87 protein-coding genes, 1 tRNA gene, 1 rRNA gene and 1 pseudogene (1 of these 90 running past the window's edge) are annotated in these 115343 nt (G+C 73.2%); 60 read left to right on the forward strand and 30 right to left on the reverse strand.

All coding sequences use genetic code 11. From position 1 onward, the window contains the following. Together rrf and AB0Q96_RS18625 are read left to right on the forward strand one after the other, a co-directional pair. Positions 1-105: ribosomal RNA gene (gene rrf, locus AB0Q96_RS18620) — 5S ribosomal RNA — on the forward strand; the annotation flags it as partial. A 5-nt stretch (positions 106-110) separates the two neighbouring features. Then, positions 111-183 (forward strand) — tRNA-Thr (locus tag AB0Q96_RS18625). A gap of 113 nt (positions 184-296) precedes the next feature. Here the strand turns inward: AB0Q96_RS18625 and AB0Q96_RS18630 are convergent. Continuing rightward, positions 297-2948, reverse strand: a complete 2652-nt coding sequence (locus AB0Q96_RS18630; RefSeq protein ID WP_365326706.1) for a SpoIIE family protein phosphatase — start codon at positions 2946-2948, stop codon at positions 297-299. 237 nt (positions 2949-3185) lie between these two features. Here AB0Q96_RS18630 and AB0Q96_RS18635 point away from each other — a divergent pair, with 237 nt between their 5' ends. From AB0Q96_RS18635 to AB0Q96_RS18675, 9 genes are all read left to right on the forward strand, one after another. Further along, positions 3186-8645 carry a HAMP domain-containing protein gene (locus tag AB0Q96_RS18635; protein WP_365326708.1) on the forward strand — a complete coding sequence of 1820 codons (5460 nt, stop codon included), beginning with the start codon at positions 3186-3188 and terminating at the stop codon, positions 8643-8645. A 280-nt stretch (positions 8646-8925) separates the two neighbouring features. Continuing rightward, on the forward strand, positions 8926-9600 hold the full coding sequence (locus AB0Q96_RS18640) for a response regulator (protein ID WP_329424782.1): 675 nt from the start codon (positions 8926-8928) through the stop codon (positions 9598-9600). A 126-nt stretch (positions 9601-9726) separates the two neighbouring features. Further along, positions 9727-12537, forward strand: coding sequence for a DNA translocase FtsK (locus AB0Q96_RS18645; protein WP_365326709.1), 2811 nt, complete (start codon positions 9727-9729; stop codon positions 12535-12537). Between the two features lie 220 nt (positions 12538-12757). Continuing rightward, entirely contained in the window at positions 12758-13591 is an 834-nt protein-coding gene (locus AB0Q96_RS18650) for a helix-turn-helix domain-containing protein (RefSeq protein WP_365326711.1), read from the forward strand. Positions 13592-13664: 73 nt separating this feature from the next. Beyond that, positions 13665-15215 carry a 30S ribosomal protein S12 methylthiotransferase RimO gene (rimO, locus tag AB0Q96_RS18655; protein WP_365326712.1) on the forward strand — a complete coding sequence of 517 codons (1551 nt, stop codon included), beginning with the start codon at positions 13665-13667 and terminating at the stop codon, positions 15213-15215. After that, positions 15212-15886, forward strand: coding sequence for a CDP-diacylglycerol--glycerol-3-phosphate 3-phosphatidyltransferase (pgsA, locus tag AB0Q96_RS18660; protein ID WP_365326713.1), 675 nt, complete (start codon positions 15212-15214; stop codon positions 15884-15886). Before rimO ends, pgsA begins: the two co-directional genes overlap by 4 nt. Beyond that, complete coding sequence (locus tag AB0Q96_RS18665; RefSeq protein ID WP_365326714.1) at positions 15883-16416, forward strand: CinA family protein; 534 nt, start codon at positions 15883-15885, stop codon at positions 16414-16416. The genes pgsA and AB0Q96_RS18665 overlap by 4 nt, the downstream gene beginning before the upstream one ends. 109 nt (positions 16417-16525) lie before the next feature. After that, on the forward strand, positions 16526-16900 hold the full coding sequence (locus AB0Q96_RS18670) for a helix-turn-helix transcriptional regulator (protein WP_329424792.1): 375 nt from the start codon (positions 16526-16528) through the stop codon (positions 16898-16900). Positions 16901-17198: 298 nt separating this feature from the next. Beyond that, positions 17199-17504 (forward strand): hypothetical protein, encoded by a 306-nt coding sequence (locus AB0Q96_RS18675; RefSeq protein WP_365326716.1) that lies wholly within the window; start codon positions 17199-17201, stop codon positions 17502-17504. On the opposite strand, the gene AB0Q96_RS18680 is transcribed toward AB0Q96_RS18675, so the two are convergent. From AB0Q96_RS18680 to AB0Q96_RS18690, 3 genes are all read right to left on the reverse strand, one after another. Continuing rightward, a complete protein-coding gene (locus AB0Q96_RS18680) occupies positions 17452-18216 on the reverse strand; it encodes an SDR family NAD(P)-dependent oxidoreductase (protein WP_365326718.1) in 765 nt (254 codons plus the stop codon). The two genes, AB0Q96_RS18675 and AB0Q96_RS18680, sit on opposite strands and share 53 nt — an antisense overlap. A gap of 133 nt (positions 18217-18349) precedes the next feature. Continuing rightward, positions 18350-19144, reverse strand: coding sequence for a DNA-formamidopyrimidine glycosylase family protein (locus tag AB0Q96_RS18685; RefSeq protein WP_365326720.1), 795 nt, complete (start codon positions 19142-19144; stop codon positions 18350-18352). A 241-nt stretch (positions 19145-19385) separates the two neighbouring features. After that, complete coding sequence (locus AB0Q96_RS18690; protein WP_365326722.1) at positions 19386-24050, reverse strand: DEAD/DEAH box helicase; 4665 nt, start codon at positions 24048-24050, stop codon at positions 19386-19388. A 91-nt stretch (positions 24051-24141) separates the two neighbouring features. On the opposite strand from AB0Q96_RS18690, the gene AB0Q96_RS18695 reads away from it, so the two are divergent. From AB0Q96_RS18695 to AB0Q96_RS18705, 3 genes are all read left to right on the forward strand, one after another. Further along, on the forward strand, positions 24142-25047 hold the full coding sequence (locus AB0Q96_RS18695; RefSeq protein ID WP_365326724.1) for an AraC family transcriptional regulator: 906 nt from the start codon (positions 24142-24144) through the stop codon (positions 25045-25047). 124 nt (positions 25048-25171) lie between these two features. Further along, positions 25172-25903, forward strand: coding sequence for an AzlC family ABC transporter permease (locus AB0Q96_RS18700; protein WP_365326726.1), 732 nt, complete (start codon positions 25172-25174; stop codon positions 25901-25903). Further along, a complete protein-coding gene (locus AB0Q96_RS18705) occupies positions 25900-26208 on the forward strand; it encodes an AzlD domain-containing protein (RefSeq protein WP_365326728.1) in 309 nt (102 codons plus the stop codon). The genes AB0Q96_RS18700 and AB0Q96_RS18705 overlap by 4 nt, the downstream gene beginning before the upstream one ends. 143 nt (positions 26209-26351) lie before the next feature. Here the strand turns inward: AB0Q96_RS18705 and AB0Q96_RS18710 are convergent, their stop codons facing one another. Beyond that, positions 26352-27272, reverse strand: a complete 921-nt coding sequence (locus AB0Q96_RS18710; protein ID WP_365326730.1) for a hypothetical protein — start codon at positions 27270-27272, stop codon at positions 26352-26354. 79 nt (positions 27273-27351) lie between these two features. Here AB0Q96_RS18710 and AB0Q96_RS18715 point away from each other — a divergent pair, with 79 nt between their 5' ends. The 4 genes from AB0Q96_RS18715 (at position 27352) to recX (ending at position 30922) form a co-directional block, all read left to right on the forward strand. Continuing rightward, complete coding sequence (locus AB0Q96_RS18715) at positions 27352-27546, forward strand: DUF3046 domain-containing protein (RefSeq protein ID WP_365326732.1); 195 nt, start codon at positions 27352-27354, stop codon at positions 27544-27546. Between the two features lie 244 nt (positions 27547-27790). Further along, positions 27791-28984 (forward strand): AI-2E family transporter, encoded by a 1194-nt coding sequence (locus AB0Q96_RS18720; RefSeq protein WP_365327184.1) that lies wholly within the window; start codon positions 27791-27793, stop codon positions 28982-28984. A 227-nt stretch (positions 28985-29211) separates the two neighbouring features. Continuing rightward, complete coding sequence (recA, locus tag AB0Q96_RS18725; protein ID WP_365326734.1) at positions 29212-30351, forward strand: recombinase RecA; 1140 nt, start codon at positions 29212-29214, stop codon at positions 30349-30351. Between the two features lie 4 nt (positions 30352-30355). After that, positions 30356-30922, forward strand: coding sequence for a recombination regulator RecX (gene recX, locus AB0Q96_RS18730; RefSeq protein ID WP_365326736.1), 567 nt, complete (start codon positions 30356-30358; stop codon positions 30920-30922). A gap of 81 nt (positions 30923-31003) precedes the next feature. On the opposite strand, the gene AB0Q96_RS18735 is transcribed toward recX, so the two are convergent. From AB0Q96_RS18735 to AB0Q96_RS18770, 8 genes are all read right to left on the reverse strand, one after another. Continuing rightward, a complete protein-coding gene (locus AB0Q96_RS18735; protein ID WP_365326738.1) occupies positions 31004-31444 on the reverse strand; it encodes a rhodanese-like domain-containing protein in 441 nt (146 codons plus the stop codon). 137 nt (positions 31445-31581) lie between these two features. Next, a complete protein-coding gene (locus AB0Q96_RS18740) occupies positions 31582-32112 on the reverse strand; it encodes a cysteine dioxygenase (protein ID WP_365326740.1) in 531 nt (176 codons plus the stop codon). 76 nt (positions 32113-32188) lie between these two features. Next, positions 32189-32275: a putative leader peptide gene (locus AB0Q96_RS18745; protein WP_358477332.1), complete on the reverse strand. Its 87-nt coding sequence runs from the start codon at positions 32273-32275 to the stop codon at positions 32189-32191. 32 nt (positions 32276-32307) lie between these two features. Beyond that, positions 32308-33957, reverse strand: a complete 1650-nt coding sequence (locus AB0Q96_RS18750) for an FAD-dependent monooxygenase (protein WP_365326742.1) — start codon at positions 33955-33957, stop codon at positions 32308-32310. Between the two features lie 161 nt (positions 33958-34118). Next, positions 34119-35036: an amino acid ABC transporter permease gene (locus AB0Q96_RS18755; protein ID WP_365326744.1), complete on the reverse strand. Its 918-nt coding sequence runs from the start codon at positions 35034-35036 to the stop codon at positions 34119-34121. Further along, the gene (locus AB0Q96_RS18760) at positions 35033-35680 is read right to left on the reverse strand and encodes an amino acid ABC transporter permease (RefSeq protein WP_365326746.1); all 648 of its coding nucleotides are present in this window, start codon (positions 35678-35680) and stop codon (positions 35033-35035) included. Before AB0Q96_RS18760 ends, AB0Q96_RS18755 begins: the two co-directional genes overlap by 4 nt. A 117-nt stretch (positions 35681-35797) precedes the next feature. Beyond that, entirely contained in the window at positions 35798-36715 is a 918-nt protein-coding gene (locus AB0Q96_RS18765) for a glutamate ABC transporter substrate-binding protein (protein ID WP_365326748.1), read from the reverse strand. Positions 36716-36802: 87 nt separating this feature from the next. Continuing rightward, entirely contained in the window at positions 36803-37588 is a 786-nt protein-coding gene (locus tag AB0Q96_RS18770) for an amino acid ABC transporter ATP-binding protein (RefSeq protein WP_365326750.1), read from the reverse strand. Positions 37589-37907: 319 nt separating this feature from the next. Between AB0Q96_RS18770 and AB0Q96_RS18775 the strand changes: the two genes are divergently transcribed. Then, a complete protein-coding gene (locus tag AB0Q96_RS18775; protein ID WP_365326751.1) occupies positions 37908-38612 on the forward strand; it encodes a response regulator transcription factor in 705 nt (234 codons plus the stop codon). A gap of 18 nt (positions 38613-38630) precedes the next feature. Further along, positions 38631-40094, forward strand: a complete 1464-nt coding sequence (locus AB0Q96_RS18780; protein WP_365326753.1) for a HAMP domain-containing sensor histidine kinase — start codon at positions 38631-38633, stop codon at positions 40092-40094. Here AB0Q96_RS18780 and AB0Q96_RS18785 read toward each other — a convergent pair. From AB0Q96_RS18785 to AB0Q96_RS18800, 4 genes are all read right to left on the reverse strand, one after another. Further along, positions 40073-41071 carry a TAXI family TRAP transporter solute-binding subunit gene (locus AB0Q96_RS18785; RefSeq protein WP_365326755.1) on the reverse strand — a complete coding sequence of 333 codons (999 nt, stop codon included), beginning with the start codon at positions 41069-41071 and terminating at the stop codon, positions 40073-40075. The two genes, AB0Q96_RS18780 and AB0Q96_RS18785, sit on opposite strands and share 22 nt — an antisense overlap. A gap of 102 nt (positions 41072-41173) precedes the next feature. Beyond that, positions 41174-42364, reverse strand: a complete 1191-nt coding sequence (locus AB0Q96_RS18790) for a chromosome condensation regulator RCC1 (RefSeq protein WP_365326757.1) — start codon at positions 42362-42364, stop codon at positions 41174-41176. A 25-nt stretch (positions 42365-42389) separates the two neighbouring features. Next, the gene (locus AB0Q96_RS18795; protein ID WP_365326759.1) at positions 42390-43565 is read right to left on the reverse strand and encodes a chromosome condensation regulator RCC1; all 1176 of its coding nucleotides are present in this window, start codon (positions 43563-43565) and stop codon (positions 42390-42392) included. Between the two features lie 16 nt (positions 43566-43581). Beyond that, positions 43582-44814, reverse strand: a complete 1233-nt coding sequence (locus tag AB0Q96_RS18800; RefSeq protein WP_365326761.1) for a sialidase — start codon at positions 44812-44814, stop codon at positions 43582-43584. 588 nt (positions 44815-45402) lie between these two features. Here AB0Q96_RS18800 and AB0Q96_RS18805 point away from each other — a divergent pair. The 3 genes from AB0Q96_RS18805 (at position 45403) to AB0Q96_RS18815 (ending at position 48465) form a co-directional block, all read left to right on the forward strand. Further along, the gene (locus AB0Q96_RS18805; protein ID WP_365326763.1) at positions 45403-45900 is read left to right on the forward strand and encodes a hypothetical protein; all 498 of its coding nucleotides are present in this window, start codon (positions 45403-45405) and stop codon (positions 45898-45900) included. A 115-nt stretch (positions 45901-46015) separates the two neighbouring features. Further along, complete coding sequence (locus AB0Q96_RS18810; RefSeq protein ID WP_365326765.1) at positions 46016-46963, forward strand: hypothetical protein; 948 nt, start codon at positions 46016-46018, stop codon at positions 46961-46963. 92 nt (positions 46964-47055) lie between these two features. Next, positions 47056-48465 carry a hypothetical protein gene (locus tag AB0Q96_RS18815; protein ID WP_365326767.1) on the forward strand — a complete coding sequence of 470 codons (1410 nt, stop codon included), beginning with the start codon at positions 47056-47058 and terminating at the stop codon, positions 48463-48465. A 4-nt stretch (positions 48466-48469) separates the two neighbouring features. Here the strand turns inward: AB0Q96_RS18815 and AB0Q96_RS18820 are convergent, their stop codons facing one another. Beyond that, positions 48470-49387, reverse strand: a complete 918-nt coding sequence (locus tag AB0Q96_RS18820; protein ID WP_365326769.1) for a LysR substrate-binding domain-containing protein — start codon at positions 49385-49387, stop codon at positions 48470-48472. Between the two features lie 107 nt (positions 49388-49494). Here AB0Q96_RS18820 and pdxA point away from each other — a divergent pair, with 107 nt between their 5' ends. From pdxA to AB0Q96_RS18840, 4 genes are all read left to right on the forward strand, one after another. Next, entirely contained in the window at positions 49495-52362 is a 2868-nt protein-coding gene (gene pdxA, locus AB0Q96_RS18825; RefSeq protein WP_365326770.1) for a 4-hydroxythreonine-4-phosphate dehydrogenase PdxA, read from the forward strand. Positions 52363-52370: 8 nt separating this feature from the next. Continuing rightward, positions 52371-53045, forward strand: a complete 675-nt coding sequence (locus AB0Q96_RS18830; RefSeq protein ID WP_365326772.1) for a HisA/HisF-related TIM barrel protein — start codon at positions 52371-52373, stop codon at positions 53043-53045. 118 nt (positions 53046-53163) lie between these two features. Beyond that, a complete protein-coding gene (gene miaB, locus AB0Q96_RS18835; RefSeq protein WP_365327186.1) occupies positions 53164-54612 on the forward strand; it encodes a tRNA (N6-isopentenyl adenosine(37)-C2)-methylthiotransferase MiaB in 1449 nt (482 codons plus the stop codon). 156 nt (positions 54613-54768) lie between these two features. Continuing rightward, entirely contained in the window at positions 54769-55476 is a 708-nt protein-coding gene (locus AB0Q96_RS18840; protein ID WP_365326774.1) for a class III extradiol dioxygenase subunit B-like domain-containing protein, read from the forward strand. Positions 55477-55598: 122 nt separating this feature from the next. Here AB0Q96_RS18840 and AB0Q96_RS18845 read toward each other — a convergent pair whose 3' ends face one another. Together AB0Q96_RS18845 and AB0Q96_RS18850 are read right to left on the reverse strand one after the other, a co-directional pair. Beyond that, a complete protein-coding gene (locus tag AB0Q96_RS18845) occupies positions 55599-55859 on the reverse strand; it encodes an antitoxin (protein WP_365326775.1) in 261 nt (86 codons plus the stop codon). A gap of 84 nt (positions 55860-55943) precedes the next feature. Then, positions 55944-56216 carry a hypothetical protein gene (locus AB0Q96_RS18850; RefSeq protein ID WP_365326777.1) on the reverse strand — a complete coding sequence of 91 codons (273 nt, stop codon included), beginning with the start codon at positions 56214-56216 and terminating at the stop codon, positions 55944-55946. A gap of 112 nt (positions 56217-56328) precedes the next feature. Here AB0Q96_RS18850 and miaA point away from each other — a divergent pair, with 112 nt between their 5' ends. The 6 genes from miaA (at position 56329) to hflX (ending at position 64554) form a co-directional block, all read left to right on the forward strand. Beyond that, positions 56329-57267 carry a tRNA (adenosine(37)-N6)-dimethylallyltransferase MiaA gene (miaA, locus tag AB0Q96_RS18855; protein ID WP_365326778.1) on the forward strand — a complete coding sequence of 313 codons (939 nt, stop codon included), beginning with the start codon at positions 56329-56331 and terminating at the stop codon, positions 57265-57267. A 108-nt stretch (positions 57268-57375) separates the two neighbouring features. Beyond that, positions 57376-57840, forward strand: coding sequence for a hypothetical protein (locus AB0Q96_RS18860; protein WP_365327188.1), 465 nt, complete (start codon positions 57376-57378; stop codon positions 57838-57840). A 268-nt stretch (positions 57841-58108) separates the two neighbouring features. Further along, positions 58109-59023 carry a diaminopimelate epimerase gene (gene dapF, locus AB0Q96_RS18865; RefSeq protein WP_365326780.1) on the forward strand — a complete coding sequence of 305 codons (915 nt, stop codon included), beginning with the start codon at positions 58109-58111 and terminating at the stop codon, positions 59021-59023. A 192-nt stretch (positions 59024-59215) separates the two neighbouring features. After that, positions 59216-61372 carry an HD domain-containing protein gene (locus tag AB0Q96_RS18870; RefSeq protein WP_365326782.1) on the forward strand — a complete coding sequence of 719 codons (2157 nt, stop codon included), beginning with the start codon at positions 59216-59218 and terminating at the stop codon, positions 61370-61372. A 66-nt stretch (positions 61373-61438) separates the two neighbouring features. Then, entirely contained in the window at positions 61439-62929 is a 1491-nt protein-coding gene (locus tag AB0Q96_RS18875) for a M1 family metallopeptidase (RefSeq protein ID WP_365326784.1), read from the forward strand. Positions 62930-63060: 131 nt separating this feature from the next. After that, a complete protein-coding gene (gene hflX, locus AB0Q96_RS18880) occupies positions 63061-64554 on the forward strand; it encodes a GTPase HflX (RefSeq protein WP_365326786.1) in 1494 nt (497 codons plus the stop codon). A 183-nt stretch (positions 64555-64737) separates the two neighbouring features. On the opposite strand, the gene AB0Q96_RS18885 is transcribed toward hflX, so the two are convergent. Together AB0Q96_RS18885 and AB0Q96_RS18890 are read right to left on the reverse strand one after the other, a co-directional pair. Then, entirely contained in the window at positions 64738-65910 is a 1173-nt protein-coding gene (locus tag AB0Q96_RS18885; RefSeq protein WP_365326788.1) for a hypothetical protein, read from the reverse strand. Positions 65911-66105: 195 nt separating this feature from the next. After that, positions 66106-67284 carry a hypothetical protein gene (locus tag AB0Q96_RS18890; RefSeq protein ID WP_365326790.1) on the reverse strand — a complete coding sequence of 393 codons (1179 nt, stop codon included), beginning with the start codon at positions 67282-67284 and terminating at the stop codon, positions 66106-66108. A gap of 320 nt (positions 67285-67604) precedes the next feature. Here AB0Q96_RS18890 and AB0Q96_RS18895 point away from each other — a divergent pair, with 320 nt between their 5' ends. From AB0Q96_RS18895 to AB0Q96_RS18915, 5 genes are all read left to right on the forward strand, one after another. Continuing rightward, the gene (locus tag AB0Q96_RS18895) at positions 67605-69080 is read left to right on the forward strand and encodes a diaminobutyrate--2-oxoglutarate transaminase family protein (RefSeq protein ID WP_365326792.1); all 1476 of its coding nucleotides are present in this window, start codon (positions 67605-67607) and stop codon (positions 69078-69080) included. Positions 69081-69154: 74 nt separating this feature from the next. Beyond that, the gene (locus tag AB0Q96_RS18900; RefSeq protein WP_365326794.1) at positions 69155-71347 is read left to right on the forward strand and encodes an IucA/IucC family protein; all 2193 of its coding nucleotides are present in this window, start codon (positions 69155-69157) and stop codon (positions 71345-71347) included. A gap of 353 nt (positions 71348-71700) precedes the next feature. Continuing rightward, positions 71701-72330, forward strand: a complete 630-nt coding sequence (locus AB0Q96_RS18905) for a GNAT family N-acetyltransferase (RefSeq protein ID WP_365327190.1) — start codon at positions 71701-71703, stop codon at positions 72328-72330. Between the two features lie 60 nt (positions 72331-72390). Next, positions 72391-74211: an IucA/IucC family siderophore biosynthesis protein gene (locus AB0Q96_RS18910; protein ID WP_365326796.1), complete on the forward strand. Its 1821-nt coding sequence runs from the start codon at positions 72391-72393 to the stop codon at positions 74209-74211. Positions 74212-74261: 50 nt separating this feature from the next. Beyond that, on the forward strand, positions 74262-76244 hold the full coding sequence (locus tag AB0Q96_RS18915; RefSeq protein ID WP_365326798.1) for an ATP-dependent DNA helicase: 1983 nt from the start codon (positions 74262-74264) through the stop codon (positions 76242-76244). Between the two features lie 90 nt (positions 76245-76334). Here AB0Q96_RS18915 and lexA read toward each other — a convergent pair whose 3' ends face one another. After that, a complete protein-coding gene (gene lexA / locus AB0Q96_RS18920) occupies positions 76335-77123 on the reverse strand; it encodes a transcriptional repressor LexA (RefSeq protein ID WP_046911342.1) in 789 nt (262 codons plus the stop codon). A gap of 537 nt (positions 77124-77660) precedes the next feature. Between lexA and nrdR the strand changes: the two genes are divergently transcribed. The 3 genes from nrdR to AB0Q96_RS18935 all read left to right on the forward strand — a co-directional run bounded on the left by nrdR (position 77661) and on the right by AB0Q96_RS18935 (position 82146). Continuing rightward, entirely contained in the window at positions 77661-78170 is a 510-nt protein-coding gene (nrdR, locus tag AB0Q96_RS18925) for a transcriptional regulator NrdR (RefSeq protein WP_329424884.1), read from the forward strand. 176 nt (positions 78171-78346) lie between these two features. Continuing rightward, the gene (locus AB0Q96_RS18930; RefSeq protein ID WP_365326801.1) at positions 78347-81232 is read left to right on the forward strand and encodes a vitamin B12-dependent ribonucleotide reductase; all 2886 of its coding nucleotides are present in this window, start codon (positions 78347-78349) and stop codon (positions 81230-81232) included. Positions 81233-81417: 185 nt separating this feature from the next. Then, entirely contained in the window at positions 81418-82146 is a 729-nt protein-coding gene (locus AB0Q96_RS18935) for a DUF6215 domain-containing protein (protein WP_365326803.1), read from the forward strand. A 42-nt stretch (positions 82147-82188) separates the two neighbouring features. On the opposite strand, the gene AB0Q96_RS18940 is transcribed toward AB0Q96_RS18935, so the two are convergent. Next, complete coding sequence (locus AB0Q96_RS18940) at positions 82189-82719, reverse strand: TerD family protein (protein WP_365326805.1); 531 nt, start codon at positions 82717-82719, stop codon at positions 82189-82191. An 87-nt stretch (positions 82720-82806) separates the two neighbouring features. Here AB0Q96_RS18940 and AB0Q96_RS18945 point away from each other — a divergent pair, with 87 nt between their 5' ends. Both AB0Q96_RS18945 and AB0Q96_RS18950 read left to right on the forward strand, forming a co-directional pair. Then, on the forward strand, positions 82807-83625 hold the full coding sequence (locus AB0Q96_RS18945) for an arylamine N-acetyltransferase (protein ID WP_365326807.1): 819 nt from the start codon (positions 82807-82809) through the stop codon (positions 83623-83625). Positions 83626-83657: 32 nt separating this feature from the next. Further along, positions 83658-84263 carry a YdbC family protein gene (locus tag AB0Q96_RS18950; protein WP_365326809.1) on the forward strand — a complete coding sequence of 202 codons (606 nt, stop codon included), beginning with the start codon at positions 83658-83660 and terminating at the stop codon, positions 84261-84263. Positions 84264-84472: 209 nt separating this feature from the next. Here AB0Q96_RS18950 and AB0Q96_RS18955 read toward each other — a convergent pair. Next, positions 84473-85090 (reverse strand): annotated as a pseudogene (locus AB0Q96_RS18955) (TetR/AcrR family transcriptional regulator C-terminal ligand-binding domain-containing protein); the annotation flags it as partial. A gap of 113 nt (positions 85091-85203) precedes the next feature. On the opposite strand from AB0Q96_RS18955, the gene AB0Q96_RS18960 reads away from it, so the two are divergent. The 6 genes from AB0Q96_RS18960 to AB0Q96_RS18985 all read left to right on the forward strand — a co-directional run bounded on the left by AB0Q96_RS18960 (position 85204) and on the right by AB0Q96_RS18985 (position 92436). Continuing rightward, on the forward strand, positions 85204-86814 hold the full coding sequence (locus AB0Q96_RS18960) for an ABC-F family ATP-binding cassette domain-containing protein (protein ID WP_365326811.1): 1611 nt from the start codon (positions 85204-85206) through the stop codon (positions 86812-86814). A 33-nt stretch (positions 86815-86847) separates the two neighbouring features. Continuing rightward, a complete protein-coding gene (locus tag AB0Q96_RS18965; RefSeq protein WP_365326813.1) occupies positions 86848-87507 on the forward strand; it encodes a histidine phosphatase family protein in 660 nt (219 codons plus the stop codon). 12 nt (positions 87508-87519) lie between these two features. Further along, positions 87520-88431, forward strand: coding sequence for an ADP-ribosylglycohydrolase family protein (locus AB0Q96_RS18970; protein ID WP_365326815.1), 912 nt, complete (start codon positions 87520-87522; stop codon positions 88429-88431). A gap of 509 nt (positions 88432-88940) precedes the next feature. After that, positions 88941-90620: a DUF4173 domain-containing protein gene (locus AB0Q96_RS18975; protein ID WP_365326817.1), complete on the forward strand. Its 1680-nt coding sequence runs from the start codon at positions 88941-88943 to the stop codon at positions 90618-90620. Between the two features lie 339 nt (positions 90621-90959). Next, the gene (locus tag AB0Q96_RS18980) at positions 90960-91670 is read left to right on the forward strand and encodes a ribonuclease HII (protein WP_365326819.1); all 711 of its coding nucleotides are present in this window, start codon (positions 90960-90962) and stop codon (positions 91668-91670) included. A 133-nt stretch (positions 91671-91803) separates the two neighbouring features. After that, positions 91804-92436: a hypothetical protein gene (locus AB0Q96_RS18985; RefSeq protein WP_365326821.1), complete on the forward strand. Its 633-nt coding sequence runs from the start codon at positions 91804-91806 to the stop codon at positions 92434-92436. Between the two features lie 273 nt (positions 92437-92709). Here AB0Q96_RS18985 and AB0Q96_RS18990 read toward each other — a convergent pair whose 3' ends face one another. Further along, positions 92710-93336, reverse strand: a complete 627-nt coding sequence (locus AB0Q96_RS18990) for a hypothetical protein (RefSeq protein WP_365326823.1) — start codon at positions 93334-93336, stop codon at positions 92710-92712. A 221-nt stretch (positions 93337-93557) separates the two neighbouring features. Continuing rightward, the gene (locus tag AB0Q96_RS18995) at positions 93558-95741 is read right to left on the reverse strand and encodes a RecQ family ATP-dependent DNA helicase (protein ID WP_365326825.1); all 2184 of its coding nucleotides are present in this window, start codon (positions 95739-95741) and stop codon (positions 93558-93560) included. Positions 95742-95874: 133 nt separating this feature from the next. On the opposite strand from AB0Q96_RS18995, the gene AB0Q96_RS19000 reads away from it, so the two are divergent. The 7 genes from AB0Q96_RS19000 to AB0Q96_RS19030 all read left to right on the forward strand — a co-directional run bounded on the left by AB0Q96_RS19000 (position 95875) and on the right by AB0Q96_RS19030 (position 106575). After that, positions 95875-97389, forward strand: coding sequence for a DUF4192 domain-containing protein (locus AB0Q96_RS19000; RefSeq protein ID WP_365326826.1), 1515 nt, complete (start codon positions 95875-95877; stop codon positions 97387-97389). Between the two features lie 169 nt (positions 97390-97558). Beyond that, a complete protein-coding gene (locus tag AB0Q96_RS19005) occupies positions 97559-99595 on the forward strand; it encodes a glycogen debranching N-terminal domain-containing protein (RefSeq protein WP_365326828.1) in 2037 nt (678 codons plus the stop codon). Between the two features lie 63 nt (positions 99596-99658). Next, complete coding sequence (locus tag AB0Q96_RS19010) at positions 99659-100429, forward strand: NUDIX domain-containing protein (protein WP_365326830.1); 771 nt, start codon at positions 99659-99661, stop codon at positions 100427-100429. Positions 100430-100549: 120 nt separating this feature from the next. Further along, complete coding sequence (locus tag AB0Q96_RS19015) at positions 100550-102334, forward strand: ABC transporter ATP-binding protein (protein ID WP_365326832.1); 1785 nt, start codon at positions 100550-100552, stop codon at positions 102332-102334. A 160-nt stretch (positions 102335-102494) separates the two neighbouring features. Further along, positions 102495-103382 (forward strand): FadR/GntR family transcriptional regulator, encoded by an 888-nt coding sequence (locus tag AB0Q96_RS19020; protein WP_365326834.1) that lies wholly within the window; start codon positions 102495-102497, stop codon positions 103380-103382. 702 nt (positions 103383-104084) lie between these two features. Further along, positions 104085-105626 (forward strand): RNA polymerase sigma factor, encoded by a 1542-nt coding sequence (locus AB0Q96_RS19025; RefSeq protein ID WP_365326836.1) that lies wholly within the window; start codon positions 104085-104087, stop codon positions 105624-105626. Positions 105627-105756: 130 nt separating this feature from the next. Further along, the gene (locus AB0Q96_RS19030) at positions 105757-106575 is read left to right on the forward strand and encodes a serine protease (protein WP_365326838.1); all 819 of its coding nucleotides are present in this window, start codon (positions 105757-105759) and stop codon (positions 106573-106575) included. Between the two features lie 98 nt (positions 106576-106673). On the opposite strand, the gene AB0Q96_RS19035 is transcribed toward AB0Q96_RS19030, so the two are convergent. Next, on the reverse strand, positions 106674-106904 hold the full coding sequence (locus AB0Q96_RS19035) for a hypothetical protein (protein WP_046910811.1): 231 nt from the start codon (positions 106902-106904) through the stop codon (positions 106674-106676). Between the two features lie 432 nt (positions 106905-107336). Here AB0Q96_RS19035 and AB0Q96_RS19040 point away from each other — a divergent pair, with 432 nt between their 5' ends. From AB0Q96_RS19040 to AB0Q96_RS19050, 3 genes are all read left to right on the forward strand, one after another. Next, entirely contained in the window at positions 107337-109454 is a 2118-nt protein-coding gene (locus tag AB0Q96_RS19040) for a DNA topoisomerase IV subunit B (protein ID WP_365326840.1), read from the forward strand. Positions 109455-109681: 227 nt separating this feature from the next. After that, positions 109682-110155, forward strand: a complete 474-nt coding sequence (locus AB0Q96_RS19045; RefSeq protein WP_365326842.1) for a DUF485 domain-containing protein — start codon at positions 109682-109684, stop codon at positions 110153-110155. Continuing rightward, complete coding sequence (locus AB0Q96_RS19050) at positions 110152-111744, forward strand: cation acetate symporter (RefSeq protein WP_365326844.1); 1593 nt, start codon at positions 110152-110154, stop codon at positions 111742-111744. The genes AB0Q96_RS19045 and AB0Q96_RS19050 overlap by 4 nt, the downstream gene beginning before the upstream one ends. 106 nt (positions 111745-111850) lie before the next feature. On the opposite strand, the gene AB0Q96_RS19055 is transcribed toward AB0Q96_RS19050, so the two are convergent. Together AB0Q96_RS19055 and AB0Q96_RS19060 are read right to left on the reverse strand one after the other, a co-directional pair. After that, positions 111851-112543 carry a response regulator gene (locus AB0Q96_RS19055; protein ID WP_365326846.1) on the reverse strand — a complete coding sequence of 231 codons (693 nt, stop codon included), beginning with the start codon at positions 112541-112543 and terminating at the stop codon, positions 111851-111853. Next, on the reverse strand, positions 112540-114171 hold the full coding sequence (locus tag AB0Q96_RS19060) for a sensor histidine kinase (protein WP_365326848.1): 1632 nt from the start codon (positions 114169-114171) through the stop codon (positions 112540-112542). The genes AB0Q96_RS19055 and AB0Q96_RS19060 overlap by 4 nt, the downstream gene beginning before the upstream one ends. Before the next feature lie 232 nt (positions 114172-114403). Here AB0Q96_RS19060 and AB0Q96_RS19065 point away from each other — a divergent pair, with 232 nt between their 5' ends. Beyond that, positions 114404-115343 carry the 5' portion of a GTP-binding protein gene (locus AB0Q96_RS19065; RefSeq protein ID WP_365326850.1) on the forward strand. It continues 131 nt past the right edge of the window, so the window shows 940 of its 1071 coding nt (coding positions 1-940); the start codon lies at positions 114404-114406; its stop codon lies beyond the right edge, outside the window.

Raw genomic sequence — 115343 nt, forward strand, 5'->3', positions numbered from 1 at the left:
AGCGTTAGGGAAACGCCCGGTTACATTCCGAACCCGGAAGCTAAGCCTTTCAGCGCCGATGGTACTGCAGGGGGGACCCTGTGGGAGAGTAGGACACCGCCGAACAACCCGCCCTTTTAGCTCAGTCGGTAGAGCGTCTCCATGGTAAGGAGAAGGTCAACGGTTCGATTCCGTTAAAGGGCTCAGAGAAAAGGCCTCCGCCTTATGGCGGGGGCCTTTTTGCGTTTCCCGGGCCAGGTGTGAAGAGACGACGGAAGGGCCGGCCCCACTCGGGGCCGGCCCTTCCGGGTGTCGGATCAGAGGGTGTGGGGCTCCGGGATGCGCAGGGCCAGGATCGCCATGTCGTCGGAGGCCGGCTCCTGGGCGAAGCGCTCGACCGCCCGCAGCACCCGCGAGGTGATCGCGCCGGCCGTCAGGCCCGTACAGGACTTCAGAACCTCGGTGAGACCGTCGTCGCCCAGCATGCGGGTGCCCTCGCGGCGTTCGGTGACGCCGTCCGTGACGCACAGCAGGACATCGCCCGGGTCCAGGGTGACCGTCTGCTCGTAGAGCTCCAGATCCTCCATGACGCCGAGGAGGGGCTGCGGGTCCGCCGCCGGGCGGACCGTGCCGTCCTGGCTGAGGCGGAGCGGCAGCGGATGCCCCGCGCACACCACCTTCAGGACGGCCGAGCCGTCCTCCTGCGGGCGCATCTCGCCGTACAGGAGCGTCAGGAAGCGGCTGCGGGCGCCCTCGTCGAGGATCGCCGCGTTCAGGCGCTCCAGGACCGCGGGACCGCCGAAGCCCTCGCGGGCCAGCAGACGCAGGGCGTGCCGGGCCAGGCCGGTGACGGCGGCGGCCTCCGGGCCCGTACCGCACACGTCGCCGATGGCGAAGCCGTACGCGCCGTCGCGGATCGGGAACAGGTCGTAGAAATCGCCGCCGACCTCGTTGCCCTCGCCGGCCGCGCGGTAGATGACGTCGACCTCGACGCCCGGCACGTCCGGCAGACCGGGCGGGAGGAGACTGCGCTGGAGGGAGCGGCTGATGGCCGTGCGCTCGGAGTAGAGCCGGGCGTTGTCCAGGGCCAGGGCCGCCCGGCGGGACAGGTCCTCGGCCAGCTCCAGGATCTCCTGGCGGAAGTGGTCGTCCGAAGGCTTGCCCAGGGTCAGCATGCCGATGACCCGGTTGCGGGCGACCAGCGGCAGGACGACGGTCTCGCCGCCGACGGCCGTCGCGGTCGCGAGGGCCGTGTGGATGCCGGAGAACACCGGACTGCCCGGGCCGTCGAGCTCGCGCATCGAGGCGCTGAGCGCCGCACGGTGCGCGGCGTCGCCGGGCGCCGTCCACACCCGGGCGCCGGGCGTCGTCACCGGATCGGGCGGGGAGATGGACGACAGCAGGTCCTTCAGACCGTCGATCAGATCCTCGTCCTCGTGCAGGACGTAGGAGAGGAACGGGTCCGAAGCCTGGTCCGCGATCGTGTAGACCGCGCACCAGGTGGCCAGGGTCGGGACCGTCATCTGGGCCATCAGGGCCAGGGTCTGGTCGCGGTCGAGAGTGCCGGCCAGGAGGTCGGAAGCCTCGACGAGGAAGCTGAGGGAGCCGCGGCGGAGGCGTTCGAGCTCACCGAGGCGGGCCGACTCGACCGCGAGCGCGATCCGGTCGGCGGCGAACTGGAGGCGCAGGGCCTCCTCGTTGGAGTAGCGGTTGGCGCCTTCGGCGGCCACGCCGAGGGAGCCGGTGAGGCGGCCCTCGACCTTCAGCGGCACCGTCACGACCGAACGCATGCCAGTGCCTTCGAGGAGGGGCACGGCGCCCGGGACGGCGGCCAGGTCCTCGTGGACGGCGGGCATCCGGGCGGAGCCGTAACGGCTGGCACCGGTCTCGACGGGGACGCGGGCGAAGCGCTGGCGGGCCGACGGCAGGCCCGTGGTGGCGCGTACCTCCAGCTCGGTCTCGTCGTCGGTCGCGAGCAGGAGGAAGGCCGAGTCGCCGTCGAGCATGTCGCGGGCGCGTTCGACCGTGCGCTGGAGCAGGCCGTCCAGGTCGTCGGGGGCCGGGGAGCCGATGAAGACCTCGAACGGGTCGACCGCGGACCGGCCCTCGGACCCGGTCTCGGAGGCGGCGGGGCGCTGCGGGGTCTGGAGCACGGCCCGCTCGTACTCGCGGACGAGGAGACAGACCGTGGAGGGCTCGCCCTGGGAGTCGCGGACGCGCAGGTGCGAGGCGTAGACGGGGATGACACGCCCGTCGGCGCAGCGGATGCCGTAGCTGCCCTCCCAGCGGGAGAGGCGCAGGGCCTCGGCGAGGCCGGTGCCGATGCCAGGGGTGTGCGGCCAGGCCGCGAGGTCGCCGAGGGGCTTGCCGGTGACCTGCTCGGCGCCGTAGCCGAAGAGCTCCTCGGCGTCCTCGTTCCAGGCGGAGATGGCGCCGCCGCGGTCGATCTGGACCACGGCGACCCGGACCCGGCTCTCGGTGACGGGGAGCAGCGGGTCGGGCAGGACGGGGCCGGCGGAGCGGGTGCCGACGGGCCGCTCGGGGAGGTCGAGGTGGAACCAGACGTGCTTGCGCGTGGGGCTGTACTCGACGCCCCAGCGGGTGGCGAGGGCCGCGCACAGCAGCAGGCCCCGGCCGTTCTCCCGGTCGGGTCCGGCCACGGACCGGCCCTGTTGGAGGGGGATCTCGCGCTCGGGGTAGCGGTCGGCGACCTCGATGCGGACGCCGTCGTCGGCGCGCAGGCACAGGACGTCGGCGGCGGTGCCGGCGTGGATGACGGCGTTGGTGACGAGTTCGCTGGTGAGGACGACGGCGTCGTCGACGATCTCGGCGTACCCCCAGCCCTGGAGGGTGTCGCGTACGAACGCGCGGGCGGTCGCCACGGACCGCCCGACGGGATCGAAGCTGGCAGCCGCCCGCGCGGTGATCACTGAACTCCTCGTACGCGTCTCGACGCCCGGCTCTGCCATGGTCGGTCTGCCCCTCCCGGTGCCCGGTGGTGGTGCTGTGTGAGTGCTGTGGACGCCCCCGCCGGGCGGACCGGGGCGTTGGACAGCCGGATGCCAGGTTACTTACCTTCGCTGTCCCAGCTGATGCCGGTCGTCGCTGTTTCCGTCGAACTGTTATGGCCGGGTTCGACCATGGTGAAACACTGGGCAGCCTTGGGGTACCCCGGGAAGTTCGTCGACCCCTTCGGGAGGGACACGGTGGAGTCTGGCACGGCAGCGCGACGCGGCAGCGGCGGAACGCGCGCGAGGGGCGGACGGTCCAGGAGTCGTGGGTCGGTCCAGGTCGACGCGGCGGCGCTGGAGCGGCTGCTCGCGTCGCTGGTGGCGATGCGGGACGGGAACTTCCGGAAGCGGCTGACGGTCTCGGGCGACGGGGTGATGGCGGAGATCTCCGCCGTCTTCAACGAGCTCGCGGACCGGCAGACCCATCTGACCGGTGAGCTGTCGCGGGTGCGCCGGGTGGTGGGCCGCGAGGGCAAGCTGTCGGAGCGGCTGGAGACCGGGGCCGGCGAGGGGGCGTGGGCGGCGGCCGTCGAGGCCGCGAACGCGCTGGTGGACGAGTTGGCGCGGCCGGTCTCCGAGGTGGGGCGGGTGCTCTCGGCGGTGGCCGAGGGTGATCTGGGGCAGCGGATGGAACTGCGCTCGGAGGGCCTGGACGGGACGACGCGGCCCTTGCGCGGGGAGTTCCTGAAGGTCGCCCGTACGGTGAACAACCTGGTCGACCAGCTGTCGGTGTTCGCCGACGAGGTCACCCGGGTCGCCCTGGAGGTGGGTACCGAGGGCAAGCTGGGCGGTCAGGCCCAGGTGCGGGGCATGTCCGGTTCGTGGAAGGACCTCACGGACTCGGTCAACACGATGGCGAACCGGCTGACGGCCCAGGTGCGGGACATCGCGCTGGTCACGACGGCGGTCGCGAACGGCGATCTGTCGCAGAAGGTCACGGCGAACGTGGCCGGCGAGATGCTGGAGCTGAAGAACACCGTCAACCGGATGGTGGACCAGCTCTCCTCGTTCTCGTCCGAGGTGACCCGGGTGGCCCGTGAGGTGGGCACCGAGGGGGAGCTGGGCGGTCAGGCCGAGGTGGCCGGGGTCGCCGGTGTGTGGAAGGACCTCACGGACTCCGTCAACACGATGGCGGGAAATCTCACCAATCAGGTGAGGGGTATCGCCGAGGTCACCACCGCGGTGGCCAACGGCGACCTGTCGCAGAAGGTGCGGGTGTCGGCGCGCGGCGAGATCGCGCAGCTGGCCGACACCATCAACCAGATGACGGAGACGCTGCGGACCTTCGCCGACGAGGTGACCCGTGTCTCCGGCGAGGTGGGCGCGCAGGGCCTGCTGGGCGGTCAGGCGCAGGTGCCGGGCGCGGCGGGTACGTGGAAGGACCTGACCGACTCGGTCAACACGGTCTTCCGGAACATCACCACGCAGGTGCGGGACATCGCGCAGGTGACGACGGCGGTCGCGAACGGTGACCTGTCGCAGAAGGTCACGGTGGACGTGGCCGGGGAGATGCTGGAGCTGAAGAACACCGTCAACACGATGGTGGACCAGCTGTCCGCGTTCGGTTCCGAGGTGACCCGGGTGGCGCGGGAGGTAGGCGTCGAGGGTCTGCTCGGCGGTCAGGCCGAGGTGCCGGGCGCGGCCGGCACGTGGAAGGACCTCACCGACTCGGTGAACACGGCGTTCCGCAACCTGACGGGTCAGGTGCGGGACATCGCCCAGGTGACGACGGCGGTCGCCAACGGTGACCTGTCGCAGAAGGTCACGGTCGACGTGGCCGGCGAGATGCTGGAGCTCAAGAACACCGTCAACACGATGGTGTCGCAGCTGTCGTCCTTCGCCGACCAGGTGACCCGGATGGCCAGGGACGTGGGCACGGAGGGCCGGCTGGGCGGTCAGGCCCGGGTGGACGGCGTGTCCGGGCGCTGGCGGGAGCTCACCGACTCGGTGAACTTCATGGCCGGCAACCTGACCTCGCAGGTGCGGCAGATCGCCCAGGTGACCACGGCGGTGGCGCGGGGCGACCTGTCGCAGAAGATCGACGTGGACGCGCGCGGCGAGATCCTGGAGCTGAAGAACACCATCAACACGATGGTCGACCAGCTCTCGGCCTTCGCGGACCAGGTGACCCGGGTGGCCCGCGAGGTGGGCACGGACGGGCGGCTCGGCGGTCAGGCGCAGGTGCCGGGCGTCGCCGGGGTGTGGCGGGACCTGACGGACTCGGTGAACGGCATGGCCGGGAACCTGACGGCGCAGGTCCGCAACATCGCGCAGGTCGCGACGGCGGTGGCCCGCGGTGACCTGTCGCAGAAGATCGACGTGGACGCGCGGGGCGAGATCCTGGAGCTGAAGAACACCCTCAACACGATGGTGGACCAGCTGTCCAGCTTCGCGGACCAGGTGACGAGGGTGGCCCGCGAGGTGGGCACGGAGGGCATCCTGGGCGGTCAGGCCGAGGTGCAGGGGGTCTCCGGCACCTGGAAGGACCTGACGCAGTCCGTGAACTTCATGGCGAACAACCTGACCTTCCAGGTCCGGAACATCGCCGAGGTCACCACCGCGGTCGCGCGCGGCGACCTGTCGAAGAAGATCACCGTCGACGCCAAGGGCGAGATCCTGGAGCTGGTGACGACCGTCAACACGATGGTCGACCAGCTGTCGAACTTCGCCGACGAGGTGACCCGGGTGGCCCGTGAGGTGGGCACCGAGGGCATCCTCGGCGGCCAGGCCCGGGTGCGCGGGGTGACGGGCATCTGGAAGGACCTGAGCGACAACGTCAACCTGATGGCCAACAACCTGACCAGTCAGGTGCGGAACATCTCGCGGGTCTCCGCGGCCGTCGCCAACGGCGACCTGACCAAGAAGGTCACGGTGGACGCGCGCGGCGAGGTCGCCGAGCTCGCCGACACCGTCAACACGATGGTGACGACGCTGTCGTCGTTCGCCGACGAGGTGACCCGGGTCGCCCGTGAGGTGGGCACCGAGGGCGAACTGGGCGGTCAGGCGCGGGTGCCCGGGGTGTCGGGCACCTGGAAGGACCTGACCGAGTCGGTGAACTCGATGGCCGACAACCTGACCGGTCAGGTGCGTCAGATCGCCGCCGTCACCACGGCCATCGCCAAGGGCGACCTCACCAAGAAGATCGACATCGACGCGCGGGGCGAGATCCAGCAGCTGAAGAGCACCATCAACACGATGGTCGACCAGCTGTCCAACTTCGCCGAGGAGGTCACCCGGGTGGCCCGCGAGGTGGGTACGGACGGGCAGCTCGGCGGTCAGGCCCGGGTGCGGGACGTGGAGGGCACCTGGTCGGACCTCACCCAGTCGGTGAACGAGATGGCCGGGAACCTGACCCGGCAGGTGCGGGCCATCGCGGCCGTCGCCACCGCGGTGACCCGCGGCGACCTCAACGTCAAGATCGACGGTGTGGACGCGGCCGGTGAGATCCAGGCGTTGCAGGACAACATCAACACGATGATCTCCAACCTGCGCGACACGACCCTCGCCAACGACGAGCAGGACTGGCTCAAGGGCAACCTGGCCCGCATCTCCGGTCTGATGCAGGGCCGCCGGGACCTGGAGGACGTCGCCTCGCTCATCATGAGCGAGCTGACGCCGGTGGTCTCGGCGCAGCACGGTGCCTTCTTCGTGGCGATGCCGACGGGGTCGGCGCCCAACGACGCCGAACCGGTGGGTGAGGGGGAGGGCTCGTACGAGCTGCGGATGCGCGGCAGTTACGGCTACTCCGCCGGGTCGATGCCGACCTCGTTCCGGCCCGGCGAGACGCTGATCGGGACGGCGGCCGAGGAGAAGCGGACCATCCAGGTCAACGTGCCCCCGGGCTATCTGAAGATCTCCTCCGGGCTCGGCGAGGCCGCGCCGGCGCATGTGATCGTGCTGCCCGTGCTGTTCGAGGGGCGGGTGCTCGGCGTGATCGAGCTGGCCTCCTTCCAGCCGTTCACCCAGATCCAGCGGGACTTCCTCAACCAGATCGCCGAGCTGATCGCGACCACGGTCAACACCATCAGCGTCAACACCCGTACCGAGGTGCTGCTCCAGCAGTCGCAGGAGCTCACCGAGCAGCTGCGGGAGCGGTCCGCGGAGCTGGAGCACCGGCAGAAGGAGCTGCAGAACTCCAACGCGGAGCTGGGGGACAAGGCCGAGCTGCTGGCCCGTCAGAACCGGGACATCGAGGTGAAGAACACCGAGATCGAGGAGGCCCGGCAGGTCCTGGAGGAGCGGGCCGAACAGCTCGCCGTCTCCATGCGGTACAAGTCCGAGTTCCTGGCCAACATGTCGCACGAGCTGCGCACCCCGCTCAACTCGCTGCTGATCCTGGCCAAGCTGCTCGCGGACAACGCGGACACCAACCTGACGCCGAAGCAGGTCGAGTTCGCCGAGACCATCCACGGCGCGGGTTCCGACCTGCTCCAGCTGATCAACGACATCCTGGACCTGTCGAAGGTCGAGGCGGGCAAGATGGACGTGTCGCCGACCCGGATCGCGCTGGTGCAGCTCGTCGACTACGTGGAGGCCACCTTCCGGCCGCTGACCGCGGAGAAGGGTCTCGACTTCTCGGTGCGGGTCTCGCCCGAGCTGCCCGCCACGCTGCACACCGACGAGCAGCGGCTGCTCCAGGTGCTGCGCAACCTGCTGTCCAACGCGGTGAAGTTCACCGACACGGGCGCGGTGGAGCTGGTGATCCGCCCGGCGGGCACGGACGTGCCGCAGTCGATCCGGGAGCAGCTGCTGGAGGCGGGGACGCTGAGCGACCCGGACGCCGCGCTGATCGCCTTCTCGGTGACGGACACCGGCATCGGCATCGCGGCCGGCAAGATGCGGGTCATCTTCGAGGCGTTCAAGCAGGCCGACGGGACGACCAGCCGCAAGTACGGCGGTACGGGCCTGGGGCTGTCGATCAGCCGGGAGATCGCCCGGCTGCTCGGCGGCGAGATCCACGCGGCGAGCGAGCCGGGCCGCGGCTCGACGTTCACGCTCTACCTGCCGCTGAGCCCCAGCGAGCCGGCGCAGCACGGGTACGGGCAGGAGTCGTCGGACCCGGCCGAACTGGAGGCCCTGGCGGGCGAGTCCGGTGACGGCCTCATGCACTTCCCGCCGGCGCCGTCGGCCGGGGCCCGGTCGGGCGCGCTGTTCCGGCACCGGCGCAAGGCGGTGGAGCAGCGGCGGCCGGCGGTCCCCGGGCAGTCCCCGCAGCACGGTACGGAGGAGGCGGAGGAGCGGCCGGAGCCGGCGCCGCGCCGGACGTACGGCTTCGCGGGGGAGCGGGTGCTGATCGTCGACGACGACATCCGCAACGTCTTCGCCCTCACCTCCGTCCTGGAGCAGCACGGACTGGCGGTGCTGTACGCGGAGAACGGGCGCGAGGGCATCGAGGTGCTGGAGCAGCACGAGGACGTGTCGGTGGTGCTGATGGACATCATGATGCCGGAGATGGACGGTTACGCGACGACGACCGCGATCCGGCGCATGCCGCAGTTCGCCGGGCTGCCGATCATCGCGCTGACGGCGAAGGCGATGAAGGGGGACAAGGAGAAGGCCCTCGATTCGGGCGCCTCGGCCTATGTCACCAAGCCGGTCGACCCCGACGTCCTGCTGACGCTCATGGAGCAGTGGATGCGGGGGGAGGGCCGCTGAGACCCGGGTCCGCCGGCCGTCGGCCGGCGGACCGCCGCCGACGGGTGTGAGAGGCCCGAGGACGGGGAACCTTCTGGTCTCCCACCGCGTTCGACGTACGGGCACGGGCTGCGTGCTCCGTGACAATGCGGTGACAGGGTGTGGCGACGGGCGGGGTGCGGCTACGATGACCGGCACAAGGACGGACGGCGCATGGGAGTCGTCTTCTGGGGCGGCGCCCGGTGCTACCCCCGGCTCGCGGAGCCGGAACGAGGCAGTGCCGGGGCGAGGAGGACGGGGCATGGTGCAGAAGGCCAAGATCCTCCTGGTCGATGACCGGCCGGAGAATCTGCTGGCGCTGGAGGCCATTCTCTCGGCGCTCGATCAGACGCTGGTACGGGCATCTTCCGGGGAGGAAGCGCTCAAGGCGCTGTTGACCGACGACTTCGCGGTCATCCTGCTGGACGTCCAGATGCCCGGAATGGACGGGTTCGAGACGGCGGCGCACATCAAGCGGCGCGAGCGGACCCGGGACATCCCGATCATCTTCCTCACCGCCATCAACCACGGCCCCCACCACACCTTCCGGGGATACGCGGCCGGCGCGGTCGACTACATCTCGAAGCCCTTCGACCCGTGGGTGCTGCGGGCCAAGGTCTCCGTCTTCGTCGAGCTGTACATGAAGAACTGTCAGCTCCGCGAGCAGGCGGCGCTGCTGCGCCTCCAGCTGGAGGGCGGCGGTCACAACGGGCACGCCAAGGAGTCCGCGGGACTGCTCGCCGAGCTCTCCGCCCGCCTCGCCGCGGTCGAGGAGCAGGCCGAAGCGCTGTCCAAGCAGCTCGACGACGACTCGGCCGACGCGGCCGCCGTCGCCACCGCCGCCCATCTGGAGCGCAAGCTGACCGGACTCCGCCGGGCCCTCGACGCGCTGGAGCCCGGAACGGGCGGCGCGCCCACCCTGCCCTCGCAGAGCTGACCCGACGTCACCCGACGTCATCCGCAGGACGCCCGCCATGAGCGGGCGTCAGTTTCACGCCCCCGCAAGGGCGACACGAACGGGTGAGCTGTTTTCCCGGCGGCGTACACCGGTAACCTCAGCATCATGGCCTCACGTACGTCCGGCAAGGGTTCCCAGGGCACGGCGGGCACCGCGAAGCCGCGCGCCGGCCGTACGACCGGCACCGCGAAGAAGGCGGTGCCCGCCAAGTCGCCCGCCAAGCCTCCGGTGAAGAAGGCGCCGGCCAAGAAGGCCGCGCCCGCCAAGCGCGCGCCCGCGCGCAAGACCGCCGCGAAGAGGCCCGCGCCGCGCCCGGCGCCGTCCCCGACCGGCGGCCTCTACCGGCTGGTGCGCGGGCTCTGGCTCGGCCTGGCGCACGCCGTGGGCGCGATGTTCCGGGGGGTGGGGCGCGGAGCCAAGGGCCTCGACCCGGCGCACCGCAAGGACGGCGCGGCGCTGCTGCTGCTCGGGATCGCCCTGATCGTCGCCGCCGGGACCTGGTCCAACCTGCGCGGACCCGTGGGCGACCTGGTCGAGATGCTGGTCACCGGCGCCTTCGGGCGGCTCGACCTGCTGGTCCCGCTGCTCGTCGGCGCGATCGGCGTCCGGCTGATCCTGCACCCGGAGAAGCCCGAGGCCAACGGGCGGATCGCGATCGGCCTGTCCGCGCTCGTCATCGGCGTGCTCGGACAGGTGCACATCGCGTGCGGCTCGCCCGGCCGCGGAGACGGCACCAAGGCCATGCAGGACGCGGGCGGGCTCATCGGCTGGGCCGCCTCCAAGCCGCTCGTCTTCATGATGGGCGAGGTCCTCGCGGTCCCGATGCTGGTGCTGCTCACGATCTTCGGGCTGCTCGTCGTCACCGCCACCCCCGTCAACGCCATCCCGCAGCGGCTGCGCGCCCTCGGCGCCCGGCTCGGCATCGTCGAACCGGAGTACGAGCCCGAGGCCGACGGCGACCACGACGCCTACGGCGACGACTGGCGCGAGGCGGGCCCGCAGCCCGCGCGCCCGGTCCGCCGCCGCGCGCCCGGCGCGGGACCGGGCCACGACCCCGACGGGACCGACCGGGCGGAGGCCGCGGCCCTGGCGCGGCGCGGCCGGCGCCGTACCCCGCCCTCCTCCGCCTTCGACACCGGCGGGCTCGACCCCGTCGACGTCGCCGCCGCGGCCGCCGCCGCCCTGGACGGCGCCGTCCTCAACGGCATGCCGCCGTCCCCGCTGATCGCCGGCCTGACCCGGGACCTCACCGCCGAGCGGGCCGCCGCCGTCGCCGCGGCCGCCGCCGACGCCACCGAGGCACCGGCCGCTCCCGTGCCGACCGCGCGCGGCGCGAAGGGCGGCCGGGACGCGTCCGGCGGGGGAGTGCCGGACCTCACCAAGCCGGCGCCCGACCCGACCGACCTGCCCCCGCGGGCCGAGCAGCTCCAGCTCTCCGGCGACATCACGTACTCCCTGCCGTCCATGGACCTCCTGGAGCGCGGCGGCCCCGGCAAGACCCGCAGCGCAGCCAACGACCTGATCGTCGAGTCGCTCAGCAACGTCTTCGCCGAGTTCAAGGTCGACGCCGCCGTCACCGGCTTCACCCGGGGCCCGACGGTCACCCGGTACGAGGTGGAGCTCGGCCCCGCGGTCAAGGTCGAGAAGATCACCGCGCTCACCAAGAACATCGCGTACGCCGTGGCCAGCCCCGACGTGCGGATCATCTCGCCGATCCCCGGCAAGTCCGCCGTCGGCATCGAGATCCCGAACACCGACCGCGAGATGGTCAACCTCGGCGACGTGCTGCGGCTGGCCGAGGCGGCGGAGGACGACCACCCGATGCTGGTGGCGCTGGGCAAGGACGTCGAGGGCGGCTACGTGATGGCCAACCTGGCGAAGATGCCGCACATCCTGGTCGCCGGCGCCACCGGCTCCGGCAAGTCCTCCTGCATCAACTGCCTGATCACCTCGGTGATGATAAGAGCGACCCCGGAGGACGTTCGGATGGTGCTCGTCGACCCCAAGCGGGTCGAGCTCACCGCGTACGAGGGCATCCCGCACCTGATCACGCCGATCATCACCAACCCGAAGCGGGCCGCCGAGGCCCTCCAGTGGGTCGTGCGCGAGATGGACCTGCGCTACGACGACCTGGCCGCGTTCGGCTTCCGGCACATCGACGACTTCAACCAGGCGATCCGCGAGGGCAAGGTCAAGCTGCCGCCGGGCAGCGAGCGCGAGCTCAAGACCTACCCGTACCTCCTGGTGATCGTCGACGAGCTCGCCGACCTGATGATGGTGGCCCCCCGGGACGTCGAGGACGCGATCGTCCGCATCACCCAGCTGGCGCGGGCGGCCGGCATCCACCTGGTGCTCGCCACCCAGCGGCCCTCCGTGGACGTCGTCACCGGCCTGATCAAGGCGAACGTGCCCTCCCGGCTCGCCTTCGCCACCTCCTCGCTCGCCGACAGCCGGGTCATCCTCGACCAGCCGGGCGCCGAGAAGCTGATCGGCAAGGGCGACGGCCTCTTCCTGCCCATGGGCGCGAACAAGCCGACCCGCATGCAGGGCGCCTTCGTCACCGAGGCCGAGGTCGCCACCGTCGTTCAGCACTGCAAGGACCAGATGGCGCCCGTCTTCCGCGAGGACGTCACCGTCGGCACCAAGCAGAAGAAGGAGATCGACGAGGAGATCGGCGACGACCTCGACCTGCTGTGCCAGGCCGCCGAGCTGGTCGTCTCGACCCAGTTCGGCTCCACCTCGATGCTCCAGCGCAAGCTGCGGGTGGGCTTCGCGAAGGCCGGCCGGCTGATGGACCTGATGGAGTCGCGCAACATCGTCGGACCGAGTGAGGGGTCGAAGGCCCGGGACGTGCTCGTCAAGCCCGACGAGCTCGACGGGGTGCTGGCGGTGATCCGCGGGGAGTCCGACGGCTGAGGGCGCCGAGCGGAGCCGCCGTAACGAGACCGGGCCGAGACTCACTCGTAAGGGAACGAGGGCAACCGTTTCCCTTGGGCATACGTCAAGTTGGAGGGAGGGACAGGATGATGTCCCAGCCTCATGGCGTACAAACGACGCCCGCCCGGTTGCCCCACCCTTTCGTACCACCCATAGACTGAACATCCAGCAGGTGGTTACACGCTCGAAAGGCGCTCTCGTGTCCATCGGCAACTCCCCCGAATCCCCCGAGGACGACCGGAACTTCCCGGCAGATGACCGGGATTCGATCGGTCGCGCCCTCCAGCAGGCCCGTGTCGCCGCCGGGCTCACCGTCGAAGAGGTCAGCGCCTCCACCCGTGTGCGGGTCCCGATCGTGCACGCGATCGAGGAGGACGACTTCTCGCGCTGCGGCGGCGACGTCTACGCCCGCGGGCACATCCGTACGCTCGCGCGCGCCGTGGGGCTCGATCCGGCCCCTCTGATCGAGCAGTACGACGCCGAGCACGGCGGCCGGCCCGCCCCGACCCCGGCGGCACCGCTCTTCGAGGCGGAACGCATCCGCCCCGAGCCGCGCCGCCCCAACTGGACCGCCGCCATGGTCGCCGCCATCGTGGCCGTCGTCGGCTTCGTCGGCTTCACGATGTTCAACGGGAACGACGTGCGCGGCAACGGCGCGGTCGCGGAGGGCCCGGCCCCGGCGCCCAAGGGCAGCGCCAGCGTCAAGCCCAAGCCGGCCAAGCCCGCCCCCAAGCCCGCGCCCTCCGAGAGCGCCATCGCGGCGGTCCCGCAGGACAAGGTGACCGTGAAGCTCACCGCGGTCGACGACAAGAGCTGGATCTCGGCCAAGGCGCACGACGGCAAGCTCCTCTTCGACGGACTGCTCCTCGCGGGCGAGTCCAAGACCTTCCAGGACGACGAGCGCGTCGATCTGATCCTCGGCAATGCCGGACCGATCGAGCTCTACGTCAACGGCAAGAAGGTCCAGGACACCTTCGAGTCCGGCCAGGTCGAGCGCCTGTCGTACACCAAGGGAGACCCCGAGGCCGGCTGATCCCGGTGACGGGTGTGACGTGGGTGAACCCTGCGCGACGGAGTAACGGCCGGGACGAAGTAGTCTTGAGTCCATGCCCGAACGCCGTACCGTCGCCCTTGTCACTCTCGGCTGCGCCCGTAACGAGGTGGACTCGGAGGAGCTCGCAGGCCGCTTGGCAGCGGACGGCTGGGAGCTCGTCGAGTCCGCCGAGGACGCAGACGTCGCCGTCGTCAACACCTGTGGGTTCGTCGAAGCCGCCAAGAAGGACTCCGTCGACGCCCTCCTCGAAGCCAATGATCTGAAGGACCACGGCCGCACCCAGGCCGTCGTCGCCGTCGGCTGTATGGCCGAGCGCTACGGCAAGGAACTCGCCGACGCGCTCCCCGAGGCCGACGGCGTGCTCGGCTTCGACGACTACGCCGACATCTCCAACCGCCTCCAGACCATCCTCAGCGGTGGCAGTGTCGAGGCGCACACCCCGCGTGACCGGCGCAGCCTGCTGCCGCTGTCCCCGGTGGAGCGCCAGCAGGCCGCCGCCTCGGTCGCACTGCCCGGCCACGGGGCCGTGGAGGCCCCTGCGGCCCCCGAGGCGCCCGCCGCCCCGGAGAACGTGCCGACCGACCTCCCCGACGGCCTGGCGCCCGCCTCCGGGCCGCGCGCCCCGCTCCGGCGCCGCCTGGACACCAGCCCGGTCGCCTCCGTGAAGCTGGCCTCCGGCTGCGACCGGCGCTGCTCCTTCTGCGCCATCCCGTCCTTCCGCGGCTCCTTCGTCTCGCGCCGTCCCTCGGACGTGCTGAACGAGACGCGCTGGCTCGCCGAGCAGGGTGTGAAGGAGGTCATGCTGGTCTCGGAGAACAACACCTCGTACGGCAAGGACCTCGGAGACATCCGGCTCCTGGAGAGCCTGCTGCCCGAGCTGGCCGCCGTCGACGGCATCGAGCGGGTCCGGGTCAGCTACCTGCAGCCCGCCGAGATGCGCCCCGGCCTGATCGACGTGCTCACCTCGACCGAGAAGGTCGTCCCGTACTTCGACCTGTCCTTCCAGCACAGCGCGCCCGACGTGCTGCGGGCGATGCGCCGCTTCGGCGACACCGACCGCTTCCTGGAGCTCCTGGAGACCATCCGCTCCAAGGCCCCGACCGCCGGCGCCCGCTCCAACTTCATCGTCGGCTTCCCCGGCGAGACCGAGGCGGACTTCGCCGAGCTGGAACGCTTCGTCACGCACGCCCGCCTCGACGCCATCGGCGTCTTCGGCTACTCCGACGAGGACGGCACCGAGGCCGCCACGTACGAGCACAAGCTGGACCAGGACGTGGTCGACGCGCGCCTCGCGCACCTGTCCCGGCTCGCCGAGGAGCTCACCGCCCAGCGCGCGGAGGAGCGGATCGGCGAGACCCTGGAAGTACTGGTCGAGTCCTTCGACGAGGAGGCGGACGGCTGGATCGGCCGCGCCGCGCACCAGGCGCCCGAGACCGACGGCCAGGTGCTCCTCCCGGCGGACTCGGCCGAGGGCCTGGACCTGGCCCCGGGCCGTATGGTCAGGGCCAAGGTCGTCGACACCGAGGGCGTCGACCTGGTGGCCGAGTGCTGCGACCTGCTGGGCGACCCCCAGTTCCCCGGAGCCGAGGAGGCGGGCAGATGACCGGAGTCCCGGCATCCGCGACGGGCGGGACCGGTAGGCCGGCGCCGCGCGGCAAGCTGGGCACTGCGGCCGTCAACCAGGCCAGCCTGTGGAACATCGCGAACATCCTCACCATGGTCCGGCTCGTCCTCGTGCCCGGCTTCGTGGTGCTGCTCTTCCAGGACGGCGGGCACGACCCCGCCTGGCGCGCCTGGGCGTGGGCGGCGTTCGCCGTCGCCATGATCACCGACGTCTTCGACGGGCATCTGGCGCGGACGTACAACCTGGTCACCGACTTCGGGAAGATCGCCGACCCGATCGCCGACAAGGCGATCATGGCGGCCGGACTGATCTCCCTGTCGTACCTCGGCGACCTGCCGTGGTGGGTGACCGGCGTCATCCTCGCCCGTGAGCTGGGGATCACCCTGATGCGGTTCTGGGTGATCCGGCACGGGGTCATCCCGGCCAGCCGCGGCGGCAAGATGAAGACCCTCGCGCAGGGCACGGCGGTCGGCATGTACGTCCTGATGCTCACCGGTCCACTCGCCACCTTGCGCTTCTGGGTGATGGCGGTGGCCGTCGTGCTGACGGTCGTCACCGGTCTGGACTACGTACGGCAGGCCGTCGTCCTGCGCCGCAGGGGGCTCGAGGCGGAGCGCGCCGAGGCCGCCGCGGAGGCGGACGGACGATGAACGAAGCCGCCCGGGTGCTGGAGCTGCTCGCGGAACGAGGCCACACGCTGGCCGCCGCGGAGTCCCTCACGGGCGGTCTGGTGGCCGCGGAGCTGACCGGGGTCCCCGGGGCCTCGCGGTCCTTCCGCGGCTCCGTCACGGCGTACGCGACGCCGCTCAAGGAGCAGCTGCTCGGGGTCGACCGGACGCTCCTGGCGGAGCGCGGGGCGGTCGACCCGGAGGTCGCGCTGCAGATGGCGGCCGGTGTGCGGACGCGTCTGGGCGCCGACTGGGGCATCGCGACGACCGGCGTGGCGGGACCCGATCCGCAGGACGGACAGCCCGTGGGGACGGTCTACGTGGCCGTCGCCGGGCCCGCGGGGGAGCGCTGCGGGGCGGGGAAGGTGGCCTCGCTGCGATTGAACGGCGACCGGGCGGAAATCCGTAGAGAGAGCGTGCGGAGCGTGCTCGAATTGCTCCGAGAGCTGCTCGACGGAGAACACCCGGAGAATGCGCGGGCACAGGATACGGAACAGAACGGGGGAGATTGATGTTTGCAGCCATGAGTGAACACGACATCGCTCCCCGCACGGCCGCGGCGCGAGGCGGTACGGTGGGGCGTGAAGGATGCGGCTACGCGGTCCGAGGAGGGAGCCACCGATGATTCTGCTCCGTCGCCTGTTGGGTGACGTGCTGCGTCGGCAGCGCCAGCGCCAGGGCCGTACTCTGCGCGAAGTCTCCTCGTCCGCCCGAGTCTCACTCGGCTATCTCTCCGAGGTGGAGCGGGGGCAGAAGGAGGCTTCCTCCGAGCTGCTCTCCGCGATCTGCGACGCGCTGGACGTACGGATGTCCGAGCTCATGCGTGAAGTGAGCGACGAGCTGTCGCTGGCCGAACTGGCCGAGTCGGCAGCCGCGAGCGAACCGGTGCCGGCACCGGTCCGTCCGATGCTCAATTCGGTCTCGGTGGCCGGTGTGTCCACCGAGCGGGTGACCATCAAGGCACCCACAGAAGCGGTGAACGTCGTCGCCGCCTGAACCGAACCACTTCGGCGAAGTGCGATCGAGCCCCGCCCGGCCCCTGCGAAGGGTGCCGGGCGGGGCTCTCTTCATGTGGGCTGGAGATTGGGCTGAAGATTGGGCTGGAGATGCCGGGTGCCCCGAGTGCGTGCCATGGTGGGGGCACGGCGGGGGGGACGTACGACAGGTAGGAGCCCCCATGGCCTGCGCCCCCGCGATACGGCGCTCTCCACGCGTTCCGTGCGCCCGGTCTGCCTCCGGTGCGCCCTCCCGCCGGGTGATCCTGCCGCACTAGCGTCGACCGGAGGAGGCGGCCATGGTACGGCGACGGGTTCCGCTGGTGACGCTCATGCTGGTCGCGGTCGGACTGGTGGCCGGCGGGCTCTGGTGGTGGGCGGTGGTGCGCCTGCTGCTGGTGCCGGGGGAGACGGGCCCGGTCGAGGGGGCGGTGGCCGCGGGCGGCTGGGGGCTCAGCCTGCTGCCGGTGCACGTGGCCGCCTCTTCACGGCGACGCGCGGCGTCTTCCGCGACGGGCGGCGCGAGCGTGGTGCGGGGTTCCGCGCGGGATGTCACCAGGGCATCGCGACGCCGCCGTTGGGGCGGAGGATCTGGCCCGTCGTGAACGAGGAGGCGTCACTGGCGAGGTGCAGCACCGCGTGCGCGATCTCCTCGGGCTCGCCGACCCGGCCCAGCGGGGAGACCCGGACCATCATCGCCTCGGCCTGCTCCTGGGCGGCCGGCTCGTGGCGGTCCGTCATCGGCGTGCGGATCCACCCCGGCGCGACCGCGTTGACCCGGATGCCGTGCCGGCCGACCTCGGCGGCCAGCGTCTTCGTCAGCTGCACCACGGCCGCCTTGGCGACGCTGTAGCAGAGCAGCCCCGGGCTCGCGGTGTCCATCGCGCCGGAGGCCATGGTCACGATGGAGCCGGGGACGCCGTGCTCGATCATCGCGCCGGCCGCTTCCTGGCAGGCGTGCAGCACTCCCTTGAAGTTCACCGCGAGCACCCGGTCGAGGTCCTCCTCGCGGGTCTCCAGGACGGTGCTCGTGTGCATGATCCCGGCGACCGCCGCCATCACGTGGAGCGGGCCCGCCGCCCGCACCGCGGCGCCGAGGGCGGCGCGGTCGGTGACGTCCAGGACGTGGACGTGCGCGGTGCCGCCCCGCCGCCCGATCCGGTCGGCCGTCTCCTTCAGACCGCGCTCGTCGCGGTCCGCGCAGTGCACGGCCGCCCCCGCCTCGGCGAGGAGCTCCGCGGTCGCGCGGCCGATGCCGCTCGCCGCTCCGGTGACGAAGGCCGTGCGGCCGGTGAGGTCGTACGCGGTGAGGACCATGTCCGGACGGTACGACTGGATCTGACGGTCCGTCAATTGGTTCGTCCGGTTCGTCGATTGGTGGGTGGGGTTCTGTCGGGGAGGGAGTGGGGGATGGGGCGGGGAGGGGGTGCCGTTGTGGCCGGCCGGCCGGTCATGGCTCGTGTCGTGGGCCCTTCTGGCAGCCCGGGCACCAGTACGTCACGCGGTCGCCGAGCTCCGTCTTGTGGACCGGGGCGCCGCAGCGCAGGCAGGCGCGGCCCTCGCGGCCGTAGACGTACAGCCGCTCGGTGGGGCGGCGGGTCGTGGTCGTCCGGCGGTCGGGGCGGTCCTTGTTCGCCGCCAGGAGCCGGTGGGCGGTGGCCACCAGGCGGTCCGGGACCCCGGGCGCCAGGTCGCCGACCGGAAGCCAGGGCGTGACCCCGGCGAGGAAGGCCAGCTCCGACTTGTAGACATTGCCGATCCCGGCGAGGTTCCGCTGGTCCAGCAGCGCCTCGCCGAGCGGGCGCGCCGGGTCCGCGCCCAGGCGCCGCACGGCCTCCCCCGGATCCCAGTCGGGGCCGAGCAGGTCCGGGCCGAGATGGCCCACGACCCGCTCCTCGTCGGCGGTACGGAGCAGCTCCAGGACCGGGAGGCGGTAGCCGTACGCCGTGAACTCCGCGTTCCCCAGGATCGCCCGGATCTGGTGCTCGGGGCCGCCGTGCGGGCGCTCCCCGGTGGCGTACACCCGCCAGGCCCCGTCCATCCGCAGATGGGAGTGGAGGGTGAGCCCGCCCTCGATCCGGGTGAGCAGATGCTTGCCGCGCGGCGTGACGTCGAGGACCCGCCGTCCGGTCAGGTCGGCGGTCGCGAACCGGGGCACGCGCAGGTCCGACCGCGTGAGCACCCGCCCGGCGAGTGCCGTGTCCAGCCGGTGGGCGACGAACCAGACGGTGTCTCCTTCGGGCATGGGGCCATGATGCCCCGGGTGGGCGGGTGGAGGCGCTTGTGGAGGCGCTGGTGGCGGCCTCTGTGGGGGTTGGGGGACGGGTGGGGAGGGTGTGGCCGGCGTGGTGGTGGCCGGACGGGAGGGCGGCGGCCGGACGGGAGGGTGGTGGCTGGGCGGCGGCCGGGTGCCGGCCGGACGGGAGGGTGGTGGCCGGGTGGCGGCTGTTCCGGGCCGGGGCGTGTTCCCGTGAGGCCCCGTCCGGTCAGGCGCGCAGGCGTAGGCCCCTGGGGGTGGCGTGGAAGCCCGCGGTCTCCAGGGGGCGGGCCAGCGGGGAGGTCAGGGCGGTGGCGCCGTTGATCCGCTCGACCGTCACCGTGCCGAGCGAGCCCGCCGTGGCCGCCGCCGCGAGCGCCTCCGCCGCGGCCCGCAGCGCCGGGGAGTCCGGGTCCGTCGGCCAGGACAGCAGGGTCTTGCCGCCCCGTTCCACGTAGAGCGCCAGCTCGCCGTCGACCAGGACGACCATCGCGCCCGCCTTGCGGCCCGGCTTGTGACCGGCGCCCGTCGGCGGCTCGGGCCAGGGCAGGGCCGCCCCGTACGCGTTCGCCGGGTCGGCCGCCGCCAGGACCACCGCGCGGGGTCCCGCGCCCTCCTCGACGCCCCGGTCCCGGGCGTTGGCCGCCGCGCGGAGCCGGTCGACGGCGCCGTCCATGGCGAACTGGGCCGCGCCCAGACCCTCCACCACATAGCCGCGGCGGGCCTGCCCGCTGTCCTCGAACGCGGACAGGATCCGGTACGTCGCCGAGAAGCCGCCCTCGACGCCCTCGGCCGCCACCGCGCCCCGGGTGACGACCCCGTGCCGGTCCAGGAGGGTGCGGGCCAGGGCGTGCGCCCGGTGGGTCGGCTCCGGCTCCGGCGGCGGCAGCAGCGACCAGCGGCCGCTCACGGTCGGCGGGCCCGTGCGGGAGGCGGGCCGGGCGGCCGCCGTGAGCGTCCCGTACCGGCCGCGCGGCACCGTGCGCCGGGCGCGGTGCGCCGTCGAACCGGCCGTGCGGCCCGAGCCGAGGAGGGCGCGCAGCGGCGCCAGGGTGTCGTTGGTGAGCCGACCCGACCAGGCCAGGTCCCACAGGGCGTCCGCCAGCTGCGGATCCGTCGCGTCCGGGTGGGTGGTCGCCCGCACCTGGTCGGCGATCTGGCGGAAGAACAGCCCGTACCCGCCGGAGAGGACGGTCAGGACGGACTCGTGGAGCGCGGTCGGCTCCAGCGGGTGCGGCGGCGGCAGGAGCAGCGGCGCCGCGTCCGCCAGGTACAGCGAGATCCAGCCGTCCTTGCCGGGCAGTGCCCCCGCGCCCGCCCAGACGACCTCGCCGGTCGTCGTGAGCTCGTCGAGCAGCGCCGGGGAGTAGTCCCGCACCCGGGACGGCAGGATCAGCTTCTCCAGGGCGGAGGCCGGCACCGGCGCGCCCTGGAGCTGCTCGATCGCGCGGGCCAGGCCGTCGATCCCGCGCAGGCTGTTGCTCCCGAGGTGCTGCCACTGGGGCAGGAACGTCGCGAGGGCGGCCGGGGCGACCGGCTCCAGCTCGTGGCGCAGGGCCGCGAGCGAGCGGCGGCGCAGTCGCCGCAGCACGGCGGCGTCGCACCACTCCTGCCCGATGCCGGAGGGATGGAACTCGCCCTGCACGACCCGTCCGGCCGCCGCGAGCCGCTGGAGGGCGCCGTCGGTGACCGCCGTGCCCAGGCCGAACCGCCCGGCCGCCTGCGAGGAGGTGAACGGGCCGTGGGTACGGGCGTGGCGGGCCAGCAGGTCGCCCAGCGGGTCCTTCACCGGCTCGGTGAACGCCTCGGGAACGCCGACCGGCAGGGCCGTGCCGAGCGCGTCCCGCAGTCTGCCCGCGTCCTCGATCGCCGCCCAGTGCTCGGCCCCGGCGATCCGGACCCGGATCGCGCGGCGGGCCCGGCCCAGCTCCGCCGCCCAGTCGGCCTGGGCGCCCCGCTCGGCCAGCTCCGCGTCGGTCAGCGGGCCCAGCACCCGCAGCAGGTCGGCGACGCCCTCCACGTCCTTGATCCGCCGGTCCTCGGTCAGCCACTGGAGCTCCCGCTCCAGCTCCGTGAGCACGTCGGCGTCGAGCAGCTCCCGCAGCTCCGCCTGCCCGAGGAGCTCGGCGAGCAGCCGGGAGTCCAACGACAGGGCGGCCGCCCGCCGCTCGGCGAGCGGCGAGTCGCCCTCGTACAGGAACTGGGCGACGTAGCCGAAGAGCAGCGAGCGGGCGAACGGGGACGGCTCCGGGGTGGTGACCTCGACCAGGCGCACCCGCCGGGCCTCGATGTCCCCCATCAGCTCGGTCAGGCCCGGCACGTCGAAGACGTCCTGGAGGCACTCGCGGACCGCCTCCAGGACGATCGGGAACGAACCGAACTCGCTCGCCACCTGGAGGAGCTGCGCCGCCCGCTGGCGCTGCTGCCACAGCGGGGTGCGCTTGCCCGGGTTGCGCTTGGGCAGCAGCAGGGCGCGCGCCGCGCACTCGCGGAACCGGGAGGCGAACAGGGCCGAGCCGCCCACCTGGTCGGTGACGATCTGCCCGATCTCGCCCTTGTCGAAGACGGCGTCCGCCGCGCCGACCGGCGCCCGCTCGCTGTCGAAGGCCGTGTCGCCGAACCGGCCCGGGTCCACGGGGCCGTCCGGGCCGCCCGGGTCGCCGTCGAGCAGGTCCAGGCCCATCAGGTCGGCGTCCGGCAGGCGCAGCACGATGCCGTCGTCGGCGTGCATCACCTGGGCGTCCATCCCGTACCGCTCGGCGAGCCGGGCCCCGAGGGCCAGCGCCCACGGGGCGTGCACCTGCGCCCCGAAGGGGGAGTGGATGACGACTCGCCAGTCGCCGAGCTCGTCCCGGAAACGCTCCACCAGGATCGTCCGGTCGTCCGGCACATGGCCGCAGGCCTCGCGCTGCTCGGCGAGGTACGCGAGGACGTTGTCCGCCGCCCACGCGTCGAGACCGGCCGCGACCAGGCGCGGGCGCGCGTCGTCCGGCCGCAGGGAGCCCACCTCGCGCAGGAAGGCGCCCACCGCGCGGCCCAGCTCCAGCGGCCGGCCCAGCTGGTCGCCCTTCCAGAACGGCAGCCGGCCCGGCACGCCCGGCGCGGGCGACACCAGGACCCGGTCGCGGGTGATGTCCTCGATCCGCCAGGACGTCGTGCCCAGCGTGAACACGTCGCCGACCCGCGACTCGTACACCATCTCCTCGTCGAGCTCCCCGACCCGGCCGCCGCCCTTCTTGGGGTCGGCGCCCGCCAGGAACACCCCGAACAGGCCCCGGTCGGGGATCGTGCCGCCGGAGGTGACGGCGAGCCGCTGGGCGCCCGGGCGGCCCGTGACCGTGCCCGCGACCCGGTCCCACACCACGCGCGGGCGCAGCTCCGCGAAGGCGTCCGAGGGGTAGCGGCCGGCCAGCATGTCCAGGACCGCCGTGAACGCCGACTCCGGCAGCGAGGCGAACGGCGCCGCCCGGCGGACCAGCGCCAGCAGGTCGTCCACCTGCCAGCTGTCCAGCGCGACCGTCGCCACCAGCTGCTGGGCCAGCACGTCCAAGGGGTTGGCCGGGACCCGCAGCGACTCGATGGAGCCGCTGCGCATCCGCTCGGTCACCACGGCCGACTGCACCAGGTCGCCCCGGTACTTCGGGAAGACCACTCCCGTGGACACCGCCCCCACCTGGTGCCCCGCGCGGCCCACGCGCTGGAGCCCGGAGGCCACCGAGGGCGGCGACTCCACCTGGACCACCAGGTCCACCGCGCCCATGTCGATGCCCAGCTCCAGGCTGGACGTGGCCACCACGGCGGGCAGCCGGCCCGCCTTCAGGTCCTCCTCGACCAGGGCCCGCTGCTCCTTGGAGACGGAGCCGTGGTGCGCCCGGGCCAGCAGCGGCGGGGCGCCCTGCGCCGCCCCCGACTGGGCCATGATCTCGGCGGGCGGCCTCCCCTCGGGCAGGGCCTCGCCGGTGGCCCGCTCGTAGGCGATCTCGTTCAGCCGGTTGCACAGGCGCTCGGCCAGGCGGCGGGAGTTGGCGAAGACGATCGTCGAGCGGTGCGCCTGCACCAGGTCGGCGATCCGCTCCTCCACCTGCGGCCAGATCGACGGCCGGTCGCCGCCGCCCGCCCCGCCGGAGGCGTCGGAGGCGGGGGAGCCGCCCAGCTCGCCCATGTCCTCGACGGGCACGACCACGGACAGGTCGAACTTCTTGCCGGACGGTGGCTGGACGATCTCCACCCGCCGCTGCGGCGAGAGATAGCGCGCCACCTCCTCCACCGGCCGGACCGTCGCCGACAGGCCGATCCGGCGGGCCGGCCGGGGCAGCAGCTCGTCCAGCCGCTCCAGGGAGAGCGCCAGATGCGCGCCGCGCTTGGTCCCCGCGACCGCGTGCACCTCGTCCAGGATGACCGTCTCGATGCCCGCGAGCGCGTCACGGGTGGCCGAGGTCAGCATCAGGAACAGCGACTCGGGGGTGGTGATCAGGATGTCCGGCGGCCGGGTCGCCAGCGCCCGCCGCTCGGCGGGCGGGGTGTCACCGGAGCGGATGCCCACCTTCACGTCCGGCTCGGGCAGCCCCAGCCGCACCGACTCCTGGCGGATGCCGGTCAGCGGCGAGCGGAGATTGCGCTCGACGTCGACGGCGAGCGCCTTCAGCGGGGACACGTACAGCACGCGGCAGCGCTTCTTGGCGTCGGCCGGCGGGGGCGTGGCGGCCAGCCGGTCGAGCGAGGCGAGGAAGGCGGCGAGCGTCTTGCCGGAACCGGTCGGGGCCACGACGAGCACGTCCGAGCCCGCGCCGATGGCCCGCCAGGCGCCTTCCTGCGCCGCCGTGGGCGCGGTGAAGGCCCCGGTGAACCAGCTGCGGGTCGCGGGGGAGAACGAGTCGAGCGCGGACCTGACCATGCCACCCATCGTGCACCCCGCCACTGACAACCGCCCGGACCTGGGGAAACCGGTTCGTGACCGGGTCGCGAGGTGGCGCAGAATGGAGGGCATGGCGAGCGGTGACACGGGGCTCGGGCGCGCGGCCCGGGAGCACGGGGCTCCGGGCGAGCGGGTCGCCCGTGGCGAGCGCGCCCGGTACTGGAGCCCGGCCGGGCTCACCGGGGTGGACCTGCTGCACGCCCACTACGTCCGCAAGGAGTTCTCCCGGCACACCCACGAGAGCTTCGTCTTCGCCGCGATCACCGAGGGCGTCGAGGCCTTCCACTACGGCAGCGACCTCGTCCGGGCGGGTCCCGGCCAGATCGCCCTGGTCAACCCCGACACCCCGCACACCGGGCACGCGGGCGTGCCCGAGGGGTGGACGTACCGCACGATCTACCCCGACGCCGAGCTGGTTCGCGCCATCGCGGCCGACACCCTCGCCGTCCGGGGCCCGGTCGGCTTCGCGGCGCCCGTCATCGACGATCCGCAGGCGGCCCGGCTGGTCGTCGGGGTGCACCGGGCCGCCGAGGAGGGCAACGCGCTCGCTGCCGACAGCCTGCTGCGGCTGGTCACGGCACGGATGCTGCGCAGCCACGGCGGTCGCGTCCACCCCCTGGCCCCCCGCGCCGCCGGCGCGCGGGACGCGGCCCTCGCGCGGGCCGTCCTGGAGGAGCGGATGGCCGATCCGCCGACGCTGGAACAGCTCGCCGCCGAGCTCGGCACCAGCCCCTTCGCGCTGCTCAGGGCCTTCCGAGGCGCCTACGGCATGCCGCCGCACACCTGGCTGACCGACGCCAGGGTCCGGCGCGCCCGGCGCCTCCTGGACGCCGGGACGCCCCCGGCCCAGGCCGCCGTCGCCGTCGGCTTCACGGACCAGCCCCACCTCAACCGGCACTTCACCCGGAGCGTGGGCGTGCCCCCGGGCGCGTACCAGCGCGCGCGGGGGACGGGGACGGGGGCACGGGACCGGTAGGGCGTCGGCAGGGAGACGGCCGGGAGGAGGGCGTCCCACCCCGGCTCCTGCCCGCCCCGCGCCCGCGCGGTGCGCGCAAGAACGTACAAGACGTGCCCCGGACCCCGCCCGTACCGTCTCTGACGTGGCAGAACAGACAGCACCCCCCGACATACGCGACGAGCCGGCACCCCCCAAGAGCGACGCGGCCGTCGTCCGCGACGCGCTGGGGGTGGGGATCGCCGTCGGCCTCTCCGGCTTCGCCTTCGGCGTGACCTCGGCCGGATCGGGCCTGAGCCTGCTCCAGACCTGCGCGCTCAGCCTGCTGGTCTTCACCGGCGCCTCCCAGTTCGCCCTGGTCGGCGCGCTCGCCGCGGGCGGGAACCCGTTCACGGCCGCCGCCGGGGCGTTCTTCCTCGGCACCCGCAACGCCTTCTACGGCCTCAGGCTCAGCCAGCTGCTCGCGCTGCGGCGGGTCGTCCGGCCGTTCGCCGCGCAGTGGGTCATCGACGAGACCACGGCCGTCTCCCTCGCCCAGCCGGACCGGCGGGCCGCGCGGATCGGCTTCACCGTCACCGGACTGACCCTGTACGTGCTGTGGAACCTCACCACGCTGCTCGGCGCGCTCGGTGCGGAGGCCATCGGCGACACCGCCGCGTGGGGCCTGGACGCGGCCGGGCCCGCGGTCTTCCTCGCGCTGCTCGCCCCCATGCTGAAGTCGGCCACCGAACGCGCCACCGCGGGCCTCGCCGTCCTGCTCGGCCTCGGACTCATGCCGGTCCTGCCGGCCGGCGTCCCGGTCCTGGCCGCCGCGCTGGCCGCACCCGCCGTGCTCTGGTTCCAGGGCCGCCGCGACCGCGAGGAGGAGCTCCGATGACCGTCTGGATCGCCATCGCCCTGACCGCGGCCGGGTGCTACCTGGTCAAACTGCTCGGCCTGCTCGTGCCGGCCGACACCCTGGAACGCCCCCTCGTCCAGCGCCTCTCGGCCCTCGTGCCGGTCGCCCTGCTCGCGGCGCTCACCGCCCAGCAGACCTTCAGCAGCCAGGGCGCCCTCACGGTCGACGCCCGGGCCGCGGGCCTCGCGGCGGCGGCGCTCGCCCTGGTCCTGCGCGCCCCCTTCCTGGTGGTCGTCGGCGCGGCGGTGCTCGTCACGGCCGGGGTACGCGCGCTGGGCGGCTGAACCCCGGCGTCCGCGACGTAATCCGGCGGCACGCGTGCGCGTGCCGCCGGATTACGGGCCCCTGATGCGCCACCGGCACCCCTGCGACCGACGGCGTCTCCGGTACGCCGGGCCGGGCCGCGTCCCGTTCGGGTCGCGGGCGGTCAGATCGCGCGGCCGTGCGCCCGCAAGGTCCGTAGTGCCTCCACGGTCACGATCGGGCGCCACTCCAGGGCGGAGCCCGGCGCCCACTCCCGCCAGTCGATCGGCCAGCCGCCGTCCTCCTCCTGGCGCGCCGCGAGCCGGTCCAGGGAGCGGGACATCTCCTCGTCCGTGAACCAGCGGCGGGCCAGCGAGTCCGGCACCCGCGCGTAGTCGTGCGGATAGTGGTGCTCGCCCGGCGCGTACCCGTCCGCCACCGGGAAGTCCTCCGGCCGGTCCGGGTCGAGCACCGCGAGCCGCTGCTCGCGCACCAGGCGCCCCAGCCGGTCGCTCGCCGCCTGCGCCCGGGAGCGGTCCGGGACCCCGTCGAGGAAGGCGACGGCCGCCTGGACCTCGTACGGGTGCGACTTCTCCAGGGACTCGACGGCGGCCCAGCAGAACTCGGTGGCCCGGAACAGCCAGGCGTGCCAGACCTGGTTGCGGTGCAGCAGCCCGACCACGGGCCCGGTGGAGAGCAGGGCGGCGGGCGGGTCGTCGACGACGGGCACGAACGGGGCCGCCGGGTAGCCGCGTTGCGAGGGGTGGATCGCGGGCAGCGCGCCCTCGTGCGTCGACACCTCCGTCAGATAGCGGCAGATCCGCTCGACGCGCAGTCCGCCGCAGCGGCCGATCGAGTCGAGCACCCGGAGGGCGTGCGCGGTGTGCAGCGGCTGGCTGACCGGACCGCGCAGGTCGGGTTCGAGGGCGTGGCCGTAGCCACCGTCCTCGTTGAGGTGGGCGGCGAGCGCGGCCTCGACCGGGTCGGGGCCGCCGCGCAGGAAGTGGTAGGCGAACCGGCGCTGTTCCAGCACGCGGGCGGTCAGCCAGACGAAGTGCTCGGCCCGAGCGAGGGGGGAGGCGTTCTCTGGGGGGATTCCGGCCATGTTCCGACGGTAGGGGGCAAACCGCTTCTGACAAGGTCTTCGGCCCGGGCTGCACCCTTGAGAGCGCGATACTGGGCTCATGCGGTTGACGATTTTCTGGGAGCGGATGGCCGACCACTTCGGTGCGGGCTATGCCGAGAGCTTCGCCAAGGACCATGTGATGGCCGAGCTCGGCGGACGAACGGTGCACCAGGCGCTGGACGCCGGCTGGGAGGCCAAGGACGTGTGGCGGGCGGTGTGCTCCGCCGTCGGCGTACCGGCCGAGAAACGATGATGTGACGGGCGCTGGCCGGAATGTCCGGACAGTGCGCGAGACTGGCGGGGTGGCCACCGACGACGCGAACGACGAGACCCGTGACGACCCCGCCGGAACCTCCGGCGCCCCCGGCACGCACGACAGCCCTGCCCAGGCGGGCGCCCTCCGTGGGACGACGGTGGCCGGGCAGCCGGCCCCGGTCGGCGCCGCGGTCGCGGCCGGCCGGCCCGAGGGACTGAGCCCCGCGGCGGCGGGCACCGCCGTGGTGCCCGCCCCCGGCGGCGAGGAGGTCCCCGCGGCCGCCCCGGCTCCCGCCGCGAGAATGCCGCGCTGGCTTCCCCGTGCCCTGGTGCTCGCCCTCGCCCTCTACGCCTGCTTCCAGCTCGGCAGCTGGGCCTTCCACCAGCTCATCGGGCTGCTCGTCAACATCCTGCTCGCCTTCTTCCTGGCGCTCGCCATCGAGCCGGCGGTGGGGCGCATGGCGGCCCGGGGCATGCGCAGGGGACTCGCCACCTTCATCGTGTTCTTCGGCGTCCTCGTCGTCGGGGTCGGCTTCGTGGTGCTGCTCGGCTCGATGCTCGCCGGCCAGATCGTCGACATGGTCGAGAACTTCCCGAAGTACCTCGACTCCCTGATCAACTGGACCAACCAGCACTTCCACACCGAGCTGTCCCGGGTCGAGGTCCAGGACAGCGTGCTGCGCTCCGACTGGCTGCAGAAGTACGTCCAGAACAGCGCCTCCGGAGTCCTGGACGTCTCCACCACCCTGCTCGGCGGCCTGTTCAAGCTGCTGACGATCTTCCTGTTCTCGTTCTACTTCGCGGCGGACGGGCCCCGGCTGCGCCGCGCGCTGTGCTCGGTGCTGCCCCCGGCCCGCCAGACCGAGGTGCTGCGGGCCTGGGAGATCGCCGTCGACAAGACGGGCGGCTACCTCTACTCGCGCGGCCTGATGGCGCTGATCTCCGGCGTGGCGCACTTCGTGCTCTTCGAGATCCTGGGCGTGCCCTACGCGCCGGCCCTCGCCGTCTGGGTCGGCCTGGTCTCGCAGTTCATCCCGACCATCGGCACGTACCTGGCGGGCGCGCTGCCGATGCTGATCGCGTTCACCGTCGACCCCTGGTACGCGCTGTGGGTGCTGATCTTCGTCGTGGTCTACCAGCAGTTCGAGAACTACATGCTCCAGCCGAAGCTGACCTCCAAGACGGTGGACATCCACCCGGCGGTGGCCTTCGGCTCGGTCATCGCGGGCACCGCGCTGCTCGGCGCGGTCGGCGCCCTGATCGCCATCCCCGCCGTCGCCACCCTCCAGGCCTTCCTCGGCGCGTACGTGAAGCGGTACGACGTGACCGACGACCCCCGGGTCCACGGCCACCGGCGCTACGGCGAGGCCGTCGTCGCCCGCCTGCAGAAGGCTCTCCACCACAAGAAGGAGCAGGCGGAGCAGGGGCGGCGGTAGCGGCGCGGCCGAGGCCGGAGGACGGGCTTCCGGAGCGCGCGGCGCACCGGCGTGGTGCGCTTGACACGAAAATCGAACATCCATTCTCATGAGAAGCAGGGCCTTGGAATCACGGGGTTTTCGCCGGGTTATCCACAGGCCGGAAGGGACGCCGGGGCCCATTGTCAGTGGCAGGGGTTAGCGTCTTTCACATGAAGCGATCGACTCAAGCAAACCGGGTGGAACCCATGGCAGGAACCGACCGCGAGAAGGCGCTCGACGCCGCGCTCGCACAGATTGAACGGCAATTCGGCAAGGGTGCCGTGATGCGCATGGGCGACCGCTCGAGGGAGCCGATCGAGGTCATCCCGACCGGATCGACCGCCCTGGACGTCGCGCTCGGCGTCGGTGGCCTGCCGCGCGGCCGTGTCGTCGAGGTCTACGGACCGGAGTCCTCCGGCAAGACGACCCTGACCCTGCACGCCGTCGCCAACGCGCAGAAGGCCGGCGGCCAGGTCGCGTTCGTGGACGCCGAGCACGCCCTCGACCCCGAGTACGCCCGCAAGCTGGGCGTCGACATCGACAACCTCATCCTGTCCCAGCCGGACAACGGCGAGCAGGCCCTCGAGATCGTCGACATGCTGGTCCGCTCCGGCGCCCTCGACCTGATCGTCATCGACTCCGTCGCCGCGCTCGTCCCGCGCGCGGAGATCGAGGGCGAGATGGGCGACTCGCACGTCGGTCTGCAGGCCCGACTGATGAGCCAGGCCCTGCGGAAGATCACCAGCGCGCTCAACCAGTCCAAGACCACCGCGATCTTCATCAACCAGCTCCGCGAGAAGATCGGCGTGATGTTCGGCTCGCCGGAGACCACGACCGGTGGCCGCGCCCTGAAGTTCTACGCCTCCGTGCGGCTCGACATCCGCCGCATCGAGACCCTCAAGGACGGCACGGACGCGGTGGGCAACCGCACCCGCGTCAAGGTCGTCAAGAACAAGGTCGCGCCCCCCTTCAAGCAGGCCGAGTTCGACATCCTCTACGGCCAGGGCATCAGCCGCGAGGGCGGCCTGATCGACATGGGCGTGGAGCACGGCTTCGTCCGCAAGGCCGGCGCCTGGTACACGTACGAGGGCGACCAGCTGGGCCAGGGCAAGGAGAACGCCCGTAACTTCCTGAAGGACAACCCCGACCTCGCCAACGAGATCGAGAAGAAGATCAAGGAGAAGCTGGGCGTCGGCGTGCGGCCCGAGGAGCCCTCGGCCGAGCCGGGTGCGGACGCCGCGAGCGGTTCGGCGGAGGCGGGCACGGCGGACGCCGACGCGGCCAAGGCCGTCCCGGCACCGGCCAAGGCCACCAAGGTGACCAAGGCCACCACGGCCAAGAGCTGAACCGGTGACCGGCCGCACCGAATGGCCGGACGACAGCCCCGCCTCGTCGAGGGCCGAGAAGGAGCTGTCGTCCCAGGATCCGGCTGAGCGGGCGCGGGCGATCTGCCTGCGCCTGCTCACCGGGACCCCCCGCACCCGCAAGCAGCTCGCCGACGCGTTGCGCAAGCGGGAGATCCCCGACGAGGTGGCCGAGGAGGTCCTCTCCCGCTTCGAGGACGTGGGGCTCATCGACGACGCCGCGTTCGCCGGTGCCTGGGTCGACTCCCGGCACCACGGCCGGGGCCTCGCCCGCCGGGCCCTCGCCCGCGAGCTGCGGACCAAGGGCGTCGACGCCTCCCTCATCCAGGAGGCCGTCGACCGGCTCGACTCCGACCAGGAGGAGACCCGGGCCCGCGAGCTCGTCGACCGCAAGCTGCGCGCCACCCGCGGCCTGGAGCGCGACCGGCGGCTGCGCCGCCTCGCCGGGATGCTCGCCCGCAAGGGCTACCCGGAGGGCATGGCCCTGCGCGTGGTCCGGCAGGCGCTGGAGGGGGAGGGCGAGGACACCGACGGCCTGGAGGAAACGTTCTAGGCCCCCGGGCCCCCCCGTCCCGCCCCCCCGGGCCCCGCCTTCGCGTCCGCAGGCCGGGCCAGGGCGCGCGCGTGGCCGCCCTCAGCGGCTCCGGGGCGCTCCCGTCGCCGGCAGCAGGACCGGGAGGCCCGCCGCCTTCCATGCCTGGAAGCCGCCGATGACGTCCGTCGCGCGGTGCAGGCCCAGCTGCCGCAGCGACGCGGCGGCCAGCGACGAGGCGTAGCCCTCGTTGCAGAGGACCACGACGCGCAGGTCGTGGCTGTACGCCTGGGGAGCACGGTGGCTGCCCAGAGGGTCGAGCCGCCACTCCAGCTCGTTGCGCTCCACGATCAGCGCGCCCGGGATCAGCCCGTCCCGCTCGCGCAGCGCCGCGTAGCGGGTGTCGACCAGCAGCGCGTCCCCCGCCTCGTACGCCTCGTAGGCGGTGCGCGCGTCGACACGGTCGAGCCCCGCCCGTACGCGTGCGAGCAGCTCGTCGATCCCGACCCGCTCGCCGGCCGCCCCGCCGGTCGGACCGCTCACCGTCCCGCCGGGTGCCCCTTCGGGCACCGCGCCGGACGCACCGCCGCTCGATCCCCCGTCAGACGTCACTCCGTGCGCCCCGCCGCTCGGCGCCCCGCCAGACGTCCCTCCGTGCGCACCGCCGCTCGTTCCCCCGCTCACTGCCAGTCCTCCGGGCGCTCGACCTGCTCGAGACGGAGCACCGCGCCCGAGCGGCTGAAGCGCCGGATCAGCGGGAGCGGTGGATAGTAGGCGTGCACCGAGATCGCGTGCTCGGTGCCGGACTCGTTGAGGACCTCGTGCACGTGGTGGCGGCCGAAGGCGCGGCCCGCGCCGGCCGGGAGCTCGCGGCGGCGGTCCAGCCCGTCGGCCAGCTCCAGGTTCTTCCAGCCGCCGGCCGGCAGCCGCACCGCGAGCGCGTTCTCCTTCAGGGCGCCCCGCGCGGTGGCGAAGGCACCCCGCGACTCGGCGTGGTCGTGCCAGCCGGTCCCCGTGCCGGGCGGCCAGCCGATGAGCCAGGCCTCGCTCCCGCCGGGCCCGTCGAGCCGGATCCAGGTGCGGCCCTCCGGGTCGAGGGGCAGCGAGGCGATCAGTTCGGTGTCGGCGGCCGTGCGCCGGACGAAGTCCAGCAGATCGGCCGCGGTGGGGGAGCCGGAAACGGGCGTGGGGGCGTGCTGTGTCTGGGACACGAAGGACCGTCCTGAGGGTTCGCGAAAGCGCGCACGACCGAGCGGGCGCGCGAAGAAGCGGAAGAGGGATGCGAATTCAGCAGGACGGGCGACACATGCAGCCCGCGTAGCGGACCAGGTCCATATGGACCCTCCGCCACAGGCGCACATCGGTGTCGGTCACGTTCCGGAGTACACCATGTGCGCCTGCGAGGGTCAATTGACGTCCGCTGTGCGGTCGCTGTCCGTGGACGCGCCCTCGACAACCGGGCTTCCACCCCGTACGGCGTCCGCCGCGGCGTGCAGTTCCTCGGGGCGGACCCCGGCGAAGGCGGCGGCCAGGTGCCCGTCCGGGCGGACCAGCAGGACGGCGTGGGCCGGGGCGCCGGGGTAGCCCTCCGTCACCAGCAGTTCCGCGGGGGCCGGCAGCGCCTCCACCGCCTCGGCGAGCCGCGGCATCACGCCGGCGCTCATCCAGTGCCGCCGGTCCCACACCCCGGTCCCCGGGGCGACGAGGACGACCAGCAGCCGCCCCTGCCCCAGCCGGTCCCGCAGCCGCACCGTCGTCCCGTCGGGCGCCGTCACCCGCACGTCCTCCGCCGGCGCCCCGTCGGGCGTGCCCACCGGGATGCGCCCCTCGGACGCCGGCGCGGCCAGCGGGGAGTGCGGATAGGCGGGCGGCGCGCCCAGCGGGCCGCGCCCCAGGTGCCCCTCGGTCAGCAGCGCGTCGTGACCACGTCCGCCGCCCGGCAGGTAGGTGCGCAGCCCGCCGCCGCCGCGCAGCGCGGGCAGCGACTGGTCGGCCGCCCGCAGCCGCGCCGCGACGGCCGCGCGACGCTCGCTCTGGTAGCTGTCGAGCAGCGTGGGCGAGGCGTCCCGGTGGTGCCAGCTGTGGGCCAGCTTCCAGGCCAGGTTGTCGACGTCCCGCAGCCCCTCGTCGAAGCCCTGGGTGCCGACCGCGCCGAGCAGGTGCGCCGCGTCCCCGGCGAGGAACACCCGGTCGATCCGCCAGCGCCGGGCGAGCCGGTGGTGCACGGTGTGGACGCCGGTGTCGATCAGGTCGTACGCCGGGGTGGTGCCCTCGCACCAGCCGGCCAGGGTGTCGCGGATGCGGGTCACGAGCGCGTCCGGGGTGACCAGGTCGCCGCGCGGCGGCAGCAGCCAGTCGATCCGCCACACCCCGTCGGGCAGCGGCCGGGCCGTGATCTCCTCGCCGGCGCCCCGCCACGGCGGCTGACGGTGCAACAGGGCCTCGCCCGCCCAGGGGAGTTCGGTGCGCAGCGCGGCGACCGCGTGCCGTTCCACCGCGGTGCGCCCGGCGAAGCGCACCCCGAGCAGCTTGCGCACGGTCGAGCGGGCGCCGTCGCAGCCGATCAGGTGGCTGCCCCGCCACCAGGTGCCGTCAGGCCCCCGGGTGTGCGCGCCGACGCCGTGCGCGTCCTGCTCGATGGTGTCGACGCGGGCGTCGGTGACGAGGGTGACGAGCTTCTGGCGGGCGATCGCGTCGCGCAGCCCGCGGGCGAGGGCGTGCTGGGGGATGTGCAGCGGCGCGGGCGGGCCCTCGGTCCCGTCCGCCGCCCCGGCGTCCCCGGAAAGGCCCAGGTCGAGGGTGATGTGCCGGGTCTGCTGCTTGCGTCGCAGGGAGCGCCAGCCGACCCAGCGGACCCCCTCGTCACGGAGGGTGGTGCAGCCGAGCCGCTCCACCAGGGCGGCCATGTCGGCGCGCAGCACGACGGTGCGGGCGGGGCGTGGCTCCTCCTTGCCCGTGCTCTCGTCGAGGACGACGCTGGGGACGTCCTGGGCGGCAAGGGCGAGGGAGAGCGCGAGGCCGACGGGCCCCGCGCCCACGATGATCACCGGGTCCACGGCGTGGCTCCTGAGGGCCGTACGGTCGTGCGGATAGCACAGCGGAGTGTGGCGCGGGCCCGGAGCTTGATCACAGAACGTATGCAACCCACTGCGGGTGCGCGCGTCAAGTGACAGGGGCAGCGGCGGTCGCCACTGCCCCCGGATGATGTCACATACCGTCAGTTCTTCGTGCCGGCAGGGCCGTCGGCCGGCCCGGTGGTGCCACCGGCGGTCGTCTCCGCCTCCCGGCCGGCCTCGTCGCCCGGCGCCTCGGCGGGGGCGACGGTGATGCCGGTCCTGGCCCGGCGGCCGCGCTTCTCGATCCAGGTGGCGAGCGCGGAGAGCGCCAGACACAGGGCGATGTAGATGATGCCGAAGACCACGATCACGGAGACGTACGGGTACTGCCCGTTGACCAGCGTGTTGGAGGCGATCAGCTGGGCCGAGTAGAGCAGCTCGGGGTAGAGGATCATGTAGCCGAGCGAGGTGTCCTTGAGGGTCACCACCAGCTGGCTGATGATCGTCGGCAGCATCGCCCGGACCGCCTGCGGCAGCAGGACGCTGGTCATCACCTGGGTCTTGCTCATGCCGAGCGCGTACGCCGCCTCGCGCTGTCCGCGCGGCACCGCGTTGACGCCGGCCCGCAGCACCTCGGCCTGGACGCAGCCGTTGTAGATGGACAGGCCGAGCGCCAGCGCCCACATCGAGTAGTCGGTGAGGAAGGCGACCCAGACCGCGTAGATGGTGATCAGCAGCGGCAGCGAGCGGAAGACCTCGATGAAGCCGGTGGCCGCCCAGCGGACCGGCTTGTGGTCGGAGAGCCGGGCGACGGCGAGCAGCACGCCGAGGACGAGCGAGCCGACGGCCGCGAGCCCGAACGCCTTCAAGGTGGCGAGCAGCGCGTCGGCGATGTTCTGCCGGATGCCCGAGTAGTTGAAGATGTCCCACATCTCGGGGGCGAGGTGCCCCTTGTCGCTCAGCCGGATCACGCTCACGGCGAGCAGCGCGAGGATCACGAGGGTGCCGACGACGGCGTAGATCCGGTTGCGGACGCGGGCCTTGGGGCCGGGGGCGTCGAAGAGAACGCTGGCGCTCATCGGGCGACCTCCATGGTGCGCTCAAGGAGACGGAAGAGACCGCTGATGGCGAAGGTGATGACGAGGTAGGCGACGGCGACCCAGAAGAAGACCGGGGCGATCGCGTAGCCCTGCTCGCTCATCAGCGTCTGCCAGCCGAAGAGTTCCGTGACGCTGAAGGCGCCGGCGATGGCGGAGTTCTTGGTCAGGGCGATGAAGATCGAGCTCATCGGGGGCAGCACGGTCCGGGTGGCCTGCGGGAGCACGATCAGCCGCAGCGTCTGCGAGAAGCCCATGCCCAGCGAGCGGGCGGCCTCGGCCTGGCCCAGCGGCACCGTGGAGATGCCGGAGCGGACGGCCTCGCAGACGAACGAGGAGGTGTAGAGGCCCAGCGCGAGCGAGGCGAGCACGAAGGGGCTCATGCCCGGGAAGAGGATCTCCGGGACGACGAAGAAGAAGACCAGGAAGAGCAGGGTCAGCGGGGTGTTGCGCAGCAGCGTCACCCAGGCGGTGCCGAAGAAGCGCAGCGGGGGGACGGGGGAGACCCGGAAGCCCGCGATGACGATGCCGAGGACCAGGGCGATGACCGAGCTGACGGCGGTGATCGACACGGTTCCTATGAATCCGTCGCGGAACTCCGGGAAATGGTCGAGCAGTACGTTCATGAGGACTCCGCGTCGGCAGTCAGCGGCAGGAGGGCAGCGGGCTTACGGGCAGGGGGCGGGGGCGCCCCGCGGCGCGCCGGGGGTCCGGCGCGCACGGGGCGCTCACGCGCGGGCGGGTCAGTAGCGCACGACCGCCGGCGGCTCGGTGTAGGCGGAGCCGGAGAGGCCGAGGGTGGCCTCGTAGATCTTCTTGTAGGTGCCGTCCTTCTCGAACTTCTCCAGGACGTCGTTCACCTTGTCGCGCAGGACCTTGTCGTCCTTGGGCATGCCGATGCCGTAGGGCTCCTCGGTGAACGGCTTGCCGATGACCTTGAGCTTGCCCTTGTTGGCGGCGGCGTAGCCCTTGAGGATCGAGTCGTCGGTGGTGACGGCGTCGACCTGCTTGGTGAGCAGCTGCTGGACGCAGTCGGAGTACTTGCCGAGCTCGACGGTCTCCGCGCCGTACTGCGGCTTCTTGATCTCCTGGAGCGGGGTCGAGCCGGTGATCGAGCAGACCTTCTTGCCCTTCACGCTCTCCGGGCCGGTGATCGTGGTCTCGTCCTTGCGGACCAGGAGGTCGGCGCCGGCCTTGTAGTACGGGCCCGCGAAGCCGACCTGCGCCTTGCGCTTGTCGTTGATCGTGTAGGTGCCGACGTAGTAGTCGACCTGGCCCGTGGAGATCGCCGTCTCGCGCAGCTTGGAGTTGACGGTCTTCCACTCGATCTTGTCGGGGGAGAAGCCGAGCTCGGCCGCGATCATCTTCGCGATCTCGACGTCGAAGCCGGAGCGCTCCTTGGTCGCCTGGTCCTCGAAGCCGAGGTACGGCTGGTCGGCCTTGGAACCGATGATCAGCTTGCCGCGCTCCTTGGCCTTCTTGAAGGTCGGGGAGTTCAGGTCCACACCGCTCGCGACGGCGTACGTGGGGAGCTTGGGGGCGGCGGCGTCGCCGGGCTTGGTGGCGGGCTTGTCGCCGGCCGAGCCCTCCTTGCCGCCACAGGCGGTCGCGGTCAGCGCGAGTACGGCGACGGCCACGGCCGCGGTCTTGCGGAGCTTCATCGTGAACATCCCTCAGGTCGTGGGTAGTTGATCGTCAGTGTGCAGCACGTCGCCCGGGGGCGACCAAGGAGTTGCGGCCGTGCGCCGTCAGTGGTGAAGGATCTTCGAGAGGAAGTCCTTCGCCCGGTCGCTGCGCGGGTTGCTGAAGAACGCCTCGGGGGTGGCCTGTTCGACGATCTTCCCGTCGGCCATGAAGACCACGCGGTTGGCGGCGGAGCGCGCGAAGCCCATCTCGTGGGTGACGACCACCATCGTCATGCCGTCCCTGGCCAGCTGCTGCATGACCTCCAGGACCTCGTTGATCATCTCCGGGTCGAGCGCCGAGGTCGGCTCGTCGAACAGGATGACCTTCGGGTCCATCGCGAGGGCGCGGGCGATCGCCACGCGCTGCTGCTGGCCGCCGGAGAGCTGCGCCGGGTACTTGTCCGCCTGCGCGCCCACGCCGACCCGGTCGAGGAGGGCCCGGGCCTTGGTCTCCGCGGCCTTCTTCTCCGTCTTGCGGACCTTGATCTGACCCAGCATCACGTTCTCGAGCACCGTCTTGTGCGCGAAGAGGTTGAACGACTGGAAGACCATGCCGACATCGGCCCGCAGCCGCGCCAGCTCCCTGCCCTCCTGGGGCAGCGGCTTCCCGTCGATGGCGATGCTGCCGGAGTCGATCGTCTCCAGACGGTTGATGGTGCGGCACAGCGTGGACTTGCCGGACCCGGAAGGCCCGATGACCACCACGACCTCGCCGCGGGCGATGGTCAGGTCGATGTCCTGCAGCACGTGCAGCGCGCCGAAGTGCTTGTTGACCTCGGACAGCACGACCAGGTCGTCCGCGGCCGGTACGGCGTCCTGGGAACCCTTGGTCACTGACACTCCGCTCATCGGCTTCTGGCTCCGTCCTGCTCGGTTGGGGAGGACACTAGAGACCGGGTGTGACGACCGTCATCAGATCTGAGCGAAGTTTGAGCATAACGATCCGGTCGCAAGCGGACACTCTCCGTGCGGGGGGCACTCGGTGGCGTACCGGGTGCATAACGGAAACGCCCCATGAACGGGGGGAAACTTGACTGTGGCCGTGGCCATCGGCGTTCATGCCCTGGTACACAGATAGTCATCGCATGGCGCCGGGACACCCGGAATCAGCTCCCGAGGAGCACCGCGAAGCGACCGGAAACGACCGAAGAGATCACGGAGGAGGGCCATGAGACTGCTGCTCGTCGAGGACGACGACCACGTCGCCGCCGCGCTCTCCGCGATCCTCGCGCGGCACGGCTTCCAGGTCACCCACGCCCGCAACGGCGAGGAGGCGCTCCAGGCGGTCCTGCCCGCCGCCCACGGCGAGCGCCCCTCGTACGGGGTGATCCTGCTCGACCTCGGCCTGCCCGACCAGGACGGCTACCAGGTCTGCGGACGGATCCGGAAGCTCACCGCCACCCCCGTGATCATGGTGACCGCGCGCGCCGACGTGCGGTCCCGGATACACGGCCTCAACCTCGGCGCCGACGACTACGTGGTCAAGCCCTACGACACCGGCGAGCTGCTCGCCCGCATCCACGCGGTCAGCCGGCGCACCACCGGCGGCGAGGAAGGCTCCGGAACGGCCGAGGACAGCACCCTGCGCCTCGGACAGGTCACCATCGAGCTGCCCACCCGCCGGGTCAGCGTCGACGGCGGCGCCGTCGCCCTCACCCGCAAGGAGTTCGACCTGCTCGCCCTGCTCGCCCAGCGGCCCGGCGTGGTCTTCCGCCGCGAGCAGATCATCAGCGAGGTCTGGCGCACCAACTGGGAGGGGACCGGCCGCACCCTGGAGGTGCACGTCGCCTCCCTGCGCTCCAAGCTGCGCATGCCCGCCCTGATCGAGACCGTGCGGGGCGTCGGCTACCGCCTGGTCGCGCCCGCCGCGTAACCCCGGACCCGCCGGCACGTGCGCACCCGACTCCTCCCGCTCCTCATCGTCCTGATGGCCGGCGTCCTGCTGGCCCTCGGCTTCCCGCTGGCCGCGAGCCTCGCCGCCTCCGAACAACAGCGGGTCGTCGTCGACCGGCTGGACGACGGGGCCCGGTTCGCCGCGCTCGCGCAGTTCGTCGGCGAGACCGTCATCGGCCCCGACGAGCGTCGCACCACCCTCAGCGGCGAACTCACCAGCTACCACGACGTCTACGGCATCCGTACCGGCATCTTCTACCGCAACAACCGTGCGATGGCCGCCGCCCCCGAGGACTGGGTCGTACCGTACGACGGGGAGGGCAGGCGCGCGTTCAACGAGGCCCTGCTCGGCCGCCGCAGCCACGACCCGCCGCAGGTCTGGCCCTGGCAGGGCGACGCCCGCCTCACCATCGCCTCCCCGGTCGTACGCGACGGGGACGTCGTCGCCGTCGTCGTCACCGACTCGCCCACCGGGCAGCTGCGCACCCGCATCCTGCACGGCTGGCTGCTGATCTTCGCCGGCGAGGCGGCGGCCATGCTGCTCGCCGTCGGCGCGGCCTTCCGGCTCACCGGCTGGGTCCTCCGGCCGGTCCGGGTCCTCGACGCCGTCACCCACGACATCGCCACCGGGCGCATGAAGTCCCGCGTCGCCGCCGCCGGCGGACCGCCCGAACTGCGCCGTCTGGCCCGCGCCTTCAACGAGATGGCCGACAACGTCGAGGACGTCCTCGAACAGCAGCGGGCCTTCGTCGCCGACGCCTCCCACCAACTGCGCAACCCGCTCGCCGCCCTGCTGCTGCGCATCGAGCTGCTCGCCCTCGAACTACCCGAGGGCAACGAGGAGATCGCCTCGGTACGCACCGAGGGCAAGCGGCTCGCCCAGGTCCTCGACGACCTGCTCGGCCTCGCCCTCGCCGAGCACGCCGACGCCGACCTGCGGCTCACCGACATCGGCGCGCTCACCGCCGAGCGGGTCGCCTCCTGGCGGCCGGTCGCCGACGAGAAGGGCGTGGCGATCGTCGCGGACACCGCCCCGATCACCGCCTGGTCGGACCCGGTCGCCCTGTCCAGTGCCCTGGACGCGGTGATCGACAACGCGCTCAAGTTCACCCCGCCCGGCGAGGACGTCACCGTGGGCGTCGCGCTCAGCCCCGGTGGGCGGACCGTCGCCGTGGAGATCGCCGACCACGGGCCCGGCCTCACCGACGAGGAGCTGGAACGGGTCGGCGACCGCTTCTGGCGCTCGAACCTGCACCAGAACGTCCAGGGCTCGGGCCTCGGTCTCTCCATCGCCCGGGTCCTCCTCGCGGCCGGCGACGGCGCCCTCGCCTTCACCCGCAACGAGCCCCACGGCCTCCGGGTGACCGTCACCGTCCCCCGCAACGAGCCGCGCCGACAGGCGACCCGGAGCCAGCTCGCCCGGGTCCCGGACCCGCGCGGTCAGGGCTTCACGGAGCGGTAGTACCGCCGGGCGCCCTCGTGCAGGGTGAGCGGCTCCGTGTAGATCGCGGTCCGCAGGTCGACCAGCTGCGCCGGGTGCACCTGGCCGCCGATCCGGTCCCGGCTCCCGATCACGGTCCGGGTGAAGCCCTCCACCAGGTCCGGGTCGGCGGCGTCCGTGGTGACCAGGATGTTCGCCACCGCCAGGGTGTCCACCGGGTTGCCGTCCTGGGCCAGGCCGTAGGCGTCGGCCGGGATCACCGCCGAGCGGTAGTAACGGGTGGACTCGCCCACGTCGTGCAGGCTCTCCACCAGCGTCGCGTCGAGCGGCACCAGCCGGACCGGGGTGCGCTCCGACAGCTCCTGCACGGCCTGGGTGGGCAGTCCGCCCGACCAGAAGAACGCGTCCAGCTGCTTCCGCTCCAGGCGGCCGGGCATGGTGTCGATGCCGGCCGAGACCGGACGGATGTCGACGTCCGGGGTGAGCCCGGCGGCCGCCAGCACCCGGTCGGCGATCAGCCGCACGCCCGAGCCCGGCTGCCCGACCCCGACCCGCAGCCCGCGCAGATCGGCCACCGACTGCACGGCCGAGCCCTTCGGCACGACCAGCTGGACGTAGTCGTCGTAGAGCCGGGCGCAGCCGCGCAGCCGCTCGAAGCCGGGCTTGCGGTCCCGCTGGTACTGGGCCACGGCGTCCGCCGTGGCGATGGTGAAGTCCGCCTCGCCGGACGCGAGCCGCGCGAGGTTCTGCTGGGAGCCCTCGCTGTCCTTCAGGGTTATCGAGACATCCGGCAGATCGCGGCCGAGCGCGTGCCGGAGCAGCTCCCCGTACTTCTGGTAGACGCCCGTGGGCACCCCCGTACTGAAGGTGACCCGCCCGCTCGGCGTCTTCGCGCCGAACGGAACCAGCCACCACGCCAGGACGCCCACCAGCACCAGGAGCGCCGCCGAGACCTGGAGGACACGGCGGCGGGCGGTACGGGTGAGCGCGGGGAGCATGGCGCGATCCTGCCAGCTCGCTCCCCGTCCTGGCCAGGGCGGTCCCGGCCGGGACGGGGGAGGGGCGTCCGGCCGGTACGGCGAGGTACCGGCCGGTGCCGCTCAGTAGGCGAAGCCGGACTTGCCGGTCATCGTCGTCGTGACGTGCGTGATCTGGCTGCCCGGCGGCAGCGCGCTCGTCGTCGCCGTCCCGGCCGTCGCGGTGGTGCTGCCGTCGCCGAGCTGGCCGACGTCGTTCGTGCCCCAGCCGATCACCGAGCCGTCGTCGAGCGCGGCGAGGGTGAAGTTGAGACCGCCGGCGATGTCCTGGACGCCCTTGAGCTGGTCCAGGACGACCGGGGTGGTGCGGTTGGCGTTCGTGCCGTCGCCGAGCTGCCGGTCGGTGTTCTTGCCCCAGGCGGCCACGCTCCCGTCGTCGAGGATCGCGAAGGCGGTCGCGTTGGTGGCGAAGACCGAGGCCACCGAGTCGAGGTACGCCACGTCCACCGCCTTGTTGCTGTCGACGACCGTGTCGTTGCCGAGCTGGCCCTCGGTGCCCTTGCCCCAGGCCTTCACCGTGTTGTCGGCGGTCAGCGCGAGGACGTACTCGCAGCCGACGGCGATGGCCTCGACGTTCTCGACGTTCGGGACCTTCTGCGGGGTCTCGCGGGTGGTGTTGTTCTCCGTGCCGAGGCGTCCGTTGTCGCCCTTGCCCCAGGTCCAGACGGTGCCGTCCTGGCGCAGCGCCACGCTGAAGTCGCAGCCCGCCGCGACGTCCTTCACCTTGTCCAGGCTCTGCACGGGGATCGGGGTCTTGTACGGGTTGGTCGTGTCCTGCCCGGTGCCCAGCTGCTTGGAGGCGTTGCTGCCCCAGGCGAGCACCCGGCCGCCCTTCACGGCGAGGACGTGGTTGAGCCCGGCCGAGACCGCGCTGATGCCCGAGAGCCCGGTGACGGTGCCGGGGAAGCTCTGCGCGGTCGTGGTGCCGTTGCCGAGCTGGCCGGTGGTGTTGGAGCCCCAGGACTTCACGGTGCCGTCCTTGAGGAGGGCGACGGCGAAGGCGTTGGCGGCAGCGGCGGCACCGCCACCGCCGCCCGACGCCTTGCGGACGTCGTCACGGGCGATGCCGGTGACCGCGGCGGGGGTCTGCTGGGTGAGCACGGACCCGTTGCCGAGCTGCCCCTGCCCGTTCTCGCCCCAGCCGCGGACCCAGGGGTCGGTGCCGGCGGCGGAGGCGGAGGCGGGGAGGGCGGTGAGGGGGAGGGCCACCAGGGACAGGGCGGCGAGGAGGGTGAGACGCAGGGGTGGGGTCATCTGCGTGCCTTTCGCTTGATGGGGGTCAGTAGGCGTAGCTCGTCCGCCAGGGGATGGAGGCGGGTACGCGGGTGGTGCCGCTGCCCGGGGGCAGGGCGGTGACCGGGGTCGGCGAGGCCGTGGTCGTACCGTCGCCGAGCTGTCCGGAGGAGTTGTCGCCCCAGGCGACGACGGACTGGTCGTCGAGGAGGGCCACGCTGTACTGGTAGCCCGGGGACAGGGCCTGGACGCCGGTGAGGCCGGGGACGGGCACGGGCGTGGTGCGTTGGACGGTGGTGCCGTCGCCGAGCTGGCCGCTCCCGTTCCAGCCCCAGGCCCGGAGGCTGCCGTCGGCCAGCACGGCGAAGCTGTGGTACCAGCCCGCGTAGACCGCTGTGACCCCGTCCAGGAACTTCACGTCGACGGGCGAGGAGCTCTGCACGACGCTGTCGTTGCCCAGCTGCCCGTTGACGTTGTAGCCCCAGGACGTGACGGTGCCGTCGGCCCTGAGGGCCACGGAGTGGTGGCAGCCGGCGGACACGGCGACGACGTCCGTGAGGCCCGGCACCCGCTTCGGGGTGTTCTGGTGGGCGAGGGTCCCGAGGCCCAGCTGGCCGTAGGTGTTCTCGCCCCAGGACCAGACCGTGCCGTCGTCGCGCAGGGCGAGGGTGTAACCGCAGCCCAGCGCGATGTCCGTCACCCCGCGCAGACTCTGGCTGAGGACGGGGCGCGAGGTCGCGGCGTCCGTCGTCACGCCGTTGCCGAGCTGGCCGAGGTTGTTCTGGCCCCAGGCCCATACCCGCCCGCCGCGGACGGCGGCGGCGAAACCGTTCCCGGCCGCGACCGTCGAGACTCCCGAGAGCCCGGCGACGGTCACGGGCACGGGCCGGTCGGTGGTGGTGCCGTCGCCCAGCTGGCCGTTCCCGTTGCCGCCCCAGGACTCGACGGTGCCGTCCTCCAGGAGGGCGACGGCGAACGCCCGGTTCGCGGCGCTGCCACCGTTGCCCGCCAGCTCGCGCACGTCGTCGCGCCTGAGACCCCGCACGGAGGACGGCGTCTGCTGGTCGAGGGTGGTGCCGTTGCCCAGCTGGCCGGTGTTGCTCAGCCCCCAGGCCCGTACCCAGGGATCACCGGGCTCGGCGCGCGCCGGGGTGCCGAGGGCGATGAGGGCGCCGAGGGCGGTCAGGGCGACGCCTGCCCGTACGAGAGTGCGGTACGTCATCACGTACGCACCCCGCTCAGTAGGCGTACGTCGTGTTGCCGCCCAGCGACACGGCGATGTCCTTCACCTTCGAGCCCTCGTCGAGGATCTTCACCGACTCGAAGCGGGACACGGTCGTGCCGTTGCCGAGCTGGCCCTCGCTGTTGTTGCCCCAGGCGAAGACCTCGTCCGCCGTCACCGCGACGCCGTGCCGCGCCCCGGCCGCGAGGTGCTGGACGCCCTCCAGGCGCGGGATCTCCACGGGGGCCGTGCGGTTGGTGCGCGAGACGTTGTCGCCGAAGGCCTCGTCGCCTTCGAGGAGTTGGCCGTACTGGTTGTTGCCCCAGCCCCAGACGTGGCTGTCGCTGGTCTTGACGTAGTTGTGGAAGGCGCCCGCCTCGATCTCGGAGACGCCCTCCAGCCAGTCGACGTCGACCGGGACGGTGGAGGACTTGGTGCTGGAGTTGCCCAGCTGTCCGTAGAGGTTGTAGCCCCAGGACTTCACGGTATCGTCGGCGGTCAGCGCGAGCGCGTGGTAGCAGCCCGCGTCGATGGACACGATGTTCTCCAGGCCCGTCACCTGCCGGGGGACGGAGCTGGTGGCGCGGCCGCCGTTGCCGAGCTGGCCGTGGATCCCGCGGCCCCACGCGTACACCTTGCCGTTCTCCAGGAGCGCGAGGCTGAAGTCGCAGCCGGCCGAGATCTGCTTGACCTTCGGCATGCCCTGGACCCGGTCGGGGACGGTGCGGCTGTCGCCGGTGCGGTTGTTGCCGAGCTGGCCGTAGGAGTTGTCGCCCCAGGAGTAGACCTGGCCGTTGGTGTCGAGGGCCAGGGCGTGCCGCCCGCCGGCCGCGATGTCCTTGACGCTGGTCAGGCGCGGGACGGTGGTCGGCACGGTCTGGTTGTCGTTGCCTCCGTTGCCCAGCTGGCCCGAGGAGTTGTGCCCCCAGGACTTCACCGTCTTGTCGGTGCGGGCGAGCACGAACGAGTCGGCCGAGGAGGTGCCGCCCGCCGACATCTGGTCGACGTCGCCGCGGAACAGACTGGCGACCGAGGTGGGCGACAGGCTGTCGGACAGGGTGCCGTTGCCGAGCTGCCCGGTGCGGCCGGCGCCCCAGCTCAGCACGGTCGGATTGCCCTCGTTGGCGGCGGACGCGGGCGCCAGGGCCGGAACGGCGGCGAGCGCGGCGAGGACGGTCAGGCCGAGCAGGGCGTGCCGGAGGCGGCGCCCCGAGCGGGCTGACCGGGCTGATCGGGGTGATCGGGACATGGGTCTGCTCTCCTTCGTGGGGGACGTACGGGGGAGCTGACGGCCGCGGGCATGGCGCGCCCAGGGCCGGTCGGACGGCCGGGACGGGCCGTCGGACACAGCTGAAGCCTCGCCGACCGTGATCATGGGCGCGACCGGGGCACGGGGAAACACCCGACTGCCGGACACCCGTTCGGGGCCGTGGTCCCGGCGCCGATGTCACCGGTTCGGGGCGGAGTACGCGAGGCCGGTTCGGCCGGCGGTGGCCGACGGCCGATCGGCGGCGCCCGGGAGAGTGAGACACCGCGCCCGGAGCGGCCGGGCCCCCTCTCCGGCCGCCCCGGAATTCCATCCGGACGAGTGTGCGGACCGCTCCGCCGGAGGGTCCCGGAGCCGCCGCCGGGCAGGCCGTCCGGCGGTCCTCGCCCGCGCTCCGCCGAAGCGGTGAGCAGGGCGCGGGGCCCCGCCGCACCGTGTGTCCTGCGGCCGCGCCGACGCGGGTCCGGCTAGCGTCGAACTGCGCTTGGCGATCTTGATGGCAGTCCCTGCCGCGACCCCTGCGCTGTTCCCGTGACCATCAATTCACCTCCGTCACCAGGGAGTTGTGTCATGCCCTCCGTGCTTCCCGTACGGCGTGCCCTCGGCGCCGTCGTCCTCGCCTCGGCCCTCGCACTGGCCGCCGCGCCGACCGCCCTCGCGGCACCGCCCGCCCCCCGTGCCGACGAGTGCGCGCCCGACGACCAGGCGTGCAAGGACCAGCAGGCCAACGCCCAGGAGGCGAAGGAGATCGAGGAGCAGCAGACGAAGACCAAGGAATCCGCCGCCAAGGCCGACAAGGACATCGCGAAGGTCGGCAAGGACCTGGAGAAGTGCAAGCCCGGCTCCGAAGCCTGCATGGACGAACTGGCCAAGGGCAACGGCGAGAAGAAGGGGCTGGAGGACATGACCGCCACGGTCGACGGCTTCCGGCCCGACCCGAAGGACAACGCCCAGTCCGCCGTCACCACCACCTGCGCCGACTTCCCGGCCTCGCTGCCGGCGGGCTCCACCGACCCGGGACAGTCCCCGTTCCCGGTCTCCCAGCTGTGCTCGCTGCTCGGCTCCTGACCCCCCTCCAGGCCGCCGCCGTCACCACCACCTGCGCCGACTTCCCGGCCTTCCCCGTACCCCGCCTTCCCCGTCCCGCCCCTTCCCCGTACCACCCGTCCCGAAGGGATGTCCCATGCCCTCGCGCCGTCCCGCGCTGTTCCTCCTCCCCGCCCTGGCCCTCGGCCTCGCCGTGCCCCTCGCGCCGCCCGCGCTCGCGGACGAGGGGCCCGGCGAGCCGCCCGTCGCGCAGGCCGTCACCGCCGACGGACGCCCGGCGAAGATTGCCGACGTCCTCAGGTACTGCGACACCAAGGCCGACGCCTGCCGCTTCGTCATCGACCCCAAACAGGGCCGCGAGTTCGCGACCGCCGTCCGGTCCCTCGGCAACTCGGTCGTCAACTGCACCGAGAGCGACATGAGCGTCGACCGTGCGGTCACGCTGCGCACGTCCAGCACCGACAACATCGGCGGCGAGATCTCCGGCAAGATCACCGCCGAGGGCACCGTCACCGCGTCCGGCGAGGTCACGACCAACCTCACCAACGACATCACCAGCGAGAACAAGACGCCCAACCTCAAGGACGGGCCGACCTCCACCAACGGCACCAAGACCAGCGTCGCCGCCGGCGGCAAGGTCGCCGGCTCCCTCAGCGCCAAACTCGCCTTCGAGGCCGCGTTCAAGGCCACGTACTCCAAGTCGTGGACCGTCGAGAACACCGAGGTGACCACCTACCGGACCACCGTGAAGCCCTACGACATGCTGGTCTTCGGGGCGAGCGCCGCCATGCGCCGGGTCGTCGGCACCCTCGTCGCCAACTCGGGCTCCCAGGTCTCCGGGATCGCCGTGGACAGCCCCTCCATGGTCAACTCCAGCAGCTTCGTCGCCCAGACCTACGCCGCCCCCGCCAACCTGTGCGGCCGCACGCGCCCCACCGGCCAGACGGCCGGCGGCAACAACCCGCAGCCGGGCCCGCCGCCGTCCCCGCGCGCGCTGCCCGGCCGCGACGCGAGCGACGCCCTCGACGCCCGCGCGGTACCCAAGCGGGTCGAGGTCCTGCGCCCCGTCCACAGCGCTTCCTGAGCGGCGCGACCGCCGTTCCCGGCTCGACCGCCGTCCCTCCCGTCTCCCGTCCCGCCCCTGGCACGCACCACCCCCACGAGGAGTCCGTCCCCATGTCTCCCTCTCCCGCCCACCCTTCCGCGGTCGCGGTCCGCGCCCTCGCGGCCGCCGGCCTCCTGCTCCCGGCCGCCCTCGCCCACCCCTCCGCGGCCGCCGAAGCCCCCGCTCCCCAGACCGTCACCGTCCTCAACGGCGACTTCGCCGACCCCGTCATGAAGGGCGACGGCCCCACCACCGTCGGCCTCGACTCCTGGGACGGCCGGAACCAGCGCTACTCCCCGTCCGCGTCGGGCCGCACCGACGACGCCCACGGCGTCGCCCTGGAGAAGCAGGGCAACTCCCTCTCGCAGCGTCTGCGCGGGGTCCGGGCCGGAGCCGAGGTGACGGTCAGCTACGAGGACAGCCCGGCGGTCTCGAAGGAGTGCAACGGCCCGGACGTCGTCGACGGGCAGCCCTACACTGTCGAGGGCTCCGGCGGCGCCGCCCGGGCGGTGACCACCGCCGGCGACCCGGACCGGGTCAAGGGCACACCGGGGCCCGGGCGTTGGTCCAAGCGCGTCTACACCTTCGTGGCCGGCGAGAACGAGCCCCTGCTCACCTTCGCCTCCAAGGTCACCGACACCAAGACCCACGTCACCTGCACCCCGATGATCGCCCGCGTCCGCGCCGTCGAGGTGCCGGTCCCGCTCGACAGGACCGTCGACAAGACCGCGCTCGGCACGGCGGAGGCGTACAAGGGCAACGAGCGCCAGACGACGCTGCACAACGCGGCCGCCGCCTGCAACGGCGACAACGCCTGCGTCTTCCGGCCCGACATGCGGATGTCCTTCCGCTACTACGACCGCGCCCGGGTGGTGGGCGAGGCCTTCGTCAACTGCACCCGCAACACCCTCGACCACAGCCGGGTCGTCTCCTTCTCGGAGCGCGCCTACGACAGCGTCTCCCAGACGTACGCCGCCGCCGGCCTGCCCCTCAACGACGTGGCCAAGCTGCCCACGTCCGGCGACCGGACGGAGGACGAGAAGCGGATCAAGGAGCGGCCGATGGCGGGCCAGTTCTCGCTCGCCTACGAGAAGGGCTGGCAGCGTGCCTGGCAGTGGTTCGGCGGCGAGCAGCGCAACGTCGTCGAGCGCATCCAGCCGGGCGAGGTCAGCTGGATCGAGCTCCAGCCCAGCCGGGAGCGCGTCGAGGGCTGGTTCCTCAGCAAGAAGGACGACTACCGGCTGCACGCCGTCATCGACGGGCCCTCGCGCGGAGTGCCCGACCGGCTGCTCCAGCGCACCGGACCGATGGCCGAGGCGGAGAAGCAGCGCTGTGCCGCGGCCCGGCCCATGACCACCACCCCCGTCGACGCCGGGGCGGCCGCCTACTCCTCCGACAAGGGCCTCCTGAAGGTGCCCGCGTCCGCCGCCTCCGCCGCGACCCGGTCGGTACGGGCGGTCCGCACGGTCCCGCTCGGCTGACCGCTCACCTCGACGCCGGGGCCGACCGCTCCGTGAGCGGCGGGACCAGCTCCGCCGCCTGCTCGCGCAGCCAGCCGAGCAGGGCGGCGGTCCGCGCGTCCCGCTCCGGCGGGCGCGGGCTGAGCAGCCCGTAGCCGGTGCCGTCCGCGACGAAGCCGTACGGGGCCGTCAACTGCCCCCGTACGAGATCGTCGTGGACGAGCGCGTACGGCCCGATGGCGACGCCGACGCCCGCGGCGGCGGCCTGGAGCGCCAGGTAGAAGTGCTCGAAGGTCTGCTCCGCGGCGTGCGCGGCCGGTCCGTGGCCCGACAGCGCGCGCCAGTCGTCCCAGGCGGACGGCCGGGTGCCGGTGTGCAGCAGGGCCACGGGCTCCCCGGCCTTCAGGCGCTCGGCGAGTTCCGGCCGGCAGACCGGGCCGATCCACTCGTCGAACAGCGGCACCCGGGTCACGCCCTCCGGCACCGGGAAGTCGTCCCGGCGCACCGCCACGTCCACCGTGTCCCGTGCGAAGGCCACGAGCCCGCCGCCGGCCGACAGGTGCACGTTCAGTTCGGGGTGCCGGGCGGCGAGTTCGGGCAGGCGCGGGATGAGCCACCGCATGAGCAGGGTCGGTTCGCAGGACAGGGCGAGCGGCCCGGCGTCCCGGTCCCGCCCCGACACCTCCCGGGCCGCCGACTCGATCAGGTCCAGCGCCTCCCGCACCGCCGCGGCGAGGCGGCGGGCCTGCGGGGTGGGGCGCAAGGAGCGCGGCCCGCGCTCGAAGAGGGGCGTGCCGAGGGCCTTCTCCAGGTTCTGCACCTGGCGGCTGACCGCCCCGTGGGTGACGTGGAGCTCCCGCGCGGCCCGGGTCATGCTCGCGTGCCGCACGGTCGCCTCGAAGGGGAGCAGGGTGTTCAACGGGGGGAGGTCCGGGTGACTCATGTGTGAAATCTACTCACAGGTGGAGTGAGAAGGAATCGCTTGTCCTGCGGGTTCGTGCGGGCCACTGTTGATCTCGTCACGGAAACCCGACCCGAGGGGCACCCCGCATGAGGGACCAGTCCAGCGTCGTCGTCCTCGCCGACGACCTCACCAGCGCCGCCGACGGCGCCGTCCCCTTCCGCAGGTCGGGGCACCGCGCCCTGGTCCTGTTCGACCCACCGGGGACGTCGGCCGGCGGGGAGTCGGCTGCCGGGGCGACGGCCGGCGGGGCGACGGCCGGTGGGGGGTTGGCCACCGGGCTCGCGTCCGCCGGGGTTCGGCCCGCTGGGGCGTCGGCCGCTGGGCTCGTGCCCGACGGAGTTCGGCTCGCCGGGGCGACGGCCGCCGAGGCTACGGCCACCGGGCTCGCGCCCGACGCCGCTCGGCCCGCCGGGGTCACGGCCGTCGATCTCGGCACCCGGCTCGTGGACGAGGCCGGGGCGGCCGCCCGGATGAAGGAGGCGGCCGGGGCGTACGCCGGCGCGGACCTGCTGCTCAAGACGGTCGACTCGACCCTCCGCGGGCACGTGGCGGCCGAGGTGCGGGCGACCCTCGCCGGTTCGGGACGCCGCGCGGCCGTCGTGGCCCCCGCCTTCCCCGCCGAGGGGCGGACGACGGTGCGGGGCGTGCAGTACGTCCGGGGCGTACGGGTCGACGAGAGCGAGTTCGCCCGCGACCCGGCCCACCCCGTCCGCACCGCCGACCTCACCCGGCTGCTCCCGGAGTCCACGGTCGTCGAACCCGATCGGCTCGCCGGCCTCCCGGAACTCCTCGCCGAGGGAGGGGTGTTCGTCTGCTCGGCGGCGACGGCGGAGGACCTGGACGCGATCGTCGCCGCCGTGCCCCGGGCCGAGGACGTCCTCTGGGTCGGCTCCCCGGGCCTGGCCGCCGCCCTGGCCCGCCGGCACGGGCGTGCCCCGACCACCACCGGCGTGCCCGGACTGCCGCCGGTACGGCGCCCGTTGGCCGTCGTCGGCAGCGCCAACCCCGCCAGCAGACGCCAACTCGCCGCCCTGTACGCGCGGTCGGGCGCGGACGGCGCCGTCGCCGAGGACTCGGCGGCGGCCGTCGCGGCCCTCAGCGCCTCGCGGGCGCCCCTGCTCGCGGTCCACACCCCGGACGCGCGGGACGCCGACCCGGGCGCCCTGACCCGTCGCCTCGCCGAGACGACGGCGGAAGCGGTCGGCAAGGGCCTCGCCGACGGACTCGTCCTCACCGGAGGCGAGACCGCCGCGGCCGTCCTGGCCGCCCTCGGCGCCACCGGCATCGACCTCCACGACGAACCCGAACCCGGCATCGCCCGCGGCACCCTCCACGGCCCGACCGCCCCCCGCATCCCCGTCCTCGTCAAGGCCGGCGGCTTCGGCGACGACGGCACCCTCGTCCGCCTCTGCGCCCTGCTCACGGCGGGGGACCGAGCGACTACCCGTACGGAGCCGCGCCCGGAGGACGGGATCGGAGCCCGGCCGAAGCAGGGGGGCCGGCCCCGACCGGAGCGAGGGCCGCTGCCCGGCGACGTCCTGGAGCCCGGGCTGCTGTCCGATGCTGATCCGGAGCCGGGGGCGCCGCCGTACGGCGGCGCCCCGCAGCCCGGGCCGTTGCCCGGCGGCGCCCCGCAGCCCGGGCCGTTGCCCGGCGACGCCCCGCAGCCCGGGCCGCTGCCTGGCGGCTCCCCGCAGCCCGGGCACGTGCCTGGCGACGTCCTGGAGCCTGGGCTGCTGTCCGATGGTGATCCGGAGCCCGGGCCGCCGTACGGCGGCGCCCCCGAGCCCGGGCCGTTGCCCGGCGGTGCCCCGCAGCCCGGGCCGCTGCTCGGCAGCGCCCCCGAGCCCAGGCCGCTGCCCGACGGCACCACGCAGCCCAAGTACCTGTCCGGCGGCGCCCCGGCGCCCCGACCAGGGGCCCGCGCGGAGGCGCGCCCCCACCCCGACCCCCGCCCCTTCGCCCTCACCATGGGTGACCCGCACGGCATCGGCCCCGAGATCATCGTCAAGGTCTGCGCCGACCCGCGACGCCGGGTCCCGGTGCTCGTCATCGGCGACCCCGTCGCCCTCGTCCGGGCCTGTCGCGCCACCGGGATCGCGCTGGCCGTGCGGACGGTCGCCAGCGCCGCCGAAGCCGCCCGTGCCGATGGGGGGCCCGGGGAGCCCGGCGTCCTCGACGTGCTGCCCGAGGGCCCCGCCCTCCCCGCGGAGCCGGCCCTCGGCACCGTGGACGGGCGGGCGGGCGCGGCGTCCTTCGCGTACGTGCGGCGGGGGATCGAGCTGGCGCTCGCCGGGGAGGTGCGGGCGATCACGACCGCGCCGATCAACAAGGAGGCGCTCCGGCTCGCCGGCGTGCCGTACCCGGGCCACACCGAGATCCTGGCCGCACTCTCCGGCACCGAGCGCTTCGCCATGATGATGGCCAACGACGAGCTGCGCACCGTCCTCGTCACCAGCCACCTGTCGCTGCGCGCCGCGATCGACGCCCTCACCCCCGAGCGCGAGCTGGACACCATCCGGCTCACCCACCGGACGCTCGGGCCCGGGGCCCGCATCGCCGTCGCGGGACTCAACCCGCACGCGGGCGAGAACGGGCTCTTCGGCAGGGAGGACCTCGACGTCATCGCCCCCGCCGTGCGCGCCGCCCGCGCCGAGGGCATCGACGCCAGCGGGCCGCACCCGGCGGACACCGTGTTCATGCGGGCCCGCGCGGGCGAGTTCGACGCCGTCGTGGCGCAGTACCACGACCAGGGGCTGATCCCGGTCAAGTACCTGGGCCTGGAGCACGGCGTCAACATCACCCTCGGCCTGCCGTTCGTCCGCACCAGCGTCGACCACGGCACCGCCTTCGACCTCGCGGGCACCGGCACCGCCGACCACACGAGCCTGCTCACCGCCCTGCACCACGCCGCCGAGCTCGCCGACCACGCCGACCACGCCGATCACGCCTGAGGACCCCCATGGACTTCATCTTCATGCTCACCCGCGACGACCGGACCGTCACCGACTGCCTCCACGTCCTGGACTCCGTCCGCGACCTCGGGATCACCCACATCGGCTTCAAGGACGTCGGCGTCGACCCCGCGACCCTGCGCCGCCTCCACGAGCAGATCAAGGAGCTCGGCGCCACCAGCCACCTGGAGGTCGTCTCCACCGGGCGCGAGCAGGCGCTCGACTCCGTGCGGACGGCGGTCGACCTCGGCGTCGACTGGCTGATGGGCGGCGTCTGGATCGAGGAGACCCTGGCCCTGCTCGACGGCCGCCCCGTCCGCTACCTGCCCTTCGCGGGCGAACCCCAGGGGCATCCGACCCGCCTGGCCGGTTCCCCCGCCCGTATCGCCGAGGACTGCCGCCGGGCCGAGGCCGCCGGGTGCGCCGGCGTCGACCTGCTCGCCCACCGGGCCACCGAGGCGGACCCGCTCGACCTGGTCCGGGCCGCCCGCGCCGCCACGGCGGGCCGGCTCGTCGTGGCCGGCTCCCTGTCGAGCCCGGCCCAGATCCACGCGCTCGCCGCGGCGGGAGCGGACGCCTTCACCGTCGGCTCGGCGGCCTTCGCGGGCGCCGTCCGCCCGGACGCCGGCACCCTCGCGGCGCAGCTCACGGCGCTGGTCGAGGCGAGCGGCGGCCCGAGGTAGCCGGACAGGTCCGGGACCCCCTTACCCTTGTCTGGTGACCAGCAGCAAAGACGGGACCGGAGCAGTGGCCGAGGCGGGCGTGACGCGCACCTACGAAGTACGCACCTACGGGTGCCAGATGAACGTCCACGACTCCGAGCGGCTCTCCGGCCTCCTGGAGGAGGCGGGTTACGTCAAGGCCCCGTCGGACGCCGACGGCGACGCCGACGTCGTGGTCTTCAACACCTGCGCCGTCCGGGAGAACGCCGACAACAAGCTGTACGGCAACCTCGGTCGGCTCGCCCCGCGCAAGGCGGGCCGGCCCGGCATGCAGATCGCCGTCGGCGGCTGCCTGGCGCAGAAGGACCGCGACACCATCGTCAAGAAGGCCCCCTGGGTCGACGTGGTCTTCGGCACGCACAACATCGGCAAGCTGCCCGTCCTCCTGGAGCGCGCCCGCGTCCAGGAGGAGGCGCAGGTCGAGATCGCCGAGTCGCTGGAGGCGTTCCCCTCCACGCTGCCGACCCGCCGCGAGTCCGCGTACGCCGCGTGGGTCTCCATCTCCGTCGGCTGCAACAACACCTGCACCTTCTGCATCGTCCCGGCGCTGCGCGGCAAGGAGGAGGACCGCCGTCCCGGCGACATCCTCGCCGAGATCGAGGCGCTGGTCGCCGAGGGCGTCTCCGAGATCACCCTGCTCGGCCAGAACGTCAACGCGTACGGCTCCGACCTGGGCGACCGCGAGGCCTTCAGCAAGCTGCTGCGCGCCTGCGGGCAGATCGAGGGCCTGGAGCGGGTCCGCTTCACCTCGCCGCACCCGCGCGACTTCACCGACGACGTCATCTCCGCCATGGCGGAGACGCCGAACGTGATGCCGCAGCTGCACATGCCCATGCAGTCCGGTTCGGACACCGTCCTGAAGGCGATGCGCCGCTCGTACCGGCAGGAGCGTTTCCTCGGCATCATCGAGAAGGTGCGCGCCGCGATCCCGCACGCCGCCATCTCCACCGACATCATCGTGGGCTTCCCCGGCGAGACCGAGGAGGACTTCGAGCAGACCATGCACGCCGTCCGCGAGGCCCGTTTCGCGAACGCCTTCACCTTCCAGTACTCCAAGCGCCCCGGCACCCCCGCCGCGACCATGGAGGGACAGATCCCCAAGGAGGTCGTCCAGGACCGCTACATGCGCCTGGTCGCCCTCCAGGAGGAGATCTCCTGGGAGGAGAACAAGAAGCAGGTCGGCCGCACCCTGGAGGTCATGGTCGCGGAGGGCGAGGGCCGCAAGGACGGCGAGACCCACCGCCTCTCCGGCCGCGCCCCCGACAACCGGCTCGTCCACTTCACCAAGCCGGACGAGGACGTGCGCCCCGGCGACGTGGTGACCGTCGAGATCACCTACGCCGCCCCGCACCACCTCCTCGCCGAGGGCCCGACCGGCGCCGTCCGCCGCACCCGCGCGGGCGACGCCTGGGAGAAGCGCACCGCCGCCGACGCCGCGAAGCCGGCCGGTGTGCTCCTCGGCCTGCCGAAGATCGGCGTCCCGGAGCCGCTGCCGGTGGCGGACGCCCCGGCCTGCGGCAGCCACTGACCGGACGGCCGGCCCTTACCGGACGCCCGGCCCTTACTGGACGCCCGGTCCGCACCGGATGGCCTCGGTACGACTCCGCCGCCCCGGCCGCCCAGAAGGCGGCTGGGGCGGTCCGGCATCCAGAGGAGCGGCGTCGCGCGCAGTAGGCTGCGGATCATGCTTGTCGCCGCCGCCGTGTGCCCCTGCCCCCCGCTGCTCGTGCCCGCCGTCGCGGCCGGTGCGGCGTCCGAACTCGCCGACGCGCGGACGGCCTGTTCCGACGCGCTCTCCGTGCTCGCCGCCTCCCGCCCCGACCGGCTCTTCGTCGTCGGCCCCGCCGACGAGGCCGCCCGGGGCGTCCACCCCGCCGGTTCGGCCGGATCGTTCGCCGGGTTCGGTGTCGACCTGACCGTACGGCTCGGCAGCGGGCCCGGCGGGGAGCGGGCCCTGCCCGCGTCGCTCGCGGTCGGCGCCTGGCTCCTGGAGCACACCGACTGGGCCGACGCGCCCGTCGAGGGGCTCGGGGTCGGGACGGAGCTGGCGCCCGCCCGGTGCGCGGAGGCGGGCCGGGAGATCGGCGCCTCGGCGGAGCGGGTCGCGCTGCTGGTGATGGGCGACGGCAGCGCCTGCCGCACGGTGAAGGCGCCCGGCTACCTCGACGAGCGCGCCGAGGGCTTCGACGCCGCCGTCGGACAGGCGCTCGGCACGGCCGACCCGGCCGCGCTGCTCGCCCTGGACGCGGAACTCGCGCACGCGCTGCAGGCGGCGGGCCGGGCCCCCTGGCAGGTCCTCGCGGGCGCCGCCGAGGGCGCGGGCCTGGAGGGCCGGCTGCTCTACGAGGACGCCCCCTACGGCGTCGGGTACTTCGTCGCCGCCTGGAGCTGAGCACCGGGCCCGCGCAGAACGGCGGACGGCCGCGGAGCGTATCGCTCCGCGGCGGTCCGCCGTACGGAGGGACCGTGGGTGACGCCCGGCGTCCGCCGGCCCCCGGGTGCGCGGGCCGTGTCTCAGGCGGCCGGCGGCGGGGTGGCGCCGCCGCCCTTGTCGCCGTCCGTCCCGTCCTTGTGGGCGAGCCGGTCGATGGCCTCCTTGGCCTTCCCGGTGCCGGACTCGATCTTGTCGCTGTACTTGCCCTTGGTCTTCTCGTCGACCACCTTCGCGGCCTTCTCCAGGCCCTGCTCCACCTTGTCGCCGTGCTGCTGCGCGAGGTCGGAGACCTTGTCCTTGGCCGGGGCCAGCTTCGCCTTCAGTGAATCCAGGAGACCCATGGGGTCACCCTCCCTCCGACGGACCCCCGTGGGGTCCGTGTCCGTGCCGGTCGTGCCGGTCCTGCCGGTCCGTTCCGTCCGTGCCTACGTGCGGGCGCCTTCGCCGGCCCCGTTGTCCGCGGCCGCCTCGGCCGACTGCTGCTTCGGGATCTCGACGGCCTCGGCCTTCGCCTCGACCGCCACGGGCTCCGCGACCTCGGTGCCCGCCTCCGCGTCCGTCCCCACCGGGTCCGCCGCGGCGCCCTCCGGCTCCTCCGTCACCGCCGCCGCCTCCGCCGCCTCGGCGGCGGTGTCGACGGTGACGTCGGTGGTCGTGGCGGTGCGGTTCTTGCGCCGAAACAATGAGAAAACGCCCATATCTGCTCCCTAGCGTACTCAGGGTAGGAATCCCGCAACAGCAACGAAGCCGGATGGGGGCCGTCACGTCGCTCATTCGGGGACACACCCCCGGGTTTGCGAGACTGGTGCGGTGAGAAGTGCAGCTCCCGCCCCGCGGGTCATCGCCGTCGTCGGTCCCACAGCGGCCGGAAAGTCCGATCTGGGCGTCTTCCTCGCCCAGCAGCTGGGCGGCGAGGTCGTCAACGCCGACTCGATGCAGCTCTACCGAGGGATGGACATCGGCACCGCCAAACTGACGCTGGAGGAGCGCGGCGGCGTGCCGCACCACCTCCTCGACATCTGGGACGTCACCGAGGCCGCCAGCGTCGCCGAGTACCAGCGACTGGCCCGCGCCGAGATCGACCGGCTGCTCGCGGAGGGCCGCACCCCGGTCCTCGTCGGCGGCTCCGGCCTCTACGTACGCGGGGCCCTCGACGTGATGGAGTTCCCCGGCACCGACCCGGAGGTCCGGGCCCGCCTGGAGGCCGAGCTGGAGGAGCGCGGCTCCGGCGTCCTGCACGCCCGGCTCGCCGCCGCCGACCCGGAGGCCGCCCGCGCCATCCTGGCCGGAAACGGACGCCGCATCGTGCGCGCCCTGGAGGTCATCGAGATCACCGGCAAGCCGTTCACGGCCAACCTGCCCGGCCACGACTCCGTCTACGACACCGTGCAGATCGGCGTCGACGTCGGCCGCCCCGAACTCGACGAGCGGATCACCACCCGCGTGGACCGCATGTGGGAGGCCGGGCTGGTCGACGAGGTGCGCGCCCTGGAGGCGCGGGGCCTGCGCGAGGGCCGCACGGCCGCCCGCGCGCTCGGCTACCAGCAGGTGCTCGCCGCGCTCGCGGGGGAGTGCACGGAGGAAGAGGCGCGCGCGGACACGGTGCGCACCACCAAGCGCTTCGCCCGCCGCCAGGACTCCTGGTTCCGGCGCGATCCGCGCGTCCATTGGCTGAGTGGCGCCGTCGAGGACCGGGCGGAACTCCCGGGGCAGGCGCTGACGTTGGTCGAACGAGCGGTTACAGCCTGATCACGTGATGGCATCGGGACGTCATGCCCGTCATTCCGAGGGGTGGCGGCGTGCCATCATCGAGCAACGATCGACCAAGTGGAGTCCGAGTGGGGAGGGCGCGTGGCGATGGAGGCCGGCCCTCGTGACACGGAACACCAGGCCGCCGTCCGGGGCGAAACCCCCGGTGGGGCGTCCGGACTGACGCCGGACGGACCCGACCAGGCCGAGGGCAGCGCCATCGAGGTGGACGCGGCGGAGGTCGAGGTGGAACTGCGGCCGCAGCGCCGCCTGAGGATCTGGCAGCTCGCGCCGATCGTCGGGCTCGCCGCCGTCGGCTCCCTGATGTTCGCCTTCCCGCTCGCCTTCGGCTCGGGCGAGGGCGGCGCCGTCGTCGCCATGCTCGGACTGCTCATCAGCTCCTGCGCGGCCGGCTGGGGCATGATGGCCGCCCGCCGCGTCGGCTACACCTGGCCGGGCCTGCCCGCCCGAGGCTCCGGCGAGCGCCCGAACTGGCGCGCCCTCGCCCTGTACGTGTCGCTGAGCGGCCTCCTGGTCGTCCTCGCGGTCTGGCGCGTGGCCCGCCTGCGCTGAGGCCGCGCCGCGCTGGGGCCCCGCCGTAGGCAGGAGAGGCCGCGCCACCGCGAGGGACCCTGCCGTACCGGGAGGGACCCCACCCGGACCTGGAGGGGCCGCGTCGCGCCAGGCGCTCCGCTCGACGACAGCAGCGGTGCCGCCCCTGCCCTTGCCCCGCCCCAGCCCCATCGGGCCACCGTCGGCCCCACCCGCCCCACCCGCCCCACCCGTCCCGCCCCCTGGACCGTCCCGGCCGGTGTCGTACCCGCCCCGTACAGTTGATCCCGTGACCAGCACGCAGACCTCGCCCCTCACGTTCCTCAAGGGCCACGGCACCGAGAACGACTTCGTGATCGTCCCCGACGCGGAGAACGCCGTGGACCTGCCCGCCGCGGTCGTCGCCCGGCTGTGCGACCGGCGGGCCGGGATCGGCGGCGACGGGGTGCTGCACGTCGTGCGCAGCGCCGCGCACCCCGAGGCGCGGCACCTGGCCGACGAGGCCGAGTGGTTCATGGACTACCGCAACGCGGACGGCTCGGTCGCCGAGATGTGCGGCAACGGGGTCCGGGTCTTCGCCCGCTACCTGGAGCACGCCGGACACGTCACCGCCGGCGAGGTCGCCGTCGCCACCCGAGGCGGCGTCAAGCGCGTCCACCTCGCCAAGGACGGCTCCGTCACCGTCCGCATGGGCCGCGCCGTGCTCCCCGAGGACGGCGTCACCGTCACCGTCGGCGAGCGCAGCTGGCCCGCCCGCAACGTCAACATGGGCAACCCGCACGCGGTCGCCTTCGTCGACTCCCTCGACCACGCCGGCAACCTCTACACCGAGCCGCCCTACGAGCCGGCCGGCGTCTACCCGGACGGGGTCAACATCGAGTTCGTCGCCGACCGCGGCCCCCGCCACGTCGCCATGCGCGTCCACGAGCGCGGCGCGGCCGAGACCCGCTCCTGCGGCACCGGCGCCTGCGCCGTCGCCGTCGCCACCGCCCGCCGGGACGGCGCCGACCCGGCCGCGTCCGGCGCCCCCGTCACGTACACCGTGGACGTCCTCGGCGGCACGCTCGTCATCACCGAGCACCCCGACGGGGAGATCGAGATGACCGGCCCCGCCGTGATCGTCGCCGAGGGCACCGTCGACCCGGCGTGGCTCGCGGAGCCGTCCGGCTCCGACGGCGCCGACGCCGCCGACGCGCGCGACTGACCCTCCGGGACCGGCCGCGGACGCCCCGATTCGAAACTGTCAACGACTGATTCGTCCCTCGAACGGGTGATCCGGTTCACGCTCGGCGAGAGCGGGACTGCGCCACGTGGTGGGGTCGGTAGCATCAAGCACCGGCCCGCCGGGCACACCCTGCCCCGGCCCTCCGCCGGTCCACGCCGCCGGAGGTGCCCCATGAGCGCAGAGGCCACCAACCCCGTGAGCGAGGCCGGGGCCACCGGCCCCGACGCTCCCGGCCGCAGACGCGGCCGCCCCAGGATCGACCTGCGCAGGCTCGGCCGCGCCGCCCTGCTCGGCGCGACCGCGGGCCCCGCGATCCGCGACCGGCTGCCCGACGCCATCGGGCACGTCGCCGACGCGCACCGCGCCCACCACCCCGAGGCCGACCTCGCCGTGCTGCGCCGGGCGTACGTCCTCGCCGAGTCCTCGCACCGCGGCCAGACCCGCAAGAGCGGCGAGCCGTACATCACCCACCCGCTCGCGGTCACCCTGATCCTCGCCGAACTGGGCGCCGAGACGACGACGTTGACCGCCGCGCTGCTCCACGACACCGTCGAGGACACCGAGGTGACGCTCGACCAGGTGCACACCGAGTTCGGCGACGAGGTCGCGTACCTCGTGGACGGGGTCACCAAGCTGGAGAAGGTCGACTACGGCGCGGCGGCCGAACCCGAGACCTTCCGCAAGATGCTCGTCGCCACCGGCAACGACGTCCGGGTCATGTCGATCAAGCTGGCCGACCGCCTCCACAACATGCGCACGCTGGGCGTGATGCGCCCCGAGAAACAGGTCCGCATCGCCCAGGTCACCCGGGACGTCCTCATCCCGCTCGCCGAGCGCCTCGGCGTCCAGGCGCTCAAGACCGAGCTGGAGGACCTGGTCTTCGCCATCCTCCACCCCGAGGAGTACGAGGCCACCCGCGCGCTCATCGCCGGGAACGCCGGCGCGGGCGACGCCCTCGCCGTCATCGCCGAACAGGTCTCCGGCCTGCTGCGCGAGGCCGGGGTCGGCGCCGAAGTCCTCGTCCGGCCGCGCCACTTCGTCTCCGTCCACCGGGTCCGCCTCAAGCGCGGCGAACTGCGCGGCAGCGACTTCGGGCGGCTGCTCGTCCTGGTCGCCGAGGACGCCGACTGCTACGCCGTCCTCGGCGAGCTGCACACCTGCTTCACGCCGGTCGTCTCGGAGTTCAAGGACTTCATCGCCGCCCCCAAGTTCAACCTGTACCAGTCGCTCCACACCGCCGTCGCCGCCCCCGACGGAGCCGTCGCCGAGGTCCTCATCCGCACCCACCAGATGCACCAGGTCGCCGAGGCCGGCGTCGTCGCCCTCGGCAACCCGTACAGCGGCCAGGAGGCCACCGAGCAGGCGCCCGGGGCCCCCGGCGACGACGGCGAGCGCGTCGACCCCACGCGGCCCGGCTGGCTCTCCCGGCTCCTCGACTGGCAGCAGTCCGCCCCCGACCCCGACACCTTCTGGACCTCGCTGCGCGCCGACCTCGCCCAGGACCAGGAGATCACCGTCTTCCGCACCGGCGGCGGCACCCCCGGCACCATCAGCCTGCCCGCCGGCGCCACCTGCGTCGACGCCGCCTACGCCCAGCACGGCGAAGCCGCCCACGGCTGTCTCGGGGCGCGGGTCAACGGCCGGCTCGCGCCCCTGAGCACCGTCCTCCAGGACGGCGACACCGTCCAGCCGCTGCTCGCCCAGGACAGCACCTCCGGGCCCGCGCCGCAGTGGCTCGACCACGCCCGTACGCCCGCCGCCCGGATCGCCATCACCGGCTGGCTGCAGGCCCACCCGGAAACCGCCAAGATCCCCGCCGCGGCCCCCCGGCCCGCCGCGGGCGTCACCGCCGACCGGCGCTCCGGCACCCGCCTGCGCGCCGAACTGCCCGGCACCGACACCCCCGCCGTCCGCCCCGCGGGCTGCTGCACCCCCGTACCGCCCGACGAGATCACCGGCTTCGTCGTGCGCGGCGGCTCCGTCACCGTGCACCGCACCGCCTGCGCCTCCGCCGACACCATGCGGCGGCTCGGGCGCTCGCCCGTCACCGTCCACTGGGGCGACACCGCCGCCTGCCGGGTCACCCTGGTCGCCGAGTCCTTCGGCCGCCCCCGGCTGCTCGCCGACCTCACCGAGGCCATCGCCACCGAGGGCGCCGCCGTCGTCGCCGCCACCGTCGAACCCCCCAGCGAACAGCGGGTCCGCCACACCTACACCCTCCAACTCCCCGACGCCGCCGGGCTCCCCGCCCTCATGCGGGCCATGCGGGACGTGCCCGGCGTCTACGACGTGAGCCGCGCCAAGCACCCCGCCTCCCCCCGCCCCTGACCCCTTCGGGTGGCCCGGCGCGCGCGCCGCCCGGGGGGACGGGCCCGTCCCTGGTAGCGGTAGCCCATGCCGCTCCCCACCCGCACGCCCCGCAATCCGTCGCCACGCGTGCGTGCCCGCGCGCGCGTGCTGCGCTCCACCGTCCTCGTCGCCCTCGCCGCCGGACTCGTCGCCGCGGCCCTGCCCCCGGTCGCGCCCCTCGGCATCGGGGACCCGCTCTTCCCCCAGCTGGGCAACCCCGGATACGACGTCCTCTCGTACGACATCGACCTCACCTACCCCGGCCGCAACACCGAACCGCTGGCCGGCGTCACCCGGATCCAGGCGCTCGCCACCGACGACCTGGAACGCATCAACCTCGACTTCACCCACGGCACCGTCTCCGCCGTCACCGTCGAAGGCGAACCCGCCGCCTACGAGACCAGCGGCGAGGACCTGGTCATCACCCCCGCCCGCCCGGTCGACCGGGGCGACGCCGTCGAGATCGCCGTCACCCACACCAGCGACCCCACCGGACCCGCCGACAGCGGCGGCTGGGTGCGCACCGGGGACGGCCTCGCCATGGCCAACCAGGCCGACGCCGCCCACCGCGTCTTCCCCTCCAACGACCACCCCTCCGACAAGGCGTTCTTCACCTTCCGGATCACCGCCCCCAGCGCCCTCACCGCCGTCGCCAACGGCCTCCCCGAGAGCCGCGTCCGCGACGGGGCCACCACCACCTGGACGTACCGCACCGCCCACCCCATGGCCACCGAGCTGGCCCAGGTCTCCATCGGCGAGTCGACCGTCGTGCACCGGCAGGGCCCGCACGACCTCCGGCTGCGGGACGTCGTCCGCACCGCCGACCGCGAGCTCCTGGAACCCTGGCTGCGCCGCACCCCCGGCCACCTGGAATGGCTGGAGCACCGGATCGGCCGCTACCCCTTCGAGACGTACGGGGTGCTCATCGCCGACGCCGACACCGGCTTCGAGCTGGAGACCCAGACGCTCTCCCTCTTCGAGCGCGGCCTGTTCACCGAGCCCGGCTACCCCGAGTGGTACGTCGACTCGATCATGGTCCACGAGCTCTCCCACCAGTGGTTCGGCGACAGCGTCTCGCCCCACCGCTGGTCCGACCTGTGGCTCAACGAGGGCCACGCCACCTGGTACGAGGCGCTGTACGCCGAGCAGAAGGGCGGGCCCACCCTGGAGCGGCGCATGAAGGCCGCGTACGGCGCCTCCGACCAGTGGCGCGCCGACGGCGGCCCGCCGGCCGCGCCCAAGCCGCCGGAGCCGGGGGAGAAGATCAGCCTCTTCCGTCCCGTCGTCTACGACGGGAGCGCCCTCGCGTTGTTCGCGCTGCGGTACGAGATCGGCACCGGGACCTTCGAGCGCCTGGAGCGCGCCTGGGTGAGCGAGAACCGCGACGGGACGCCCGGCACCAAGGACTTCGTCGCCCTCGCCGAGCGGCTCTCCGGACGCGACCTGAAGCGGTTCTTCGCGGACTGGCTGTACGCGGCGAAGACCCCGCCCATGCCGGGCCACCCCGACTGGCACAGCCGGGCGCCGCGGCGGTGAAACCGGGATGACGGGCCCGGTCCGGCCGTGTCACCATCTTCAGGTCGGCGGCGCGGCCGGACCCCGGGAATTCTTCCGGGACGTCACGCGTTGTGACGGACGTAACGGACTCTTCTTCGAGTAAGGATCAAATGACCTCCTCTTCATCCCCTTCCCAGGACAAGCAGGACTTCGCGGAGACGAACCGCACCGAGAGCCTTCGGGCCGATGCCCTGATGGAAGAGGACGTCGCCTGGAGCCACGAGATCGACGGGGAGCGGGACGGCGACCAGTTCGACCGCTCCGAGCGCGCCGCACTGCGGCGTGTCGCCGGTCTCTCCACCGAGCTCGAGGACGTCACCGAGGTCGAGTACCGCCAGCTGCGCCTGGAGCGCGTCGTGCTGGTCGGTGTGTGGACCTCGGGGACGGTGCGGGACGCGGAGAACTCCCTCGCGGAGCTCGCGGCCCTCGCCGAGACGGCGGGCGCCCTCGTCCTCGACGGCGTCATCCAGCGCCGCGACAAGCCGGACCCGGCCACGTTCATCGGCTCGGGCAAGGCGCGCGAGCTGCGCGACATCGTGCTGGAGACCGGCGCCGACACCGTGGTCTGCGACGGCGAGCTCAGCCCCGGCCAGCTCATCGCCCTCGAAGACGTCGTCAAGGTGAAGGTGGTCGACCGGACCGCCCTCATCCTCGACATCTTCGCCCAGCACGCCAAGTCCCGAGAGGGCAAGGCGCAGGTCGCGCTCGCGCAGATGCAGTACATGCTGCCGCGCCTGCGCGGCTGGGGTCAGTCGCTCTCCCGTCAGATGGGTGGCGGCGGCGGTGGCGGCATGGCCACCCGCGGCCCCGGTGAGACCAAGATCGAGACCGACCGGCGTCGGATCCGCGAGAAGATGGCGAAGATGCGCCGGGAGATCGCGGAGATGAAGACCGGCCGCGACATCAAGCGGCAGGAGCGCCGCCGGAACAAGATCCCGTCGGTCGCCATCGCCGGATACACCAACGCCGGCAAGTCCTCGCTGCTCAACCGCCTCACGGGCGCGGGCGTGCTGGTGGAGAACGCGCTGTTCGCCACCCTCGACCCGACCGTGCGCCGGGCCGAGACGCCCACCGGCCGGGTCTACACCCTGGCCGACACGGTCGGCTTCGTCCGGCACCTGCCCCACCACCTGGTCGAGGCCTTCCGCTCCACCATGGAGGAGGTCGGCGACTCCGACCTCATCCTGCACGTGGTGGACGGCTCGCACCCGGCCCCGGAGGAGCAGCTGGCCGCCGTGCGCGAGGTGTTCCGCGACGTCGGCGCGGTCAACGTGCCGGAGATCGTCGTCATCAACAAGGCGGACGCGGCGGACCCGCTGGTCCTCCAGCGCCTGCTCCGCGTCGAGAAGCACTCCATCGCGGTCTCGGCCCGCTCGGGCGAGGGCATGGAGGAGCTGCTCGCGCTCCTGGAGTCCGAGCTGCCGCGCCCGCAGATCGAGACCGAGGTCCTGGTGCCGTACACCGAGGGCGGTCTCGTCTCCCGGGTGCACGCCGAGGGCGAGGTCCTCTCCGAGGAGCACACCGCGGAGGGCACCCTCCTCAAGGCGCGGGTGCACGAGGAACTGGCGGCGCTCCTCGCGCCGTACGTCCCGGCCGCGCACTGACGCCGTCGCCGTCGCGGCGACAGACACCGAAGGCGCCGGCCGTCTCCCTCCCGGGAGGCGGCCGGCGCCTTCTTCCATGTCCCGCACCCGGGGCCGGGCCCCGGGGGTCGACGCCCGGGGACCAGCGTCCCCGGGCGTCAGCATCCTCGGGGATCAGCGTCCTCGGGGATCAGCGCCCTCGGGTCAGCGGGCGAACTTCTTGCTGACCATCTCGTGGGCCGCCTTGGCGCCGCGGCCCAGCTGCGGTCCGGCCAGCCAGCCGTTGCGGCCGGCCGGGCCGATCGAGGTGTTCGACACCAGCGCCGTCGTGCCGTTCGGCAGCACGCGGAACCAGCCGCCGCCGGAGGAGCCACCGGTCATGGTGCAGCCGATCCGGTACATCGTCGGCGTCGCCGGCGCGGTGGTCAGACGGGTGGCGCGGTCCAGGCACTTGTGCATGATCATGCCGTTGTACGGCGGCGCCGCCGGGTAGCCCCAGGCGCCGACCGTGCCGGCCCGCGAGGGCGCCGGCGCGGAGAAGTCGACCGGCAGGGCCACGCCCACGGTCTCCTCAAGGGACTTGCGGCCCCGCTCCGGCTGGACGTGCAGCACGGCGTAGTCGTACGGCCAGGCCTGGTTGGTGCCGCCGCTCCGCAGCCACTCGCCGGAGGTCACGGCCCAGTCGGCCCAGTACTGGCCGTAGGGGTACACCTCGTAGGGCTTGGCGTTGCGCAGCGCGGCCGGCGACTTGCCCAGGTCGTTGAAGGCCGGGACGAAGGTGATGTTGCGGTACCAGCCGCCGCGCTTGCCGGCGTGCACGCAGTGGCCCGCGGTCCACACGAGGTTGGACTTGCCCGGGTGGCGGGGGTCCTTGACGATCGTGCCGGAGCAGACCATCGAGCCCTCGGGCGAGTCGAAGAAGATCTTGCCGACCGGGGCCGCGAAGCGGTGGTACGGCGTCTTCTCGCGCTGCGCCTGGACCGGCCGCGGCACCGGGTCGCTGCCGGAGCTGCCGGCCTGCGCGGTGATCGTCGGGTCGGGGCTCTTGGCCGACTGCATCCGGGCCGGGTCCCAGAGACCGTCGATCACCGGGTTGACGAAGTCCTCCGCCTCCCGGAGCCACTTGTCCTGGTCCCAGTTCTTCCAGTCGCCGTTCTTCCACTGGTCGAGGTCGACGCCGTGCTTCTTCAGCTTGCCGGCGATGTCCTTGGTGAGGTCGGAGCCGGAGCCGGCACCGTCCTCGGCGGGAGTGGAGGCGGCGGGCTTGTCGGCGGGCTTGTCGGCCGCCGGGGTCTCGGTCGGACCACAGGCCGTGGCGGTCAGCGCGAGCGCCGCCGCCAGGGCCGTGAGGCCGGGCAGAAGTCGTATGGAACGCATGAAGTGTTGTCCCCCTGGGATGTTCTGCGCGTCCGGTCTCGTCCGGCCGTCGGCCGTGGCCCTCGGGGCCCGCGGGCGGCCGCCGGGGCGGAGGAACCCGCTCCGGATTGCCATGGACGCGTCACTAGCGGTGCACAGTATGCCCGTACGGAAGGGCGGGACCCGAACGGGTCCCGCCCTCCTGCGTTCACGGGGTCAGCGGTTCGCGTACTTCTTGCTGACGCCCTGGTAGATCGTCTTGGCCTCGGTGCCGAGTCGCGGACCGGCCAGCCAGCCCGCCGTCACCGGCCCGATCGAGGTGTTCGACACCAGCGCCGGCTTGCCGTCCTGGCCCGCGGCCACCCAACCGCCGCCGGACGAACCGCCGGTCATGGTGCAGCCGATCCGGTACATCGTCGGCTGCTCGGACTTCACCGAAAGACGGCCCGGCTTGTCCTGGCACTGGAACATCTTCTGCCCGTCATAGGGCGGACCCGCCGGGAAGCCGGTCGCGGTCATGTCCGCGATCTTCGGCACGGCCGGGGCGTTGAACTCCACCGGGAGCGCCGAACCGACGGTCTCCTCCAGGGACTTGCCGGTCGAGCCCTTCTCCGGCGTCACGTGCAGCACCGCGAAGTCGTACGGCGCGCCCTGGCCGCCGGTCTGCCCGCCCTGGTCGATCCACTGGTCGGAGGTCTGCGCCCAGTCGCTCCACCACACGCCGTACGGCGCGATCTCCTCGCGGGTCGCCTTCTCCAGCTCGGCCGTCGGCTTCCCGGCGTTGTTGTACGAGGGGACGAAGGCGATGTTGCGGTACCAGCCGCCCTTCTTGCCCGCGTGCACGCAGTGACCGGCCGTCCAGACCATGTTGGACTTGCCCGGGTGCGCCGGGTCCCGCACGACCGTCGCCGAGCAGACCATCGAGCCCTCGGGGCCGTCGAAGAAGACCTTGCCGGAGGCGGGCGCGGTCGAGTGGTAGGGCGCCTTGACGGACGTGGCCCTCACCGGGTCCGGCGTCGGGTCGGTCACGCCCTTGTCACCGGAGATGTCCTCGTCCTTGACCGGCTTGTCCGGGCGCTCGGCGTCCCGCATCCGGTCCGGGTCCCAGAGGTCCTCGATGATCGGGTTGACGTAGTCCTTGGCCTCACGCAGCCACTTGTCCCGGTCCCAGTTCTTCCACTCGCCGTTGCGCCACTTGTCCAGGTCGATCCCGTGGTCCTTGAGGCGCTGCTTCAGGTCGTCCGGAATCGTGATCTTGCCGCCCGCGGTCGGGTCCGCGGAGACGCTGGGCTTGTCACCCCCCGCGTTGTCCTCGGTCGGACCGCAGGCCGTCGCCGTCAGCGTCAGTGCCGCGACGGCGGATGCTGCGGCCAGCATCGGACGAATCGATCGCATCTCGTGATCCCCCTGGGACTACGTCTACTTGTGCATCAGTGAACAGTGGCGGCACGAACGGGCCGTGCCATGTGAAGCCCCCACTATGCCGGTGCCGGAGGGGACGGCAGGACCCAGGTCCGCGGTTCCGGTCCCCCACAGCCTTTGCCGGTCCGTGATCCGGGACACGCCAAGGAACTTGCCCGCCGCCCGTGATCCCCGGCAGGCCCGGTCGTTGGTACATACGGGGGACACAACGGCGGTGTCCGAGACGCCTCTTGGAGTGGCCCTGCAACGTACCGATGTGCAACGCAACCGTTACAGCGGGAGGACTCCGAGCCGTGGCCGTGACCGAACCAGCTCCGGCCGTGACGCCGGCCGAGCGGACCTGCGACGCCCCCCGGGACGCGACCGGCGGCGGGACCCGCTGCGACCACCGGGACGGACCCCTGGGCGAGCCGCGCGCTACCGGTGAAGCGGGCGCCCACGAAGGCATCCTGCGCCGCCAGGCACAGCGCGAGTCCGCGGCCCGCACCTACGCGCGCTCCCTGCCGATCGTCCCCGTGCGCGCCCGCGGACTCACCATCGAGGGCGCCGACGGGCGCCGCTACCTGGACTGCCTCTCCGGCGCGGGCACCCTGGCACTCGGCCACAACCACCCCGTCGTCCTCGAAGCCATCCGCAAGGTCCTCGACTCGGGCGCCCCCCTGCACGTCCTGGACCTGGCCACGCCCGTCAAGGACGCCTTCACCACCGAACTCTTCGCCACGCTCCCGGCCGGTCTCGCCGACGACGCCCGGATCCAGTTCTGCGGACCGGCCGGCACGGACGCCGTCGAGGCCGCCCTCAAACTCGTCCGCGCCGCCACCGGCCGCGACGGCGTGCTCGCCTTCAGCGGCGCCTACCACGGCATGACCGCCGGCGCCCTCGCCGTCTCCGGCGGCGCCACCGACGTCCGCGTCGCCCGCCTGCCCTACCCGCAGGACTACCGCTGCCCCTTCGGCGTCGGCGGCGAGCGCGGCGCCGAACTGGCCGCCCGCTGGACGGAGACCGCGCTCGACGACCCCAAGAGCGGCGTCCCGGCACCCGCCGGGATGATCCTCGAACCCGTCCAGGGCGAGGGCGGCGTCATCCCCGCCCCCGACAGCTGGCTGCGCCGCATGCGGGAGATCACCGCGGCCCGCTCCATCCCGCTCATCGCCGACGAGGTCCAGACCGGCGTCGGCCGCACCGGCACCTTCTGGGCCGTCGAGCACAGCGGCGTCGTCCCCGACGTGATGGTCCTCTCCAAGGCCATCGGCGGCTCCCTCCCGCTCGCCGTCGTCGTCTACCGCTCCGCGCTCGACACCTGGCGGCCGGGCGCCCACGCGGGCACCTTCCGCGGCAACCAGCTCGCCATGGCCGCGGGCGCCGCCACCCTCGCGTACGTCCGCGAGAACGGGCTCGCCGCCCGCGCCGGCGTCCTCGGCGCCCGCATGCTCGGACAGCTCCAGGGCCTCGCGGGCGCCCACCCCTGCGTCGGTGACGTCCGGGGCCGCGGCCTGATGATCGGCGTCGAGGTGGTCGACCCCGAGGCGGAGCGCCCCGACGACCTCGCCCCGCCGCCGGACCCCGCCCTCGCCGTCGAGTTGCAGCGCCAGTGCCTCGACCGGGGACTCATCGTCGAACTCGGCGGACGCCACAACGCGGTCGTCCGGCTGCTGCCCCCGCTCACCCTCACCGACGAGCAGGCGGCCGCCGTCCTCGACCGCTTCGCCGACGCCCTCGCCGCCGCCGAACGGGCCCACCGGGCCCGCCCGTCCGGGCCGACCCGCTGAGTCCGGGCACCCCCACCGGACACGGACCGACCCGCCCGGCCGCCTCACCCGGCCCCGTCCCCAAGGAAGCCTCAGTGAACCCCACTCCCGCCTCCGACCCCTCCGGCACCCCGAGCGCCCCGCTCACCGCCGAGCCCACCGTCCCGCGCCAGTACCCGGGCCCGACCGCGGGCACCCACGCCGGGGCGCCGGTGGGCACCCATGCCGGGACACCGGTCGGGGCGCACGCCGGAGCACCGACGGGCACCCATGCCGGGACACCGGTGGCGGCGCACGCCGGGTCCTGCGCGCCCTGCTCGACCTCCGGGTCCGCCGCCGTGGACGAGTGGTCCGCGGGGTCCACTGTTCCGGCGGGGGCCGCCGTCCCGGCGGGGTCCACCGCTCCGGTTGGGGCCACCGTCCCCGTCGGGTGCACCGCGCCGACTCTGGTCGGCGCGCCCGCCGCGCCCGCCGGGTGCGGCGGAGCCACCGCGTCGGCCGAGCTCGCCGCGTCCGCCGAGCTCGCCGGGTCGGCCGGGTCGGCCGGCACCCCGGACCCGCTGGACGACCCCGACCCCCGGCGGGCCGCCGACCTTGCCGCCGTCGAGAACCTGCTGCGCTGCTGGGTACGGGAGAAGAACCTCAAGGCCCCCGGAACGGACGCCGGTTCCGGCCCCGCCACCCTCCGCATCCCGCTGGACGCCTCCGGCACGGCCCTCCTCGTCCCCGTCCGTTACTGGTCGCCCACCGGCTGGCACCGCTTCGACGCCTCCACATTCGAGGGCCTCCCGGCCAGCGCCCCGACCGTCGACGCCGTCACGGTCGCCGCGCTGCTCAGCCGCGAGACCGGCCGCCCCGAGGGCACCGAACTCGTCGGCCGCGTCGCCGACTCCGCCCGCCGGACCGCCGACTTCATCGCCGAACGCCGCCGCGACCCGCTGCCCGGCCCCGAGGCCGACCTGTTCCTCAGCGCCGAGCAGTCGCTCCTGCTCGGCCACCCGCTCCACCCCACCCCCAAGAGCCGCGAAGGGCTCTCCGACGCCGAGGCCCGGCTCTACTCACCCGAGTCGCACGGTTCCTTCCCCCTCCACTGGATGGGCGTCGACCACCGCCTCCTCGCCACCGACTCGGCCTGGACCGAACAGGGCCGCCCGGTCGCCGCCGCCCAGCTCACCGCCGCCCTCGCCGACGGCCTCGACCTGCCCCCCGGCACCGCCGCCCTGCCGCTCCACCCCTGGCAGGCCCGTGAACTCCGGCACCGCCCCGCCGTCGCCGCCCTCCTCGACGAGGGCCTCCTCCACGACCTCGGCGCCCACGGCGCCCCCTGGCACCCGACGTCCTCCGTCCGTACCGTGCACCGCCCCGGCGCCCGCGCCATGCTGAAGCTCTCCCTCGGCGTACGGATCACCAACTCCCGCCGCGAGAACCTGCGCAAGGAACTCCACCGCGGCGTCGAGGTGCACCGGCTGCTGCGCACCGGCCTGGTCGACGAGTGGCAGGCCGCCCACCCCGGCTTCGACATCGTCCGCGACCCGGCCTGGCTCGCGGTCGACACCCCCGAAGGCGAAGCCGTCCCCGGATTCGACGTGATGATCCGGCACAACCCCTTCGCCGCCGGCGACGACGCCGTGTGCCTCGCCGCCCTCACCTCACCGCGACCGCGGCCCGGCTCCGCCCGGATGAGCTCGCGCCTCGCCGAGGTCGTGAGCCGGCTCGCCACCCGTACCGGACGCCCCACCACGGCGGTGGCCACCGAGTGGTTCCTGCGCTACCTCGACCTCGTGGTCCGCCCCGTGCTCTGGCTCGACGGCCAGGCCGGCGTCGCCCTGGAGGCCCACCAGCAGAACACTCTGGTCCTCCTGGACCCCGAGGGCTGGCCCGTCGGGGGCCGCTACCGCGACAACCAGGGCTACTACTTCCGCGAGTCCCGCCGCGACGAGCTCGAAGGCCGGCTCCCCGGCATCGGGAAGGCCAGCGACACCTTCGTCTCCGACCAGGTCACCGACGAACGCTTCGCCTACTACCTCGGGATCAACAACATCCTCGGCCTGATCGGCGCCTTCGGCGCGCAGCGGCTGGCCGACGAGCGCGTCCTGCTCGCCGCCCTGCGCCAGTTCCTCGCCGCCTCGACCAGCCTCGGCTCACCGCTCCCGCACCGGCTCCTGGAGGCCGCGACCCTGCGCTGCAAGGCCAACCTCCTCACCCGCCTCCACGGCCTCGACGAACTGGTCGGCCCGGTCGACACCCAGTCCGTGTACGTCGCCATCACCAACCCACTGCGCGCCTGAACCGGCCCCGACGGCCCGCCTGCCCCATCCCGGATCGCCCGACCGCCTGACCCACCTCGCCGTGCCTGACCCGCCCCCGGACCGTACGACCGCCTGACCCGCCCCCCTGGACCGTACGACCGCCCGACCCGCTCCGGACCGTACGACCGCCCGACCCGCCCCCGCCCGGCCCCCACCGAGCCCCCGCCCCACAGATCCCGTCCGCCCCACGGGTCCCACCGCACCCACCACCGCCCCGCCGAGAGGAGAGCGCCCCCGTGCCTCCCACCGAAGCGCACCCCGGCACCGAGGCCGCAGGCCCCGCACCCGGCACCGGCACCCAGCCGGGCCCCGACGACACCCTGGACCTGCACCTGCCCGAGGAGCTCCTGGCGCTCCTGGCCGCCGACCCGCCGGGCAGGGGCGCCGGCGACGACCTGCTCGACCGCGTCGCCGACTGGCGGCCGGCCGACACGCCCGTGGGGCGCTTCCAGCTCGTCCCCGTCCGGCTCGACCGCGACCTGCCGCTCGTCGCCCGGTGGATGAACGACCCCGCCGTCGCCGCGTTCTGGGAACTCGCCGGCCCCCCGGAGGTCACCGCCGACCACATCCGCGCCCAACTCGACGGCGACGGGCGCAGCGTCCCCTGCCTCGGCGTCCTCGACGCCACGCCGATGAGCTACTTCGAGATCTACCGGGCCGACCTCGACCCGCTCGCCCGCCACTACCCGGCGCGCCCGCACGACACCGGGATCCACCTGCTCGTCGGAGGCGTCGCCGACCGGGGCCGGGGGGTCGGTACCACCCTCCTGCGCGCCGTCGCCGACCTCGTCCTCGACCACCGGCCCCGGTGCGCCCGGGTCCTCGCCGAACCCGACCTGCGCAACACGCCCTCCGTGGCCGCCTTCCTCGGCGCCGGCTTCCGCCTGTCCGCCGAGGTCGAGCTCCCCGACAAGAGGGCCGCGCTCATGGTCCGCGACCGCGCCCTGCGCCATCTCCTGTGAACAGCCACTGACTCGCACCCACCGCCCGACCCACGGCGGTGCCCACCCCGAGGAGTCCTCGTGTCGACGTCCCCTGCACCCCATGACTCCGCACAGCCCGCGCCGCAGGCCCTCTGCGGACCGCCCGAACTGAACCCCGTCGCCTGGAACCGGGCGTCCGCCCGCCTGCTGGCCAAGGCCATCGCCGAGTTCTCGTACGAGGAGGTCATCGAACCCCTACCCGCCGGGCCCGGCGGGGACGAGGGCCGGCCGAGCCCGTACACGCTCACCCTCGACGACGGCGGCACGCTCGCCTTCACCGCCCGCCGCGGCGCCTACGGCGGCTGGCGCGTCGACCCCGGCTCGATCACCGTCGACGGCAGGCCCGCCATCGACCCGCTGGACTTCCTGGTCCGCGCCCGCCGGCTGCTGGGCCTCGACGGCGCCACCCTCGGGCACCTCATCCGTGAGCTCACCACCACCCTCGCCGCCGACGCCCGGCTCGACCACACCGCGCTCGCCGCCGCCGCCCTCGCCGACCTCGGCTACGCGGAACTCGAAGGCCACCAGACCGGCCACCCGTGGCTCGTGCTCAACAAGGGCCGGATCGGCTTCTCCGCCACCGACGCCGCCCGCTGGGCCCCCGAGGCCCGCCGCCCGGCCCGCCTGCCGTGGATCGCCGTCAGCAGCCGGATCGCCGCCTACCGAGGGGTCGCCGGCCTCGACACCCCCGAGCTGCTCTACGCCGGCGAGCTCGACCCCGAGGTCCGCGAGGGCTTCCACGCCACGCTGCGCGCCCGCGGCCTCGACCCCGACGGCTACCTCCTGCTGCCGGTCCACCCCTGGCAGTGGGACGAGGTCCTGCTCCCGCTGTACGCCCCGGCCATCGCCTCCGGGGCCCTGGTGCCGCTCACCGAGGACGCCGACCTGCGCCTGCCGCAGCAGTCGATCCGTACCTTCCTCAACACCAGCCGCCCCGACCGGCACACCGTCAAACTGCCGCTGTCCGTCCTCAACACCCTGGTCTGGCGCGGCCTGCCCACCGAGCGCACCCTCGCCGCCCCGGCGGTCACCGCCTGGGTGCACGGTCTGCGGGACGCCGACCCCTTCCTCCGCGACGAGTGCGGGGTGATCCTCCTCGGCGAGGTCGCCTCCGTCACCGTCGAGCACCCGCTGTACGACCGGCTGCCGGAAGTGCCGTACCAGTACAAGGAGCTCCTGGGCGCGATCTGGCGCGAACCCCTGCGGCTGCCGCCGGGGGAGCGCGCCCGCACCCTCGCCGCGCTGCTGCACACCGACCCCGAGGGCCGGGCCTTCGTCGCCGAGCTCGTCGGACGCTCCGGGCTCGCCCCCCGCGTCTGGCTCCAGCGCCTCTTCGCCGCGATGATGCCGCCGCTGCTGCACTTCCTCTACCGGTACGGCACGGTCTTCTCCCCGCACGGGGAGAACGCGATCGTCGTCTACGACGCCCAGGACGTGCCCGTACGCCTGGCGATCAAGGACTTCGTCGACGACGTGAACATCAGTGCCCACCCGCTGCCCGAGCACGACACCATGCCGGACGACGTACGGGCCGTGCTGCTCACCGAGGAGCCCGACTTCCTCACCCAGTTCATCCATTCGGGCCTCTTCGTCGGTGTCTTCCGCTATCTGGCCCCCCTGTACGAGGAACAACTGGGCGTGCCGGACGCGGAGTTCTGGACCCTGCTGCGGGCCGAGGTCCTCCGCTATCAGGCGCGCTTCCCCGAGCTGAAGGAACGCTTCGAGCTGTTCGATCTCCTGGTGCCCCGGATCGAGCGCCTCTGTCTCAACCGGAACCGGCTCCACCTGGACGGCTACCGCGACCGGCCCGAGCGCCCCCACGCGGCCGTCCACGGCACCGTCCCGAACCCACTCGCGTGATCACGGGGGAGGGACCGGCTGTCGGTGCCGACCCGTAGGCTGGAAGCGCTATGACGAAGCCATCCCTCCCCGACCTCCTCCACGCCGCCGTCGCCGCCGTCGGCGGTGTGGAGCGCCCCGGCCAGGTCACCATGGCCGAGGCCGTGACCGAGGCCATCGACGACGGTTCCCACCTCCTCGTCCAGGCCGGCACCGGCACCGGTAAATCCCTCGGCTATCTCGTTCCGGCGCTGGCGCAGGGGGAGCGGGTGGTCGTCGCGACGGCGACGCTGGCCCTCCAGCGCCAGCTCGTCGAGCGCGACCTCCCGCGGACCGTCGACGCCCTGCACCCGCAGCTGCGCCGCCGTCCGGAGTTCGCCATGCTCAAGGGCCGGTCGAACTACCTGTGCCTGCACCGCCTGCACGAGGGCGTCCCGCAGGACGAGGAGGACGGCCTCTTCGACCCCTTCGAGGCGGCCGCCCCCACCAGCAAGCTGGGCCAGGACCTGCTGCGGCTGCGGGACTGGTCCGACGAGACGGAGACCGGCGACCGGGACGACCTGACGCCGGGCGTCTCCGACCGGGCCTGGGCACAGGTCTCGGTCTCCTCGCGCGAGTGCCTGGGCGCGAGCAAGTGCGCGTACGGCCCGGAGTGCTTCGCCGAGGCGGCCCGCGAGCGGGCCAAGCTGGCCGAGGTCGTCGTCACCAACCACGCCCTCCTCGCCATCGACGCCATCGAGGGCGCGCCGGTGCTGCCGCAGCACGAGGTGCTGATCGTCGACGAGGCCCACGAGCTGGTCTCCCGGGTGACCGGCGTCGCCACCGGCGAGCTCACGCCCGGGCAGGTCAACCGGGCGGTGCGCCGGGCGGCGAAGCTGGTCGACGAGAAGACCGCCGACCAGCTGCAGACCGCGGCCGAGGGCTTCGAGCGGCTGATGGAGCTGGCCCTGCCGGGCCGCCTGGAGGAGATCCCGGAGGACCTGGGGTACGCGCTGATGGCGCTCCGCGACGCCTCCCGCGCGGTGATCACGGCCCTCGGCACCACCCGCGACCGCGCGGTGCAGGACGAGGACGCCGTCCGCAAGCAGGCCATGGCGTCCGTGGAGTCCGTCCACGGGGTCGCCGAGCGGATCACCCAGGGCTCGGAGTACGACGTCGTCTGGTACGAGCGGCACGACCGCTTCGGCGCCTCCCTGCGGGTCGCCCCGCTCACCGTCTCGGGGCTGCTGCGGGAGAAGCTGTTCGCCGACCGGTCCGTGGTCCTCACCTCCGCCACCCTCAAGCTGGGCGGCGACTTCAACGGGGTGGGCGCCTCGCTCGGGCTCGCGCCCGAGGGCACCACGGGCGACGACCTGCCGGTCTGGAAGGGCATCGACGTCGGCTCGCCGTTCGACTACCCGAAGCAGGGCATCCTCTACGTCGCCAAGCACCTGAACCGGCCCGCCCGGGACGGCGAGCGCGGCGACATGCTGGACGAGCTGACCGAGCTGATGCAGGCGGCCGGCGGGCGCACACTGGGCCTGTTCTCCTCGATGCGGGCCGCGCAGCAGGCGGCGGAGGAGCTGCGGACCCGGATTCCCGAGCTGCCGATCCTGCTCCAGGGCGAGGACACCCTCGGCGAGCTGATCAAGAACTTCGCGGCCGATCCGAAGACCTGTCTCTTCGGCACGCTCTCGCTGTGGCAGGGCGTCGACGTCCCCGGAGCGAGCTGCCAGCTCGTCGTGATGGACAAGATCCCCTTCCCGCGCCCCGACGACCCGCTGATGAGCGCGCGCCAGAAGGCCGTGGAGGACGCCGGTGGCAACGGCTTCATGGCGGTCGCGGCGACGCACGCGGCGCTGCTCATGGCGCAGGGCGCCGGCCGTCTGGTCAGGGCCACGGGGGACCGGGGCGTCGTGGCGGTCCTCGACCCGCGGCTCGCGACGGCCCGGTACGGCAGCTATCTGAAGGCCTCGCTGCCGGACTTCTGGTACACCACCGACCGCAACCAGGTGCGGAGGTCGCTGGCGGCGATCGACGCGGCGGCCGCCGACGGGGGCGCGGCGGGGGCGTGACCGGACCGCTGAGGGGCCCTGGAGACACGGCAGGGCCCCGGGACCGGCGCAGTGGGTCCCGGGGCCCGGTTCAGGGCCGACGAGGTGGTGTCACACCCGTCGCAGCACGGCGACGACCTTGCCGAGGATGGTGGCCTCGTCGCCGGGGATCGGCTGGTACGCCGCGTTGTGCGGGAGCAGCCAGACGTGCCCGTCCTCGCGCTTGAAGCGCTTGACCGTGGCCTCGCCGTCGAGCATCGCGGCCACGATGTCGCCGTTCTCGGCGACCGGCTGGCGGCGGACCGTGACCCAGTCCCCGTCGCAGATGGCGGCCTCGATCATCGAGTCACCGACGACCTTGAGGACGAAGAGCTCGCCGTCGCCCACCAGCTGCCGGGGGAGCGGGAAGACGTCCTCGACGGACTCCTCGGCCAGGATCGGGCCACCTGCCGCGATACGCCCGACCAGGGGGACGTAGGAGGCGGCGGGCTTGCCGGTGGTGTCCGTCGGCTGCGTGCTGGGCTGGTCCGAGCCGCGCACCTCGTACGCGCGGGGGCGGTGCGGGTCCCGGCGCAGGAAGCCCTTGCGCTCCAGGGCCATGAGCTGGTGCGCCACGGACGAGGTGCTGGACAGGCCCACGGCCTGTCCGATCTCGCGCATCGACGGCGGGTAGCCGCGACGCTGGACCGAGTCGCGGATGACCTCGATGACCCGGCGCTGCCGGTCGGTGAGGCCGGAGCTGTCGGCCCGGATGCCTGGAGGTCGTCCGGGGAGCGAGCGCGCGGGTCGGCCGGGCTCCTCCCCGTTCATGGCTGCGTCATTCATCGCATGCACCGGCTCGAGTCGGCCCTGGGAGCGGTCCTGGGCAGTGATGGTGGCACTGTCTGCGGTGGTGGTCACGTCGGCGGCCCCTCTCGAATGGTCTCCCTGGCTGGCACAACGGTAGTGGCTTTCGAAAGGTTGCGCCAAACACACGTTCGAGTGAAAAATCGCAGATCGACTTACGCGTGTGCGTACGTGGGTGTATATGCAGCGGCACAGGGCGTGACCGGCGGCCTCCGCCGGCTACGTAGCCGGGGTCACCGAGGCCGCCGAGGCTGCTGGGGTCACGGAGGTCTCAATTCGGTCATTACGGTAACCTTCGGCGCCGGGCCGTGAGCGGCCGGGTGCCTTCCCAGTGTCGCACCGGTGACCCCGGAATCCGCGCAGCCGCGCCCTTCCCGTACCCTCGTGGCCGGTTGGGGACGACGACACGCGCATGGGGTCGAAATCGCGGTCCGACCCAAGATCTAGTGGTTGGATCGCATCTGCCACCCAGAACTAGTGGTCCTCGGTCTGCCGGGGGTCTCCACATCACCTATGCTGGTGGTCGCTTCGAGGGTCTTGACCGGCCCGGTGAGGCGTGTCAGTCGTGCCGTGAGGGAGGGTCGGAAACACATGCACTGCCCCTTCTGCAGGCACCCCGACAGCCGAGTCGTCGACAGTCGCACCACCGACGACGGGACGTCGATCCGACGCCGCCGCCAGTGCCCCGACTGCTCCCGCCGTTTCACCACGGTGGAGACGTGCTCGCTCATGGTGGTCAAGCGTTCGGGAGTCACCGAACCCTTCAGCCGCACCAAGGTCATCTCGGGCGTGCGCAAGGCATGCCAGGGGCGGCCCGTCACCGAGGACGCGCTCGCCAAGCTGGGCCAGCGGGTCGAGGAGGCGGTGCGCGCCACCGGAAGCGCCGAGCTGACCACCCACGACGTGGGGCTGGCCATCCTCGGCCCCCTGCAGGAGCTCGACCTCGTCGCGTACCTGCGCTTCGCGTCCGTTTACAAGGCCTTCAACAGCCTCGAAGACTTCGAGGCCGCCATCACGGAACTCCGTGAGCGGCCTCCTGCTGAGCTGCGCGGGATCGGAGCGACCCCCGAGGTCCCCGTTCCCGCCACCGCCGCCGACTAGATCGGCGGGCCGGACCGGGACGGTCCGGCGACAGGCCGCCGCGCGGCCCGGAAAGACCTGCCCCGAGTGAACCGACAGGTGCTCGTGGCAACTGCACCACAAGACGAGTCACAGAAGGCTGAGCGCTGGAATTTTCCAGGCGCTCCAGCGTGTTTTGCCCGTATATGGGAGGCGGCATGACAGAGACGGCGAGCGGTCCGGCACGTGGTTCCCGCGCCAAGGGAACCAAGGCGGCCAAGGGCCTGCGTATCGAGCGCATCCACACCACCCCCGGCGTGCATCCGTACGACGAGGTGAGCTGGGAGCGCCGTGACGTCGTCATGACCAACTGGCGCGACGGCTCGATCAACTTCGAGCAGCGTGGCGTCGAGTTCCCCGACTTCTGGTCGGTGAACGCGGTCAACATCGTCACCAGCAAGTACTTCCGCGGGGCCGTCGGCACCCCGCAGCGAGAGACCGGTCTCAGGCAGCTCATCGACCGGATCGTGAAGACCTACACGAAGGCCGGCGAGGAGTACGGCTACTTCGCCTCGCCCGCCGACGCCGAGATCTTCGAGCACGAGCTGGCGTACGCCCTCCTGCACCAGATCTTCAGCTTCAACTCCCCGGTGTGGTTCAACGTCGGCACGCCGCAGCCCCAGCAGGTCTCCGCCTGCTTCATCCTGGCCGTCGACGACTCCATGGAGTCGATCCTCGACTGGTACAAGGAAGAGGGCATGATCTTCAAGGGCGGCTCCGGCGCCGGCCTGAACCTCTCCCGTATCCGCTCCTCCAAGGAGCTGCTCTCCTCCGGCGGCAACGCCTCCGGCCCGGTCTCCTTCATGCGCGGCGCCGACGCCTCCGCGGGAACGATCAAGTCGGGTGGCGCCACCCGCCGCGCCGCCAAGATGGTCATCCTCGACGTCGACCACCCGGACATCGAGGACTTCATCGAGACCAAGGTCAAGGAGGAGGAGAAGATCCGCGCCCTCCGTGACGCGGGCTTCGACATGGACCTGGGCGGCGACGACATCACGTCCGTCCAGTACCAGAACGCCAACAACTCCGTCCGCGTGAACGACGAGTTCATGAAGGCCGTCGAGGCCGGCGGGAAGTTCGGTCTGCGCGCCCGCATGACCGGCGAGGTCATCGAGGAGGTCGACGCCAAGTCGCTCTTCCGCAAGATGGCCGAGGCCGCGTGGGCCTGCGCCGACCCGGGCATCCAGTACGACGACACGATCAACCACTGGCACACGTGCCCGGAGTCCGGCCGGATCAACGGCTCGAACCCGTGCAGCGAGTACATGCACCTGGACAACACGTCCTGCAACCTCGCCTCGCTGAACCTGATGAAGTTCCTCAAGGACGACGGCAAGGGCAACCAGTCCTTCGACGTCGAGCGCTTCGCCAAGGTCGTCGAGCTCGTCATCACCGCGATGGACATCTCCATCTGCTTCGCCGACTTCCCCACCCAGAAGATCGGCGAGAACACCCGCGCCTTCCGCCAGCTCGGCATCGGCTACGCCAACCTCGGCGCCCTGCTGATGGCGACCGGCCACGCGTACGACTCCGACGGCGGCCGCGCCCTGGCCGGTGCCATCACCTCGTTGATGACGGGCACCTCGTACAAGCGCTCCGCCGAGCTCGCCGCGGTCGTCGGCGCCTACGACGGCTACGCGCTCAACGCCGAGCCGCACCAGCGCGTCATGCAGCAGCACGCCGACGAGAACACCAAGGCCGTCCACGTGGACGACCTGGACTCGCCGATCTGGGCCGCCGCCACGGAGGCCTGGCAGGACGTGATCCGCCTCGGCGCCAAGAACGGCTTCCGCAACGCGCAGGCCTCGGTCATCGCCCCCACCGGCACCATCGGTCTCGCGATGTCCTGCGACACCACCGGCCTCGAGCCCGACCTCGCCCTGGTCAAGTTCAAGAAGCTGGTCGGCGGCGGCTCGATGCAGATCGTCAACGGCACCGTCCCGCAGGCCCTGCGCCGCCTGGGTTACCAGGAGGAGCAGATCGAGGCGATCGTCGCCCACATCGGCGAGCACGGCAACGTGATCGACGCCCCCGGCCTGAAGACCGAGCACTACGAGGTCTTCGACTGCGCCATGGGCGAGCGTTCCATCTCCGCGATGGGCCACGTCCGCATGATGGCCGCCATCCAGCCGTGGATCTCCGGCGCCCTCTCCAAGACCGTGAACCTGCCGGAGACGGCCACGGTCGAGGACGTCGAGGAGGTCTACTTCGAGGCCTGGAAGATGGGCGTCAAGGCGCTCGCCATCTACCGCGACAACTGCAAGGTCGGCCAGCCCCTCTCCGCCAAGAAGAAGGAGGAGGAGAAGGCCGAGGTCACCGCGAAGTCCGAGGCGACGATCCGCGAGGCCGTCGAGAAGGTCGTCGAGTACCGCCCGGTGCGCAAGCGCCTCCCGAAGGGCCGTCCGGGGATCACCACCTCCTTCACCGTGGGTGGCGCCGAGGGCTACATGACCGCCAACTCCTACCCGGACGACGGTCTCGGCGAGGTCTTCCTGAAGATGTCCAAGCAGGGCTCGACGCTCGCCGGCATGATGGACGCCTTCTCCATCGCGGTCTCCGTCGGCCTCCAGTACGGCGTCCCCCTGGAGACGTACGTCTCGAAGTTCACCAACATGCGCTTCGAGCCGGCCGGCATGACGGACGACCCGGACGTGCGGATGGCGCAGTCGATCGTCGACTACATCTTCCGCCGCCTGGCGCTGGACTTCCTGCCCTTCGAGACCCGCTCCGCGCTCGGCATCCACTCCGCCGAGGAGCGTCAGCGCCACCTGGAGACCGGCTCGTACGAGCAGTCCGAGGACGACGTCGACGTCGAGGGTCTGGCCCAGTCCGCCCCCCGCGCCCAGGAGCCGCAGGCCGTCGTCGCCCCGGTCCGGGTCGAGGTGCCCGCGCCGAAGCAGGCCCACACCTCCGCCGAGCTCGTCGAGATGCAGCTGGGCATCAGCGCGGACGCCCCGCTCTGCTTCTCCTGCGGTACGAAGATGCAGCGCGCCGGCTCCTGCTACATCTGCGAGGGCTGCGGCTCGACCAGCGGCTGCAGCTGACCCGCCCGGGCGGTGCGTGACACACCGCCCCCGCGCGTCTGAACAGCGCCCGAGCAGTGCCTGAGAGGGCGCCGACCACAGGTCGGCGCCCTCTTCCGCGTATCCGCACGGGCGTACCCCGTTTCGCGTACTCGCCGGTAGGCTCGCCGCCGCGTGATGATCACGCGGGTACGACAGGGGGGAACATGAGCGAGGGAACCACCGGTACGGACGGGACGCCGAGCGGGCCGGGCGTGGTGGGGCAGGTGGTCGCCGCGCTGGCCCTGGGGGGCGTTCTGGCCGGCAGCTTCTGGTACATGGCCAAGACCGGGATGGAGGAGGCCGAGGCGCGGGGCCCGGCCGTGTGCACGCCCGCGCACGCTGAGACGCCGGAGCCGAAGCGCACGCGTCCGGCCGGATACATCCCGGGTGACGCGCTCTGTCGGGCGCTGAACAGGCCGGACCTGCCCAGCCTCCTGGGCACTCCCGGCGAGGAGGCGCAGAACGCCTGGGGCAGCGATGGGTGGGTCGGCCTGGCCGGGGGCGCGCAGATCGCGTCGCCCGAGGGCGACGTGCGCTTCACGACGTACTCCGCGAAGCTGTCGGTCTCCTACGACCGCCTCCCGGTCGCCCAGATGGGACAGCTGCTGGGCAGGACGGCGGAGCCGACGCGGGTCCTGGGGCGCCAGGCGGTCCTCTACTCGGACCGGACCATCGCGCTCAAGATCCCGCTCGGCGGCGGTGGCGACGGCAAGGCCGAGACGGGCACCGGCGGCATCGCCCGGCATCTGCTCGTCGCCAAGGACGCGAAGGACGGCGGCGGCTCTTTCGAGATCGTCGTCTGGCGCCAGGACGAGGCGGTCCCCGACGACGCGGCGCTGCTGCGGGTCGCCGAGCGGGTGCTGCCCACCGTTCCCGGCTGGACCGCGCGGTGACGGAAGCGGGGACCGGCCCGACGGGCCGGTCCCCGCGCCGCGTCAGGCGCGCCGCGCCCCCATCTGGGCACCGAAATCGCGCGGATCCGTGTCGAATCCGACGGACAGCGGGCGCAGGGTCCAGCCCTCGACGCCGTCACGGGTGAACTCGGCGACCGTCGCCGCGGTCGCGTCCGCCACGGCCGCGAAGTCGTCCTCCAGCAGGTCCGTGTAGCCCTCGCGCACCAGGACGCCCGTGTGCGCGACCTGGCCGAAGGTGAGCCTGCCCCCGCCCTGCTGGATGGCCACGCCCACCACCACGCGCGCGTAGCGCGGCGCGAGCCTGGTCAGCTCCAGGGTCATCGCCTCGTCGTAGCCGAAGCCCTGCCCCGTACGGCTGTCGCGGTGCAGCGTGATCGTGCCGTCGGGGGACCGGCTGTCGAAGTGCACGAGATAGTCCGGAGGTCCGTAGGGGGCGTCCGCCGTGTAGACCCCCGCGACGAGGTCCAGGTCGTGTGGGGGCGTGCCCATGGGGCTCGGGTCCCACTTGAGCGTCACCTCGGCCTTGCCGACCCCCTTGTTGAGTCCGCTCACCGTGAATCCCCTCTCCCTGTGCGATTCCTGACGACTCGTTCATGGTGTCATGTGGTCAACGTGTCATCGGTCGACGGGGGATGTCGGATGTGGAGCGGGGAAGAGCTGGATCTGGACGCATATCTGGCGCGGATCGGGTACGCGGGGGAGCTCGCCCCGGACCTGCCGACGCTGCGCGCCCTGCACCGGGCGCATGTGCGGGCCATCTCCTTCGAGAACCTCGACGTGGCGCTGGGGCGCCGGATCCCGCTCGATCTCAAGAGCGTCCAGGCCAAGCTGGTGGGCCGGCGGCGCGGCGGCTACTGCTACGAGCAGAACTCGCTCCTCGCGGCCGCCCTGGAACGGATCGGCTTCCAGGTGGCGGGGCGCGGCGCCCGCAACCGGTCGCGCGGGGACGCGCTGACGGCGATCACCCACGCGCTGCTCGTCGTGACGATCGACGGTGAACAGTGGCTCGCCGACGCGGGGTTCGGCTGGCAGGGCCCGCTGGAGCCGATACCGCTGGTCGACGGGGCGCGGGTCGAGCAGGACGGCTGGGTCTTCGGCATCGTGGCGGAGGCCGAGGGCGTCCACCTGCTGCGCTCGCTCCGCCCGGAGGGGTGGGTCGACCTGTACGCGTTCGCCCCGCACTCCGTGTACCCCGTGGACTTCGAGCTGATGAACCACTACAGCTCCAGCCACCCGCGGTCCCGCTTCGTCGGCCAGGTGGTGGTCCTGCGGCCGGGCTCCGAGGTACGCAGGTCCCTCGTCCGGTCCGGCCTGACCTCCATACGCGTCGACGGCACGACCGAGGAACGGACGATCGCGCCCGAGGAGTTGGCCGGGATCCTCGCCGAGCTGTTCGGAATCGAACTGGACGCCGAGGAGGCCGCCCGTCTCGTGCGGCTGCAGTCCGCGGAGATCTGACGGCGCGTCGCTCCGCCCCGTACCATGGCGCGGTGCTGGTCAAGTGGATTCGCTGCACCGTGGTGGACCGTCGAGGGTTCGAGCGGGGGCAGCGGAAATGGGCGGGGCTGCTCGGTGAGCCGGGCTTCCGGGGGCAGGGCGGCGGATGGAGCCGGCGACGGCCCGATGTCGCGCATGTCTTCGCGTTCTGGGAGAGCCGGGCGTTCTACGACTCGTTCATGGCCCGCTCCCATGACCGGCTCGCCGCCACCCAGGCCGGCACCTTCAAGAACGCCCAGGTCAAGCTGTTCGACCACCGCTTCGACGTGAAGACGGGCTTCGAGCCGCGCTTCGCCGACGCCGACGTGGCACGCGTGGCCCACAGCCGCGTCCACGAGGAGCGGGCGGAGCACTTCGCCCTGATGCAGGAGAAGGTGTGGAACCCGGCGATGGCCGGGTCCCCCGGCATGCTCCGGGGGCTTTTCGGGGAGGCTCCGGGGCACGAGTTCCTGGTGCTCTCGATGTGGAACTCGGCCGCCGAGCACGGGAAGTACCGGGTGGAACGGGTGGAACGCCTCGGCCTGCGGGCACAGACCGCGGCCGACGTGGCGGCCCTGACGGGCGACGTGGTGCAGCTCGAATCGTCCTGGGCGGTGTGACCGGCGGGCGGTCCTGACGCGGGTCAGGCGGTCGGAGTGTCGGGCGTCCGCCGGGGCGGCGCGTCGGACGTCCGGGCTGTTGCATCGGACGTCTGTGTTGTCGCGCCGGGGGTCCGCTGGGGCGGCGCGTCGGACATTCGGGCCGCCGCGTCGGACGCCCGGGCCGCCGCGTCGGACGTCTGCTGGGGCGGTGCGTCGGGCTCGGGGACGAACGCGCCCGCCTCGACCGCGGCGAGGACCGTCCGCGCGGCCTCGTCGGCGGCCCGCGCGTCCACCGGTTCGCGGGTGACGAAGAGGCGGAGGAACAGGGGCGCCGACACCGCCCGGACGACCGCGCCCGGGTCCGTACCGGCCGGCGCCTCGCCACGGGCCACGGCCCGGTCCACGACGGGCTCGCAGCGCCGGAAACGCTCCGTGTAGAAGTCGCGCAGCGACTCCGCGGCCCGCTCCGACTGGAACGCGGCGCCCACGAAGGCCGTCGGCGCGGCCGCCTGTGCCGGGTCGGCGAAGGCATCGGTCACCTCGAGGGCCAGCGCGCGCAGATCACCGGCGAGGCTCCCGGTGTCCGGGGCCGCCCACGCGTCCTCGCCGGCGAGCGCCAGCGCGTCCGCGACCATGCCCTCCACGCCGCCCCAGCGCCGGTAGAGCGTCGTCTTGTGCACCCCCGATCGCTCGGCGACGTACTCGACGGTGAGGGCCGGGTATCCGTGCTCGGCCAGGCCGGTCAGGACGGCGTCGCGGACCGCGGCGCGGGTCCGGGCGGTGCGCCCGCCGGGGCGCCTGCTGCCGGGGGCGGGGGACCGCTCTTCCTCGGACGACTCGTTCAATTGCTACTCCCGTTGCGTTAGTCGTGTCGAGTGTGCCACACTCGTAGTAACGCGACATCCGTTGCGTTAAATGGGGTCAGGTCGTTCGCCGTGGCTCCGTACGGAGGTGCCCTTTGCCCACCCAGATCTCTCTTCACGACGTGACCGTCACCCGTGGCGAACGCCTGCTGCTCGACCAGGTCTCGCTCACCGTCCGCCCCGGCGAGCGGATCGGGATCGTGGGCGAGAACGGCGCGGGCAAGTCCACCCTGCTGCGGATACTCGGAGGGCTCGACACGCCTGATTCCGGCGAAGCCGTCACCCTGGCCGACGGCGGCACCCGCCTGCTCGCCCAGACCCCCGAGCTGCCGCCCGGAGCCACCGTCACCGAAGCCGTCGACGCGGCGCTCGCCGAACTGCGGACCATGGAGCGCCGCCTGCGCGCCCTGGAAGCCGGGCTCGGCACCGCCGGCCCACGGACCCTCGGCGAGTACGGCGACCTGCTCACCGCCTTCGAACTGCGCGGCGGATACGAGGCGGACGCCCGCGTCGACAAGGCCCTGCACGCCCTCGGTCTGGCCCACCTCGGCCGGGACCGCCGCCTCGGCAGCCTCTCCGGCGGAGAGCGGGCCAGACTCGGCATCGCCTGCGCGATCGCCGCCGCACCCGAGGTGCTGTTCCTTGACGAGCCGACCAACCACCTGGACGCCCGTGCGCTCGACTGGCTGGAGGACTCCCTCCTCGCCCACCCCGGCACCGTCCTGGCCGTCTCCCACGACCGGGTCTTCCTGGAACGCGTGACCACCGCGATCCTGGAGGTCGACGCCGACCGCCGGACCGTCGTGCGGTACGGCGACGGATACGCGGGCTTCCGCGCCGAACGGGCCGCCGCCAGACACCGCTGGGAGCAGGCCCACGCCGAGTGGTGCGCCGAGACCGCCCGACTCGCCGCCTACACGACGACGACCGCGCTCGGCGTGGCACCCGGCCGGGCCATCAAAGACAACAACAAGATGGCCTACGACCGCGCGGCCGGCCGGGTCCAGGCCTCCGTCTCCGGCCGCGTGCGCAACGCCCAGGAACGCCTGCGCAGGCTCCACGAGGAGCCGGTCCCCGCGCCACCGAAGCCCCTCGCGTTCACCGCACGTCCGGTCGCCGGCCGGACCGAGGGCACGCTGCTCGCCCTCGACGGCGTCCGGGTCGCCGACCGCCTCCGCGTCGACGCCCTGACCGTCGACGCGGGCGACCGGCTGCTGATCCACGGGGACAACGGGGCGGGCAAGTCCACCCTGCTCCGCGTCATGGCGGGCCTGACCGAGCCCGACACAGGCCGGGTCACCCGCCGTGGACGCACCGCGTTCCTCGCCCAGGAGATACCGGCACACCGCCCGGCCGAGCGCCTCCTCGCCACCTTCGGCCGCGGACTCCCGCTCACCGAGGACGAGCAGGCCGAACTGCTCCTCTCCTACGGACTGTTCCGCCCCGCCGACCTGCGGGTCCCGGTCGGCAGCCTCTCCGCCGGGCAGCGCCGCCGCCTGGCACTCGCCCGCCTCCTTGCTCGCCCCGCCGACCTCCTGCTCCTCGACGAACCGGCCAACCACCTGGCCCTCGGACTCGTCGAGGAACTGGAGGAGGCGCTGGAGCAGTGGCCGGGCGCCGTGGTCGTCGTCTCCCACGACCGCGAACTGCGCCGCCGGTTCACCGGGCGGATACGCCGGATGGACTCCGGACACCTGGTCGACTGAGCCCGCCGCGGCGGGGCGATCTAGGGTCGACCCATGGCACGACCGCGGCGCATCGTCCTCGTACGGCACGGAGAATCCGAGGGCAATGCCGATGACACGGTGTACGAGAGGGAGCCCGACCACGCACTCCGGCTCACCGAGACCGGATGGCGGCAGGCGGAGGAGACAGGGGGACGGCTGAGGGAACTCTTCGGGCAGGAACAGGTCAGCGTCTACGTGTCGCCGTACCGGCGGACGCACGAGACCCTGGGCGCCTTCCGGCTCGATCCGGGCAGCGTACGGGTCAGGGAGGAGCCGCGCCTGCGCGAGCAGGACTGGGGCAACTGGCAGGACCGGGAGGACGTACGCCTCCAGAAGGCCTACCGGGACGCGTACGGACACTTCTTCTACCGCTTCGCCCAGGGCGAGTCGGGCGCGGACGTGTACGACCGGGTCGGGGCGTTCCTGGAGAGCCTCTACCGCAGCTTCGAGGCGCCCGACCACCCGCCCAACGTCCTGCTCGTCACCCACGGGCTGACCATGCGGCTGTTCTGCATGCGCTGGTTCCACTGGACGGTCGCCGACTTCGAGTCGCTGTCCAACCCGGGAAACGCGGAGACCAGGACGCTGCTCCTCGGCGAGGACGGGAAGTACCGGCTCGACCGGCCCTTCGAACGCTGGCGTACCCCGGAACCGTACGGCCCCACCGGATAGAGTGGCAGAGCGATGACCGCTGATTCCTCTCCCGACCGGCGCTTCGAACGCGCCCTGGCCAGCCTGCGCGGGCTGTCCGTGGGGGACGCACTGGGCTCCCAGTACTTCGTCCCCGCCCACTATCCCCTCCTGAAGCGGCACGAGCCGCCCACCGGTCCCTGGCAGTGGACCGACGACACCGAGATGGCCTGCTCCGTTCTCGCCGTGCTCGTCACCCACGACCGGATCGACCAGGACGCGCTCGCCGCGTCCTTCGCCCACCACCACGACTTCGACCGCGGCTACGGCCCCGCCGTCAACCGGATGCTCCGGCTGATCCGGGAGGGCGGCGACTGGCGCGAGCTCGCGGCCGCCCTCTTCAAGGGGCAGGGCTCCTGGGGCAACGGCGCCGCCATGCGGATCGCCCCCCTCGGCGCCTGGTACGCCGACGACCCCGAACAGGCGACCCACCAGGCCGAGATCTCCGCCTACACCACCCACCAGCACCGTGAGGCCGTGGTCGGGGCGATGGCCGTCGCCGCGGCCGCCGCGCTCGCCGCGAACCCCTCGGGCCCGCCCACCCCCGAGGCGCTGCTCGACGGCGTCGTCGCCCTGGTCCCGCGCAGCGCCGTCGGGGCCGGCCTGCGCCGGGCCCGCGACATGCTCGACTACGGGGACGCGGCGACGGTCGCCGCGGTGCTGGGCAGCGGCCGGCGCACCAGCGCCCACGACACCGTGCCGTTCGCCCTCTGGTCGGCGGCCCGCTCGCTCGGCGACTTCGAGCGCATGTTCTGGACGACGGCGGCCGTGGGCGGCGACGTCGACACCACCTGCGCCATCGCGGGCGGGGTCGTCGCCACCACCCCGGCCGGGGCGCCCCCGGCCGCCTGGCTGGACCAGACCGAGGAGCTGCCGGCCTGGGTGCCCACCGGAGTGCCCTCGTAACGGATCCCGACGCCGTACCGCCACGGCCTGCGCCGGAGCGGAGTGTCACGGTCCTGCCACAGGGGCCGCCGGGCGGGTTCGCGGGGGCGGGACGCGGTTAGAGTCGGCCACTCCGATGCGCTGATCATGACAAGAGCGCGCCGACGAGACACCCGGCCACGACCGGGCGCCGCCTCCCGGCCGCGCCCGCGGGCGCCGGGCCGGGAGGGGGTCCCGTGACCGACACACCGTCCGCACAGCCACCACAGGACAGCGGAGCGAACGACAACCCGCCGCGGGACGAGCCACCGAGGGTGGGTGACGGGGCGAGGCAGGACACGCCGCCGAGGGTGGGTGACGTGTCGCGGCAGGACGCGCCGCTGAGGAAGGGTGACGGGCCGTCGCAGGACGCGTCTCCGAGGAAGGACGACGGGCCGCAGGGGGACGGCCCACCGAGGGAGGGTGACGGGCCGCAGCGGGACTTGCCGCTGAGGAGGGGTGACGGGCCGTCGCAGGACGCGCCGCAGCCCGTGCGGGCTGCGCCCGCGGTCGCGCCGGCGGCCGGACCCGTCCCCGGCGGCCCGTCGGGCATGCCCGCGGGCTCTCCCGCGCACGCCGTCGCGGCCACGCCGGTCGGTGGGCCGCCGCCGGGGTGGCCCGGCGCGTACGGCTCGCTGCCGCAGCATCCCTGGGCGCCCCCGAGGAAGCCGAGCGCCCCGAGCCGACTACGGCCCCCGGCGCCGGGGGCCGCGACCCCGGCGACGCTCTGGGCGATCGTCGCCACCGCCCTGTTCGCCGCCCTGCTCCTCGGGGACGGGGCGGGGGTGAACCTGCTGCTCGTGGCAGTGCCCGCCACCGTCGCGGGGGCCTTCGCCGCCCGCGCCGCCGGGCGTCGGCTCCGCCCCTGGACCCTCGTCTGGGCCCTCGGCGGTGCCGCCCTGCTCGCCGTCCCCGCACTGAGCGACGCGGGCTGGCCCACCTTCCTCGCGGTCGTCACCGCCATCGGCCTCACCGGCTTCGCCCTGCACGGCGGCCGCGGCTGGTCCAGCATGCTGTTCGGACCCGTCGGCCTCTTCGACTCCGTCGGCGGCGGCATGATGTGGGCCTGGCGCGGGGTCCGCGACCGCGCGGACGGCTCGCGCGGCCGATGGGGCCCGATCCTGCGCACCGGCCTGATCGCCCTCGGCCTGCTGGTCGTCTTCGGCGCCCTGTTCGCCGGCGCGGACGCCGCCTTCGCCGACCTGCTCGGCTCGCTCATGCCCGACATCTCGATCGATCAGGCGCCCTGGCGCACCCTCTGCTTCCTGCTGGGCCTGCTCGGCGCCATCGCCGTCGCCCGCACGGCAGCCGCCCCGCTCCGCTGGGACCGCCTGGCGTTCACCCCCGGCAAGCCCCGCGGCCGACTGGAGTGGGCCCTCCCGCTCATCGTGCTGAACCTGCTGTTCGCCGCCTTCAACGCGATCCAGCTCGCCGTACTCTTCGGCGGCTACGACAAGGTGCTCAGCGAGACCGGCCTGACGTACGCGGAGTACGCGCGCCAGGGCTTCTGGCAGCTGCTCACGGCGACGCTCCTCACCCTCGCGGTGATCGGCCTGGCGCTGCGCTGGGCACCGCGTACCGACGCGGGGGACCGACGGCTCGTGCGGAGCGTGCTCGGCACCCTGTGCGTCCTCACCCTCGTCGTCGTCGCCTCCGCACTGCGCAGGATGGACCTGTACGTGGACGCGTACGGCCTGACCCGGTTGCGGATCTCCGTCGCCACCATGGAGATCTGGCTGGGCGTCGCCCTCCTGCTGATCATGGCTGCCGGGATCTGGGGCGCCCGCCTGCTGCCCCGCGCGCTCGCCGCCAGCGCGGCCGGGTTCGTCCTGGTCTTCGGCCTGATCCAGCCGGACGCCGTCATCGCCCGGCAGAACGTCGACCGGCACGAACGACTCGGCAAGATCGACGTGAACTACCTCGAAGGGCTCTCGGCCGACGCCGTCCCCGCCCTCGACCGGCTCCCCGAACCCCTGCGCTCCTGCGCGCTCGTCGACATCGACACCCGGCTCCGCGAGGACGAGGGAGGCTGGGCGTCCACCAGCCTGGCCGAGACCAGGGCCAGGGAGATCCTCGACGCGCACCCCCTGACCCGTACCGCCGACGAATGCGGCCCGCCCGACCGCGAGGAGGGCTACGACCCGGACGCCGACCCGTACGGCGCCCCCTGACCCATGGACCGCCTTCCAGGTCGCTCCTGCGCACCCGGATCACGGTCACCGCGGTCACGAACGCGACCAGCGCCACGACGACCGCGGCGGTGAACGCGAGCGAGATGCCACCGGGTCACGGCGCCGTTGCTGCGGAGCTAGCGGCGGGGGTCGGGGCGGGCCGGTGCGGGGTGGTCCGGGGCGGCGTGGAGCGGTCCGGAGTGGTCCTGGGCTGTGCGGAGCGGTCCCGTGCGGACCCGGGACGGGTCGGGGAACGGGTCGGGATTCGGTCGGGCGCGGGTCACCAGATGGAATCCGGGTACCGGCGGAGCCGTTCATCGGCGTAACCTGTCTGGCGCCATGCCGTATGAACCACCCACCCACAGTGTCGAGCGATCGATCCGGGCCACCACCGGTGCCAAGATCGTTGCCGGAGTCGACGAGGTCGGACGCGGGGCGTGGGCCGGCCCCGTGACCGTGTGCGCCGCCGTCACCGGCCTGCGCCGAGCCCCCGCCGGACTCACCGACTCCAAGTTGATCACCCCGAAGCGACGCACCGCGCTCGCCGCCGAGCTCCAGGACTGGGTCACGGCGTACGCGCTCGGCGACGCCTCTCCCGAGGAGATCGACGCGCTCGGGATGACCGCCGCGCTCCGGCTCGCCGCCGTCCGCGCCCTGGAAGGGCTCCCGGTGCGCCCCGACGCGGTGATCCTCGACGGCAAGCACGACTACCTCGGCAGCCCCTGGCAGGTCCGCACGGTGATCAAGGGCGACCAGTCCTGCATCGCCGTCGCCGCCGCCTCCGTGATCGCCAAGGTGCGGCGTGACGCGCTCATGGGCGAGCTGGAGGCGGAGGCGGAGCAGTACGCCGCGTACGCCTTCGGGGCCAACGCGGGGTACCCCTCGCCGGTCCACAAGGCCGCGCTGGAGGAGCTGGGCCCCACCCCGTACCACCGGCTCTCCTGGTCGTACCTCGACGCGATGCCCCGCTGGCGGCACCTGAAGAAGGTCCGCGTCTCAGCCGAGGCCGCCGCACTCGAAAGCGGGGGCCAACTCGGCTTCGACTTCTGACTTCCGGCCGCTGGAATCCTCCGGCGGGACCCCGTTCAAGGGTCCCCTCGGCGGAGCCCTTCCCGTGGCCGGGGCGCACAGGCGCGCCCACCCGCCGGAGCTTCCCGCGACGGCGTTTGATAGACATCCACCCATGCCTCTCATCCCCGAGGAGTCTCAGATTCACGAGAGTGCCCAGGGTCCCCGCGCGACCGCGGCCGCCGGCCGCCCCGTGCCGACCCCCCGACCCGTACCCGGCCCGCGCACCGCGGCCGCCCCCCGGCCCGGATCCCCGGTCCCCGGTCCGGCCCGGCCCACGCCGCCGGTGCCGCGCCCGCAGCCCGCTGCGGGACCGACCCCCTCCGCAGCTCAGGAGAATCGTTCCGACCTGCGGTCCGGTGCCCAGATCCAGCTGATCCCCGCCACCGCCGACGGCGCGCTCGACGCCGCCGAGGAGGCTGTGGATCTGCTGCTGGAGTCCGGCCGCGCCCCCGGCGACGTGCTGGTGCTCACCACCGGCGAGCAGCACCCCTGGACGGCCCACGAGCTGTCCTTCGGTGAGACCGCCTACTGGGCGCAGCAGGAGGCCCGCGAGGACGTGTTCTTCGCGGACGCCGCCGCCGTGGAGCGGGCCGCGGCCCGTCCCGTGGTGGTCGTGGCGGTCAACGGCGGTGCCGACGACGCCGTCTCGCGCTCCCTGCCCGAGGCGCTGGCGCGGGCGACCGCGCTGCTGATCGTCTGCGGCGACGCCGAGCGCGTCAACGCCGTACTCGGCGCCGGCGTCTGACCGACGCCCGTCCGGCACCCGGCTGCCCCTGAGCGGGCGGCCGGGCGGCGGTGCGCTCCTCGGCGGGCGAACCGGTTCGCCTTACGGAGAGCCGATCCGCCGCGGTGGGGTCGATCCGGCGTGTTGGAGTCGATCCGCCGTGTGGGGGCCGGGCCGTCGTATGACGAGCTGATCCGTCGTACGGAGAGCTGATCCGTCGTACGGAGAGCAGGCGCACTCGTATGGAGGGCCGGCTCGGAGTGCCCGTCCGCCGGCCTGCCGGTGGGCGTCGCCTCAGCGGGCGGCGGCCCGCCGGAACGGCTCCGGTGCCCCGCTCGCGATGCGGGGCACGAGCCGCTCGAAAGCGGACTCCTCGCCCAGTGGCACCGGAGGGGAGTCGGAGCTCGGCCGTCGGCCGACCCGGCCCTCGCCGAGCACCTGCCAGCCCCCTCGCGTGAGCGTGATGTACGCCCCGCAGCGCAGCCCGTGGAGCGTGCAGGCGTCCCGCAGCCCCCACATCCAGGCCCCGTCCTCCTCCGTCCAGCGCTCGTCGCCCTCGCGGCAGTAGAGCAGGACGGCCGTACGCACCGGAGTGCGCCGGCGCAGGTCGTGCGGGATCACGCGGCGCAGGTGGGCGAGCAGCGCGTTGCGGAACTCCCAGCCGTCCGCCGGGGCGGACCTGCGGGTGAACGAGGCGCTGGCGGCCAGCCGTTCCTCGTGGTCGAGGACGGCCACCACCGCGGTCGCCGGGGTGGGCAGGTGCCGGGAGTGCAGGCCGCTGACGACCTCACGGGGATTGCGTAGCAGCGGTATCCCGGCCGCGGCCCACTCCGCCGGTTCGAGCATCCGAGCGAGGCGGCTGGCCGACCCGGACGACGAACTGATCGAAGAGGCTGAGGACGGAGCGAATCCGAGGGTCACGATCCTCCCTTCGGATACACGCCCGCTCCGCGGGCGGGGTCAGGTGGTGAGGGCGCACCACGGCACGGTCCAACCAGACCGCGAACGGGCCGTGCGGGGGGCGGATTCCCAATTCTTCCTGGCCCGTGCGCGAGCGGCAACGAGCAATTGGCGCCGCTGACTGGAATGATCCGGTATGACTCTCATATCCCTGCCCAGTTGCCCATTGTTCACTCCCCGTTTCACCCCTGGACGGCAAGCACCAGCGGGAACACCCCCTCCGCTCCCGCGCGCCGCAGCAGCCTCGCCGCCACCGCCAACGTCCAGCCACTGTCCGCGAGGTCGTCGACGAGCAGGACGGGACCGCCCGCCGAGGCCAGGCGCTCCGCGAGCTCGTCCGGGACGACCAGCGCCCGCTGCAGCCCGACCACCCGCTGCGCGCTGTTCGTCCGGGAGATCCGCTGGTCGGCCGCCTCCGGCGCGTACTTCACCGTGCCGAGCAGGGGCATCCGGCCGATCTCGGAGATCCTTCGTCCCAGTGAGCCCACGAGCCGGGGCTTGCGGTGCGAGGCGACCATGACCACCCCGGCCGGCCGGGGCGGCGCGTCCGGCCCGCCCGAGGCCCAACCGCCCGGCCCCTTGGCCCAGTCGGCGAGCACCCGCACCACCGCCTGCACCACATCGTCCGGCACCTCGACGTCCGCGGCGCCGTCGGAGAGCATCGGACGCAGCCGGTTGCCCCAGCCGATGTCCGAGAGCCGGCCCAGTGCCCGGCCCGCGAAGGCCTGCTCCCCGGCCGGGATCCGGCCCTTCAGGTCCACGCCGACCGAGGCGAGACCGGTCGGCCACATCTTCCGCGGCTCCACCTCCACGCCCGCCCGGCGCAGCTCGCCCTTCGCCGTGTCGAGCGCCGAATCGGAGACCTTCGCGTCGAACCTGACGCCCGCGCAGTTGTCGCAGCGACCGCACGGGGCCGCCGCCTCGTCGTCCAGCTGGCGCCGCAGGAACTCCATCCGGCAGCCGTCCGTCGCCGCGTACTCCCGCATGGCCTGCTGCTCCGCCGACCGCTGCCGCGCCACCCAGGCGTACCGCTCGGTGTCGTACGTCCAGGGCTGCCCGGTGCTCTCCCAGCCGCCCTTCACCCGCTTGACGGCGCCGTCCACGTCGAGGACCTTCAGCATCGTCTCCAGCCGGGTCCTGCGCAGTTCGACCAGCGGCTCCAGAGCGGGCAGCGACAACGGCCGGCCCGCCTGCGCGAGCACGTCCAGCGTGCGCCGCACCTGCTCCTCGGGCGGGAACGCCACCGACGCGAAGTACTGCCAGATCGCCTCGTCCTCCTTGCCCGGCAGCAGCAGCACCTCCGCGTGCTCCACGCCACGGCCCGCACGGCCCACCTGCTGGTAGTAGGCGATGGGGGAGGAGGGTGAGCCGAGGTGCACCACGAAGCCGAGGTCCGGCTTGTCGAAGCCCATGCCGAGCGCCGAGGTCGCCACCAGTGCCTTCACCCTGTTCGCCTGGAGGTCCTCCTCGGCCTGCTGCCGGTCGGCGTTCTCCGTCCGGCCCGTGTACGAGGAGACGGTGTGCCCGCATTGGCGCAGATGGGCCGTCACCTCCTCGGCCGCGGCGACCGTCAGGGTGTAGACGATCCCGGAGCCCGGCAACTCGTGGAGATGGTCGGCGAGCCACGCCAGCCGGTGCGCGGCGTCCGGCAGCCGGACCACGCCGAGGCTGAGGCTCTCCCGGTCCAGCGCCCCCCGCAGCACCAAGGCGTCCGTCTCCCCGCCGGTCCCCAACTGCTCGGCGACGTCCGCCGTCACCCGCGCGTTCGCCGTGGCCGTGGTCGCCAGGACCGGCACACCCGCCGGCAGATCCGCCAGCATCGTGCGCAGCCGCCGGTAGTCCGGCCGGAAGTCATGGCCCCAGTCCGAGATGCAGTGCGCCTCGTCGACCACGAGCAGACCCGTGGCCGCGGCGAGCCGAGGCAGCACCTGATCGCGGAAGTCCGGGTTGTTCAGCCGCTCCGGGCTCACCAGCAGCACGTCCACCTCGCCGGCGGCGACCTCCTGCTGGACGGTCTCCCACTCCTCCTGGTTCGACGAGTTGATCGTGCGGGCGCGGATGCCCGCCCGCGCCGCCGCCTCGACCTGGTTGCGCATCAGTGCCAGCAGCGGCGAGACGATCACCGTCGGGCCGGCCCCGCGCTCGCGCAGCAGCGAGGTCGCCACGAAGTACACCGCCGACTTGCCCCAGCCCGTGCGCTGCACGACCAGCGCCCGGCGTCTGTCCGCGACCAGCGCCTCGATGGCCCGCCACTGGTCCTCGCGCAGTCTCGCCGTGCCCGTCGGGTCGGAGACGAGACGGGCGAGCACGGCGTCGGCGGCGGCGCGGAGGGCGGCGCGGTCTTCGGGACGGTCTGCGTGGGTCATGCCCCCATGCAACCCGATCGGTCGGACAATCCGCGAACGGGCCGCCCTTCCTGTGGATAACTCGCCCGGACGGTCACCGAGAGTTATCCACAGGGGTTTCGCGATCGGGGCCTGTCGCGGGACCGTCCTGACCATGAACACGAACCGCCACGAATCCCATGGCTCCTCCGCGGCCTCGCAGATCACTCTGCGTGGCCCCGCCGAGCTGGCCGACGCACTGCCGTTCATGCTCGGCTTCCACCCCAGCGACTCCGTCGTGCTCGTCGCGCTCCACGGCGAGCACGGCCGCTTCGGAGGCCGGGCCCGGCTCGGCATCCCCCGCTCGCCCCACGAGTGGCCCGAGACCGCCGAGCACCTGGCCGAATGCCTCGTCGAGGGCAGCACCAGGCGCGGCGAGCGCCCCGACGCCATCGTCGTCTTCCTCTGCCAGGACCCCGCCCCCGGCGAGACCGGACACCGGGTCATGGAGCGGCTGCGGCCCTTCGCCCAGCGCCTGCGCACCGCCTGCGGAGCCCTGGACGTCCCCGTCCTCGAAGCCCTCTGCATCTCCGACGGCCTCTACTTCTCCTACTGCTGCCCCGACAACCGGTGCTGCCCGCCGGACGGCACCCCCCTCGCCCTCTCCGGTACGTCGGTGATGGCGGCGTCCGCGGCCTACGCGGGGATCCAGGTGCGCGGATCGCTCAAGGACATGGAGGCCCGGCTGAAGCCGAGGGAGCCCGACACCGATCCGTCGCGCACCTCCGCCCAGCGCGCGGCCCTGGGCGAGGCCGCGTTCGTCCTCGTGCCCAAGATCCTCGACGCGCCCGCGGGACAGGGACGGCAGGAGGTCCGCGCGACCACCATCGAGCTCGCCCGAACCCTGATCGAGCGGCTCTCGCAGCCGCCCGTGAGCCCGGCGGCCCGCGCCGCAGACAGCCCCCACGACGTGCTCACCGTCCGGGCGGGCCTCACATCGGGCCGAGGACACGCCTCGGCCGACGCCGCCGACGACGCCCGGATCACCCCCGAGGAGGCCGCCGCGGTCATCCTCGGGCTCCAGGACCGGGACACCCGCGACCAGGCCGCCGAATGGATGGAAGGCCCCGTGGCCGCCGGGGCCCTGCGGCTCTGGCGGGCGCTCTCCCGCCGCTGCGTCGCCCCCTACCAGGAGTACGCGGCGGCCCCGCTGGCACTGGCCGGCTGGGTCGCCTGGTCCAGCGGCGACGAGCCCTCCGCCCGCGTCGCCCTCAGCCTCGCGCTGGACACCGACCCCGAGTACCTCTTCGCACGCCTGCTCCACCAGGCGTGCAACGAGGGCCTCGACCCCGAATCCCTCCGCAGCTGCCTCCGCAAGGAGCGCGACACACGGCAGGCGGCGGCGGCCGGGGAGGCGGAGGCCGACGAGAGCGACGACGAGGCCGCGGGCCACGGCCCGGGACCCAGGGCGGATCGGTCCGGAGCCCGCGCGACGGGACGGAGCCGTGAGCGGGTCGCCGACCGGCCCGCCGGACCCCGCCCCCGCGTGGCCGCCATGCGGACCACCCGGCGGAGCGGAGCGGGCCGCGCCCCCGTGCGCGACGCCGGAGCCGTCCGGCGCGCGGCGACCGCGCCGAGGAGCGCGGTGGTCCGGCGGGCCGGGCGGCGGGGGACGAGGAGCGGCGGATGAGGCCCGTGACCCCGCGGGCCGTGGCGGCGTTCACCTGTGTGGCGGTTCCGCGCGAGCGGAAGCCCCGCCCCACCGCCGGGAGCGCGCACGTACCGAACAGCTCCCGGCGCGCCCGCCGTCCGGGCCGGCCCAGCCGCCAGGACCGCACAGAGAGCTTCACGCACCCGTCATGGCCCCCAGCTCCGCCCAGGCCCCCGGGCCCCCCGCCGGACAACCGTCCCTCGCCGGAGCCACCGGAGCGAACCGCCCCGGTGAACTGCCCGCCGTGCACGACGCCCTCGTCGGCGTCGCCCTGCCCGCCCTCGCCGTCAGCGCGCGGCACGCGCAGCTCACCGGCGCCGGCCTCGAAGGGGTCTACCTCTCCGGACGCAGGCTCCTCTCCCGCTGCGTCCTGCGCGTCGCGGGCCGCGAACCCGTCCCCCTCCAGGGCCGGTCGACCGGCGCGGACCGCGCCGAGTTCCTCGGCGTCGTGCGCACGCCCGGCGACAACGGCCCCGATCCCGGTCTCACCGTGGAGCGCTCGCGCGAGGCCGACGGGACCGAGCGGATCACCCTCCGCAGCTCCGTCCCCCGCGCCATGCGGCTCCCCGTGGAGATCGCTCTGGGCACGGATCTCGCGGATCTGGGGGCGGTGGCGGCCGGACGGCCCGGACCCGAACTCTCCGGGAGCGTCCACGGCACCGGGCTGCGCTGGACGGCACCCGACGGCAGCGCGGCCGCGGTCATGGCGGACCCTCCGCCCAGCGACGCCCTCGCGGCGGCCGGACTGCTCCGCTGGGAGGCCGAGCTCGCCCCCGGGGGCACCTTCGCCCTCACCCTCCGGGTCCGCGGCGAGCGGGCCACCGGGCACCCGGGTGCCGGCGCGGGCCGCCCCGGTGGCCACATCCTTGCCGACGCCGCCGCCGAAGGCGACGACCCCCGCCTCGCCGAACTGCTGGCCGTCTCGACCGACGACCTGCGCGCCCTGCTCCAGCGCGACCCCGCCCACCCCGCCGACGTCCACCTCGCGGCCGGGGTGCCCTGGCGCTGCGGACCCGTCACCGCCGAGGCACTCTGGGCCGCCCGCATGGCCCTTCCGCTCGGCACCCGACTGGCGGTCACCACCCTCCGCGCCCTCGCCCGCACCCAACTCCGGGGGGCCGGCCGGGAATCGGGCCGCGTCCCCGGGCCGCTCAGGGACGCCGGCCCCCACCTTCCGCCCCGCTGCACCGGAGTGGAAGCGACCCTGGCCTTCCCCGCCGTGCTCGCCGAGGCCCGCCGCTGGGGCCTGCCCGAACAGGACCTCACCGAACTGCTCCCCGCGGCCGAGCGGTGCCTCGAGTGGCTCCGCGGGGCCCTCGACACCGACGGGTTCGTCCAGGAGCCGGGGCCCGCCGGACCGGCGCGGGCCGAGACCCAGGCCCACGCGCACCGGGCCGCCGTGCTCGGCGCCGACCTCCTCGACGCCTGCGGACGACCGGGCGGGGAAGCCTGGCGGGAATGGGCGCGGGCGCTGCGCGACCGGTTCCGGGACCGGTTCTGGCTCGACGACCCGCAGGGCGGACGCCCCGCGCTCGCCCGGACCCCTGACGGACGTCTCCTGCCGTACCTCGGGGGCTGGGCGGCGCACCTCCTCGACACCGGCCTCGCGGCGGGTGGCCTCCGCGCGCCCGGGCTGCTCGACAAGAGCCAGACCGAGCGGCTGGCCGGGCTGCTCACGTCTCCCGCGCTGGACTCCGGCTGGGGGCTGCGCGGCCTCGGTATGAAGGAGCCGGGGTACAACCCGTTCGGGCACCGCTCCGGTGCGGTGCGGGTGCACGAGACCGCGGTGGCTGTCGCGGGGCTGGCCGCGGCGGGGTACGAGGAGGAGGCAGCCACGTTGCTGCGCGGGGTCGTGGACGCGGCGGCGGCCTTCGACCACCGGCTCCCCGAGATGTACGCGGGGGAGCGGCGGACGTCCGGTTCGCGGCCCGCTCCGCACCCGGCGGCCTGCCGGCCGGCGGCGGTGGCCGCCGCCGCGCCGATCCAGCTGCTGACCGTGCTGATCGGCGTCCGCCCGGACGCCCCGGGGCGGACGGTCGCCCTGCGTCCGCTCCGCTCGGCCCCGCTCGGGGAGGTCCGGCTGTCCGGACTGCGCGTCGCGGGCGAACCGTTCGCTGCCCGCGTCGGCAGGCTCGGCCTCGGCATGGTCGAGGAAGCAGCCCCCGGCCTCCAGCTGGGGGTATGAGGAATGGAAGGTGATCCTTCCCGCAGGCGTGTTTATCGTCAGGGAGACGACTATGATCGCCGCATGCCACCCTACGACCCGTCGGCCTTTCCGCCCTTCGCTGTCACCGTCGACCTGGTCGTGCTCACCGTGCGGCGCCATGCCCTGTGCGCCCTGGTCGTGAAACGGGGGGAGCAGCCCTTCCAGGGGCGCTGGGCGCTGCCGGGCGGGTTCGTCCGGGAGAACGAGGACCTGGACGGCGCCGCCGCGCGCGAGCTGGTGGAGGAGACCGGGCTGTGCGTGCACGACCCGGGCGCCCCCGGGCCGGTACCCGGGGCCGGGGCGCATCTGGAACAGCTCGCGACCTACGGGGCGCCCGACCGGGACCCGCGCATGCGGGTCGTGAGCGTGGCGCATCTGGCACTGGCCCCGGACCTTCCGGCGCCGCGCGCGGGCGGTGACGCCAACAGCGCGCGCTGGGCCCCGGTCGAGGACCTGCTGGGGCTCGACGGGGCCGGAGCGCACGAGGACGGGCAGCCCGAGCCGCTCGCCTTCGACCACGCCCGGATCCTGGCCGACGGAGTGGAGCGTGCCCGCTCCAAGATCGAGTACTCCTCGCTGGCGACGGCGTTCTGCCCGCCCGAGTTCACGGTCGGCGAGCTCCGCCGGGTCTACGAGGCCGTGTGGGGAGTGGCTCTCGACCCGCGCAACTTCCACCGGAAGGTGACCGGCACGCCCGGGTTCCTCGTTCCGGCCGGCGGCACCACGACCCGTCAGGGCGGGCGCCCCGCCCAGTTGTTCCGCGCTGGTGGGGCCACCCTGCTGAACCCGCCGATGCTCCGCCCGGAGGTCTGACGGGCGCTTCTCCGGCCGCCCCGAGTCGCCAATCCTGCGCCAAAAGTCCGAAATGTGGCGTTATCTTGCTGGGATAGCCGCCCTGCCGCGGAGCGGTCTCACCTACCCGCGAGAGAAGCGATGCTCCAGGCCATCGGACTCACCAGCACCCCCCGCCGGGACCGCCCACCCGCCGTGGACGATCTCACCTTCGAGGCCCGGCCGGGCACCGTCACCGCCCTGCTCGGGCCGGCCGGCTCCGGCAAGACCACCACCCTGCGCCTCATGCTCCAGCTCGAACCGGGCCGTGGCGTCACCCACTTCCGGGGTCGGCCGCTGCACCGCGTCGCGCACCCGGCCCGCGAGGTGGGTGTTCTCCTCGGCGACGTGCCCGGACATCCCTCGCGCACCCTGCGCAGTCAGCTGCGCATGCTCTGCGCCGCCGCAGGAGTGCCCGGCGGCCGAGCCGACGACATGCTTCAGGCGGTCGGCCTCACCGGCGTCCACGACCAGCGGATCGGCACGCTGCCGCTCGCGATGGACCGCCGACTCGGCCTCGCCTCCGCTTTGTTGGGCGAGCCGCACGCGCTGCTGCTCGACGAGCCCGGCGCCGGACTCTCCGTACGCGAGAGCGCCTGGCTGTACGAACTGCTGCGCGCCCACGCCGACGAGGGCGGCACCGTGCTCTACACCACCTCGGACGCCAAGGACGCGGCCCGCAACGCCGACCGGATCGTCGCCCTCGACGGCGGGCGGCTCGCCGCCGACCAGGACGCCGCCGAGTTCGCCCGCACCCGGCTCCGCCCCCGGGTCGCCGTCCGCACCCCGCACGCGACCCGGCTCGCCGCCGTCCTCACCCAGGAGTCCCGTGCCGCCCGCCGCCCCGTCCAGATCGTCGCGGAGGGCGGAAACCGCCTCTCCGTCTACGGCAGCGACTGCGCCACGGTCGGTGAGAGCGCCTTCCGCAACGGCGTGCTCATCCATCGACTCGCCGACGAGACCGGCGACAGCCGCCCGCCCGCGGAGTCCCCCGCGCCCCACGCCGTCGCACCCGAGGACGCAGCTCCCGCCCCCGCTCCCGCGCCCGCCACCCCCGGGCGGGCCCCTGAGGCCGCCCCGGCCGGCCACGCCACCCGTGCCCGCCGCGCCCTGAACCGTTCGCCGCTGCGGCCCCTGCGTTACGAGATCCGCAGACTGCTCGGTGTCCCCTCCACCCTTCTCGTCCTCGTCGGCGTCCTGCTCGTCTCCGTGGCCCTCTCCGTACTGCTGGCCCGCAGTGGGCGCACCCCGCTGCCCGCCGTCCTGGCCGGCTGGCCCGGGGTCTCCCCGCTGCCGCCCGCGGCCCTCGGTGCCGGGCTGCTCGGCGCCTTCTCCTTCGCCGAGGAGTACCGCTACCCGGCGCTCACCACCGGCCGCGGCGCCGTCCCGCGCCGCCTGGGCCTGCTGCTCGCCAAGCTGGCCGTCGCGGCGGCCGTCGGCGCGGTCCTCGCGGTCCTGGCCGTCGTCGTCGACCTGGAGGCGCTGCGGCTCGTCTACGGGGGCGAGTTGATCCCCGTACCGAAGAACTGGGCCACCCTCTCCGCGAATTGGTTCGGGCTCGTGATCGGCTGCGCCTGGGCCGGGGTGCTCGGTGCCGGTGTCTTCCGGGCCGCCGCCGCCGGGGTCGCCGCGGTCCTCGCCGTACCGGTGCTCTTCGCCCCGCCGCTGCGGACGGCGCTCGCGGGGGCGTCCGGACGCTCCGTGGCGGGACTCCCGGCCCGGCTGCGTGAGTTCGCGAGCGTCGAGTGGTCCTCGGCCGCGGACCGCTGGGTCATGGGGGCGCTCAAGGTGGTCGGGCAGCCCGTAGGGGTGGCGTTCGCGCTGACATTGACGGTCCTGCTCTGCGCCTATGTGCTCACGGGGCTTCGCGGTGGGGCCCGTTGGTGATCACTGACGGACCTAAAGATTCCGGTTTGCCGTCAACTTCCTTAAAAGGAACCCTTTATGTCCGATTAATCGTCAATTGTGTAGGGGGTGCCGATCACCCTTTCGTGTGCTTTTCACCAAAGACCTCAAGGGTCACGAGAGGCACGCCGACAAAGGATGCGTGAGTACCCTTGCGCACACGATGATGACCGCCGCCCGTTCCGTCGAGTCCGGCCTCGGCGCCCCGGGCGATCTCGACCGCTACCCCTACGCGGAGGCACCCGGAGCCGACCGCGTCGGCCCGCCCGCCTGGGAGGGGGCGGAGGCCGACCTCGGCCGCGTCGGCCGCAGGTCCGCCGGCAACCGCGGCCGCGGACTGCACGGCCAGCTCGTCCAGCAGCTCGGCCAGATGATCGTCTCGGGCGACCTCGGCGCCGACCGCCCCCTCGTGCCGGAGGAGATCGGGCAGCGCTTCGAGGTCTCGCGCACCGTCGTCCGCGAGTCGCTGCGCGTGCTGGAGGCAAAGGGCCTGGTCAGCGCCCGCCCCAACGTCGGCACCCGGGTCCGCCCGGTCAGCGACTGGAACCTCCTCGACCCCGACATCATCGAGTGGCGCGCCTTCGGCCCGCAGCGCGACGACCAGCGCCGCGAGCTGAACGAGCTGCGCTGGACCATCGAGCCCCTCGCCGCCCGGCTCGCCGCCGGCCACGGGCGTGAGGACGTCCAGCAGCGCCTCGCCGACATGGTCGAGATCATGGGCCACGCCTACGCCCAGGGCGACGGGATCACCTTCTCCCGCGCGGACGCCGAGTTCCACGCCCTGCTCATCCAGCTCGCGGGCAACCGGATGCTGGAGCACCTCTCCGGCATCGTCGCCTCCGCGCTCCAGGTGTCCGGCGCCCCCGCCACCGGCTGCGACCGCCCCGGCGAGGCCTGCCTCGCGCACCACGCCCGGATCGTCGACGCCCTCGCCGCCGGGGACGCCCACGGCGCCGAGACGGCCATGCGCCAGCTGCTGACCGTCCACCCCGAGGTGGAGCGGGTCGTCCCGGCGCCCCGCGAGCACTGACGCGCGGCGTGACGCCGCGGCCGGTGGCGGCGGGAGACGCTCGTCGTACGCCGCCGGACCCGAGCGGAGCCCGGGGGCGGGGAACCGTCCCCGGCTGCACCAGGGTCTGGCGGCGCGAAGGCGGCGCGGCCGGCGCGGTCGGATCCCCTCCCGCGGGCCGTGCCGGGGTCGCCGGTCCTGCCGAGCCGACGGATCGGGCCGGACGGGCCGGACAAGCCGGACGGGCCCGATGTGTCGCACCGGCGGATCGTGCCAGGGTGGCCGCGACGTGTCGCTCCGGCGGGCCGTGCGCGGCAGGCCCGCCCTGTCGCCCGGGTCCGCCCTGTCGCGCGCGCCCGCCCCGTCATCCGGGCCGGTCCCGTCGAGTGGGCGGATCATGCGGAACGGGCCGATCGCGCCGAGTCGGGATGATCATGTAGATCCAGCCGATCGGGCCGATCGAGTCACTTTCGGGCTGTTTCGTTCAATAATGGGCGTGAATGGGGTGTGACTCGGGCCACGCGGATTGGGCGTAACACTCCTCGAAGCCGCGCGATGACCTAAGAGGTGACAGCCGAGGAAGGAATACAGCCGCCCCTGAGGGCGCTGTGCAGTTCCCCGGCCCAGCCCGCGCCGTCGGCACATCCCAGGCCGACGGTCGTCGGCCCCAGCCTGATCCAGGGCGGGGCCGGAAGCCGTTTCCATCGTTCCGAGAGGTTGTTCGTGTCGGCCAGCACATCCCGTACGCTCCCGCCGGAGATCGCCGAGTCCGAGTCTGTGATGGCGCTCATCGAGCGGGGAAAGGCTGATGGGCAGATCGCCGGCGATGACGTGCGTCGGGCCTTCGAGGCTGACCAGATTCCGCCAACCCAGTGGAAGAATGTTCTGCGCAGCCTCAATCAGATCCTCGAGGAAGAGGGTGTGACGCTGATGGTCAGTGCAGCGGAGTCGCCGAAGCGCGCCCGCAAGAGCGTCGCCGCGAAGAGCCCGGCCAAGCGCACCGCCACCAAGACCGTCACCGCCAGGACGACCGTGACGAAGACCGTCACGGCCGCCGGCGCGGCCTCGGCGGCCGAGAGCGCGGACTCGTCCGACGAGGCCGGCTCGCCCGCCAAGAAGGCCGCAGCCAAGAAGACCGTCGCGAAGAAGACGGTCGCGAAGAAGACCGTCGCCAAGAAGACGGCCGCGAAGAAGACGTCCAAGAAGGACGACGAAGAGCTGATCGAGGGCGAGGAGCTGCTCGAGGACGCCGCCCCCGGCAAGGACGAGGAAGAGACCGAGGGCGAGAACAAGGGCTTCGTCCTGTCCGACGAGGACGAGGACGACGCTCCGGCCCAGCAGGTCGCCGTCGCCGGTGCCACCGCGGACCCGGTCAAGGACTACCTCAAGCAGATCGGCAAGGTCCCGCTGCTCAACGCCGAGCAGGAGGTCGAGCTCGCCAAGCGCATCGAGGCCGGTCTGTTCGCCGAGGACAAGCTGGCGAACTCCGACAAGCTGGCCCCCAAGCTCAAGCGCGAGCTGGAGATCATCGCCGAGGACGGCCGCCGCGCCAAGAACCACCTCCTGGAGGCCAACCTCCGTCTGGTGGTCTCGCTGGCCAAGCGCTACACCGGCCGCGGCATGCTCTTCCTGGACCTGATCCAGGAGGGCAACCTGGGTCTGATCCGCGCGGTCGAGAAGTTCGACTACACCAAGGGCTACAAGTTCTCCACGTACGCCACCTGGTGGATCCGTCAGGCGATCACCCGCGCCATGGCCGACCAGGCCCGCACCATCCGTATCCCGGTGCACATGGTCGAGGTCATCAACAAGCTGGCCCGTGTGCAGCGCCAGATGCTCCAGGACCTGGGCCGCGAGCCCACCCCGGAGGAGCTGGCCAAGGAACTCGACATGACCCCCGAGAAGGTCATCGAGGTCCAGAAGTACGGCCGTGAGCCGATCTCGCTGCACACCCCGCTGGGCGAGGACGGCGACAGCGAGTTCGGTGACCTCATCGAGGACTCCGAGGCGGTCGTCCCGGCCGACGCGGTCAGCTTCACGCTGCTGCAGGAGCAGCTGCACTCCGTGCTCGACACGCTCTCCGAGCGTGAGGCGGGCGTCGTCTCCATGCGCTTCGGTCTCACCGACGGGCAGCCGAAGACGCTCGACGAGATCGGCAAGGTCTACGGCGTGACGCGTGAGCGCATCCGTCAGATCGAGTCGAAGACCATGTCGAAGCTGCGTCACCCGTCGCGTTCGCAGGTGCTGCGCGACTACCTCGACTGATCCTCGGCAGTGATCCGACGAAGGCCCGGTCCCCGAAACGGGGGCCGGGCCTTCGTCGTGCGCGCGTGCGGCGGAGGCGGGCGTGGACGACTCTGGGTGAACCGACATCACCGGAGAGTCAGGAGGCTTCATGCGTCGTCCCATCGCCCGAGCATTGACCGGTGCCCTGGGCCTGATCGCGGCGGCGGCGCCGCCGTCCGCCGCCGCCGCGCCCGCGGCCGCGGACAGTGTCGTGGTCGGCGGTCAGCCGGCCCGGATCGCCGACGCGCCGTGGGTCGTCGCGCTCTCCAGCCGTGACCGGTTCGGAGGTACGCGGGCGGGGCAGTTCTGTGGCGGGGTGGTCGTCGCGCCCACCAAGGTGCTCACGGCGGCCCACTGCCTGGGCCGTGACGCCCTGGGGGGCGAGCCCTGGCAGGTGCCCGACTTCAAGGTCATCGCGGGCCGTACGGAGCTGCGTGGGCACGACGGCCAGGAGATCCGGGTCTCCGGGACCTGGGTCAACCCGGACTACGACCCGTCGACCAACTCCGGGGACCTGGGGATCCTCACCCTGGAGCAGGCGCTGCCCGCCTCGTACGTGCTCGCGGTGGCGGCGTCGGGCGACGACGCCCAGCAGCCGGGGGCGGCGGCCGACGTCTACGGCTGGGGCGACACGACAGGGAACGGGACGTACGCGACGTCCCTGCGCTCGGCCCAGGTACAGGTCCTGCCGGACGCGGCCTGCGAACGTGCCTATCCGGGCCGTGTCGGCGTGGCGTACCGCGGCGACACCATGCTGTGCGCGGGAGATCCGCAAGGCGGCAGGGACGCGTGCCAGGGGGACAGCGGCGGCCCGTTGGTGGCCAAGGGCCGGCTGATCGGCCTGGTGTCCTGGGGGAGCGGCTGCGGCCAGGCGGAGAACCCCGGGGTCTACACACGGGTCTCGGCGGTGCTGCCGCAGCGGCTGTGACGGTGTGAGAACGGGCGGTCACCCCCCTTGTGCTACGGGGGTGACCGCCCGTCGGCCGGTTCAGAATCCGGCTCCTGGCTCGTCGTGGATGAGAAGCGTCAGTGCTCGTCGCCCATCGTGCGGGCCGGCACATCGGTGAGCCGGTCCGTCTCGTCCTGTATCTCTGCGGCGATCTTCTTGAGTTCCGGCTCGAACTTGCGTCCGTGGTGGGCGCAGAAGAGCAAGTCACCGCCGCTCGTCAGGACGACGCGCAGGTATGCCTGGGCGCCGCAGCGGTCGCAGCGGTCAGCGGCCGTCAGGGGGCTCGCGGGTGTCAGAACAGTAGTCACGTCGCCTCTTCTCTAGCTCGACGAGCTGTCGTACCAGGGTCAACATCCAACCAGGCCGAAAACGTTCCCGCTCGTGGCTTTTCCTCGAAACTTCTACCCAAGGTGGCTGTCTGCTGCCGGTTGGCGGCGAATGAGCCGTATTGCATCGCACTACGGGTTTCGCATTGCTGTGTGTGGTCGCATCCTCCCGGCGGGTTGCCGGTTGTTCATGAGGACGTGCCCGAACCCTAAATGGTTCATGCCTGGAAGGGAACGTGATGTTCGCGTCACCCCATCGAGGGATCGAACATCCATACGACCCTGGACTAGCATGAGGATTCAGGTGGGTGGCGTGACAACGGCTCTACCAGGCATCGGTACCCTCTGACCGGTGACCGACGCCGGGCCTTACCCCACCGGGCCAGATTTCAAATTCAGCGAGGAGCGAACCGCGTGACCGCCGAGACGTCCGTGCCGTCCAGTGCGCTGCTGACCGCAGACCGTGACGGTTCCAACTACACCGCGCGGCACCTGCTCGTCCTGGAAGGGCTCGAAGCCGTTCGCAAGCGACCCGGTATGTACATCGGGTCCACCGACAGCCGTGGCCTGATGCACTGCCTCTGGGAGATCATCGACAACTCCGTCGACGAGGCTCTCGGTGGCTACTGCGACCACATCGACGTGATCCTCCACGAGGACGGCTCCGTCGAGGTCCGGGACAACGGCCGCGGCATCCCCGTCGACATCGAGCCCAAGACCGGGCTGTCCGGCGTCGAGGTCGTCATGACCAAGCTGCACGCCGGCGGAAAGTTCGGCGGCGGCTCGTACGCGGCCTCCGGCGGTCTGCACGGCGTCGGCGCCTCCGTGGTGAACGCCCTCTCCGCCCGCCTGGACGTCGAGGTCGACCGCAACGGCGCCACGCACGCGATCAGCTTCCGCCGCGGCGTCCCCGGGATGTTCACCGAGCAGGGCCCCGACAGCCCCTTCGACTCGTCCGGCGGCCTCATCAAGGGCAAGCGCGTCCCCAAGACCCGCACCGGCACCCGCGTGCGCTACTGGGCCGACCGCCAGATCTTCCTCAAGGACGCCAAGCTCAACCTGGAGACGCTGCACCAGCGCGCCCGCCAGACCGCCTTCCTCGTGCCCGGCCTCACCCTCGTCGTCCGTGACGAGCGCGACCTGGCGGGCGTGGGCAAGAGCGAGGAGACGTTCCGCTTCGACGGAGGCATCAGCGAGTTCTGCGAGTTCCTCGCCCAGGACAAGGCCGTCTGCGACGTGCTGCGCCTCACCGGCCAGGGCACCTTCAAGGAGACCGTCCCGGTCCTCGACGACCGCGGCCACATGACCCCCACCGAGGTCACCCGCGAGCTCGGCGTCGACGTCGCCCTGCGCTGGGGCACCGGCTACGACGCCACGGTCAAGTCCTTCGTCAACATCATCGCCACCCCCAAGGGCGGCACCCACGTCTCCGGCTTCGAGCAGGCGATCACCAAGACGGTGAACGAGGCCCTGCGCTCCGCCAAGATGCTGCGCGTCGCCGAGGACGACATCGTCAAGGACGACGCCCTGGAGGGCCTCACCGCCGTCGTCACCGTCCGCCTCGCCGAGCCGCAGTTCGAGGGGCAGACCAAGGAGGTGCTCGGCACCTCCGCGGCCCGCCGCATCGTCGCCACCGTGGTCGCCCGGGAGCTCAAGGCCTTCCTGACCTCCACCAAGCGCGACGCCAAGGCCCAGGCCCGCGCCGTCCTGGAGAAGGCCGTCGCCGCCGCCCGTACCCGGATCGCTGCCCGCCAGCACAAGGACGCGCAGCGCAGGAAGACCGCGCTCGAGTCCTCCTCGCTGCCCGCCAAGCTGGCCGACTGCCGCAGCGACGACGTCGAGCGCAGCGAGCTCTTCATCGTCGAGGGAGACTCCGCGCTCGGCACCGCCAAGCTGGCCCGCAACAGCGAGTTCCAGGCGCTGCTCCCCATCCGGGGCAAGATCCTCAACGTCCAGAAGTCGTCCGTCTCGGACATGCTCAAGAACGCCGAGTGCGGCGCCATCATCCAGGTCATAGGGGCGGGCTCGGGCCGCACCTTCGACATCGACGCCGCCCGGTACGGCAAGATCGTGCTCCTGGTCGACGCCGACGTCGACGGCGCCCACATCCGCTGCCTGCTGCTGACCCTCTTCCAGCGCTACATGCGCCCCATGGTCGAGGCCGGCCGGGTCTTCGCCGCCGTGCCGCCGCTGCACCGCATCGAGCTGATCCAGCCGAAGAAGGGCCAGGACAAGTACGTCTACACGTACTCGGACGGCGAGCTGCGCCAGACGCTGCTCGAGTTCCAGCGCAAGGGCGTCCGCTACAAGGACTCCATCCAGCGCTACAAGGGCCTCGGCGAGATGGACGCCGACCAGCTGGCGGAGACCACGATGGACCCGCGCCACCGCACCCTGCGCCGGATCAACATCGGTGACCTGGACTCGGCCGAGCAGGTCTTCGACCTCCTCATGGGCAATGACGTGGCCCCCCGCAAGGAGTTCATCACCAGCTCCGCGGCGACCCTCGACCGCTCGCGCATCGACGCCTGACACCCGACGCCTGACACCTGACGCGCGATGCCCGACGGGCGTCGCCGCGCCCGGCAGCGCCTCCTGACCGGCCCGTCCGATATGCCTATCGGACGGGCCGGTCAGTCGTATCGGGGGATCCGTCACCTAATGGGGTGAAGGGTGCGGGAGAAGAGTCCGGGATCTTCCTGCTCTGTCCATCCTTGGGCACGCGGCCGAAACGGTTCGCTGACAAGGAGAGTTCACCGGTGGAGAAGCAGGAGGGGCGCGATCCCGCGGCGGTGCGGACCGACGACCCCTGGTACGACGAGCCGGCCGGCGGCCGGAGCGAGCGCGGCGCGGCCGGGGTTCCCGTCGCGGGACCGTACGGCGGCCTTCCCAGGCAACAGGCCCACAGCGCGGCCGAGATCTATCTGGAGGTCCAGCGCAGCCCCGCGTTCCAGGAGGTGCGCAGCCGCTACCGGCGGTTCGTCTTCCCGGCCGCCGCCGCCTTCATCCTCTGGTACCTCGCGTATGTGGTGGCCGCGACCGCCGCCCCCGGGCTCATGGCCCGACCGGTCGCCGGAGCGGTGAACGTGGCGATGCTTGCCGGACTCGGCCAGTTCGCCACCACCTTCCTGCTGACCTGGGCGTACGCCCGGCACGCCCGGCTACGGCGGGACCGCGCGGCCCTCGAACTGCGCTGGGACACCCAGGAGATGACCCGGGGGGCGCGGCGGTGACCGGAAACCACCAGACCCTCTCCCTGCTGCTGTTCAGCGCCTTCGTCGCGGTCACCCTCGGGATCACCACCTGGGTCGGGCGCAAACGGCAGGGCTCGGCGGAGGAGTTCTACGCCGGAGGACGGCTCTTCTCGCCCCTGGAGAACGGGTTCGCCATCGCCGGCGACTACATGTCGGCCGCCTCCTTCCTCGGCATCTCCGGACTCATCGCCCTCTTCGGCTACGACGGCATGCTGTACTCCGTCGGCTTCCTCGTCGCCTGGCTGGTCGTGCTCCTCCTCGTCGCCGAACTGGTCCGCAACTGCGGCCGCTTCACCCTCGCCGATGTCGTCGCCTCCCGGATGGCCGAACGCCCCGTACGGATCGCCGCCGGAACGTCCTCCGTCACCGTCTCCGTGCTCTACCTCGTGGCCCAGATGGTCGGCGCCGGCAGCCTCGTCGCCCTCCTCCTCGGCGGGACCAGCGAAGCCGCCCGCTCCTGGACCGTGATCGGCGTCGGCGCGCTGATGGTCGTGTACGTGTCGCTCGGCGGCATGCGGGCCACCACCTGGATCCAGATCGTCAAGGCCGTGCTCCTGATGGCCGGCACGATCGCGCTCACCGTGCTCGTCCTGATCCGCTTCCACGGCGACATCGACCAGCTGCTCACCGCCGCCGCCGACCGCAGCGGCCACGGCCGGGCCTTCCTCGCCCCCGGGCTGCGCTACGGCGGCGACTGGACCGCCCGGGTCGACTTCGTCAGCCTCGGCCTCGCCCTCGTGCTCGGCACCGCGGGTCTGCCGCACATCCTGTCCCGCTTCTACACGGTGCCCACCGCGCGGGCCGCCCGCCGCTCCGTCGTCTGGTCCATCGGCCTCATCGGCTGCTTCTACCTGATGACGATCGTCCTGGGCTTCGGCGCGGCGGCCCTCGTCGGACCCGACACCGTCCGCGCCTCCAACAGCGCCGGCAACACCGCCGTACCCCTGCTCGCCCTCGATCTCGGCGGCGGCGCCGGATCCACCGGTGGCACCGTCCTCTTCGCGGTCGTCGCCGCCGTCGCGTTCGCCACCATCCTCGCCGTCGTGGCCGGGATCACCCTGGCCTCCTCCGCCTCCGTCGCCCACGACCTCTACGCCTCGCTGCGCCGCCGCCGCGGCAAGCAGTACAGCGAGGTGACCGTCGCGCGGTGCGCCGCCGCCGGGATCGGGGTGGCGGCGATCGGCCTCGGCCTGCTCGCCCGCGACCTCAACGTGGCCTTCCTCGTCGGCCTCGCCTTCGCCGTCGCGGCGTCCGCGAACCTTCCGGTGCTGCTCTACTCGCTGTTCTGGCGCCGGTTCACCACCCGAGGCGCGGTCTGGTCCGTGTACGGCGGGCTGATCCCCGCCGTCCTGCTGGTGCTGGTCTCCCCGGTCGTGTCCGGGAGCCCGGAATCCCTCTTCCCGGGCGTCGACCTCCAGCTCTTCCCGCTGCAGAACCCGGGGGTGGTCTCCATCCCGCTGGGCTTCCTCGCGGGCTGGCTGGGCACGGTCACCTCACCGGAGCCGCCGGACGAGGCCCGGCACGCCGAGACCGAGGTACGGGCGCTCACGGGCGCGGGCGCGGTCTGAGGCCACCGGGGCGCGGCGGCGGGCCCTGCGCTCCGCCGCGCCGTACGCGTGCCCGCGCCGTACGCCTGCCGGCCCCGTACGCCTGCCCGCCCCGGATCCGCGCGTCTCAGCGCGTCGCGGAGGCGGCCCACTCGTAGCGGTGCTCGGGGCGGCCCGTCTCGCCGTACTTCAGGGAGAGCCGTACCCGGCCGGTCCGCTCCAGCAGCTTCAGATAGCGCTGGGCGGTCTGCCGGCTCACCCCGGCCCGCTCGGCGATCTCCTGCGTCGACAGGGCGCCCTCCGCCGCGAGCAGCACCTGCCGCACCAGCTCGGCCGTCGTGGGCGAGTGGCCCTTCGGCAGCTCGGGGGCGACCGTGCCCGCCGAGAGCGCCGCGAAGATCCGGTCCACCTCGGCCTGCTCCGCCTCCCCACCGCCCTCCAGGGTCCGCCGCAGCCCCGCGTACGCCTCCAGCTTGGCCCGCAGCCCCGCGAAGCTGAACGGCTTCACCAGGTACTGCAGCGCCCCGTGCCGCATCGCCGCCTGGACCGTCGCCACGTCGCGCGCCGCGGTCACCATGATCACGTCACTCTGGTGCCCGAGGGCGCGCAGCTCCCGCACGACCGCGAGGCCGTTGCCGTCGGGGAGGTAGTGGTCGAGGAGGATCAGGTCCACGCGGGTTTCCGCCTCGGCGAGCCGGGCCAGGGCCTCCGCCGCCGAGTGGGCGACGGCGACCACCTGGAAGCCGGGCACCTTGGCCACGTACGCGGCGTTGATCCGCGCCACCCGCGTGTCGTCGTCGACGACCAGGACGCCGATCACCGGGCCTCCCCGAAGGGGCGGGGCGAGGGCTCCCCGGCCGGCTCGCCGGCGGGCGCGGGCAGCAGGGGCTCGGCCTCGCGCAGCGCCTCCGGCAGGACGACGGTGAACTCCGCGCCCCCGTCCGGGCCGGTGCCGACCCGGGCGTCGCCGCCCCGGCGCTCCGCGAGCCGGCGCACCAGGGCGAGCCCCAGGCCCCGCTTGCCGTGCGCCGGGGGCTCCTTGGTGGACCAGCCCTCGGTGAAGATCAGCTCGCGCCGTTCGGCGGGGACGCCGGGGCCGCTGTCCGCGACCCGCAGGACGACGGTGCCGCCCTCGGACCGCAGATCCACGTCCACGCGGGCGTCGGGGGTGCCGGAGGCGGCGTCCAGGGCGTTGTCGACCAGGTTGCCGACGACCGTGACCAGCTCGCGCGGGTCGACCAGGCGGTCCGGGAGCAGCGAACCGGGGGCGATGCGCAGCGACACGCCCCGCTCGGCGGCGACCGTCGCCTTGCCGACGAGCAGCGCCGCGACCAGCGGGTCGCGTACCTTCTCGGTGACCTGCTCGGCCGTGGTCCGGTGCACCCCCACGACCTCGTTGACGAACTCCGCCGCCTCCTCGTACATCTCCAGCTCCAGCAGGCCGAGCAGGGTGTGCAGCCGGTTGGCGTGCTCGTGGTCCTGGGCCCGCAGGGCGTCGATCAGGCCGCGCGTCGAGTCCAGCTCGCGGCCCAGCCGCTCCAGCTCGGTCCGGTCGCGCAGGGTGGCGACCGCGCCGCCGTCGTGGGTGGGCATCCGGTTGGCGATCAGCACCCGGCTGCCGCGCACCGTCACCAGGTCCTCGCCGGTGGCCCGGCCCGCGAGGACGTCCGCGGTACGGCCGGAGCCCAGCACCTCGTCCAGCGGGTGTCCGGTCGCCTCGGGTCCGAGTCCGAGCAGCCGCTGGGCCTCGTCGTTCATCAGCCGGATCCTGCCCGTGCGATCGAGGGCCACCACGCCCTCGCGGATGCCGTGGAGCATCGCCTCGCGCTCGGCGAGCAGGGCGGAGATGTCGGAGAAGGCCAGGTCGTGGGTCTGTCGCTGGAGCCTGCGGGAGATCAGGTACGCGGCGAGCGCGCCCGCCGCGAGGGCGCCCCCGGCGTACGCGAGGAGGCCGGGGATCGCGGCGAGGAGCCGGTCGCGGACGCTGTCGTACTCGATGCCGACGGACACCGCGCCCACGATCTCGCCCCTGGCGTCCCGCAGCGGCGCCTTGCCGCGTGCGGAGCGGCCCAGGGTGCCGCTGTCGATCTCCATCACCTGGTGGCCCGCGAGCACCTCGCTGGGGTCGGTGGAGACGATCCGGCCGATCTGGACGGGGTCGGTGTGGGACCAGCGGACCCCGTGGGTGTCCATCACCACCACGTACTCGGCGCCCGTGGACCGCCGGATCCGCTCCGCCTCCGCCTGCACCGGCCCCCGCGCGGAGGGGCGGGTGGTCGCGAGGCCGGTGGCCACCTGCGGGGAGGCCGTGGTCTGGGCGATGGCGAGGGCGCGGCGCATCGCCTGGTCGTCGAGCTGGGCGCTCAACGGGGCCAGGAAGAGGCCGGTGGCCAGCACGGTCACGCCGGTGGCGATGGCCAGCTGCATCAGCAGGACCTGCGAGAACATCCGCCGCGGCCACCCGAACCTGCGCCGGCGGGCGGGCGGGCGCGCGGGGGGTCTCCCGGGACGGAGTCCGGGGGAGGTGGCTGCGGGGCTCATGCCGGAAAAGGTACGGGGACGAGGGCACCGGCCGGAAATGCCGCTGCCCGGATCCCGGACGGGGCCTGCCTATCCTGGGAGCTTCGCGCGCGGGCTCCGACGATCCGCGCGGGCACCGAGGGCCCGGAGGACAGCACCCTTGACCACCCAGCAGATCCCCGTCGTCGTCCTGGCAGGGTTTCTCGGGGCGGGGAAGACCACCCTGCTCAACCATCTGCTGCGCAGCGCGCGCGGGACGCGGATCGGGGTCATGGTCAACGACTTCGGCGACATCGGCATCGACGCCATGACCGTCGCCGGTCAGGTCGGCTCCACGGTCTCCCTGGGCAACGGCTGTCTGTGCTGCGCGGTGGACGCGAGCGAGCTCGACGAGTACCTGGAGGTGCTCACCCGCCCCGAGGTCCGGCTGGATGTGATCGTGATCGAGGCCAGTGGGCTCGCCGAGCCGCAGGAGCTGGTCCGCATGCTGCTGGCCAGCGAGAACGAGCGGATCGTGTACGGCGGCCTGATCGAGGTGGTCGATGCGGCCGAGTTCGCCGCCACGCGTGCCCGGCACCCGGAGACCGACCGGCATCTCGCCGTGGCCGATCTGGTCGTCGTCAACAAGGCGGACCGGGTCCCGGCGGAGGAACTCGCCGGCGTCCGCGAGACGGTCGCCGCGCTCGCCCCCAGGGCCGCGGTCATCGACGCCGCGTACGGGCGGATCGACCCCGAGCTGCTCTTCGACCGGGTAGTGCCGGAGGACGAGATCGAGGGCCAGATGTCCATCGAGGACATCCTGTACGGCCCCGACGGCGAGGGGGACGAGGGGGCCGGGCACGCCCACCCGCACGCCGCGTACGACACGGTCTCGCTGAGCACGGCGACGCCGCTGCACCCGCGCCGGCTGATGGCCTTCCTCGACGGGCGCCCCGAGGGCCTGTACCGCCTCAAGGGCTTCGTCGACTTCGGCACCGCCGACCCGGCCAACCGTTACGGCGTCCACGCGGTCGGCCGCTTCCTGCGTTTCCGGCCGGAGCCGTGGCCGGCCGGCGAGGAGCGGCTGACCCAGCTGGTCCTCATCGGCACCGGCGTCGACG

It is taken from the genome of Streptomyces sp. NPDC093111, assembly GCF_040683955.1.
In the GTDB taxonomy this organism is placed as follows: domain Bacteria; phylum Actinomycetota; class Actinomycetes; order Streptomycetales; family Streptomycetaceae; genus Streptomyces.

Excerpts from the sequence above, each read along its gene's own strand:
- AB0Q96_RS18765 (WP_365326748.1), bottom strand. The coding sequence starts at position 36,715 with ATGAAGCTCCGCAAGACCGCGGCCGTGGCCGTCGCCGTACTCGCGCTG.
- AB0Q96_RS18965 (WP_365326813.1), top strand. The coding sequence starts at position 86,848 with ATGGCACGACCGCGGCGCATCGTCCTCGTACGGCACGGAGAATCCGAG.
- AB0Q96_RS18705 (WP_365326728.1), top strand. The coding sequence starts at position 25,900 with ATGACCGTCTGGATCGCCATCGCCCTGACCGCGGCCGGGTGCTACCTG.
- AB0Q96_RS18795 (WP_365326759.1), bottom strand. The coding sequence starts at position 43,565 with ATGACGTACCGCACTCTCGTACGGGCAGGCGTCGCCCTGACCGCCCTC.
- AB0Q96_RS19005 (WP_365326828.1), top strand. The coding sequence starts at position 97,559 with ATGGCCCCCAGCTCCGCCCAGGCCCCCGGGCCCCCCGCCGGACAACCG.
- AB0Q96_RS18935 (WP_365326803.1), top strand. The coding sequence starts at position 81,418 with ATGAGCGAGGGAACCACCGGTACGGACGGGACGCCGAGCGGGCCGGGC.
- AB0Q96_RS18815 (WP_365326767.1), top strand. The coding sequence starts at position 47,056 with ATGTCTCCCTCTCCCGCCCACCCTTCCGCGGTCGCGGTCCGCGCCCTC.
- AB0Q96_RS18930 (WP_365326801.1), top strand. The coding sequence starts at position 78,347 with ATGACAGAGACGGCGAGCGGTCCGGCACGTGGTTCCCGCGCCAAGGGA.
- AB0Q96_RS18995 (WP_365326825.1), bottom strand. The coding sequence starts at position 95,741 with ATGACCCACGCAGACCGTCCCGAAGACCGCGCCGCCCTCCGCGCCGCC.
- AB0Q96_RS19030 (WP_365326838.1), top strand. The coding sequence starts at position 105,757 with ATGCGTCGTCCCATCGCCCGAGCATTGACCGGTGCCCTGGGCCTGATC.
- AB0Q96_RS18690 (WP_365326722.1), bottom strand. The coding sequence starts at position 24,050 with ATGGTCAGGTCCGCGCTCGACTCGTTCTCCCCCGCGACCCGCAGCTGG.
- AB0Q96_RS19015 (WP_365326832.1), top strand. The coding sequence starts at position 100,550 with ATGCTCCAGGCCATCGGACTCACCAGCACCCCCCGCCGGGACCGCCCA.
- AB0Q96_RS18805 (WP_365326763.1), top strand. The coding sequence starts at position 45,403 with ATGCCCTCCGTGCTTCCCGTACGGCGTGCCCTCGGCGCCGTCGTCCTC.
- AB0Q96_RS18685 (WP_365326720.1), bottom strand. The coding sequence starts at position 19,144 with ATGCCCGAAGGAGACACCGTCTGGTTCGTCGCCCACCGGCTGGACACG.
- AB0Q96_RS19000 (WP_365326826.1), top strand. The coding sequence starts at position 95,875 with ATGAACACGAACCGCCACGAATCCCATGGCTCCTCCGCGGCCTCGCAG.
- AB0Q96_RS18640 (WP_329424782.1), top strand. The coding sequence starts at position 8,926 with ATGGTGCAGAAGGCCAAGATCCTCCTGGTCGATGACCGGCCGGAGAAT.
- miaB (WP_365327186.1), top strand. The coding sequence starts at position 53,164 with ATGAACGTCCACGACTCCGAGCGGCTCTCCGGCCTCCTGGAGGAGGCG.
- AB0Q96_RS18860 (WP_365327188.1), top strand. The coding sequence starts at position 57,376 with ATGGAGGCCGGCCCTCGTGACACGGAACACCAGGCCGCCGTCCGGGGC.
- AB0Q96_RS18670 (WP_329424792.1), top strand. The coding sequence starts at position 16,526 with ATGATTCTGCTCCGTCGCCTGTTGGGTGACGTGCTGCGTCGGCAGCGC.
- AB0Q96_RS18970 (WP_365326815.1), top strand. The coding sequence starts at position 87,520 with ATGACCGCTGATTCCTCTCCCGACCGGCGCTTCGAACGCGCCCTGGCC.
- AB0Q96_RS18645 (WP_365326709.1), top strand. The coding sequence starts at position 9,727 with ATGGCCTCACGTACGTCCGGCAAGGGTTCCCAGGGCACGGCGGGCACC.
- rimO (WP_365326712.1), top strand. The coding sequence starts at position 13,665 with ATGCCCGAACGCCGTACCGTCGCCCTTGTCACTCTCGGCTGCGCCCGT.
- recA (WP_365326734.1), top strand. The coding sequence starts at position 29,212 with ATGGCAGGAACCGACCGCGAGAAGGCGCTCGACGCCGCGCTCGCACAG.
- AB0Q96_RS18870 (WP_365326782.1), top strand. The coding sequence starts at position 59,216 with ATGAGCGCAGAGGCCACCAACCCCGTGAGCGAGGCCGGGGCCACCGGC.
- AB0Q96_RS18985 (WP_365326821.1), top strand. The coding sequence starts at position 91,804 with ATGCCTCTCATCCCCGAGGAGTCTCAGATTCACGAGAGTGCCCAGGGT.
- AB0Q96_RS18820 (WP_365326769.1), bottom strand. The coding sequence starts at position 49,387 with ATGAGTCACCCGGACCTCCCCCCGTTGAACACCCTGCTCCCCTTCGAG.
- pdxA (WP_365326770.1), top strand. The coding sequence starts at position 49,495 with ATGAGGGACCAGTCCAGCGTCGTCGTCCTCGCCGACGACCTCACCAGC.
- AB0Q96_RS18845 (WP_365326775.1), bottom strand. The coding sequence starts at position 55,859 with ATGGGTCTCCTGGATTCACTGAAGGCGAAGCTGGCCCCGGCCAAGGAC.
- AB0Q96_RS18800 (WP_365326761.1), bottom strand. The coding sequence starts at position 44,814 with ATGTCCCGATCACCCCGATCAGCCCGGTCAGCCCGCTCGGGGCGCCGC.
- AB0Q96_RS18630 (WP_365326706.1), bottom strand. The coding sequence starts at position 2,948 with ATGGCAGAGCCGGGCGTCGAGACGCGTACGAGGAGTTCAGTGATCACC.
- AB0Q96_RS18695 (WP_365326724.1), top strand. The coding sequence starts at position 24,142 with ATGGCGAGCGGTGACACGGGGCTCGGGCGCGCGGCCCGGGAGCACGGG.
- AB0Q96_RS18680 (WP_365326718.1), bottom strand. The coding sequence starts at position 18,216 with ATGGTCCTCACCGCGTACGACCTCACCGGCCGCACGGCCTTCGTCACC.
- hflX (WP_365326786.1), top strand. The coding sequence starts at position 63,061 with ATGACCTCCTCTTCATCCCCTTCCCAGGACAAGCAGGACTTCGCGGAG.
- AB0Q96_RS18790 (WP_365326757.1), bottom strand. The coding sequence starts at position 42,364 with ATGACCCCACCCCTGCGTCTCACCCTCCTCGCCGCCCTGTCCCTGGTG.
- AB0Q96_RS18890 (WP_365326790.1), bottom strand. The coding sequence starts at position 67,284 with ATGCGATCGATTCGTCCGATGCTGGCCGCAGCATCCGCCGTCGCGGCA.
- pgsA (WP_365326713.1), top strand. The coding sequence starts at position 15,212 with ATGACCGGAGTCCCGGCATCCGCGACGGGCGGGACCGGTAGGCCGGCG.
- AB0Q96_RS18785 (WP_365326755.1), bottom strand. The coding sequence starts at position 41,071 with ATGCTCCCCGCGCTCACCCGTACCGCCCGCCGCCGTGTCCTCCAGGTC.
- AB0Q96_RS18775 (WP_365326751.1), top strand. The coding sequence starts at position 37,908 with ATGAGACTGCTGCTCGTCGAGGACGACGACCACGTCGCCGCCGCGCTC.
- AB0Q96_RS18760 (WP_365326746.1), bottom strand. The coding sequence starts at position 35,680 with ATGAACGTACTGCTCGACCATTTCCCGGAGTTCCGCGACGGATTCATA.
- AB0Q96_RS18885 (WP_365326788.1), bottom strand. The coding sequence starts at position 65,910 with ATGCGTTCCATACGACTTCTGCCCGGCCTCACGGCCCTGGCGGCGGCG.
- AB0Q96_RS18770 (WP_365326750.1), bottom strand. The coding sequence starts at position 37,588 with ATGAGCGGAGTGTCAGTGACCAAGGGTTCCCAGGACGCCGTACCGGCC.
- AB0Q96_RS18675 (WP_365326716.1), top strand. The coding sequence starts at position 17,199 with ATGGTACGGCGACGGGTTCCGCTGGTGACGCTCATGCTGGTCGCGGTC.
- AB0Q96_RS18945 (WP_365326807.1), top strand. The coding sequence starts at position 82,807 with ATGTGGAGCGGGGAAGAGCTGGATCTGGACGCATATCTGGCGCGGATC.
- AB0Q96_RS18980 (WP_365326819.1), top strand. The coding sequence starts at position 90,960 with ATGCCGTATGAACCACCCACCCACAGTGTCGAGCGATCGATCCGGGCC.
- AB0Q96_RS19060 (WP_365326848.1), bottom strand. The coding sequence starts at position 114,171 with ATGTTCTCGCAGGTCCTGCTGATGCAGCTGGCCATCGCCACCGGCGTG.
- AB0Q96_RS18840 (WP_365326774.1), top strand. The coding sequence starts at position 54,769 with ATGCTTGTCGCCGCCGCCGTGTGCCCCTGCCCCCCGCTGCTCGTGCCC.
- AB0Q96_RS18710 (WP_365326730.1), bottom strand. The coding sequence starts at position 27,272 with ATGGCCGGAATCCCCCCAGAGAACGCCTCCCCCCTCGCTCGGGCCGAG.
- nrdR (WP_329424884.1), top strand. The coding sequence starts at position 77,661 with ATGCACTGCCCCTTCTGCAGGCACCCCGACAGCCGAGTCGTCGACAGT.
- AB0Q96_RS18810 (WP_365326765.1), top strand. The coding sequence starts at position 46,016 with ATGCCCTCGCGCCGTCCCGCGCTGTTCCTCCTCCCCGCCCTGGCCCTC.
- AB0Q96_RS18850 (WP_365326777.1), bottom strand. The coding sequence starts at position 56,216 with ATGGGCGTTTTCTCATTGTTTCGGCGCAAGAACCGCACCGCCACGACC.
- AB0Q96_RS18875 (WP_365326784.1), top strand. The coding sequence starts at position 61,439 with ATGCCGCTCCCCACCCGCACGCCCCGCAATCCGTCGCCACGCGTGCGT.
- AB0Q96_RS18715 (WP_365326732.1), top strand. The coding sequence starts at position 27,352 with ATGCGGTTGACGATTTTCTGGGAGCGGATGGCCGACCACTTCGGTGCG.
- AB0Q96_RS18830 (WP_365326772.1), top strand. The coding sequence starts at position 52,371 with ATGGACTTCATCTTCATGCTCACCCGCGACGACCGGACCGTCACCGAC.
- AB0Q96_RS19010 (WP_365326830.1), top strand. The coding sequence starts at position 99,659 with ATGCCACCCTACGACCCGTCGGCCTTTCCGCCCTTCGCTGTCACCGTC.
- AB0Q96_RS18915 (WP_365326798.1), top strand. The coding sequence starts at position 74,262 with ATGACGAAGCCATCCCTCCCCGACCTCCTCCACGCCGCCGTCGCCGCC.
- AB0Q96_RS18665 (WP_365326714.1), top strand. The coding sequence starts at position 15,883 with ATGAACGAAGCCGCCCGGGTGCTGGAGCTGCTCGCGGAACGAGGCCAC.
- AB0Q96_RS18755 (WP_365326744.1), bottom strand. The coding sequence starts at position 35,036 with ATGAGCGCCAGCGTTCTCTTCGACGCCCCCGGCCCCAAGGCCCGCGTC.